The sequence below is a fragment of the Oceanotoga teriensis genome, assembly GCF_003148465.1.
GTDB classification, from domain to species: Bacteria; Thermotogota; Thermotogae; order Petrotogales; family Petrotogaceae; genus Oceanotoga; species Oceanotoga teriensis.
Window position 1 is genome coordinate 112,532 of the sequence record NZ_QGGI01000001.1, and the last position, 115,343, is coordinate 227,874.

Here is a 115,343-nt window from a genome sequence, read left to right on the forward strand (position 1 = left end):
TGGCCAACAGCTGAAATTGCTGTTATGGGACCAGAAGGTGCTGCAAATATTATATTTGCAAAAGATATAAAAAATTCAGAAACTCCTGAAATAACAAGAAAAGAAAAAATAGATGAATATAAAAATAGATTTGCAAACCCTTATGAAGCAGCTGCCAGAGGATACATCGAAGATGTAATAGATCCAAAAGAAACAAGATACAAATTATCCTACGCACTTAATTTCGCTTCAACTAAAGCTGAATCTAAGCCTAACAAAAAACATGGAAATATTCCATTATAATGGAGGCGAATATAAATGAGTGATGTTGCTTTAATAACTCTAACAGGAATTTTTACGGTTTTTATTGTATTATTGATATTAATGATAGTTTTCATAATATTTGGAAAAGTATCTACAAAAAATACAAAAAAAGATCTTAAAAAATTAAATAAAATATCTCCTAAAGAAACTATTTCTAAAGAAACAAAAGATTTTGCAGAAAACAAAGAAGATGATTTAGAAGAAATTGCTGCAATAAGTGCTGCAATTTCGTATTTTATGGGTAACAAAAAATATAAAATCAGAAGTATAGAAAAAGAAAATGAAATAAAAATCAAACAATCAAAACCTGCAAGATGGGGTTCTGTTCAACCAGTACAAATATGGAGAACAAATAGATAATTTGGAGGGGTAGGAAAATGATTAAAAATTTTAAAGTTAAAGTAAATGGTAAATCATATGATGTAGAAGTAGAAGAATTAAATAATGAAATAATAGAAAATAAAACCCAACAAAATATTGATATAAAACCTCAAGAAAAAAATCTAGAAAAAACAATCGCAAAAAAAGAAGTAACAGAACCAAAAAAAGAAGAAAAAATCGTTGAAAAATCTTCTGGAGAAGAAATTTTAGCTCCACTTCCAGGAGTAATATTAGATATATTAGTAAATGAAGGTCAACAAATAAATAAAGGTGATAAATTATTAGTAATAGAAGCTATGAAAATGGAAAATGATATACAATCTGAATATTCAGGAATAATTGATAAAATACTTGTTAAAAAAGGTGATTCAGTCGATGGAGATCAACCAGTAATAATATTAAAATAATCAAAAAGGGCATCAAAATGATGCCCTTTTTTATATATTAATAACAAACTCAAAAATTATCTTTTTATTTTTTTATTAATATTATATGAAATTAAAAATATATTGATTAACATAAAAATTCCTACAATTCTTACAATCCAATCTGGAAATCGATATATAAAAAAATTAACAAACATAAAAACTATTAATAATATCATTATTGTATACAAAAAAGATCCTATAAAAATTTTTTTCATATTTTAACCTAAAATTTTCTTAAACAATAAAATTTTATGAACAATCCAATCAACATTTGAATACCGGCAGTGATTATTAGAGTTAAAAATATAATTGTATTAAAATACCCCAATATTATACCCGATATTATCATAATAACCGAATTAATAAGCAATAATGGCATTCCTGCTTTACTACGTATTAACTTTAATCTTTCATCATTTTCTTTATTATACAATAATTTTAATTTTTTATCACTTTTAACAACTTTATTCAATTTGATTAAATTTATAATAGCTAACATTTCTAAACCAAACATCAATCCAAATTGAAAAGAATTTATAAAATTCTCTGAATCAATATTATTCCTAATAAAAAAAACATCCAAAACAATATAAACACAAAAAATCAAAATAAATACAGTTAAAATTCTAATTCTTTTTATAACTTTTTTTCTAAAATTCTCCATGGTTCATCTCCTCTATTCTATTTCAGAAAAATCAAAAACTTCTTCAATTGATAATCCAAAATATTTTGATATCTTATATGCAAGAATCAAAGAAGCGGTATATTTTTCAGTTTCAATAGAAGTTATCGTTTGTCTTGTAGTGCCTACTTCCAATGCCAAGTCTTCCTGAGATAATTTGTTCTTTTTCCTTAATTCTCTAATTTTATTTTTCAAAAAAATCACCTACTAATTTTGCAAAGTTAACTTTACATTTTTAGTTTAGCATACTTTGCATTTTTTGTCAAGCTAACTTTGCAAAAAATAAAATATAAAATATTTAAATCAAATTTGACAAATAAAAATAATTATGTTATTATTTTATCAAATTAAATAGTACTTATCCAGAGAAGAGTAGGGAATCGGCCCGTTGATACTTCAGCAACCTGCAATTGCGTTGGTGCTAAATCCGACATTTCTATTTGAAATGAAAGATAAGATAAAATATTTATTCCTCTTTCAAACAATAGAAAGAGGAATTCTTTTTTTAAGAGGTGATTAAAATAAATTGTGATATGAGTGATATGTATAATATGAAAATTAATAATTCAATAAAATCAAATAAACATAAAAAAGTTTTGATTATTGGCATAACATAAAAATGCCTAAAAAGTTTGCTATAGATTTTTTAGTCAGTTATGCCAATGCATAACTGACTTTTTTATTTGGAGGTGTAATCTTTGAATATAATAGTTCAAAAATTTGGTGGAACATCTATGGCAAACAAAGAATCTATAAAATTAGTTGTAAAAAAAATAACACAAGAGTTAACAAAAAACAAAAAAGTAATAACAATTGTATCAGCACCATCTGGTATTACTAATTATCTTCAAAAATTAATAGAAGAAATGAGTCCTAATCCAAGTAACAAAGAGTTAGACTTGATTTTATCTTTAGGAGAAAATATTTCTATTTCTGTTTTATCTTCTATATTGAAAAATAATGATATTAAATCTTCATTTGTAAACCCTAGAGATATAGATCTTATCACAGATAATAATTTTAATAATGCAAAGATTAAAAGAATCGATATAAACAAAATATATGATCTTTTAAGACTTTATGATGTACTAATAATACCTGGATTTCAAGGAATATCAGAAAAATTTGAAGTGATCACACTTGGTAGAGGTGGTTCTGATATTACAGCAATAGCTATAGCTGCTGCTTTATCTTTAGAATACGTAGATATCTATACTGATGTGGATTATGTATATTCTTGTGATCCAAAATTAGTTAAAAATCCTATAAAAAACAAATCATTATCTTATGAAGAAATGATTGAATTATCTTCATCTGGAGCAAAAGTGTTACATAATAGATGTGTAGAAATAGCCCATAAATATGATTTAAAAATTAATTTAAAAAATACATTCTCAAATAAAACTGGAACTATCATTCATGATAATATAGAAAAATCTTTTATCAGTGGTATTTCTTTATTAGAAGATAATTTTATTATTAATTTTGAAATAACCAATTTAAAAGATCTTTCAGATTTTTTTAAAATACTATCTGAAAATAAAATAAACATAAATATAGTATCTCAATCACTAAAAAACATATCTATTTCAATTAATAATAAGTATTACGAAAAGACAATTTCATTATTAAATACTATAAAATCCAATATTAATATATTAAATATTAATATTTATAAAAATTTATCAAAAATTTCTATTGTCGGAGATGGAATAAAAGACAATTATGGAATAATAAGTAAAATAATTAATACATTAAATCAAAATAAAATAAATATAAATATGATTTCTTGTTCTGAAATAAATATTTCTTTATTAATTGATAAAAAAAACATTTGTAAAGCTATAAATTTGCTACATTATGAATTAATAGAATCTGATCTCAAAAAACAGGAGGAAATAATATGAGAACATTTGATGAAATAAATAATAAAATAAAAAATGGTGAAGCTGTAGTATTAACAGCTATCGAAGTAAAAAATTTAATTGAAAAAGAAAGTATAGATAAAGTTTTTGAAAAAGTTGATGTTGTAACAACAGCTACATTTGGACCTATGTGTTCATCGGGAGCATTTTTAAATTTTGGTCATGCAAATCCTCCCATTAGAATGGAAAAAACCTTTATAAACAATGTAGAATCTTATTCTGGTATTGCAGCTGTAGATACTTATATAGGAGTTACACAAGAATCTAAAGTTAATAATAATTATGGAGGAGCTCATGTAATTTATGATTTAATATGTGGAAAAGAAGTAGAAATAATAGCAAGTGGAAAAGGTACCGATTGTTATCCCAGAAAATATATTAAAAGAAAACTAAAACTATCCGATTTAAATGAAGCTTATTTATTCAATCCAAGAAATGTATATCAAAATTATAATGCCGCAATAAATACATCTAATAAAAAACTTCATACATATATGGGAATACTTTTTGAAAATTCAGAAAATATAAATTTTTGTACTTCAGGAGAAATAAGTCCTCTATTGAATGATCCAACTTATCAAACAATAGGTATTGGAACTTCAATATTTCTTGCAGGAGCTACAGGAATGATAGTTCATGAAGGAACTCAATTTAATTCTGATATAAAAAGAGATGAAAATAAATTACCTGTAGCACCCGCTGCAACACTTGCTGTTATCGGAGATTTAAAAGACATGGATAAAGAATATATAAAACCTGCAATTCTTAAAGGTTATGGCATTTCTATGTTTATTGGTATTGGTATACCTATTCCAGTATTAAATAAAGATATATTAAAAAGCTTAGCTATTAGAAATAAAGATATTTACACTAATATTTTAGATTATTCAAAAGAAAACAAACCAACAATTAAAAGAGTTAATTATGATCAATTAAGATCTGGAAAAGTGGAAATAAATGGGAAAATAATTAAAACATCATCAATTTCAAGTTTATATAAATCAGAAAAAATTTGCATAAAATTAAAAGAAAAAATTTTAAATAAAGAATTTTATTTAACTAAACCTATAAGAAAATTTAATAATACGAAAGTTAAAGAAATGAAAAAATGAGGTGGATTTATGTATGAAAAAAGAAATTATAGGAATATAATGAAACCTAAAAATTTAATAAATTATAATATATGCGTAGAAGAATCAGATTTGAATATATCCTCAAAAATTAATTTGAGTAAATTATTGCTAATTCAATTAAAATACATAAGAAATATAATAAAAATGCATTGTATTTATAATTCTTCATTTTTAAAATCCCATACCCCCATAAATAATGATTATTCATATAATATAATAATTCAAAAAATGATCATAGCTTCTTCAAAAGTAAATGTTGGGCCTATGGCAAGTATAGCTGGTTGTATTTCAGAATATATTGGAAAAATAGCTTTATTATTTACAGATGAAATAATTATAGAAAATGGTGGAGATATTTTCTTAAAAACTTTAATAGATAGAAAGATTAAAATTTATGCTGGAAAATCTCCTTTATCCAATAAATTATCAATATTAATATCAAAAAATTCTGAACTTGGAATTTGTACTTCTGCAGGAACTTTTGGTCATTCTTATAGCTATGGAAAAGCTGATGCAGTAGTAATAATATCTAAAGATACATTACTTGCTGACAGTTTAGCAACATCAGCAGCCAATAAAATAAAATCAAAGAATGATATAAAAAATGTATTAAATTATATAAATAGTATAGATAATATAAATGGGGGAATAATAATAAAAGATGATAAAGTTGGTGCAATAGGTAATATAAACATCTGTTAAATAAAATTAAAAGTAATTTTCAGGAGTTGATAATATGTTTATTAAAGATAAATTTATAAATAAAAAACCTATAATTTCATTTGAAATATTTCCACCTAAAAAAACTGGGTCTATTAAAAAGATTTATAAAACTATAGAAGAATTAGCCGTATTAACTCCAGATTATATAAGCGTAACTTATGGAGCTGGAGGATCTGAACATGATAAAACTACAGAAATTGCTTCAATAATAAAAAATAAATACAATATTGAATCACTTGCTCATTTAACTTGCATAAATTCTAACAAAAAAGATATTTATAATACTTTAAACAATTTAGAAAATGAAAACATAGAAAATATTTTAGCTTTAAAAGGTGATATTCATCCAGATTATAAATTGAAAAAAGATTTTAATCATGCTTCTGATTTAATAGAATATATAAAAGAAAATTTTAATTTTTGTATAGGTTCTGCAGTTTATCCAGAAGGACATTTAGAAGCATTAAATAAAAGCATGGATTTATTTTATACACAAGAAAAAATCAATAAAGGTACTGATTTTCTAATAAGTCAGTTATTTTTTAAAAATAAAATTTTTTATGAATATCAAGAAAAACTAAAAAACAGAAATATAAAAGTCCCACTTCAGGCTGGTATTATGCCAGTTGTAAATAAAAAACAAGTAGAAAAAATAGTATCATTATGTGGAACTTATATGCCAGAAAAATTTATAAAAGTTATGAATAAATATGAAAATAATAAAGAAGCTTTATTAGATGCAGGAGTAACTTATGCTTGTGATCAAATAATTGATTTATTATCTTCTGATGTGGATGGAATACATTTGTATGTAATGAATAACCCTATTACTGCAAGAAAAATAGTAGAAAGAATTAAAAATATTTTAAAATATTTAGGTGAAAATAATGGATAAAAAAGAGATATTAAGATATTTAAACTATAAAAATCAAATTTTAGATGAAAAAACAAAAATATATTTAAATGAATCTATTGAAGAAGTTGAAAAATATTCTAATATTAGATATACATATAAAATTTATAAACTAAAATCAATTTCTGAAGAAATTATTCAATTAGAAAACTCTAAAATTCAGCTTAAAGGAAAAAGCATAAACAAATTATTAATTAATTGCAACAAAGTGATAATATTTGCAGCAACTTTAGGAATTAATATAGATAAAAAAATAAAATACTTAGAAAAAATTAATTTAGCAAAAGGTATTATATTCAATACAACTTCATCAGTATACATTGATGAAATATGTGATGAAATTGAAAAAGAATTAAAATTAAAATACAAATCTCATATCTTTACAAAAAGATATTCACCTGGATATGGAGATTTAAAATTAAATATTCAATATGATATATTAGAAGAATTAAATGCAAGTAAAAGTTGTGGAATATACACAGATGAATATAATAATTTAATTCCAATAAAAACGATAACAGCCTTAATAGGTATTAAAAAAATTTAAAAATATTGAATTATTGTTTGGAGGTATAATATGAATTTAAGTAATTTACTTAATAAAAAATTTATTCTTTTTGATGGGGCTATGGGAAGCATGATTCAAAAAGAAAACATCAATACATTGCCTGAACTATTAAATTTAGAAAATCCTCATTTAATAAGATCTATACACAAAAAATATATTGAAGCTGGTGCAGATATTATAACAACAAATACATTTGGTGCAAATAATCATAAATTAAAAAAATATAATGTAGATTCAGATTTAATAATCAAAAATGCAATTGAAATAGCAAAGTCAGTTCAAAAAAATAATTTAATAGCTCTCGATATAGGTCCCATAGGTAGAATGATAGAACCTATGGGAAAAATGACTTTTGATGAAAGTTATGAATTTTTTAAAAAACAGGTTATAGCGGGCGAAAAATATGGAGCTGATTTAATATTATTTGAAACATTTTCAGATATATACGAATTAAAATCTGGAATACTCTCAGCTAAAGAGAACACAAAATTACCGATATTTGCTACAATGACTTTTTCTGATGATAAAAGAACATTTACTGGAACAGATATTAAAACAATGATATCTGTTCTTGAAGGACTTAATGTTAACGCACTTGGTATAAACTGTTCTCTTGGTCCAGATAAAATGGAGTCATTAGTAGATAAATTAGTAAAATATTCATCTACGCCAATAATAGTTCAAGCAAATGCAGGACTCCCAGATTACCAAAATGGAAATACAATATATAATATTAACTCAAATGAATATAATGAACATACAAAAAAATTAATGAATAAAGGTATTCAAATTATAGGAGGATGTTGTGGAACAACCGATGAATATATAAGAAAATTAAATAATTCTAGAAAACAAATTCCATTTAAACCTGTATTCGATAAAAACTATTCATTCATATCTTCTTATTCAAAAACATATGATGTTAGCAAAAATATTCATATAATAGGAGAAAGAATCAATCCAACTGGAAAGAAAAAATTAAGACAAGCCATAATAGAAGAAAATATGGAATATATAACTAATCTTGCATTAAAGCAAAAAGAAGAAGGAGCAGAAATACTAGATGTAAATATGGGTGTTCCAAAAATAGATGAAAATAAATTAATGATAAAATCTATAAAAGAAATCCAAAAATTAATTGATATTCCACTTCAAATAGATTCAACAAATATAGAGGTTATAGATAATGGTTTAAGATATTATAATGGTAAAGCTATAATAAATTCTGTAAATGGTAAAAAAAATTCTATGGAAGAAATATTCCCTGTAATAAAAAAATATGGAGCTATGGTTATTTGCCTTACTTTAAATGAAGATGGAATACCTGAAACAATGGAAAAAAGGTTACAAATTGCTAAAAACATAGAAAACACAGCATTGAAATATGGAATATCAAAAAAAGATTTAATATTTGATTTTTTAGTATTGGCAGTATCAGCTCAACAAAACGAACTATACAATACATTGTCCACTTTATCTTATGTCAAAAACACATATAATTATAATACAACTTTAGGTGTAAGTAATGTATCTTTTGGTCTTCCAAATAGAAAAATATTAAATAGAACATTTTTAGCCATGGCTTTGCAAGCTGGATTAAACTTACCAATAATAAACACATCATCACAAGATATGATAGATACAATAAATTCTTACAAAGTACTTGCAAATATAGATAAAGATTGCAAAAAATATATAAGTATTTACTCCGAACAAAAAGAAGAAGAAATAAAAAATGAAACATTGGAATACTGTATAGAAAATGGATTAAAAGAAAAAACAAAAATTATAACTATCGAAAAATTAAAAAATACAGATCCTCTTGAAATAATAAATAATATATTAATCCCAACGTTGAATAAAGTTGGTGATAAATATGAAAAAGAAATAATATTCTTACCTCAATTAATACAATCGGCAGAAACTGCAAAAATAGTATTTAAAGAAATAAAAAATAAATTACCTGATTTAGATTCATCAAATAAAAAAGATAAAATAATACTTGCTACTGTTGAAGGAGATATACATGATATAGGAAAAAATATAGTAAAAGTAATACTTGAAAATTATGGTTATGAAATAATAGATTTAGGTAAAGATGTCGTTTGTAATAAAATAATAGATAAAATTCAAGATTCTAAGGCTAAAATAGTGGGACTTTCAGCCTTAATGACTACAACTCTTATAAATATGGAAAATACTGTAAAAGAAATAAGAAAAAAATTTGATGATATAAAAATAATAATTGGTGGAGCAGTAGTTACAAAAACATTTGCAAATTCAATAGGTGCTGATTTTTATGCAAAAGATGCAAGAGAGGCTTTAAAATATTTAGAAAAATTACCTTTAAATTAATAGTTGATTGAATTAAAAAGTTATACTATAAAAATGCAAAGTGATTAATTATAATTAATCACTTTCTTTCTTCATAGTGTTGAAAAAACTCAAAAGAAGACCTAAAACAAAACTCCAAACCGCTGCAAGAGTTATTTGCCAATTATTTGGTAACATAAAAGTTATTGTATGCGCCGGTAACCAAAACCATAATAAAGCCCAAAATGCTTTTTTCAAACCTTCTTTAGAAATTTTTAACTTTAAATTATATAAATTTTCTAAAAATCTGTGTATTACAACCATAACAGGTCCAAACATAGAATTCATAAACAATGATTTAAAAAAGGCTTTCCAAAAATCTCCCGATGGAAGATATCCATAAGATACAAGTTCATTTACAAATCCATTAAACCCTACAAAAACAAATTTTATAATTATACCAAGAACCCCCCATACAATAGCAGAATATACAGTTTTTAAAACTATAATTTTCTTTTTAGATAGTTTTAAAGCTACTATCTCTCCAAGAGTTCCTAAAATTGCAAATTGTATAAATGCCATAAAAAAAATACTTTTAAAAAAAGTCATTTATAATCCCCCTTAACTATTTTTCTAAGATTTTGAACTTTTTCTTCTTCACCAAGAACTATTATTCTATCATTAGCTTCTATTAATGAATCCGCTTTAGGATTGAATATATCTTCATCATAATATTTTTTTATTGAAATAACTATTAAATCAACTAAATTAGGTAAAGATATTTCTTTTAAAGTTTTATTTACCATCCAAGATTCTTGAGGTATTTTAACTTCTTCTAGTCTTAACTCTTTATCTTCTGTTCTAGTAATGGTCTCTAAAAAAGTTACTATATTAGGTCTTATTGACAAATAACCAAGCCTATTACCAGTTATTTCAGATTCAAGAACTACTTTATCTACTCCAGCATATTTTAATTTTTTTAATGATTCAGGTTCGTTAGCCTTGGAAATGATTTTTATATTTTCATTTATAGTTTTAACAGTAAGTATAACAAATAAATTATCTATATCAGATGGAAGAGTTAATATAATAGTTCCAGCTTTTTTTATTCCTGCATTAATAAAAACATCTTCATCTTTTATATCCCCTATTATAAAAGGAAAATCCGAATTAAAATTATTTATAATTTTATTTACATTCTCTTCATTTTTATCGATAAGAACAAAATCTTTATTACTTTTTTTTAAAGTTTCACAGACATAAAATCCAGTTTTTCCCGCTCCAACAACTATAAAATGATTATTCATATTAGAAATTTGTTTCATCCTTTTTCTAACCTCCAAAAGATTCTTTATTTCTCCTTCTATGATAAATGAAGTTATCTGAGAAAGAGAATAAATCACAAAAGTCATTCCAGATAAAATCAAGAATATTGTGAAATATTGACTTACAAAACTTAGATCATCTGGAATACTATAACCAACAGTACTTAAAGTAACCAATGTAAAAAATAAAGAATCAATAAATGTCCATTTTTCTAATGCCATATATCCTGCTGTACCTATTATTATTATAAAGATAATAACTATAAAAGAAACAATAATCCTTCTAAGTCTCAAATAATAATTTTTCATTTAAAACCTCCTATTTTCAACTATATTATACAATAAATAAAAAAAATTAAAACATCAAAATAAAATTAGTTAATAATAAATTCAACTAAAATTTAAATTCTATATATTAAAAAAAGAAAAAATTCTGATATAATCTTTAAGGTTAAACCCCGCTTCTATAAAAAATAGAGGCCAAGACCACGGGAGGAGGTGTAGTAATGGCAAAAGTTAGATTCTACGAAACTATGATTGTAGTAAAACCTGACTTAACAGAAGATCAAAGAAATGCCATGGTAGAAAAAGTAAAGAATTTTATTGAAGTAAAAGTTGAAGGTAAAATTCAAGAAGAAAAAAGATGGGGTATGAGAAAATTAGCATATAAAACTCCACATGGTAAATATACAGAAGGTGACTACGCATATTTTATATATGAAGCAGATCCTGAAAAAGTAAATTTACTCGAAAATTTCTTCAAAATAACTCAAGATGTAATGAGATTTATGACTTTAAGAAGAGAAGATTTAGAAAAAAAAGCTATAAAGAAAGAATCAAATATAACAGTTGAAGAACCAGTTACAACTGAAGAAGCTGCGGAGTGATATAAATGGCTATTGCATACAACAAGGTCATACTTGTTGGCAGATTAACCAGAGATCCTGATATTCGTTCTACTGTTAGTGGATCTTCGGTTGCAAATTTTTCCCTTGCCGTTGATAGAATGACTAAAGATAATGATGCAGTAGATTTTATAAACATTGTAGCTTTTGGTAAGCAAGCTGAATTTGCTTCAAATTATCTGTCAAAAGGAAAATTAATATTAGTTGAAGGTTCATTGCATATTAATAGATGGACCGATAGAAACGATATAAAAAGAGAAACAGCTGAAATTTGGGCCTCCAGAATGAATTTTATGGAAACAAAAAAATCACAGGAAGAATATTCACAATTCAATAATTTAGATATAAAAGTTGAAGATGGTTATAAAAATAATCCTTCGATAGATAGTATTGATGATGATATACTTTCTGATGAAATGCCTGAATTCGAAGACCCATTCAGCGATCTCGAAGATGATTTATCTTCAGATGAAAAACCTATCTAATTGGAGGTGAAAATTCATGGCATTTAAAAGAAGAAAAAGAACAAAAAAATGTAAATTATGCTCAATGAAAACAAAATATATAGATTATAAAGATTTAACATTATTATCTGATTATGTAAATGAAAAAGGTAAAATTATGCCTAAAAGAATAAATGGAAACTGTTCAAAACATCAGAGAGTTTTGAGACAAGCAATACATAGAGCAAGACATGTAATGCTATTACCTTATACAAATGATTAATAATTAGGGAGGCTATTGAAGCCTCCCATTTGTTTTATATAAGGCATTATGGTAAAATATTATTGGAGGTGAAGAAATGAAAGTTTTATTACTAGAAGACGTCAAAAAAATAGGTAAAAAAAATGAAATAAAAGAAGTATCAGACGGTTATGCAAGAAACTTTCTCATAAGAAAAGGTTTAGCAATAGAAGCAAATCAAGGAACTTTAAAACATGTAAAAGATATGAAAAAACTTGAGGAAAAAAAGAAAGAAAACATCAGAAATAAAAGTGAAGAAATATTAGAAAATATATCATCTTATACATATGAAATAAAAGCCAATTCTGGTGAAAATGGCAAATTATTTGGTGCTGTCACATCATCTGATATAGCTAAAAGAATAAAAGAAATATCAAAAATAGATTTCAATAAAATGTGGATAGATGAAAAAGTCAATATAAAAGAACTTGGTGTTTTTAGACTCAAAATAAAACTACCTCAAGGTGTTAAAGGTTCTATAGTAATAAAGGTCTTACCAATAAAATAAATATATCGGTGGTTTAATACCACCTTTTTTTTTAGAGGTGATATTTTTTGGAATTCATTATAAAATCAAAAGCATTATATACTACTTGGGTACTCTATAAACCAGATAGAATATTATTTGATGTTGGAGAAGGAATAAGCTCTTCACTTGGAAATAAAATATATGCAATAGAGAATATATTTTTAACACATTCTCATATAGATCATATATCTGGATTATGGGGATTCATAAATACAAGAAACAATGCTATGGGTTCGAGAGAAAAGCCTTTAAATATATATTATCCTGAAAACTCCGAACAAATAGTCAAGTATATAAGCTTTATAAAAAATATGAATAATAGATTAAGATATTCTTTAAATTTTATTCCAATAAATCTAAAATCTGTTATAGAAATATCAGAAACAAGATATATTAAACCATTTAAAACCCGTCATACTCCATCTGAATTAACTTTTGGATATCAAATCTTTGAAAAAAGAAAAAGATTAAAAGACGAATATAAATATTTAGATCAAAATAGTATAATAGAATTGAGTAAAAAAATAGGGAAAGACAATATATCACAAAGATATGATGCAAATATTTTGACAATAAGCGGTGATTCTTTGCCAATACCTTTAGAATATGCTGAAAACTGTGAAATTTTATTACATGAATGTACCTTTTTTAAAGAAGAAGACCGTAAAATACGAAACCATACTTCATTAGAGGAATTAAAAATACTAATCAAAAATATAAATGCAAAAAAAATAATAATATACCATGTTTCAAGTAGATATAATTCAATAATAAAATCTACTGAAGAAAAATTAAAAAAAGAGTTTTCAGATAAAGAAATTTACATTGTTCATCCTGAAAGGAAATTAAAACTCTAAAGGGGGAAATAACATGCAGTTATGGGCATTTTGGGTAATAATGGCAATAATATTCGCTGTTGCTGAAATGCTAACTCCAACATTCTTTTTTTTCTGGTTTGCAATTGGAGCAGTAGCAACTGCAATACTATCACTTTTCATAAGTTCAATGACATTAAACATTATAATATTCATAGTTATATCATTTATACTTTGGATATCTACAAGAAAAATTGTAAAAAGACTTTATAAAAATTCAGATCCTAAAAAAACCTATACAGATGATTTAATAGGTAAAGAAGCTAAAATCATTGATATAAGAGAAAATAATAAGATAATAGTATCAATAAAGGGAGACAAATGGGTGGCTTTCATAGAAGATACTGAAAAAGTAAAAATAAATGACACAGTATTAATTGACAAAAGAGAAAGCAATTTTCTATACGTACATTTAAAAAGGGAGGAATAATTATGATAATTGCATTGATAGTAGCCATATTTCTTATTATCATAGTATCAACAAGTTTAAAGATTGTAAGACCTTATGAAAAAGCTTTAGTAGAGAGACTTGGTAAATTTCATAGACAAGTTGAGTCTGGGTTAAATTTTATAGTTCCGTTCATAGAAAGAATAACTAAAGTTGATATAAGAGAAATGGTCATAGATGTTCCACCTCAAGAAGTTATAACAAATGATAATGTTATAGTTACTGTAGATGCTGTAATATACTATGAAATAACCGATGCTTATAGAGTTATATATAATGTCGGTGATTTTACATCTGCTGCTGTAAAACTTGCTCAAACTAATCTAAGAAATGTTATAGGTGAACTTGAATTAGACCAAACATTAACTTCAAGAGAAAGAATAAATACCAAATTAAGGGAAGTTCTTGATGAAGCAACAGATAGATGGGGTGTTAAAGTAACAAGAGTAGAAATCAAAAAAATAGATCCACCTGATGATATAATGGATGCTATGAGCAGACAGATGAAAGCTGAAAGAATGAAAAGGGCTTCTATACTTGAAGCTGAAGGATATAAACAATCAGAAATAACAAAAGCTGAAGGTGATAAAACATCTGCTATTTTAAAAGCTGAAGGTCAATCTGAATCAATAAAAAGAGTTGCTGAAGCTGAAAAATTTAAATTAGTTGCTGAAGCTGAAGGTCAATCTCAAGCTATAATAAATGTTTTTAATGCTATTCATAAGGGAAATCCTTCAAAAGATTTGATAACTATAAAATACTTAGATGCTTTGAAAGATATATCAAATGGAAAAGCTTCAAAAATATTTATGCCTTATGAAGTTTCTGGAATATTGGGTAGTATATCAACTATGGTTGAAGCTGCTAAAACAAATCCAGAAAAAGAGGAGAATAATCAATAAAAATGATCCTTAATGCTTTTTTTATAAATTTAATAGCTTCAATAATTTCTTATTTTATAATAAAATATTTAATTATAAAAAACTATAATTTGCCAAATGTCTTCGAATATTTCACAATGTACACTTTAACGGGCATGTTATTAATATTATTTTATATAAAAAATATTTCAAATAATATAATGGCTGATATTTTTATATTTATAATATTTATATTTTATTATATAAGATCTTATGACGCTTCAAGAAAAAAGTTTCATGAAAGATTCCGATCAATGATTTTATCTTTTGGATATACAAGAAATAGCTACTTTGAAACTTTTCTATCAAAAAAATTAATTTTAAAAGGTACTGAATCTTTTTTTTACGGTACAGGGGTATTTTATATTTTAAATAAATTAATTAATATTTCTAATGATAATGTTAATATCATAAATATTTTAATACCATCAATACTATTATTTATAGCCTCTATAGTAAAAACTACAAAAACAGGAAAAATATACAAATTTGTAAAATAGACTAAATATATCCATGTTAAAATACCCTCAGAGGGTATATAAAACTAATTGGAGGTATCAATATATGGCACAATTATTAGATGAAAAAACAAGAGAACAAGTTGCAGAAATTTTAAAAGATATGACAAATAAAGTTAAGTTTATTCTTTTCAAAAATGACAGCGAATATTCAGAAGTTACAGAAAATTTGATAACAGAATTAACGGAAGTAAATGAAAAAATTCAAATTGAATCTCATTCTAAAGATGAAGACTTTGAAAAATATGGATTAGATAAAAATTTATTTCCATCAATGGTTTTACTCGATTCAGAAGATAAAGATTTAGGAATTAAATTTTATGGAATTCCTTCAGGTCATGAATTTTCAACCTTATTGCAAAATATAATAATGGTTTCAAATTCTAAAGTAAATTTTTCTGAAGAAACACAAAATAAAATTAAAACTATTGATAAAAAAATAAGAATAAGAGCATTTGTAACTCCAACATGTCCTTATTGTCCAAATGCAGTACTTGCAGCTCATCAATCTGCTATTTTAAACTCAAACATATCTGGAGAAATGGTTGAGGCAAACGAATTCCCAGAATTGTCTTCAAAACATGGAGTAAGTTCAGTTCCACATACAGTAATAGAAATATTTGAAAATGATGAATGGAAAACAAAAAACGAATTTATTGGAGCTTATCCAGAACAAAACTTCTTAGATGAAATTTTAAAATCAGTAGAATAATAAAAAATAATTAGGTGACCCATTTGGGTCACCTTTTTAGAATCATTTAAAGGAGGATAAAAAATGTTTTTTGATCTTGGAAATGCCGGTAAAAAAGATCTTATTAAAGATTATTATGATATGATAATAATAGGTGGAGGCCCTGGAGGTATATCTGCTGCAATATATGCTGTACAGGGAGGTATTAAACCTTTAATTATAGAAAAAACTCTTGAAGGTGGCCAGATGAATCTGACAGAACTTGTAGAAAATTATCCTGGTTTTACTTCAATAAAAGGTTCTGAAATTTCGAAAAAAATGGGCGAACATGCAAAACATTTTGGTGTTGAGTTTCACTTTGCACAAGTTATGGATATAAAATTGAATGAAAATGAAAAAATTATAATAACAGATGATGGAAAAACAATAAAGACTAAAGTACTTGTAATTGCTTCTGGAGCAACTCCAAAACATTTAAATATTAAAGGTGAAGAAGAATTTAATTCTAAGGGAATTTCATACTGTGCGACTTGTGATGGACATTTTTTTAAAAATCAAAAAGTTGCTGTTATTGGTGGAGGAAATACTGCAATTGAAGAAGCTTTATATTTATCAAAAATAGCTAAGGAAGTTCATGTAATTCATAGAAGAGATAAACTAAGAGCCGATAAAATGTTACAAGATAGAGCTTTTAATTCTTCTAATATAAAATTTAGATGGAATAAAGTGGTAAATGAATTTAAAGGTGATTTTAAACTCAAAGAATTAGAATTAAAAGATACTATAAATTCAGAATTGACTACAGAAAAATTCGATGGAGCTTTTATATTTATAGGTCACAAACCAGAAACTTCATATTTAAAAGATATGCTAGAACTCGATGATGCTGGATATATAAAAACTGATAAAAACTTAGAAACATCTGTAAAAGGAATTTACGCTGTTGGAGATATAAGAGATACACCTTTAAAACAAATAGTTACTGCAGTTGCCGATGGAGCTATTGTTTCATCTCATGCTGTGAGGAAATACTTTAATTAAAACGATTAAACGGGAATATATACATAAAATTCCCGTTTTTTTGTTAATTCTTTGAAAATCAGTCTATTGTAATAAAATGTTTCTATTTATGTAAAAACATTCTCCAAAATAAATAATACAATAGATATAATATAAAAATTTTCAGGAGGTGTTTTTACTGATGAGAGAAGCTTTAACTTTTGATGATGTTTTACTCGTACCAAAATATTCAGAAGTTATACCTACACAAACTAATACTAAGAGTAGATTAGTAAAAAATATTTTTTTAAATGTTCCTTTTATATCTGCAGCTATGGATACCGTAACAGAAACAAGAATGGCAAAAGCAATGGCAAGAGAAGGCGGAGCTGGAGTAATTCATAAAAATATGAGTATTGAAGAACAAGCTTACAAAGTTTCAAAAGTAAAAAGAGCTGAAAATGGAGTTATCACTGATCCAATAACAATTACTCCAGAAACTAAAATTTATGAAGCTGAAAAAATAATGGAAGAATATAAAATTGGTGGTCTTCCTGTAATCGATAAAAACGAAAAATTATTAGGAATAATAACAAATCGTGATATTAGATTTGAAAGAAATTCAGATAAACTCGCCAAAGAACTTATGACACCTTATAAAGATTTAGTTGTTGCTGGACCACATACAGAAATAGAAAAAGCTAAAGAAATTTTACATGAAAATAAAATTGAAAAATTACCTATAGTTGATAAACACAATAGAATAATAGGATTAATAACAATAAAAGATGTTATGTCAGTAGTTGAAAAACCAAATGCCTCAAGAGATACCAAAGGAAGACTCATAGTGGGTGCTGCTATTGGTACTGGTGATGGTATAGAAAGAGCAAAAAAATTGATAGAAGCTAATGTTGATTTTTTAGTTTTAGATTCTGCTCATGGTCACTCAAAAAATATAATAAATATATTAAAAACTATAAAATCAGATTATCCTGAAATGCCTATAATTGCAGGTAATATTGCTACAGCACAGGCTGCAGAAGATCTAATAAAAGCTGGTGCTGATGGTGTAAAAGTTGGAATTGGACCAGGTTCTATATGTACAACAAGAATTGTTGCTGGTATAGGAGTACCACAATTAACTGCTATAATGGATGTATATTCAGTTACAAAAAAATATGATATTCCTTTAATCGCAGATGGCGGATTAAGATTTTCAGGAGATATTGTAAAAGCATTTGCGGCTGGTGCCTCAACTGTAATGATGGGTAGCATTCTTGCTGGAACAGATGAAGCACCTGGTGAAACTATAATATATTCCGGAAGAAAATTTAAGACTTACAGAGGAATGGGTTCTATTGGTGCAATGGAAAAAGGTTCTAAAGATAGATATTTTCAAGATTCTGTAACTGATTCTGAAAAACTTGTTCCTGAAGGTGTTGAAGGTATGGTAGCTTATAAAGGTGGAGTTTCTGATGTAATTCATCAATTACTCGGTGGATTAAAAGCTGGTATGGGATATTGTGGTGCTAAAAACTTTGAAATGCTTAGAAATAATTCTGAATTTATAAAAATTTCAAATGCTGCAATGTCTGAAAGTCATGCACATGACATAAAAATAACTAAAGAATCTCCAAATTATTATTTTTCTTCAAAATAAATTAAAAGTAGCTGAAAAATTTCAGCTACTTTTAATTTTTATATGTTAAATTTAATCATAAACCTCGATTTTATGTTACAAGAAATTTTGTTTTTTTAATTTTTGTTGAGTTTTGATTAAATTTAGTGTATAATTATTTCAGAGAGGGGGCGATGCAATGGATAACTTTACTAAAGAACTCAATGAATTAATAGAATTAAAGTATATAATTGACGCTTATGCTATGTATAAAAAAGGCAAAGGTAAAGTTCCAGTAGAAGAAATATATATAAATAATAAAATTAAAGAATCTTTAGATGATTTACTCATAAAAGATAAAGGTTTTATTGTAAAAAATACCGATGAAATTGAAGTAGATGCAATTCCTCCCGAAATAGACGCTGCAGATATATTAACAATAATAGAATCTTTAGAAGAGATGGGTTTTTTTACAGAATATGTATTTTCGAAAGATATGTCTGAAATGTTTATAAAAGTTAAAAAAGTAAAAGATATAAATTATTAAAGGGTGATAAAATGATTAGCACTAAACTTATAGTATATGGCAGAGTCCAAGGCGTAGGTTTTAGATTTTATATAAAAACTCAAGCTAATAAATATAATATAAACGGATATATTAAAAATTTAATAGATGGATCTGTTGAAATAGTAGCTCAAGGTCAAGAGAGTGATTTAAATAGTTTTAAAGCTTCTATAATTAGAGGCAATGGTTTTTCAAGAGTTGAAAATATTGAAGAAGAACGGTTTAGTGAAAAAAATTTTTCACTATTTTCTGTAAAATATTGAAGAGAGGTAAATAAAATGTCTTATTTAAAATATAGTTTAGGAGATATTGTAAAAGAAATAAAACTTCCAGATTCAAATGGTGTATTAACAGATGCATTGAATTCAAAAAATATAAAAATTATTTATTTTTATCCAAAAGATAATACTAAAGGTTGTACTACAGAAGCTTTAGATTTTACATCTAAAGTAAAGGATTTTAAAAAGTATAATACTGTAATATATGGTATAAGTCCAGATGAAGGAAAAAAACATTTTAATTTTATAGCAAAAAATAATTTAAAAATAACTTTATTAAGCGATACTGAAAAAAAAATACTCAATGAATTTGGAGTATGGCAAAAAAAGAAATTATATGGCAAAGAATATATGGGAGTTATAAGAACTACCATCCTAATAGACGAAAATAACAAAATAATAAAGATTTGGGAAAAAGTAAATGTTAAAAATCATGTGGAAGAAGTATTAAACTTTATAAAAGAAATGAAGCAATAGAAAAAATCTATTGCTTCATTTTTATTTATTCTTCTGATGTTGCAGTTAAAGTTATTACTCCAAGTGATTCATCCATTCTCAATAATGCCATGACATTCTCATCAATTAATTCTAATCTATCAACTATTTCAGTTGCAGTTGCTTCTTCTTCAACTTGTTCAGCAACAAACCATTGTAAAAAATTATTAGTTGCATGATCGCTTAATTCAATTGCAAGATCTACCAATTTATTTATAGAATCTGTTATAAATTGTTCATGTGCCAAAGCATCTTTAAAAGCAGCTTGAACATTATCCCAGTCATGTTTTGGTTCTTCTATCGCTTTTAATAAAACTCTACCGCCTCTTTCATTTATAAAATCATAAATTTTTCTCGCATGTATTTTTTCTTCAGATGCTTGTACATCCAACCAATTAGCAAAACCCTTTAAACTCTTGCTTTCAAAATAAGCTGCCATTGATTGATATAAGTAAGCAGAAAACAATTCTTTGTTAATCTGTTCATTCAATGCTTTTTCCATTTTTTCATTAATAGCCATATATAAATACCTCCTAAGATTAAAATTGTCTATAATAAATTATAACATATTTAAATTAAAGTTCCAGGACTCTCTTTAATTTATTTGGAGATAATCTAAAATCAGATCCTTTTCCCTGTAAAAAATGATGTTTTTCTAAAAGATGTACAGATAGATCTGTATAAATTATAGTCTCATTTAAATTATTATTAGTTAAAATAACATTAATTTTTCTAAAAATGCCATCCTCAAATGGACAAGCTAAAAAACCTCTTGCTTCATCAACTTTTATTTCCCAATTTAAATATTTAATAGGTTCTCCAAAACCTTTTCTTCCTTTTTCTAATAATTCTTTCATCATCTCTGAAACTTTTTCAAATTCAAGATTTAATTTAAGCATTTTTTCTTCATCTTCTTCTATAATATCAACTAAAGATCTATCATCATCTCCTAAAAAACCATTAGCAGTTATTTCACCTGGTTGCATGTTATGTTGTGCCTTCTTTAATTCAGGAGTCATTTTCATTTTTATACCTCCTCAAGCAAATTTATCATAATAAATTTTTTCTTCTGATATGTCATTAGATGTCATGACTTTAACACATGCATCTATCATACCAGGACTTCCACAAAGATAACCTTCTCTTTCATGTTCTGGATTTAATTTAGTTTTTAAATATTTATCTAATACATCAGTTATAAGTCCTGTTTCTCCTTCCCAATTATCTTCGTCCATTGGATCTGAAAGTGCAGGAATAAAATGAAGATTAGGCATCTTTTTAGACAATTCTTTAAATTCTTCAATATAATATAGATCTTTTAAACTTCTCGCCCCAAAAAAATACCAAATTTCTCTATCTAAAATTTCTTTTTCATACATATCATAAATAATTGATTTTATTGGAGCCATTCCCGAACCACCTGCAACACATACCATATCTGCTTTTGTTTCTCTCATAAAAAAATCTCCAAAAGGCCCTACAACTTCTACATCTTGATTTTCTTTCAAAAAATCATGTACATATGTAGTTGCTATTCCACCTGGAACAAGTCTAATCAAAAATTCAACATGTGAATTATCTTTTGGAGCTGAAGAAATAGAATATGCCCTTTGTGTGCTTTCTTTTATTTTTCCATATGGAGGAACAACAATTTGTGCATATTGTCCTGCTTTAAATTCTATATTATCTGGATTTTTTAATTTAATATAGACTTCTTTAATATCATGAGTTACATTATTTATTTTTTCAACTTTAGCTTTATATTGTTTTACATAAAATAATTCTTCAGGTATTTCTATTGAAATATTAGATTTAACTTTAACTTGACAAGAAAGTCTAATTTTAGATTTTTTTTCCTCATCTGTTAATAATGGAGCTTCTGTTGGTAAAATAGGACCAACATCCGATAATATTTTAACTTTACATGCACCACAACTTCCTTTTCCACCACAAGCTGAAGGTATAAATATACCTTGTTCTGCAAGTGTAAACAAAAGAGGAGATCCACCATCAACCTTAAGTTCTTTTGTTCCATTATTTATATTTATGTTTACTTCTCCATAATTATTGACTATAGAATCAACTATAGTAATAATCAAAGCAAGAACAGAAGTAAGAATTGCCACAATAATAGATGCTGATAATATTCCAGTCATATAATCACCTCACTGTACTGCAAGCATTCCGGAAAAACCCAGAAATGCCATAGCCATAAATCCTATAGTTATTAAAGTTATTCCAGGACCTTTTAATCCATATGGAACAGGAGCTTTGTCTACTTTTTTTCTTATTGCTGCCAATGCCATAATAGCAAGCCACCATCCAAGACCGGATCCCAATCCAAAAATAATTGATTGTATAAAAGAATAATCTCTTAACTGCATAAATAATGCAACACCTAAAATTGCACAATTAACCGTTATCAATGGCAAGAAGATTCCTAAAGCCATATATAAATTTTCGGATACTCTTTCTATTATCATTTCAAGAATTTGTACTACAGCTGCAATAACTATTATAAAAACTATATATCTTAAATATTCTAAACCAAAAGGTTCAAGTATATAATTATAAACTAACCAATTAACTGCAGTTGTTATTGTTAAAACAAAAGTCACTGCCATACCAAGACCATTTGAAGATTTATAATCTTTAGAAACTGAAATAAATGAACACATTCCTAAAAAGTTTGAAAGTAAAATATTTGATGTAAATATAGATGCAAAAAATAATACAAAAGGACTTATTTCAGGCATAGTTATTCAGCCTCCTTCTTAGACATAATCCCTTTAACAATCCATATAAAAATAGCCAACATAAAAAATGCACTTGGTGGCATAACCATAATCGTCCATTTTATAAAATTTTCTGGCATAATTTGAAACCCAAATATAGTACCAAAGCCTAGTAATTCTCTAAAAAAGGCTATAGTAAGTAAAACATACATATATCCAGTACCTGAAGTTATACCATCCCAAAAAGAAATAAAAGGTTTATTTGATTGTGCAAAAGCTTCAGCTCTTCCCATTATTATACAATTAGTAATTATTAATCCTACATAAGGTCCAAGCGCTCTACTTATATCTGGTAAAAAGGCTTTTAAAATTATATCAACAATTATTACATAAAAAGAAATTATTAATGTTTGAACTATCATCCTCACTTTTCGAGGTATTAATGACTTAATTGAAGAAATTGTAAAATTTGTAAATCCCATAACTAAAATAACTCCTATTGACATTATCAAAGTATTTTCAAGTCTATTTGTAACTGCTAAAGTAGAACAAATTCCAAGGATTTGAACAAATATGGCATTATTATTCCATAGATTATCCTTTAAGATTGTTTTATATTGAGCCATTATTCATTCACCCCCAATATAGTTTTAATTTTATATATAGTATCATTAGTAATTTTTTGAACAGATTCAGAGGTCCTTGTAGCCCCAGTAATAGAATCTATTTCACTATTTTCCTTATCTAAATCTCCTTCTCCACCACCAACTATAACTTTTATATTATTATTAATTATTTTTTCATTTTTAAATTGATCTTTAAACCATTCTTCTTCAATTCTTCCCCCAAGACCAGGTGTTTCATTATGTGAAATAAAATCTATTCCCAATATTTGACTAACATCAGAATTAACAGCTAATATTCCAGTTATTGTTCCCCAAAGTCCATTTCCAGTGAATTTAAATCCATAAAATTTCTCATCGTTTTTTTCATATTCATACAAAATTTCATCATTATATTTTTCTATTTTTATAGTATCTTCATATTTTTCAAAGGCTTCATCATCATTTTCATAAATTATTCCAAAAGCATTAAGAACAGCTTTTCTTTCAAATAATTGTTGATTTTTTACTATTTGTTCTTTAGTTAATTCATTTGCAAGTGCTAGAACAAAAACAAAAATAAAAGAAACAATAAATGTAAATATTATTGTATATGATTTACTTTGTTTTTTCATGATTTCACCTTCTTATTAAATTTAATCTGATCTAATAAAGAAGCAAATGTATTTCCCATTAAAACTGCAAAACTTGTTCCTTCTGAAAATAATGAAAAAGTTCTAATTAAAACAGCTGAAACACCTATTATAATTCCATAAATCCAATGAGACGAATTCTTTTTTGGCCCTGATACAGGATCAGTTGCCATAAAAACAGTTACAAACAATAAACTTCCAGACATAACAGCTTCAATTGGAGGCATTGCTCCAGATACATTAAAAAAATAAAGTATGGAACTTAATATTAAAGCACTCGAAAAAGTTGATATTATTATTCTCCAACTCGCTGTTTTTGTAACCATTAAATAAATTGCGGCAATTACAATAAGCCATATGGCACTTTCACCCATTGATCCAGGTCTTATGCCAAAAAACAAATCGCGAATAGAAAGATTATCTCCCATTCTGAGCATCTCTAAAGGTGTAGCGGTTGAAAGAATATCTGTTCCAAAATTTCCCGGTTTCATCCAACCAGTTGTCATAACATTCGCAAATGTTATATAAACAAAAAGACGTCCTGTAATTGCAGGATTGAAAATATTTCTTCCAAATCCTCCATAAACTTCTTTTCCAAATAAAACAGCAAAAATAGAAGCTATTAAGGCTATCCACCAAGGTGTTAAAGGTGGCATTGATAATACTAATAACATAGCAGTAACTAAGACAGCTTCGCTAACTTTTTTCTTTCTATTTTTTTCAAAGATGTATTCTACTCCTATACTCGAACCAAAAACTATGGCAGATAACATCAATAGTCTCCATCCATATAAATAAAAAGAAAAAATATAGATGGGAATTAAAGAGTATAGCACTCTTCTCATCATTATCTGTTTCTGAAACATGAGATGCACCCCCGAATGTTAATATTTTTTTATTAAATCCCATTATATTTTAACACAAAAAGCATAATTTATCAACATTACATTAAATAATGACCCATAAAAACGAATAATTTATCAATTTTATTATTATATTAAAAAATAAATTCTGTTATAATTGTAATACATAATATTAAGAGGTGATAGCTTTGCAAAATTTAGTGGATAGATTTTTAAAATATATCAAAATATATACAACATCTGATGAGAATTCAGATACAATTCCTTCAACAAAAAGACAATTAGTTCTTGCCGAAGAATTAAAAAAAGAATTGATTGAAATAGGTTTAGATGAAGTATCGCTTGATGAAAATGGTTATTTGATGGCGACTATACCTTCAAATATAGAGAAAAATTGTCCTGTAATAGGATTTATAGCCCATATGGATACATCTCCAGATATGTCTGGAGAAAATGTGAAATCTAAAATTATAAATTATAATGGTGAAAAAATTATTTTAAATGCTGAAAAAAATATTTATTTAGATCCAAAAGATTTTCCATCATTAAATGATTATAATGGAAAAACAATCATAACAACAGATGGAACAACTTTACTAGGTGCCGATGATAAAGCAGGAATTGCTGAAATAATTACAGCTTCGGAAATATTATTAAAATCTGATATAAAACATGGAAAAATAAGAATATGTTTTACCCCAGATGAAGAAATAGGTAGAGGAGCAGATTTTTTTGATGTGAAAAAATTTGGAGCAGATTTTGCTTATACTATTGATGGAGGACCTCTTGGAGAACTTGAATCTGAAAATTTTAATGCAGCAAGTGCTAAATTTTATATTCAAGGTAAAAATGTACATCCTGGAACAGCTAAAGATCAGATGATTAATTCTATACTAATAGCAAATGAATTGATATCTTTATTTCCAAAAAATGAAAGACCTGAAAATACCGAAAAATATGAAGGTTTTTTTCATATAAATGATATTAATGGTTCTGTAGAGAAAACTACTTTAAATATGATAATAAGAGATCATGATAAAGAATTATTTGAACAAAAAAAAGATTTTGTTCAAAAAGTTGTTGAAAAAATAAATAAAAAATATTCTAATGCTATCAAATTAGAATTAAAAGATAGTTATTACAATATGAAAGAAATAATTGAAAAAAATCCTCATATAATGGATTTGGCAAAAAAAGCTTTTTTAAATTGTGATGTAACTCCTAATATAAAACCTATAAGAGGCGGAACTGATGGTGCAAGACTATCATTTATAGGTCTCCCATGTCCTAATATATTCACTGGAGGACATAATTTCCATGGAAAATATGAATACGTTGTAATCGAATCTATGGAAAAAGCTGTTCAAATAATAGTAGAAATTGCTAAATTAAATACTGAATTTTAAGTAAAAAGAATAGTTGGAATCAACCAACTATTCTTTTTATTTTATTCAAATATTCTAAGATTTTTTTCTAATGCATATTCTGGTAAAAGATCTTTTAAAGCTTTTAAATAATCTTCTCTTTTTATATATTTTATAATTTCATTATTTTTTATTTCATTTAAAACAACAACATTTTGCATTCTTGCATCTTCAAGATTTTCATCAAATACTCTGTAAACTTTTATATTTCTTTCTTTACAAATTTTATTTATATCTTCATTAGTAATTTCTTTATCTTTTCCTAAACGAACAGAAAGTGTTTGCCAAGATGTATCATAATATATTAAACTTCCACCATCTTTTAAAAACTCATTTACTCCCCTTAAGGCTTCGGTTCTTTCAAGAGAAATAACTATGTCTGCATATCCTTTTTTTATTAGAGCCGAATGTATTCCTTCTCCTATTCTAACATGTGATTGTACAGTTCCTCCTCTTTGTGCAAGTCCATGTGTATCAACTCCCATAACTGGAAGTCCAGCATAATCTGCTGCTCTAATGATAACTTCACTTAATAATCCTATTCCTTGTCCTCCTACACCTATTATATATATATTTTGTCTCATATTTATCCCTCCTTAATTATTTTTGGGTTTTATTGCTGAAGTTGGACAAGTTTGAATACAAGAACCATCCCCAATACAAAGATCTTCATGAACCCATATATTTCCTTTATCATCTTTTTGAAAAGAAGGACAAGCAAAATCTTCTATACAATAATTAGAATTATTACATATATTTTGATCAATAAATACATGTCTATTTTTATAAGTTCCTTTTTTTCTCTGTTCTCTTGTAAATTTCAACATACAAGGATGTTTAGCTATAACTACTTTTAATCCTTTTATTTTTGAGGTCTTTTTTATTATTTCAAAAAGTTTGTTTTGAGAATATGCATCAACTTCAAATATATTTTCAACACCTATTCCTTCTAAAACTTTTTTCAATGGTATTTCTTTAGTCTTTTCATTAAAATTACTTCCAACCGCTGGATGATCTTGATGACCAGTCATAGCTGTTGTACCATTTTCCATTATTATTAATGTAAGATTATGTTGATTAAAAACAGCATTTATTATTCCTGGTATTGCTGCATGGAAAAAAGTTGAATCTCCTAAAAAAGATACTATATTTCTTTTTTCATTAAACAATGAAAGTCCTGATCCTGTAGATATTGAATGTCCCATCGATAATAACACTTCACCCATTTCATATGGTGGAAGATATCCAAGTGTATGGCATCCTATATCAGCAACTGTTATATCTTCAGAATTTAAAGCTTTTTTTATAGCATAAAACGCTGATCTGTGTCCACATCCAGGACACATTTGAGCTGGTCTTTTTGGTACATTTATTTTTTTATTTATATTTATACTTTGAAAAATTTCTGGCCATGTATTATTCATTATTTCTTGAACTTTATCTGGAGTATATTCACCTATAAATTCATTGATATCAAATTTACCCATTATTTTAGTATATATTTTGTTATCATAAGCTATTCTTTTTATATTTGTTTCAAGAATATCATCGAGTTCCTCTAAAATTTTTATTTCATCATGACTATTTAAAAACGATTTTATTATTCCTTCTTCTAATGGGTAAACAACTCCAAGCTTTAATATATCAGGTTTATCTTCAACTTCTTCAAGTACATCAAGTAAAGATAAATATGGAACTCCCATTGTTATAATTCCTTTTTTGGAATTATTATTAAACAATTTATTTATATTTTTTTCAGAAGTTAGTTTTTTAAATTCATTCAATTTTAATAAAGCATTTTTTTTCATATTAAATACTTCAGAAGTTATAGGTATATAAGGTCCATTTTTTTTATCAAATTTTGATTGTTTAGAAATATTTTTTATTTCATATTTTTTAAAATGAACTTTTTGTTTAGCATGACAAACATGCGTAGTAAGTCTCAAAATGACTGGCATTTTCATTTTTTTAGAAATTTTTGTTGCTTCAATATACATTTCATATGCTTCTTGAGGAGTTGAAGGTTCTAATACTGGTATATATGTCATTTCAGCATAATGTCTATTATCTTGTTCATTTTGAGAAGAATTAGCTCCCGGATCATCACCTAAAATAATTACCATTCCACCTATCAACTCTAATAATGCCAATTGAACAAATGAATCAGCAGCTACGTTGAGACCTACAGATTTAAAAAATACTGTTGATAAATGCCCATTAACACTAGCGCCAAATGAAACTTCAGTTGCTACTTTTTCATTTGTAGAAAATTCAAAATAAAAAGGCCTTTTTTCAGATTTAATACTTGAAATTGCAGTCGCAATTTCAGGTGTTGGCGAACCTGGATAAGAAGTTACTATTTCTGTCCCAGCTTCTATCATTGCTCTAACAATGGCTGTATTTCCTATAACAATCTCGGAAAAATTTTCATTTCTTAAGAGCATATCCCCCATTTTTTTCATTTTTATTCCCCCTTTGTCAATATTTATATTCTTCAAGAAGATATTCATAATCATCAAACCAAAATGCTCTTGGATTTCTTTTATATATCATAAATTTATTTTTATTTTCTTCTTTATTAGCTCTATGGTATTTAAACATTATTTTATCTTTTGTAATTCCACTTATTTCTATTTTTCCTGTTTCATGAGACATGACAAATTTTGGCCTTTTTGCAAGACCTGATATTTCTTCAAGAGCTTTTAAAAAATTTATATATCCTTTTTCAACTTCTAATGCAAAAGGTTTATTACCCATTACAGGTCTATTTTGAAAAACATAGTATGGTGGGACTCCAATATAAGATAGTTTTTGGAATAATTTTTTTAATGTTTTTACATCATCATTTATTCCTTTAAGTATAGGTGTTTGATTTACAACTTGTGCACCATTCTTTAATAAAATATCTATGGATTTAATAGTATAATGTGTAATTTCATTGGGATGGTTTATATGAAGCATAAAATATAATCTTTTTTCTGGAGTAGAATAATTTTGAATTAAACTATGTAAAGTTTCATCTTCAATAATTCTAAAAGGATAAAATGCAGGTAATTTTGTTCCTATTCTTATTATTTTAATATGATCTATATCTCTCAACTTTTTTATTATATCATTCAATTTTTTTGTAGATAATAAAAGCGGATCTCCGCCTGTCAATAAAACATTAGTAATTTCTTTATTTTCTTCTATATATCTTAAATCTGTAGTTATATCTCTCGTTACTTCATCACCTATATTTATGAATAATCTTTTTCTAAAACAAAATCTACAAAATCCACCACATAAATCGTTTATAAGCAATAAAACAGTATCTTTATATTTATGCTGCAATCCTTTGGATATAGTATAAGAATATTCTTTTGAAGCATCTTCAATACCCCATTCATCTAATTCTGAATACTGTGGAATAATAATCTTTCTTATTGGATCATTTTCATCTTTCCAGTCTATAAGTGATAAATAATATTCATTAGATCTAAATTTGTATTTTTTTGATACCTCTTTTAATTTTTCTAATTTCTCTTTAGATATATACTTCATATTATCAAGTTTATGTATATAATTTACTTTCAAAAAAATCCCCCCTTAATTAGTAAAAGAAAATAATCAATCTAAATATTTAGATATTAGATCGATTACTTCTTCACTTAATTTTTTTAATAATATAGGATATACTGTTGAAAAAATAGAATATAATATTGAAGTTATATACATGAAGAATTCTGAATTAATTTTATTAGGAAGTTTTAGTCCAAAAAAATTAATCATCAATAGAAAACTAATAAAAGTTGTTAATATTATGATTATATTTTTCAGGATTTTTTTATTTACAGTTTTATAAATAAAAACTGGTAAAAATATTAATAATAAAATACCTATACTTTCAATGACAAAACCAGAAATAAATATTAAAAACAAAAAAACAAATGTATATATTAATGAATATCTTAAGCTTAAAAAGAATATCGGCATAGGCATGATAAAACTTATAATATTAGGAGCTATTTTTAAATATTTTAAAGATATAAATAATATATAAAAAAGCCCCGCTAATATAGATGTTTTTATAATTTCATTTTTTATTTTCATATCATATCAAAAGAAACTACAAATATCTCCACCCATACATTCACATAATGTATCGGCACATACCAAACCACCTAAACATTGTAAACATTCACCACAATCATTTCTTCTATAAGTATAGTATCCAGCCTTAAATTCATTAACTTTGCTTTTAAGCTCTTCATCTTTTTTATATTCATCATATAGGTCTTTAAATTGACCATTTAATATCTTGTTTTTCACATCTTTCATTATTTTCCCCTCCATTTAATATAGAAGTTATTTTATATCTATGATAATTGATAGAAAAACTTAAGAGTTTTTTAACTAAATGTTTATTATGTAAAGTGTATTTTTCATATTCTTCCATAATATCCATTGAACATAGATCATAAGTAAATAAAAGTCTTTCTTTATCATTAATTTCTAATTCTTGTAAATCTTTAATATCAAAAGAATTTGAAATAGCATTAAATTTTTTTCTTTTAATATCTTTAGAAAAATCATAAATTGAATCAACTATATAAATCAAAGTACCTATACTTACTGGCAATGTTGCATTTTGAGCATTAAAAAATTTCTTAAATAATAAGTTCATCAAAAGTTGTGTCGGTTTTGCATAACAGTCTATATCTAGTCTTGATTTTTCTATTTCATCTTGATATTCCATTAATTTTTCATATTCACATAAAAAATTATTATCATATTCATTTGAAAGTTTTTCTTTTATTTTTTTTAAAAATTTTAAAGAAATTGGATATCCTTCAAGTTTATAATCTATAAGTTTACCATATATAATTAACAGATTCAAATATGAATATTTGTCTAAAAATTCCATTTGATTTGGTCTATATCTCGTTCCAAATTTCATCCATGGACATTTGAATTCTTTTATATCTTTTGTTTCATTTTGCATAATAGAAAAAAGAACAACTTCTTTTATTATAGTTGGTCTATATAAATTACCAAAATTTGCCTTTAAATTATGACACATTCCACAATAATGATATAAATAATTTCTTCTTTCTTCTTCACTTGGCTTAAAATAAATAGAAATATATCCGTACATATTTACTCCCTAACTTGTATAACTTTTTGACTTTTAAAAGTTATGTTATTTATTGTAAAACTGAAATTAATATTATATCTTCCAATTTTATCTAAAGTTATTTTTTTTAATTTTTCAAGATCAAATATCTCTTTATTTCCATATCCAGCTATTCCAACTCTTATTATTTTATCATTTGAATAATTATATATTTCTTCTTCAGTATCAGAAAAAGATACATTAAATGCTATATTTTGAATTATAAATCCTTTATCTTCTGGAGATTTATTTTCAACATAACCTTTAAAATATAAATCTTGATTTTTTTCAAATGTACTCATTGTAAAATTATTAATTCCTAATAAATCAGTTTTTTCCTCAATTTTATCCATTATATACATATTAAAGTATATGGATTTTTTCAAGCTATTCAAATCTATTAAGACATTATAAATTCCTTTTTTAAATTTTTGAGAAAGTTCCATTTCAAATTTTTTATTCTGCATAATAGGAATATTTATGCTTCCTAAATTAAAATTATCTTCATAAATTTTATTGTCTTTTTCAAAAATACTAATCTTACCATCTAAAGTAGAATTTATTGTATCTTTAGTTATATTTTCTAACTCAAAGTTAATGATAGGTCTTTCAGATATCAAATAAAAATCTTCTTTAGTATAAGCATTCAAAGAAAAATCATGTCTATAATCAAAAAATCTTTTTAAAATTATTGAATTTTCATTATACTTAAAAGACGCCCTTATTTCATAAAGACCTTTATCAAGTTTTGAGATTTCTTTCTCTTTTGATAAATCAAATATGAGTCTCGTTTGAAAAGAATTTAAATCTGTTTCTATTTCTTGAGGATATAAGAATGAATATACAACTTTTGAAGTATCTTTTTTTATAATAAAAAAAGAAAAATCTTGTATTTTTACTTTTTTTGTATTATTTCCAGTATTTTGCATTTCTACTGTGACATTAATGTTGTCTGGATAATTAAAAATTTCATCATTTCTTAAATAAAATGATATTCCATCTATTACAACATTATATTCTAAATTAAATTTATTGAGTTTTGGCCCTATAAATATAAAAAATAACGTAGCTAAAGATAAAAATATCAATAATAAAAATGTTATTTTTTTTGTATTTTTATATTTGTTTTTTCTTTTTTTATTCTTTTCTTCATCAACTTTTTTCCATTCTTCTGGACTTTTTGAATAATAATTCATAAACCACCTCTAAAAATATAATAAACCCTTTTCTTTAAGATCTTTAAATTGTTCTTCTTTAGATATAAAATTAAAATTTTTTATTCTTTCGAAGTTTAAAGTATTATTTAATAAATATTTTTTTACATCATCATTTAATATTAAGCAATCAAAAATACTAAAAAATCCTTTTTTACCAGTATTCATACATTCTTTGCAACCTTTACCTTTACAATTTTTACAAATACCTGGTAATAATCTTTGATTGAGTATCATGTCTGTAAACTTTATTATTTCATTTTTAATACCCATAGAATAAAATCTATTTAAAACATTTTCAATACTATCAGAGTGTACAGTACTAAAAACATAATGACCCGTAGTTATTGTTTCAAATAAAAATTTTGCATATGATCTTTCTCTTATCTCACCAACAGAAATTAATTCTGGATCTTGTCTTAAAATATACTTTAAAATGTCAATACTTTCATTATTAAGTAAAGATATTTGAACTATCCCAGATATGATATATTCAATCGGATTATCAATAGTGTGTATTTTCATTTTATCTTTTAATTTATTCAAATAATAATTTAAAGTTGTTGTTTTTCCCGATCCTGTAGGACCAGAAAATATTATAAGTCCACTTTTATTATTTACATATTCTAATATCTTTTTTTCTATTTTTGTAGGAATATTTATATTTATTTTTTCAATATTTTTTAATTTTCTCATAACACAACTTATACCAAAAAAAGATTTCATAAATGAGACTCTATAGAAATTATCATTTAATTCGAAAGAACCATCTAAATTTTTAAAGTCTTTTATTATGTCTAATCCACAATTTATAAGTATTCTATTTAAAAGTCTATTATATTGATTTTTAAATATTTTTTCTATTTTTATGAGATCTCCATTATATCTAACACTTATATCAACAAAATCTTTATGAGGAGTAAAATGATAGTCTGTTATTCCATCATTATTCAACTCATAAAAAATTTTATTATATATATTATCATTATCTTCATTCTTTAAATTTTTAATGTTTATATTTTTATTCGCCCATAACATTTTCATTTAAAAACTTTTCAAGTTTTGACATTTCATCAGTAACTATCGTTTTTCCAAACTGTCTGTATAAAGCTGGTTGTTCATAAAGATCAAGATAATTATCTTCTCCAGGTAATTTATCATATCCAGAGGCAACAACTGTAACTTTTATAACTTCTGGTGGCATTTCAACTATAGAAATTCCCATTTTGAGTTTAGCATCATCAATTGCATAAGATCTAAGAATTTCATTTATTATTCTAACATCTTCGGTTGTAGGATTCTTACCAGCTATGTTTACCAATGCAGCATTAGCATTTCTAACTTGATCTTCAAGTAATTTTGAATTCAATGCATTTTTTATAGCATCTTCAGCTCTTCTTTCACCTTTTGCCAAACCTATTCCAAGCATAGCTGAACCTTTTATTTTTAAAACAGATGCGACATCAGCAAAATCAAGATTTATCATTCCTGGTTTAGTTATCAAATCTGATATACCTGTTATAGCTTGGTATAAAATATCATCAGCTTTTTCAAAAGCTTTATCTATAGGTATATTTTCTCCATTATCTATTAATTTATCATTTGAAATTTTTATTAAACTATCAACAGAATGTTTTAAATTTTGTAAACCATTTAATGCCAATCTCTCTTTTGTAGATCCTTCAAAATGAAAAGGCATTGTAACTATGGCAACAGTTAAAATTCCCATATTAGTAGCAATATCAGAAATAACTGGTGCTGCACCAGTTCCAGTTCCACCGCCAAGTCCAGCCGTTATAAACAGTAGATCTGTTCCTTTAAGAATTTCTTTAATTTCATCAGTACTTTCAATCGCAGAATCTCTCCCCACTGAAGGATCTCCACCAGCACCTAATCCTCTTGTCAATTCTTTTCCAAGTTGGATTTTAGACTCTGTTGGATTGGATTCTAAAACTTGGACATCTGTATTAGCTGCTATAAGTTCGACATCTTCAACACCTTTTGTCACCATTCTTTGTATTGCGTTATTTCCAGCTCCACCGACTCCAATAACTTTTATAGTATAATGAGATTTCTTAGAAAATATATTTTTAGTTTTATCATTATCATCAATTTCAAAAGGCATCATCTTCACCCCCGGTGAGTTTTTGCATGATCGATTTAAAAAAACCTTTTTTATTTTTTTCTTTTTTTTCTTTCTTATCTTGAGTTGGTTCAACATTTTGATTAGTATTGTCAACCGATTCAATCATATCAAGTCTAAATCTTTCAACGATACCAAAAACTGGCAAAAATTCAGGATCATTTTTTAATTCATCGGGAACTTCATAAAACATGTTCAAAGTAAGATTTCCTTTTCTAAAATTACTTCCCATCAAATCTTTAATAGTCATATCAACATTTTTAAGATTAGAGCCTCCTCCAGTTATAACAATTCCTCCTTGAAGTGCTCCAACTTCTGATGTTTTTTCATATCCGATTTTTGAAAGTTCTCCATTAAGTCTACTTATTATTTCTCTTATTCTTGCAAATACTATTTTATTTAAAAGATTTTGTGAAACATATGAGTAACCACTACCAGATATCAATTCAAAGTCTATTTTTTTTATAGTTTTAGTATCTCTAAGACATACAGCTTCTTCAACTAAAAGTCTATGAGCTTCATCTTCCGAGGTTTTAAGGACATTACAAATATCTTTTAAAACATATTTCATACCATAAGAAAAAGCATAATACAATTTTGGTATACCATTTTTAAATATTACAATTCTACACATATGATAACCAAAATCTATAACAGTTACTCCTATATCTCTATCATTAGCATTTGTAACCGCATATGCCGCAGACAAAGCCGAATCATAAATTGGTATTTGTGAATCAACTATTATATTTTTAAACACATTTATTAATAGAGCAAATGAATTTTCAGGTACCCAAACAATATTTAATGAAGTACTTAATGATTCTTGAACAAAAAAAGATATAGGATTTCTAACGCTTTTATTATCCAGTATGAATTTCATAAATTTTGAATCAAGAATAATCTTAGATTCATCTGTATATTTTGATACTATATGATTTTTTATTTTTTTCAAGTCTGAATCTTTAATTTCTTTTTTCTGAGAATATTCTGCAGTATAATTTTCTTGATCTATATACAAATTGTTTGTAGAATATCCTATCGCAACTTCAACATTTTTAGTCTTTTTAGGCAATTCATTTTGAAAAGAGTTTATTATTGAAGTTATAGTTTGTCTTATCGCTTCAACATCTTGAATTTCTCCATTTATAATTCCATCAGATTTTATTTTTTTATAATTTAAAGGTTTAAATTTATCATTTTCATATTCAAAAAGAATACCTTTTGTATAATAACTACCTATATCTAAACCTATTAAATACTCTTTAGCCATGGTAACCCCCCTAATATTATCTATTCTTTAAACAACTCAGAGTTTATTAGAGTATAATTTCCTTTACTTAAATTCTCTAAAGTATTCTTTTCGAAATACTTTTTCAAATCTGCTTTTTCATAAAATTTTATACTAATCTTATTATAACAAATTATTTCTTTTTTTTGAAAATCTACTCTTATTATATCCTGTAGTATTAATATACTTTTAACAATTTCTAATTCTGAATCCTTATCATCGCTAAAGATTATTTCTAAAGCATCAGGATAATGAACATCGCTTATAGCAACTACATCGTCCATAAAATTATAATAATAAAACCTTTGATTATTCTTAACAGTATATATATAATCCTTTTTTAAAAAAATTCCTTCATTTTTATAAAAAGGTGCCCCCTTGGGAACAAGGGGGAATATTATTTTTATTATCGAAAGAATGTATATTACAGTTATAAGAACTATCAAGAAAAAAGGTTTCATTTAAATATCTAATTCCTTAATTTTATATGCATTTTCTTCTATAAAAGTTCTTCTTAAACTTGGATCATCTCCCATTAATATTTCAATAGCTTCATTAGCCATCATAAGATCTTCTATTTTAATTTTTAACATTTTTCTTTGCTCTCTATCCATAGTTGTATCCCATAATTGGTCTGGATTCATTTCACCAAGCCCTTTATATCTTTGTAATTTATATTTTTTATCCAAATATTCTTTTTTCTTTTGTTCAAGCTCTTCATCTGTATATAAATAAAAAGACTCTTTACCAACTTCATATTTATAAAGAGGTGGTTGAGCTATATATACATGACCTTCTTCAATTAATTCTCTCATATATCTGTAAAAAAATGTCAATATTAAAGTTCTTATATGTGCACCATCTACATCGGCATCTGTCATTATTATTATCTTACCATATCTTAATTTTGATATATCAAATTCTTCCCCTATGCCTGTACCTAGAGCAGTTGTAATATTCAATATTTGTTCATTTTTTAAAAGTTTTATCATATCTTTTTTTTCTGCATTTAATATTTTACCTCTTAAAGGCAAAATAGCCTGATAATTTCTATGTCTAGCTTGTTTAGCATTACCACCTGCTGAATCTCCTTCTACTATAAATATTTCCGATTCATTCAAATCTCTTGAAATACAATCAGCAAGTTTTCCAGGTAATGTTGAATTTTCAAATATTGATTTTCTCTTAACAGAATCTCTAGCTTTTTTTGCTGCAATTCTTCTTCTTTGAGCAACTTTAACTCTTTCAATTATAGCCTTAGTTTCTTTAATATGACTATCAAAATATATAGTCAAAAACTCATTCATTATATTATTAACAGATTCTCTGGCAAGTTTAGAACCCAATTTTCCTTTTGTCTGACCTTCAAAAATAGGATTAGCCATTTTAACATGTAAAATAGCAATCATACCCTCTCTTACATCTTCACCAGTAAAATTTTCATCTTTTTCTTTTAGTATATTATGTTTTTTAGCATATTCATTTATAAGTCTTGTAAGAGCTGTTTTAAAACCAACTTCATGTTCTCCACCATCTATAGTTCTTATATTATTAACAAAAGATATTATAGTGTTTTCATCTGAATTAGTATAACCAAGCTCAAGATCTAACTGAAGCTCTGGTTCACCTTTTTTATATAAATAAGATCCTGTTATAGATATAGAGTCTGTCAAAAGTTGTTTTTTTCTTTTTTTCATATAATAATCTAAGAATTGTTTAAGTCCACCACTAAAATGAAATTTTTCTTTTTTACCTTTTTTATTGTCCACAAAATTAATAACTAAATTAGGATTTAAAAAAGCTATTTCTTTAAGTCTATTTTCTATTGAAATTGATTCAACTGAAATATCTTCATCTTCAAATATTTCAGTATCTGGTTTAAATCTTATATATGTTCCAGACTTATCAGATTTATCAATTATCTTAACAGGTTCATCAGGTACCCCTCTCTGATATCTTTGATAATAAACATCTCCATCTTTAAAAACTTTCACTTCAAAAAATTCACTTAAAGCATTTACAACTGAAGCTCCAACTCCATGAAGACCTCCAGAAACTTTATATGCATTTTTATCAAACTTACCCCCTGCATGTAATACAGTCATAACTACTTCTAAAGTACTCTTTTTCTCAGTTGGATGCATATCAACTGGAATTCCCCTACCATTATCAAGTACTTCAACTGTATCATCAGCATTTAAAATAACACTGAGTTCGGTACAATAACCATTTATATGTTCATCGACTCCATTATCAACTATTTCATAAACCATATGATTTAATCCGGCTTTTGAAGTTGATCCAATATACATACCTGGTCTCATTCTTACAGGTTCAAGCCCTTTTAAAACTTTAATTTGATTACCTGTATAAGATTTCTCAATCATTGGTACACCTCCGTATTACTTTTATTTCTTTGACTACTACTTCATTGAAATAAGAGTTTATCTTATCTATAACCTGTTTTCTCAAAAAAAGCATTTCCTGCATTACAATATTATCTTGGCAGGAAATAATCAGTATTTTATCTCTTGGGTAATACTCAACAGGCTCTGTATAAATATTGAGCTTATCAGTAAAAAGTTCATTCCAATTTTTCTTTATTATAGAAATATTATAAACTTTTTTTATTACATTATCTTTTTTTGACATTTTTTTTAAAATGTCTCCGATAAAATCCAATATTAAATACCCTCCCAATTGGTTGAATCATTTAAAATAAATTCTTTCCAATTATCCATAAGAGTTTCCGTAACTAAACCAGGAGCTGCGAATGTAAAATCAGGAAAAATTCTTCTAACCGGTACAACTCCCATTGAAGTATGGCTTAAAAAGACTTCTTCTGCTGAAAGTAATTCCCATATTTCAACATTTTGTTTTTCTTCAACTTCCATTGAAAGATTATTAGCAAGACTTAAAACATTATCTCTTGTTATACCTGGTAAAACTCCTGAAGATATATGTGGAGTAATCAATACATTACCACTTACATAAAAAATATTTGAAAAAGTACACTCTGTAACATAACCATATTCATTTAATATAATTGATTCATAATAATAATCATATTTTTTATGTACATATTTTATAAAACCATTCAAAGGAGATTTCACATAATATGGGATAACTGGATTAAATGGTTTACGTTCTCTGGCAATATTTATAACTATTCCATCTTCAAATACTTGATTATCTTCTATCAATTCTTCAACAAAAAAATAAAATGTTTTATTCTTAGTTGTTTCAGGAGTAATATACATTCTAAATCTAAACTCTTCAAAATTGTGTATAGTTAAAGCTTGATTAGTAACTTCAAGTAATTTATCAAATGAAGGCATATCAAGACCCATAAAGTCTGCTGATTTTTTCATTCGTTTATAATGTTTTTTTAATGCAAATGGAATCTTTTTATAAGTTCTAAAAACTTCATATACAGTATAACCACTCATAAACCCCATATCATCTGCGTTTATCAACGGATACTCTACCCATTCTTTACCATTATAAAACATAAGAACTCACTCCTTCATCTGAAATATCTTGTATTTTAACCCTGTAAAATTTATTTTTTACAGGATTTATATTTTTAAAATCACATTTATGATGAATATAATATTCATCATACCCATAAATATAGTTATCATCAATTTTTTCAGAAAGAATAGTAACTTCTTTTCCAATAAGTTCTTTTCTATAATCTTCTGATATATTTTTACTATTCAAATTAAGAGTTTCAATTCTATCTTTTTTTATATTACCAAGTACCTGATTTTCCATTTTAGATGCTTTAGTACCTGGTCTCGCCGAAAATCTAAAACCATGAACTTTTAAAATTTTCATGTCTTTTATGGAATTTAAAAGTTCTTGAAAATCTTCATCTTCCTCATATGGAAATCCAACAATTATATCGCTTGTAATAGAAAAAAACTTATCTCTTTCTCTAAATAATTCAATAGCCTCAATTATTTTATTTTTGTCATACTTTCTTCCCATAAGATTTAATATTTTATTGGAGAAGTGTTGTATTGAGAGATGTACATGTTTTTCAAATATTTTAGAATTAAAAATAATTTCAACCATTTTTTTATCTACATATTCTGGATACATAGAAGTCAATCTTATTCTAATATCATCTTCACCAAAATTTTCTTCTATCTTTTCTAAAAGTTCTGTTAAAGTTTCTGCATTGTCAAATCCAAATTGGTTTAAATTTATTCCGGTAAGAACTAATTCTTTATATCCAAGATCTATATAATTTGATATGGCTTTTAAAACTTTATTTATAGGAAGTGATCTTATCGAAGTTCCACGAGAAAATATTATTCTGCAATAAGAACATGCATTCAAACAACCTTCTTCAATGGGTATAAATATCCTTGTTCTATCATCAAAAGACTTTTCAGGAGTTATTATCTTATCTTGATTTTTTAACCAATAAGATTTATTTAGAATAACTCCTGAATCATTTATATATTTATCTATAAATTTTTTTTCAAGATTTCCTAAAACAAGATCTGCTCCTATATCTTTAAGTTTTTCTGCATCGGTATGAACATAACAACCCACTGCAATAACTTTAACATAATTATTTTTTCTTTTAATTCTTCTTATTAGTTGTCTTATTTTCCTTTCTGCCTCAGAAGTAACTGTACATGTATTAATAACATAAATATCATTTTTTCCGTTTTTTTCATCAAAAGTTATATTGTAACCTATACAGTTCAACTTATCCGCCATAGCTTGCGTTTCAGCTTGATTAAGTTTACAACCAAAAGTAATCATAGAAACATTTTTACTCATCTTCTTCGCCAATCTCTCCTCTTGCTGCTTTACTCAAAAGACCTATTCTTCTTATAATACCTACAAGTTTATCATCATGATCAACAACAGGAATTATTTTTAATTTATTTTTTATTATTACATCGGCAACATGTAAAACAGTATCATCAATATATACTTTAAATGGTTTATCGCTCATAAAATCAGATACTGGTTTATCAAGTATTTTGGATAATCCTTTAAAAAATTGATGACTATCAGGTATAAATGCTGAGCTTTCCATTAAACTCAAATATCCCGGTAAAGAAGCACTTATAACTCCACTTTCACTTAAATATCCTACTAATTTAAAATCTCCATTTATAACAGGCAATGCAGATAATCCATGTCTCTGACAAATTTTTATAAATCTTTCTATATTTTCATCTTCCATAATCGAAGTTAAATCTCTTTGCATTATATCTTTAGCTTTCATTCAGAACACCTCTATCCAATTCTCTCAATTGAAAATTTTGTCTTAGATCTCTCAATTTCTTCTTCAGTTCCAAGAATTTTTGCTATATAATTAGTTGAAGACATTGCAGCAGCCATACCATATTTTGCCGCTTCAAGATAATCAAACCCATTATTAATTATATAATAGACTATTCCAGACATAAAAGCATCACCTGTTCCAAAAAGATGTGATCTATCTATATCTTCTGTTGCAGTAAAAAGCCAAGCTCCATCTTCAGTCACAACTATATCACCAACAACATGATAACTCATAACTACCAACCTTGCTCCCGCTTTTATTATTTCTTTTCCAGTTTTTATATAATCTTCAGGAGTTTCAAGATTATTACCCAAAATTCTGCTACTCTTTCTCAAATCTGGTCTAACTATCATAGGACAATTTTCTCTTATAGCTTCATCAAAATGAGGTCCAACTGCTTCCATATAAGTTGTTTTACCTTGTTTTTTAGCATAAGAAAAAAGTTCTGAATAAAAAGATATAGGTATATCAGGCGGAATACTTCCAGAAATTAAAACATGATCAACAAGATTCAAAGCACTTTTATATCTTTTCAAAAAATGTTTTAAATCTTCATCATGAATAAATGGACCCATAGAATTTATTTCTGAAATTTTATTTTGAACAGGATCTATAATTTCTATATTCTCTCTTGTTTCTTCAGTACAATAAATAAAATTAGTCGTAATATTTTTTATATTGGACATTTTTGTTTGAATAACATTTCCTATAAAACCTCCAAGAAACCCCATATTTATAGAGGTTACACCCAAATCTGAAGTCATGAGAGAAACATTAATTCCTTTTCCTCCAGGCTCCATATTAGAATTAGATGGATTATTTATTCTAAAAAGATTTCCACTTTCAAAATTTTCAATCACAAATTCTCTATCCAGAGATGGGTTAAGTGTTACACTAAGCAAATTATATTCCATTATCTTGCCCCCTAAATTAGTATCTGTTTAAATTATACCATATATTGATTATTTTAATGTATAAAATTTGTGTACCTAATTTAATAAAAAAAGACATCCTCAATTTATATCAAAGGATGTCTTCATATCATAAATATTATCAAGCTTTTTTATCAAGAGCTAGTTTTTCTTCATTATTTTCATATCTTCTCATTCTTGTTTCATAATTATATATACCTCTCTTAGAAGGCCATTTTTCAGCATATCCTTCTTCATACCATAATTTATCTGCATAGACTTTCCAATCTGCAGCTAATTGATCTAATTCAGGAGCTAACTCATTTATAATTCTTTCACTTCCTGGATGCTGTGGTATCGCATTAAATTTCTTAACCATAGCTCTATAAACCTTTGGATTATCTATAATTGGACAAGGTCTAAATAAGTTTTCAGAATAAGGTATTGTTCTCTTATAAGCTTCAAAGAATGGTGAACTTAAAATCTCTACTATCGATTTTTCTCTTATATTATCAACTGCAAATTGCTGGAATATACATGGTTCTGCATATCCTTTTGCATTTATATGCAAATATTTTGATCCCGCAGCAAGACAACCGTGAGATAAGAATCCATGATTCCAAAAATCAGCAACAAATGAGAATTTTCCACCTAATCTAAGTTCTTCAGTTTTTCTAAACCTTTCTAATCTTTGTTCTGCAGTTGGAACTAATTCCATGGTTGCATCGGCACCAACTGGCATGAATTGAAATACCCAAGCATAAGAAACTCCACTTTCTTTAAGGTAATCCCAGAAGGTATCATCCATAATCATTTCATGGTTCTTTCTTGTAGCTGTTATTGAAGAACCAAAAATAACGCCATTTTCTCTCATTAATTTCCAAGCATTTTGAACTTGCTTATAAATACCTTTACCTCTTCTCCAATCTGTCATAGCTTCATCGCCTTCTACAGAAATAGCAAAAGTAGCATTACCAAGCTCTGCAAGTCTCTTAGCAGAATCTTCATTTATCATTGTAGCATTTGTATAAACCATAAAATATGAATCTTGGAATTCCTCCAAAATATCATAAAAATAAGGATAAACAAAAGGTTCTCCACCAGTTATTATGAAGAAATATATTCCTAAATCATTAAATTGTCTTATTACACTGAATACTTCTTCTTTAGATAATTGATATTTATGACCATAAAGAGCTGCATAACATCCAACACATCTCAAATTACATGCATAAGTAGGAGAAATTATAGCAAGTTTAGGTAAAACTATTTTTAATTCATGCATTTTTTCTTGTCTAACTTTTTCACCAACTGCAAATTCATTAATTATCAAATTATTAATAACTTTTTCAACCACTTTAGGATTTGATCTATTAAATAATTCTACCCAATTAACAAGCATTGGATCATGTCTATCTGCACCTTCAGCTAAATGTCTTAATCCAGATTTAGCTGGTTCTTTAGCTAACTTCGTTAAAGTCCATAAAAGCTTTGCAAACTGATCAATATCTGCTTTTCTTACAACATTTGAAACCAGTTTGGCAGCTTGTTTCATCATCATAGATTTCATTGAATCCATAATTCCCATAAAAACACCTCCACCCAATATTTATACACTTAATTTCATTAAAATATCTTTAAATTCTTCTTTAAATTTTTCTTGTGGTACATTAACTCCAACAGCTTTATACATAGTAAGACCATCGAACATGGCATGAATCATCAAAGCTTTTGTTTTTGAATTAACTATCCCTTCAAGTTTTGAAAGCATTTTATTATAATAATTAGAAAAAATTTCAGTTAATTGTTTTATCATTTCATTATCATGATACGAATTAATTAGTATTTCAAAGAGTCTCATTAGTTCATCAGAAGCAAATTCAGAATGTAATGAAAAATACATCTCAGAAATAAGTTCTGCTTTATCTTCAAGTGTGTTTTTTTCTTCATATAGCTTTGATTCAACAGTATTTTCAAATTTTTTTACTAAATCTCCAAAAGCAAAAATTATAAGAGAATTTTTGTTCTTGAAATAATTATAAAGAGAACCTTTAGATAAAGCAGCTTTTTTAGCAACATCATCCATTGTGAAATTATTAAGACCTTTTTCTACAATAACTTCCAATGCAGTTTCTGCTATAAACTGTTTTTTTTCAAATTTAGTAATTTTTTTTGATGTTGTACTCAAAGCTTTTTTCACCTCTTTTATTTTCTGACTGAACAGTCAGTCATAATAATTATGACACCAGACAAAAAAATAGTCAAATACGACAATTTAACTCTAATTTTAAAGAGTTTATTTCTATTTTTCCAAAAGCCTTAATTATAGCTAAAGAAAACTATAAAAAACAGAAAACGTACAAAAGTTTAGTTGTAATATAAAAGTATTTAATTAGTTTCATTAAAGAAACTATTGTTATCATTTTTTTACTTTATAAAAAAATTAAAATTAAAATTCCATAAACACCTTCACAAATATAACTATGATATAATTATTATGAATTATATTATTGGAGGTTAAAACATTGTATTCTATTATGGTAAGAATAAATGAAATAGCTTTAAAAAATCGTAATAAAGGTATTTTTATGAATATTTTAAAAAACAATATTGAAAAAAAAGTTGGAAAAGATTTTATTTTTGAAAGGAATAATAATCGTATATATTTACATCCAAAAAACGATGGAATTATATTTGAAAATTATTTAGAATCTTTAAATGAAGTTTTTGGAATATATTCTGTATCTAAAGTTCATAGATGCAATAATAATTATGATGAAATATTAGAAAATGTTTCAAAAGAATTAAATTTTATTTTAAAAAATTCAGATATAAAAACTTTTAAAATAGAAACTAAGAGGATAGATAAAAATTTTAAAATAGAAAGTATAGATATGTCTAAAAAAATAGGTGAAGATATTTTAAAATCTTATTCTTTAGACGTGGATGTACACAATCCAGATGTAAAAGTTTTTGTCGAAATAAGGTGTGAAGGAACATATATTTATGCTAATAATTACAAATTGAATAGCGGATTACCAGTAGGTTCATCTTCAAAAGGATCTTTATTATTATCAGGTGGTATAGATAGTCCTGTTGCTGGCACTATGATGTTAAAACGAGGAATGTCTTTAAATTGTATAAATTTTATGAGTCCACCTTATACAGGACCAAAATCAACAGAAAAAATTATAAAACTTGCTCAAAGATTGAGTTTATACAATATCAATCCTTTAGATCTATATATGATTCCTTTAACAAAAATACAACTGTTATTCAAAGATAAAAAATATTCAAAATTTTCCATAATCTTACAAAGAAGATCTATGATGAGAATTGCAAATAAAATATCGGATCTATCTGAAACTAAGGTTATTATAACAGGTGAAAGTCTTGGACAAGTTGCATCTCAAACAGTAGAAAACTTGAATAGCATAGACAAAGAATCAAAAAAACTTATATTAAGACCATTAATAGGTTTTGATAAAGAAGAAACAATAAAATTATCTAAAGCTTTTAATTATTATGATATTTCCACATTACCTTATGAAGATAGTTGTACAGTTTTTTTACCCGATAGGCCTGCAACAAAATCTAAATTTGAAGTTTTAAAAAACATTGAATCAGAAATTTATGAATTAAATGAATTAGAAGATGAAGTTATAAATTTATCAAAAAAATTGAGAATAATCAATACAAAAGTAATTGAATTAGAAAAAATCGAAAAAATAAAAGGAGGACTCTTATGAAAAGATTCTTCAACAATATAGCTGATTTTATTTTTGGTATATGGTATTATATAGGATTATTTGGAATAATATATATTTATGGTAGCTGTGTGCTAATAAAAGCATATTTTATGAGAAAATCAAAGGGAGATGAAATAACAGATAAATATATAAGAAAAGTGGTTGGTAAATTTGGTAGAGGTACTTATAATGTAATAAGGACTCCTGTAGAGATTATTAATAAAGAAAAAATACCACAAAATGATAATTATGTAATTGTATCAAATCATCAAAGTTATTTTGATATTCCTTTAATACTTGGATTTGTATATGCCTCTGGGTTTCTTGCTAAAAAAGAACTTGGAAATTTTCCAGTTGTTGGAAAATTTATGAAAGATCTTGGATCTATTTTAATAGATAGAAATGATCCAAAAAGTGGTGCAGCTTCATTAAGAAAATTTGCTAAAAGTGTGAAATCAGGAAAAATAATAACCATTTTTCCTGAAGGAACGAGATCTTTAGATGGTAAAGTAGATGAATTTAAAAAAGGAACTTTAATGGTTCCTTATAGATATAAAGCTAATATTTTGCCAGTAACCATAAATGGAACACTCGATATAAGTAAAAGAGGTACTTATATCTTTAAAAGATCTAAAAATGTTAGCATAAAAATACATGATATTGTTAATCCAGAAAATTTTGCTTCTGAAGGAGAATTAAGAGAACATCTTAGATCCATAATATCAAATGATATAAAAATTTAAATTATAATATTTAGGGGGCTTTACAATGAATTTATTTGATTACAAAAATTATTTTGAAAATGAATTATTAAATTTTGTAAAACTCGAAATTTCTAATGAAGACATAAAAAAATCATTATTATATTCATTATCTTCTGGTGGAAAAAGATTGAGACCATGGTTTATAAATTCAATATCCAATGAAATAAATGTTAAAGATACATTATTATGTGAAATAGCTATAGAAATACTTCATACAACATCTTTAATACATGATGATCTTCCAGCAATAGACAATTCTAAACTTAGGCGTGGTAGAGAAACTAACCATATAAAATTCGGAGAATATAATTCTATTTTAACTGGAGACTATGGTTTTGTATTTCCTTCAAAAATATTAAAAAAACTACCTTATGGAAATAATATAAAATTAAACACAATAAACGCCTATTTAAATAGTACTTTAAGATTAATTGAAGGTGAAACAGAAGATGTAATTTTTGAAAAAAAAGGAATTAACCCAGCCTACAAAGAAATAATTAACATGTATAAGAAAAAAACAGGAGAATTATTTGGATTATCTTTTAGTATACCTTTTATATTAAAAGGCGATGAAGATAAATCAAAAATATTTTATGAAAATGGTATTAAATTTGGTATTTCTTTTCAAATATATGATGATTTAAAAGATATTTTATATGATTCTAAAGAATTAGGAAAAGATGTTGGAAAAGATGAAAATAAAAAAACATTGATTTCTAAAATTGGAGTGGAAGAAGCTAAAAAATTTGCTGATGAAAATCTTCAAAATACTTTAATTTCTTTTAAATCAGAAAATTTACACCATACTCTAAAAAATATAATAGAATTAAAAAACATTATAGAAAAAAGATAGGTGATATTATATGGCTGGGGAAAAAAAAGAAAAAGAAATAAAAGAAAACAAAAGAAAATTAAAGTTGAACTTTGATATAAAAAAATTAATAAATTTTCAAAAGCTAAAATTGAATCTAAAAAGATTAAGATATAACAAAAAAGTTTTTATGATAATTATAATAAGTCTAATAATTATCATAGGTGTTGTAAGTTTTTTTATATTTATAAACTCAAATCAAAATTCTAAAGTTACTAAAATGATAAAATCTAAAGAATTAAGTGTTATAGTTCCTCAGGATGCTTTTAATTCTGAAAAAAAATTTATAATTGAAGAAATACCTGAAAATTCTATAGAATATCAAAATTTAGTATCTTTAGGTAATTTTTATGGGAAAATTTATAATGTAAAACCAGAAGACGGAAAAGAAGAATCTTCTCTTATACCTCTGAAAGTAAGATATAAAATACCTCCAAATTTATATTTTGGAGATAATTTTATTAATTTTACTTTAGGATATTCATCGGATGGAGAACCTCCTATAGTATCAGAATTTTCTGGTGCAAGAGTGATAAAAGAAAACAATACCTATTATTTAGAAGCCGAAACTTTTCATCTATCTAAAATTGGTCTTATAGTAAAATCACCTCAAGAATCAGATTATGGAATGAAAACATTGATCGAAAAACCAGTGAGTATAGAACCTGATGTTTTATTAATACCAGGTACAGATCTTAATTTCACGGGATATCTTTCTAATACTTCAACTTCTGAAAATCCTTATGGAAACAATTTCTGGAGTGTTTTATTTCCAAAAAGGAGTATTTGGGAATACAAGTACCCTATGATAGATACCAAAAGTAAAGTATATTATGATTCTTATCTCGGATATTTAATAAGAACTGGTTCAAAAAGTTTTATAGAATTTGAAGCTAAGAGACTTGCACAACAATTAAAAAGATTTCCAAATAAAGAATTTGATATAGTAGCTCATGGAATAGGTGGGCTAATAGCTAGATATGCTATCGAATCAGATAAAGAAATTAATAATGTTAAAAATATAGTTTTAATATCAACACCTAATAAAGGAACTAATTTAGCCAATCCAATTTTTTATAATTTATTTTACGGTAAAAATAGCAAATTATTATCAAATGCATTTAATATTTCTGAACAAACTGCAATAAACATATCTTATAATACAAATTTCTTTTTAGAACAAATAAATTCATATTATGAAGATATTATGCCAAATTCTAAATTTTTAAATCAATTAAATTCATATGGAAAAAATGAAAACACGAGATACCTCGCAATAGCTGGAAATAACCCAAAAATGTCTAAAGAACTTTCAAATTCTTCTATTTCAAAAATTTATCCTGAATTTTTGAATTCTAAAGGCGACGGTGTTGTTTCAGTAGAAAGTGCTTTACTTGAAAATGCTGATAAAAATCTTTTATATTCAAAAAATTTTTATGAAATGTATTCAAATCCAGATGTATTAGATAGTATTAAAAGATTTTTGAATGAATCGGTAGAAAAAATTGAAATAAAAGATTTTCAAGATGATGATTTTATAGAAACTTATACCGAAAAAGAGGCTAAAGAAAAGATCATAGAAGAAAATTATAGATATTTCAAACTTCCAGAACAGTATAATGAAGAAAACATATTAACTAATTTAAATACTTTAAGTAAAATTAATACTTCAAATTCTATCTTAAGAAAAATTGGGAATAAAATCCTTATAGAAACTGAACAGGGCATTTATTCAATTTATGGAGAAAAGATTTTTGATTCTATTATCAAAGGTGGAGTCGTATACAACAATAGATATTATGTATCTACAGATACAGGGATATATGTTAGTGATGATCAAAATGATTTATTTCTAAAAATATCAGATGAAACGAAAAATGCAGATGAAATTTATTATATACCAGATAAAGGACTTTTATATATCGTTAATTCTTCCGATAAATCGTCTGTATACTTTAAAAATCAATTAATAGATAACTCATCTAAATTAACAAAATTTAAAATATTAAATGATGATATATATTTAATATTTAATGATAAAATTTCTAAAATTGAAAATGATAGAATTGTTGATATAATAAACGAAAAATATTTAAAAGAAAATTTGAAAATTGATTTTGATAGTATAATTGATTTTGAAAAGAATAATGATTTATACTTTATTTTGACTTCTGATTATAAACTTTTAATGTTTGACCTAATAAATCTAAAAGGAGAAGTAATCGGCGATCAAGATATTGGAAAAGTAAAATTATTAAAAAAAGATAATAGACTATTTATAATAGGTTCTGATACTCTAACTTATATAGATTTAACTAATAGAATATTTAAAGGTAATTATCAAAGATTAAATTCAGATATACATGATATAATGTTTATTGATAATGATGTTTATCTATTAAATAATGATATAAGGGGTTATGAAATATGGCTTGGAAAAATAAAATAATAATTATACTCATATTAATAATAAGCATAACCTCCATAGCCTCAAATTATGAAAGTGCTTATACATTTTATTTATCTGGATTAAAAGCTTTTAGATCTGGAGATTATGAAGTTGCTGAAACATTTTTAATGAAATCACTGGAAAGTTCAGCCAAGATAGAAGCTGATATACCTGAAATAAAACTTTATCTTGGATTGTCAGCATTTCATAATCAAAAATATGATTTAGCTGAACAATTGTTAAAATTATTTCCAGAAAATTCTCTTGCAAAAGAAGCTTTAAATTCAATAAAAAATAATAATTTAACTCAAGAATTAAATTTTGATGAATATAAAATAACCCAAGACTCAAGCCCAATTGAAGAAGAAACTAAATCTAATAACACAGGAACTTTCATAATCATAACTGTAATAATATTTATTGTATCGGCCTTGATAAGTATAATGATGATATTTATATTAAGAAAAACAATGACTATAAAACCTAAAAAATCTGATATTACGGTTGAAGAAATTGCTGAAAAACAAATAGAAGAAACCCCAAAAATAAACTTAGAAGAAGTTATGAATCTAAAACTGGATAATTTAGATACCATATGGCAAAAATCTTCTGCATTAAAAAAACTTTTAGGTGAAATTGATGATGATATTGAAAACAATGAAATAAACGAAGAGAGCGCTACACTTGAAGACAAAACAGATCAATTAAAAGATTTAATTGATGAATCTTTAAAAGAGGCAAATATAGATGAAATTGAAAGTCTTCTCAATAATTTAGAAGATAAATCATTTAATGAAAAAGATTCCGAAACAGATAATCAAGATACTGATGAAAAATTAATCGAATCAGAAAATAAAAATATTGATGAAAAATTGATTGAAACAGAAAATCAAAAAAATGATTTAAATATTGATTTTAAAGTAGAAGCAGAAGAAAATCAAAAATTATTAGATGAAATTGGTTCAAATATAAAAGCAGATACTGATTTAAATAATAAATTCAAGTCAATAATGAAAGAAGATGAAATTGAATTAGTGCAAGAAGCTGAAACTGCTCTTGACTTAGAAAAATTGATACAAGATATAGAAGAATATAATAAAGAAAAAGGATCTAAAAAATATTCTCAAACCCAATTAGATAAAATTTTTAAAAACAATTTTTTTAAAGTAAATATAAAATAAAAAAGTCCCTTCTAAGTGAAGGGACTTTTTGGAGCGGATAATGGGACTCGAACCCACAACATCCAGCTTGGGAAGCTGGCGCTCTGCCATTGAACTATATCCGCTTACAAGATATAATTATAATACTAAAAAAAATAAAAATCAAGTGTTAAGGAGGGATATTTTGTGCACAAAGATAAATATTTTAAAATAATGTCTATAAGCACCCTAACTATTTTTATTGTTGCTTGTATTACATTATTACCACCGCGATTCAAGGGTAATATTTCTTATAATGATACTATTTTTACATTGGGTAGCATAAGCATAAAATGGTATGGTTTATTAATTTCTTCCTCTATTTTAATAGCTACTTTAATTGCTTTAAAACAATCCAGAAGAGAAAAAATACTTGAAGATGATTTGATAAATGCAATAATAATAGGAATAGTAGTATCTGTGATAAGTGCAAGATTATATTATGTATTATTTAATCTCGATTATTTTTCAAAAAACCCCTCAGAAATATTAAAAACATATCATGGTGGAATGGCCATACATGGAGCTATATTAGGTGCTATTTTATCAACTTATTTATATACCAAATTCAAAAAAAACTCTTCTATAAAATTTTTACAAGGAACAGATCTATTTACACATGTATTGCCTTTATCTCAAGCTATTGGAAGATGGGGAAACTTTTTTAATAATGAAGCATATGGTACTCCAACAAATCTTCCATGGAAAATGTTTGTAGAACCTCAAAATAGAATGCCAGGTTATGAAAAATTTGAATTTTTTCATCCAACATTTTTATATGAATCTTTTTTTGATCTTATAATTTTCTTAATTCTTTTATATTATATTAGAAATAAAAGAGAGAAATTTGGTGAAGTAACAGCTCTTTATATGATGTTATATTCAATAATTAGAGGTAATATTGAACTTTTAAGAACGGATAGTCTATATATAGGAAATATAAAACAGAATGTATTAATAAGTATTGTACTTTTTATAATAGGTTTAATTTTATTTATAAATTTAAAGAAGAAAAGAAGTGTAAATATTGAAAAAAAATAAAATACTTAAATTAATAATAGTATTTTTAATTGTTTATCTATTATTAATTCCAGTAACTATAACTATTCAAAAAAATGATACAATAAAAATATATAGCACTGGCTTCACTAAAATATTTACTTTTGATTATGAAACAGAAAATTTCAAAGAAAAAAATTTTATTTTTTATACACAAGAAAAAATAAAACCAATTAATATAATAAACATTAAAAACTCTTTTTTAAGATTACAATATGGGGAAAAAATAATACAGAAACAAAAAAACATAAATTCAGCTTTATTCATATATAATTCAAAATATGATATGAAATCAAATAAAAATTTTTATACCAATAAAAAATGGATATATGATGAAATACCTCTGATTGAAAATTTTTATTCATATCTTCCTAAATTCAAAGATAATATTTATATATTATATCAACCATTCAAAAGATCTTTTAATATAATGCCAAATATATACATAGTAAATTCAAAGAAAGATATATATCATGAATTGACTCATTATTATTTTCCCGGAATTGTAAAAAAAAGTTCATTAAACGATGAATGGCCAGAAATTATTGCTGAATCTGTTTCGCTATTAAAATTAAAACAATTCGATGAAATGGCTTATAACAACGAAATAAATTTAAAAACATTAAATTTTTATGTTGAACCATATGGTAAAAAAACATTAAATTTTTTAGAACTTATGAATTATTCAAAAAATAAAACTTTTAATTTTTTAAATTACATATTAAATAATTATAATAAATTAAATGATGAAGAATTCTATCAAATAATTATTCGGGGTGATTTTTAATGCTTAATTTATTTCTTATATTATTCGGATTAATATTATTGGCAAAGGGTGCTGATGTATTAATCGAAGGAGCTTTAGGATTTTCAAAAAAACTGGGAGTTTCTGAACTTTTTACTGGTCTTACACTTGTAGCTTTTGGAACAAGTGCCCCTGAATTAGTGGTCGGTATAAGTGCATCTTTAAATAATTCTGGAATAGCTCTTGGTAATGTCTTAGGATCTAATGTATCCAATATAGCTTTAATACTTGGAATGGCAGTTTTAATAAAACCAGCTCCAATGGGAAAATCAACCATGAAATTTGAAATGCCTTTTTTAATAATAATTTCAACCGTAATTTTTTCTATGATAATTGAAGATTCAAGTGTTATAAGTAGATTTGATGGACTAATATTAATATCTTTTTTATTAATTTTTATTATTTATTTATATATGATGGCAAAAAATGATAAAGAAGTTCAAAATCAATTATTAGAAGATATAAAAGATGATGAAAATGATGAAATGGGATGGACAAAAATAATTTTATTAAGTTCAATAGGTATTATTATGTTGGCAATTGGTGGAGACTTAACTGTAAACAATTCCATAAAACTTGCAAGAATAATAGGAATATCAGAATCTTTAATTGGAGTAACAATAGTTGCAGTAGGAACATCTCTTCCAGAACTCGTAACGGCAATCGCAGCTTCAAAAAAAGGTTCTAATGACATCCTTTTAGGTAATATTATAGGATCAAATATATTTAACATATTAACAATAGTTGGAATTTCTTCTTTAATAAATGATATAAAACCTGATAGAGGATTGACTTTTGATGCTTTTTATTCATTAATACTTGCAATAATTTTATTGTTTGGTACTTTATTATCTAAAAAGAAAAAAGTAGGAAGACCTCTTGGATTTATTTTTATTTTAATGTATATTTTTTATATATATCAAAGTATAGTACTTGGATAAGGGGATGTAAAAATGAAAATTGAAAATATAGGTCATTCAGCATTTTATATTCAATCAATCAAAAATATAATAATAGATCCATTTATAACAGGAAATACTCAGGCTAAAAAAAATAAAGATGATTTTGAAAAAATAGATTATATTTTAATTACACATGGACATGATGATCATATTGGAGATAGTATATATCTTGCAAAAAAAACAAATGCTAAAATAATATGTAATTTTGAGATTGCATTATATTTACAAAAAGTTGGATTGCAAAATATACATCCAATGCATATAGGTGGTAGTTATAAATTTGAATTTGGAAAGGTAAAAATGACTTCGGCTCTTCATGGTTCATCAATAATAGACGGAAATGAAATAATATATGCAGGAAACCCGTGTGGATATTTGATTGAAATAGAAAACAAAAAAATATATCATGCTGGTGATACAGGTTTAAGTATGGAAATGCACTTATTAAAAACAGAAAATATAGATATAGCTTTATTACCAATAGGCGGAAATTATGTTATGGATATAGATGATGCTATCAAAGCCGTAGAAATTATTAACCCAAAATTTGTAATTCCAATGCATTTTAACACTTGGGATATTATTAGAGCTGATAAAAATCTATTCAAAAGTAAAGTAGAGTCTCTTGGAAAAAAATTTTTGAATTTAAATCCAGGAGAAATATTAGACTTTTAAATAACTAATGAGGTGATTATTATTAAAAAAAACATAATATTATTATTTATTATTTTAATAAATATATTTACTTTTTCATATAAATACATATTCTTTTTTATTGGTGATGGAATGGGATTTAATCATATTTCTATATCTCAAACATATTTAGAAAAAAATAATGAAACAAATTTAAATTTATACAAATTAGAAAATTTATCAACTTTAAAAACTAATTCTTTAAATACTGTAACAGATTCAGCAGCTGCAATAACTGCTATGATGTCATTTGAAAAAACCTATAATGAACAGATAAATATAGATAAAGAAGGAAAAAAAATTTCTCCAATAACCTATCATTTAAAAGATTCCGGATATAAAATAGGTATAATAACCAAATCTTCTATTACTGATGCAACACCTGCTGGATTATATGCAAGAACCTCTAATAGAAAAAATCATAAAGAAATAGCTGATCAACTTTTAAAAAGTAATATAGATCTCGCAATTGGTGGAGGAACTGCATTTTTTGATAATGACAAAATAAAAAATTCGAATTTCAGATATAATAACAGTTTAAAACAAATTCCTTCAGAAGAACAAGAATTAATACTAACTAATTATTCAAATGTTCCTTTTGCAATAGATTCAAAAACAAATTATTTGAAACCTGGATTAGAATACGCATTAAAAAAATTTTCAAATGATAATTTCTTTATACTCATCGAAGGTGCAAGAATAGATCATGCTTCACATGCACATGATATAAAAACAATGATATATGAAATGTTAGAACTAGACTCAACTTTAGAAACAGCTTTAAATTTTTATAATAAACATAAAAATGAAACTTTAATAATTTTTACTTCTGATCATGAAACTGGCGGATTATCTCTTGGTGATGGTTTTTTAAGTATTTCTAAAATTGAAGACCAAAAATTTTCTTATGAAAAAATTGCCAATACAATTAAAAATACAAATAATTATGATGATTTTATAAAAGAAGTAAACATTAAAGGTTTAGAAAAAGAATATAATGAAACTAAAAATTCAAAAGATTATACTTACAATTCTCCATTGATAAGAAAATATCTTGATACTATGCAAAAAAAAGCTGGGTTCTCATGGTCAACATATGGTCATACTATGAGTAATGTTCCATTATTTTCAGAAGGTTTAAAATATCCTAATTTAGTAGATAATACAAAAATTTTCACTTTCATATTAAATAAATAAAAATATGAAATTTTTTTCATTAAATATAAATAAACTCTCTATATAAGGTTATATAACTTTAAAATCAATTATTTAAAGCTTTGAAAAATTTTTCTTTTCTTGTATAATGAAAATACAGAACACTCAAGATGGTTACCCTCCCTCCTGAAGTGTTCTGTCCCCGGAAAATTTTAGTGAATTCTATAATTCACTCATAAAGGCCTTTATAAGGCCTTTTTTTTATTGTTTTTTTAATAAAAATATGGTAATATTATTATGATAAAAAAATAAATTAGGAGGGTTTGTTTTGCAAAATTTAAAAAAAGATAAAGAAATATCAATATTTATTTTAATGATATTATTAATACCATTTTTAATGATTCCAAATTTTGTTTACGAATTTTCAACTCAAAAAAACTTAGTCTTCAGTGTATTTTCATTTATATTATTTTCATATTTTATATTTAAAAAAAATGATGAAAAATTAAACTTTTCATATACTCATTTATTCTTCTTACTATTTGGATTCTCTTCTTTATTATCTTTAATATCAGTACAAATTCAAAACCCTTCATACATAAATTATTCTTTAAATGTATCTTTATATATATTTGTAATAATAGGAATTTCATTATCTATAACAAATTCATTTGGAAAAAACTTTAAATATATTGAATACGCTTTGATGGCTTTTATAATAACTGGTACAATACTTGCAATAGATGGATTATTAAATAAATTTTTAGGATTTGACTTATTTTTTGGTAAAATAGGAGATCCTTCACAAAGAATAACCTTAAGAACAACTATAGGTAATCCTAATTTTGTATCAGATTATTTAGCTCAAACAATACCACTATCAATATATTTTATATTAAAACCAAATTCAAAATTATATCAAAAAATATATTTATACATAAATATATTTTTATCTTTTTGGGTAGTTTTATTTGCCCAAACGAGATCTGTATATTTGGGATTCACTGTAGGTTTAATATTTTTCATTTTATCACTATTAATATCTAAAAAAGATCTTGATTATAAAAAATATTTAATTAGTAAAGATTTCTGGATCAAAATATTTTTACTGATATTCATTTTAGTATTTCTATTTATAATGTTTAATACAAATACTATGTTTAATAAATCTGGTGAAGTAAATGCCATCTCAAGATTTTCAGCAATGTCTTCAAAATCATCTTGGGATGAAAGAAATCTTTCTTGGATGGTTTCTATTGAACAATTTAAAGATAAAGATTATCCTCTCAATAAAATTATAGGTGGAGGAATAGGCACATATCCAGTATATTCAATAAAATATATGGAAGAAATACAAGCTAAAAATCCTGAAAAATACTATTATGCTTGGAACAATTTTAAAAGGGCCCACAATGATTATTTACAAGTCCTTGGAGAAACCGGATTATTGGGGATAATGTCCATTTCTTTATTGATAATTACTCTTTTAATGAGATACTTTAAAATTTTAAGATCTGATATTGAATTTGAAAAAAAGATCATGATTTCACTTTTTGGTTGGATAGCAAGTATAATAATAATACATGCTGCAACTGAATTTGCTTTACATATGCAACCAAATATATTAATAGCTCTTTTTATATTCTCAATAGCAATGTCAAAACAATTTAGTAATTCAAATAAAATACTAAAATTTAATCCAAAAATTATATATACCATATTAGTAATAATAACCGCATTTTCAGTGTTTTTCAAATATAAAGATACCATGTCTGAAGCATATTTTAAACTTGGAGATGCCGAAAACACAAAAATGAATTACTATATAGAAATTTATCAATCTCAAATTCCACAGCAAATAACTCAATATGAAAATGAAATAAAAAAAGGGCAAGACTATATAAAAAATATGAATCCTTTTTCTTCAGAATTTAATTCTTTAAAAAAACAAATTGATGAATTAAATGAAGGTTTAAAAAAATATAAAAACTTACAAATCGAGTACAAAGAAAAAGCTCATCAATCTTATAAAAAAGCTTTTGAGTACTTTTTAAAATCATTAGATTTTAATAATAATTTTGGAAAATCTCAATTTTATCTTGCTCAACTATTTTCTGTTTCAGAATTTAGATTAGAAGAAATATTAAACACAAAAGATTTAAATGATATATTTGAAGGAAATACTTCTGAATATAAATATATTGTAAAAGACTTTAAAGGTCAAGAAGATCTTTTTCCAATATCAAATCCTATAAGAAAAGATGTTTCTAATCTATATAATATTTCTACAACAACTAATGAAAAAAATATATTATTAAATATCCAGATGTTTTATGATCAAATAAATTATTTAGAAAGTGCTTTTTTATCATTTAATGAAAAAAATTCTTATAGATTAATATCAAAATTATATTATAATATAATAAAATTATATGATAACATAGAAAAAAACACAAATAATGAAAAATTGAAAATTGAACTACAAAATAAGATAAAGGAAGATTATAAAAATTTTATTTATTGGAATGAAAAATCAATTTCTATAATTCCAGGTGGCTGGAATAGATTTCCAGAGTGGGAGAATGTATATTTTGAATACTCATATCTTTCAATAAATTTAATGGGTATAATACCAAGTGATGAAATACTTAATAATCTATACAATATATCTAAAAAAGAAGGAAAAGCGAATTATTATATGGCAAAAAAAGATAGAGGAATTCCAGACAAATCTTTAAAACTTTTTATAGAACTTTATTTACAAATACCAGATACTCAAATAAGAGAAGATATCACAAAAAATATAATAAATTCATATAATGATGTATATAATTTTTATAAAAATAAAGAAGAAAAAAATGAAATAAAAAATTCTTATCTAGAAAGATATGAAAGCAGAATAAAAGAATTCTTAGATAATTATGAATATTTCAAAAGAAAAATCGGGTGATAAAAATATATAAAATTAGCATTTTTTTAATGTTATTTTCATTATTGTGGTTTTTAATAGTTTTTGGTGTATATAATAAAATTTCATATTTAAATGATATTTCACAAGACAATTTCCTAAAATATTATATAGACTCTCAAAGCATATTAATTGCTAGAAAATATGTTTTAACTGATGAAATAGAATCTATAACATTAAACGGTTATAAAGTATATAGAAAAAACGGTAAACTTACCATTGAGGAGGAAAAATAATGTCTAAAGCAATAATGGTTGATTCCGGATGTGCCATGACAGATAAACAAATAGAAGATAATAATTTAGAATTTATGGGAATGAAAATAGTTATTGATGATAAAACTTTTACTGAAAATGAAGACATAAAAAAGGATGAATTTTATAAAATAATACAATCATCTGAAGAATTTCATACAACCCATCCTTCAATAGGAGAAATAGTTGAAAATTATAAAAAACTGAAAGAAAAAGGTTATACTGAAGTAATAGATATACATTTTTCTTCAAAAATGTCTGGATTGATAAACACTTGTCATATGGCAAAAGAAATGATTGAAGGACTAAATATTAAAATAATTGATACTGAAAATGTTTCTATTGGAGCAAACTTAGTAGCTATTAAATGTATAGAACTCATAAATTCAGGAAAAACTTATGAGGAAGTTTTAAATTTGTTACCTGAAATAAAAAAATCTTCATATATGCAATTTTCGGTTCCTACTTTAAAATATTTAATAAAAAATGGTAGAATAGGTAAAGCCCAAGGACTTGCTGGAACTCTATTAAACATAAAACCAATATTAGGTGTTGAAGATGGATTTATAGCCCCAATTGCGAAGGTAAGAGGTCTTAAAAAAATGTATAATACAATGGTAAATAACGCCATTGAGTTCATAAAGAAAAGACCTCATAATGTAAAAGTATACATAACTTATGGTGATGAAAAAAATATTGAACATATGAACACTGCATTTGAAATGTTTAATGAAGAACTCAAAAAAATAAATATTGAGCCAAAAGAAATCATAAGAGGAAGACTATGGCCAACAATAGTTTGCCATAGTGGACCAGAAGTTGTAGGATTAGCTGTTTATGGAGAGGAAAAAGAAATAATATGAAACATGTAGAAGAAATTATAGAATCAATGGAATACATAATAACTTTAAAAGAAAAAAATATGAAAAACTGGGAAGAAATATTTCCCAGTTTTAATTCACTTGCAAGAGAATCCTACAAAGAATTAAAAAAATTTAATATGATTGAAGATATGAAAAAAATTCTATCCTATGTAAAACCTTTAAATATGCTTCCTCCAGAAAGACAAACAAAAAGATTAAACAATTTAAAAACTTCTTTAATAGACTTAAAAAATAAGTATTTGATATCTCAAACAACCAATATTAAAGAAAATAAATTAAATTTATTCACAGATATAAAATATATAAAACATGTCGGTACTAAAAGAGGTAATTTATTAAAAAATTTAAACATAGAAAACATATATGATGCTCTTTATACTGCGCCAAGAGATTGGGAAGATAGAAGAAAAGTGAAAACTATTTATAATATATCAGATGGTGAAACAGCTTTAATTGTTGGGAAAGTAGCAAATATGGATGAAGTAAATATAAATAAAGGTTTAAAAATAATAAATTTTTCCATAAACGATGGAACTGGAATAATGACAATATCTTTTTTTAATCAAGATTATATAAAAAACTACTTAAAAAAAGATACAATATGTGCTTTTTATGGAAAAGCTGAATATAACTTTGGACAAAAACAAATGAAGAGTCCCGATTTTCAAATACTTGAAAATAAAAATAATTTACAAAATAAGATAATACCTATATATCCTTTAACTTCAGGTATATCTCAAAATATAATGAGAAAAATAATGAAACAAATAAATCCTCAAATATATTATCTTGAAGAATTTTTACCTGATAAATTTATAAAAACATTTAATCTTTTAAATATAAATCAAAGATTAACGGGAATACATGAACCAAAAAGTTCTTATCATATAAAAAAATCTCTAATAACTTTTAAATATGAAGAAATATTTTTGTTTGAATATGCTATATTAAATTCTAAGAAAAAAATTAAAAAACATTTAAAAGGATACTCGAAGAATATTAATGGTGAATTATCAAAAATATATATTAACAATTTAAATTTTAAACTTACAAATGCTCAAAAACGTGCTCATATAGAAATTAGAGAAGATATGAAAAAAGAATCTCCAATGAATCGATTATTACAAGGAGATGTTGGATCAGGTAAAACTGCGGTTGCTGAAATAAGCATAATAGATAATTTTGAAGCAGGCTTTCAATCTGCTTTAATGGTTCCAACTTCAGTGTTAGCAAAGCAACAATATCAAAAAATAAAATTAAACCTTGAAAAAATAAATATAAAAACTGAATTATTAATTGGTGAAACTAAAGAAAAAGAAAAAAAAGAAATAAAAGATAAATTAAAAAATGGTGAAATTGATTTAATAATCGGAACTCATGCAATAATACAAAATGATGTGGAATTTAAAAAATTAGGACTAATAATAATAGATGAACAACATAGATTTGGAGTAAATCAAAGATTATCTTTAATTCAAAAAGGATCATCTCCAGATATTCTTGTAATGACTGCAACTCCAATTCCAAGAACTTTAGCTTTAACTCTTTATGGTGATTTAGATGTAAGTATAATCGATGAAATGCCCTCAGGGAGGAAAAAAGTAAAAACTATTTTAAACAGCGACAATAATTTAAAAAACATATATGATTTTATAAAAGATGAATTAAAAAAAGAAAACCAAGCTTTTTTTATATATCCTTTAATAGAAGAATCTGAAGCTATAGATTTAAAAAATGCAAAAGATATGCATGAACAAATATCAAAGATTTTTTCAGATTATAATGTAGGACTTCTCCATGGAAAGATGAAATCGGTTGAAAAAAATGAAATCATGGAAAAATTTTCAAAAAAAGAAATAAATATACTCGTATCAACCACAGTAATAGAAGTTGGAGTTGATATCCCTGATGCAACAGTTATGGTTATAGAACATGCTGATAGATTTGGTTTATCTCAATTACATCAATTAAGAGGAAGAGTTGGAAGAAGTAGTAAACAATCTTATTGTTTTTTAACAACATCTTCAAACATTTCAAAAGAAACAAAAACAAAATTAACTCAATTTTCAGCTAACAATGATGGTTTTAAAGTATCTGAAATAGACTTAAAATGGAGAGGTCCTGGAAAATTTTTTGGAACTCAGCAACATGGTATACCTGATTTTAAATTCATAGATATAACAGAAGATTTAAAAATAATAGAAGAAGTAAAAAAATATATTGAACAAGACAATATTCTTGATGATAAAAAAATAATTCAAGAAATAAAGATGAGATTTAAAAACTCAACAGAATTAATAAAGGCAATTTGAGGTGTAAAAAATGCTAAAAATAGAAACTGGATATTTAAAAGGTAGTTCATTTGATACGGTTCCTTCGAAAAAAACTCGATACACGCCTTCACAATTGAGAAGAACTCTAATAAATATATTTGAAATATCTGATTATAATTTATTGGAAGTATTTGGTGGAAGTGGTTCTTTTTCATTTGAAGCTATAAGTAATTATGCTAAAAGTTCCACCATAATAGAACAATCATCTAAATCTGTAAATATCATAAAAAATAATTCAAAAAAACTTGGTATAGAAAATGAGATAAATGTCATCAAAGGTGATTTTAGAACCATAATTCCCGAACTAAAAAAAAACAATCAAAAATATGATATGATATTTGCAGATCCACCATTTAATCTTGGTTTTGTAGAAGAATTTTTAAAAGTAATAGACAATAATTCTGAAATTTTAATAGATGGTGCTTATATCATAATAGAAAAATCTAAAAGAGAAAATTATAATTATACACCTTTAAATTTAGAATTAGACGAAATTAGAAACTATGGAGATATTGATTTATTAATATATTTTAGAAAATAAGAGGCCATTTTAATTGGCCTCTTTTATATTGAAATAATCTAATATCGACTTTTTTATAATTTCAGCAAAATCATCTACATAATCTCCATTTAAAAATTTCTTTTCTACATCTGGATTACTCAAAAATTCAAGTTCAAATAAAACTGCAGGTGATCTTGTATAAGACAAGACAGCATAAGTTTCTGGTTTAGTTCCTCTACTCTTAAAATCTTTATCCAATAAATTATTTTCTAATTCAATTGCAAATTTTTTACTTTCTTTTATAGAATCTTTTTTTACCGATACCCAATCATCTATGGTTGCTTTATCTTTCTTTGAATCATATTTCATTTTCCAAGTTATAAGACTTCTATACTTAGCACTGGAAAAATCATAATAATAAACTTCACTTCCCCTAACCGAAGGAATGTCTGGAAAAGAATTTAAATGAATGCTTAAAAATAAGTCAGCATTTTTATCATTAGAATAAGCTGCCCTTTCATAGAGACCAATATATTCATCTTTTTCTCTTGTTAAATATACATCTATATCATATTCTGCAAGCAAATTTAAAACTTCTTTTGCAACTTTTAAAGTAAAATCTTTTTCTTTTGTTGAATTTGGCCCTATCATTCCAGGATCCCATCCTCCATGTCCTGGATCTATTACAAGAACCGGCATATCAACTTCATCAAATTTAAATTCCATAACAATTTTTTTATCTTTGATAGTTTTTTTCATTTTAGCTTTACTTCTAAAAAGTATTTTTACCCAAACTTCAGTCTGAGAGTAATGATAAGCTTTAATATATCTTATTTTAGAATTAAATTCTTTATAATAATAAGAATTTGGAAGTTCTGCTCCCTTAATTTTAATAAGATATCCCATAGAATTAACCAATGAATATACTTCAACAATGGCTTCCTCAGAAAGATCAATTTCTGTTTTTGCGGTATCTTCAGTAAAATAAGTATTTATAGAATTTATATTTGATAAAGGAATATTTAAATAATAAGCAACAGAAGACTCTAATAATTCTAAGTTTAAAAGTTTTGAAATTATATTCGCTGTGGTATAAATATTATTTTCATTTACTATAAATTCTTCATCATTAATCTTTATAACCTCATCTTGATCTACAACTGCAACTTTTTCATTTAAAAATATAAAAGTTTTAGATTTTTCAGATTTGAGATAAATTAAAGAATCGTTTTCAATTTTAAATTCTTTGTTTAATTTATGAGCTATATATTTAAAATCAATATAAGTAATTCCATTTTGTTCAAAATAATACTCATTTTCCATAGGTCTCCATTGTAAAAAAACATTTTTTGAAAACATAAATGTTCCAATAATAATTAATAAAATAGTTAAAAATAATCTTTTCATTAAATCACCTATATATTAAGGTTTATTTTACTTCGAAATCAACTATATCATAAGGTATTCTAATAATCTGACCTATATAAATTTTAGAAGAATCTTCTATTTTATTATAAATCATAATATCTTGTATTTTTGTAAAAAAATTATTAGATATAGAAAGTAATGTATCACCAGATTTAATTTCATATTCAAAATAATCCTTAGTTTTTTCTAAAAGATTTAGAGAAATAAAATCTTCACTTTCAAAATTTTCACTAATGTAAAAAATTTGATTGAAATCATTTGAAAAGCCACTCAAAAAAACAGCTATAAAAATAATAATAAAACATTTTTTCATCAATTACCCTCCAAAATATCTACAACTTTCTGAGCAATTTTATCATTTGCTAAAACATAATCAGCATAACCATCTTCAACAACCGCCTTAGGCATTCCATATACTACACAGGTTTCTTTAGCTTCAGCAATTACTTTACCGCCTAAATGGTTTATCTTAAAAGCTCCTTTTGCACCATCTCTTCCCATACCTGTAAGTACAACACATATAGAATTAGATTTAAAAATTTCTGCAGCAAGATCAAATGTAAAATCTGCAGCCGGTCTAACATTATTTATCTTATCCGATGAATCCAAAAATAATTTAACACTATTAAACTCTTTTTTTAACCCAAGATGAAAATTACCAGGAGCAATATATACATGATTTTTTTCTAAAATATCTCCTTCTTCAGCTTCTTTGACTGTTAATTCTGAAATTCTATTCAATCTATCGGCAAGAGATTTTGTAAATCCTGCCGGCATATGTTGAACAACAACAACGGGAATATTTAAATTACCTGGCAAAACAGGAATAACTTTATCAAGAGATCTTGGACCACCAGTTGAACTTGCGATAAGAAGTATTTTATCTTTAGATAAATTTTTAGTTGTTGTTATTTTTTTAGTTGGCCTACTCTGAATTTTTAAATTATCCACAGAAATTTTAAACACATCATTAATCTTTTTTAATAAATCATCTTGCACCTGTCTAAATGTCCATGACGTACTTCCAGCAGGTTTCTGAATAAAATCAACAGCACCATTTTCCAGACATTCTATTGTAATAGAAGCCCCTTCTGAAGTAAGACTACTAACCATAATAACTCTTGTTGGATACTTTTTCATTATTATTTTTAATGCTTCGAGACCATTTAACTTAGGCATTTCAACATCTAATGTAATTATATCTGGTTTTAAATTCACTGCTTTTTCTACAGCCTCAAGTCCATCTCTGGCCATACCAATTACCTTCATGTTTGGTTGTTTATCAATTATATCTTTTAAAACCATTCTCATAAAAGCAGAATCATCAACTATAAGAACCTTAATTTTATCCATATTGCTACCTCCTCTTAGAAAAAAGAACAATAATGACCAGGAAAATTATCGCTATAATTATACCATATTTTGGACTCAAGTTGAAAATAGCCCTTCCAAAAATAATTACACCAATCACAACAGAAAATACGGCTGCAATTAAAACTATTGCAGCCGATATATCTTTTATTTTTCCGACTATATGATTATATTCAGGATTTATAAAATCCATTATCTTTTCAATTACCGTATTTAAACTTTCCATTAATAAAACGATCATAACAGCAAAAGCTATCCATAAAAATTCTATACCAGTTAAATTCAAAAAAAGAGAAATAAATAAAACTAAAAGTCCTATAAATATTTGAATTCTAAAATTATTTTGAGTGTTAAAAATTTCTGATAAACCTTTAGCTGCATATTTCACGCTATTAATAAATCTTTTCAATTATTCATATCCTCTTCCCAGTCTCGTCACTAAATGTTTATTTTTCAACTTATAAGTCTTATCTATAGAATTATATCCTAATTTCAAAGCACTTTCATCGAGTTCATGATAACTTTCTTTTACATTTTCTTTCATAGTTTCGATTAAAGCATCTATAGAAACTATATTTGTAACTTTTGCAAGCATACCTAATCCTACCATATTAGCAACATTTAAATGTTTTAATTCAGTATAAGCGAGTTTAGAAGGTGAAACTTTTAATATTTTTTTTGTTATTCTATTAGCAGTTTGTGGAATTTGATTTACAAATTCATCATCATAAAAAACAACTCCATTTTTCTTCAAAAATTGAAGATGAGGAAGTCCAAGTTCATGCATTATATAAATGACATCAAAAGTATCTGATTTCGGATAATCTATCTGTTCTTCATCAAATAAAACATCACAATAAGCCAATCCACCTCTAACCTGTGCTCCAAAATGTTGAGTTTGAACAACCCAATACCCTTCTTTCATCAAAGCTTGCGCTAAGACCATTCCCATCAAAATATTACCTTGACCTGCTTCACCTGAAAATCTTATTGCTTTTGGAGTTGAAATAGAAAGATTCATCATTTAACACCTCCATTAACAACAGATTCTCTCATCTTCTCATAATATTCAAGATACCCTGCTTTATCTTCGTTTATAAATTCACCCATCACAATTTTTCCTTTTAATTCTTCTTTTGACATATCTTTAGATTTTGAAATAGAAATAGTATTATCTTTAAAATACTGATGAAGTTGAGCAGGTTTAGGCATACTATTATATCTTCCAAAATAAGTATGACAATTACTTATTACTTCAATAATAGAAATACCTTTATGTTTGATTCCTTTTTCAATAAATTTAGCAGTTTGTAAAAAATGATAGACGGTAGATCTTGCAACATATGTTGCACCAGAAGCAATTGCGAGTTGTACAGGATCAAATTGATTTTCAATATTTCCATAAGGTGCGGTTGATGCCAATGAATCACTCGGGGTTGTAGGAGAATATTGACCACCTGTCATTCCGTAGATAGAATTATTAAATATAACCACAGTTATATCAAGATTTCTTCTACAAGCATGAATAAAATGATTACCACCAATAGCAAGCATATCTCCATCTCCACCCATAACAATAACATCAAGATCCGGTCTTGCTAATTTAACACCAGTAGCAAAAGCAATTGATCTACCATGTAAAGTATGCATAGTATTAAAATCGAGATAACCTGTTACCCTTGAAGAACAACCTATTCCCGATACAACGGCAACTTTATTCTTGTCCAATCCAAGATTATTTGCCGCTTCTAAAAAAGATTTCATAACTATACCATTACCACAGCCAGGACACCATACATGTGTCATTCTGTCTTTTCTCAAATAGTTAAAGTATTTTTCTGATGGCATTGATGCACCTCCAATTATTTTATTTGAAAAAAGAAATTAATTCATTATCTTAGTTTCAATATTACATTTCTTAAAAAATAATTTCGTTAAATTATCTGGATAAGGATTTTTAAAAATAACTTTTCCTATTCCAGCATTTATTATAAGCCTTGCACAAACAGAACAAGGTTGATGAGTTACATATATTATAGAATTATCCGTTTTAATACCAAATTTAGCAGCTTGCATCAAAGCATTTTGTTCAGCATGCAAACCGAAACATACTTCTTGATGTTCTCCACTCTTTATTTCAAGTGCATCTCTTATACACCCTATATCTTTACAATGAGGAAATCCTGAAGGAGGCTGATTATAACCTGTTGCTAAAATTCTTTTATCTTTAACAATAATAGCCCCAACTTGTCTGTGTAAACAACTCGATCTTTCACTTACCAAAAAAGAAACTCTCATAAAATAATCATCCCAAGATTCTCTTGGACTTTTTATTACATTTTCAAAATCAATACTCTCAAGATATTTTGATACTCTATCTTTTAATTCCATTCTATTCCTCCATTTCTACTATCTTCAAAAATACATATCTGGAATGATTAAAACCATTTTCATTTAATTTTAATTTCTCATTTTTATCAAAAAAAGCAGAAAAATTTCCAATCAAATAATCTATGTATTTGTCAACATCTATACATTCATAACGCTTTTTTAATTCTCGTAAATCAATTCCTTCAAATAAGCGTAATCCCATAAATAAAGTCTCTTTAAAATCATCAAAAAAACTATTTTTGACTGAATATTCTTCAGGAAGTTCTTCAGAATTTAATTTATTCATATACCGTGAAATATTTTTCTCATTTACATATCTGTTTCTATTATAATACCCACCAGCAGAAATGCCAAATCCGATATAATTCAAATTTCGCCAATAAAACTTATTATGATACGACTCTTTGTCAAAAATTGCCCAGCTTGAAATCTCATAACGTTTATAATCAAATTCATTTAATTTTGAATATATGAAATCAAGCCCCTCATCAAAAAAATCATCCTCTGGCATTAAAAATTTTTGTTTCATTTTTTCTAATAAAGAATCATGATCGCTATCATAAACATAATAAGAAATATGTTCTGGTCTATGTAACTTTATAAAATTCAAATTACTTTTAACTACATTCAAATTATCTTCTGGTAAACCCATTATAAAATCAAAACTTATATTATCAAAAAAATTTCTCAATAAATAAATATTATCAGATATGGTTTCTGGATAATAAGGTCTATTAACTAATTTCAAAATATTTTTATCAACACTCTGAACTCCTAAAGAAATTCTATTTATACCAGCTGATTTATATACTTCTAAATCTTTCTCATTCAAAATACCAGGATTCATTTCCATAGTAATTTCTTCAAAAGTTCCCAAAAAATTATCTTTTAAAAAATCCATTACTTCTTTAATATAAAACGATTTTACATAATTTGGTGTACCACCACCAAAATAAACCGTTTTAATAGAATTTTTCAATAGAAAATTTTTTCTTAACAAAATTTCTTTTTTTAAACAATTAAAATACTCTTTTTGCATTGATATATTTGTAGTAGATGGATAATCACAATATAAACATTTTGATTTACAAAATGGAATATGAAAATAAAGCGCCAGATCATTAGAGTTCAAAAAATATTCCTCCTCCATTTGAAGAAAAATAAATTATTAATGGTAAATCAAAATCTTTATCTATTAAATAAATTTCATAGTCCAGAGGCTCTTTAAAAACGGCATTTAAAGAAATTTCAAAATCATGGTTTAAAAATTCAAACCCATAATAACTAAATATATATGGATATATATTTAAATTATTTATTCCAAAACCTATTCCTAAAAAATTTGTGTAATATTTATCCAAAGTATCTATTTTAATACCACTTACAAAAGTATCGTTTCTAAAGCCTAAAGTAATTGGTAATTTAAAATATTTATCTGAATACCCATCAAATCTATACGAATTTATTTCATCAAAAGATATTAAACTTAATCCACCTTTAAAATATCCAGGGACTAAAATTTTATTAAAACTGTATGAATATTCATGAAAACCACCAGTAAATACCTCTGTTCTTGAAAAACTATTACTCTTAATAATACCTAATAAATCATTAGAAGATCTCATTTCATATCCAAAAACAAAATTTGAATTATAAATTGGAATATTTAAAAAAGCAGAAAATAATCTTTCACCTGTCTTAATTTTAACCTCTCTAAAAAAAATTTTTTGTGTAATAAAAGATCTATGTAAATCATTGAAAGAAACTTTAGCATTAATATCTTTTAAATCTTCACTTCCAATACCAATATTAAAATAAAAATCATCTGAAGTACTTGGAATATTATATAAATTTATATTATACGAAGAAAAAGATAAAGATACAATGATTAAAAAAATACTAAAAAAAACTTTTTTCATATATATACCTCCTCAAAAGGCAAAACCGGGCTATAATACCCGGTCTTTATTTTAATAAGTCTAAAAATATTTCATTAACTTTTGAAGGATTGGCCTTTCCTTTTGTTTGTTTCATAACTTGCCCAACGAAAAAACCGAGTAAGTTGTTCTTACCATTTTTATATTTTTCAACATTTTTAGGATTAGCTTTTAAAATTTCTAAAGCCATTTTTTTCAATTCTTCATCATCATCAATCTGTTCAAGTCCTTTTTCTTTTACTATAATTGATGGCATTATTCCTTCAGAATAAACTTGTGGAAAAATATCTTTAGCTATTTTTGTAGATATTTTATTAGAATCCAAAAGATCCTTTAAATCTTTTAAATGTTCTGGTTTAAAGTTCAAATCATTTACTTCATCTTCATTTTCTTTCATAAGTCTTAAGATATCTCCTATAAACCAATTAGATACAAATTTTCCATCTTTTACAATTTCTACACATTCTTCATAAAAATCTGCAAATTCTTTATTAGAAGAAATAACATCTGCATCATATTCTGGAATATCATAATTTTCAACAAATCTTTTCGATTTTTGTTCGGGTAATTCAGGTAGTCTATTTTTTACTTTTTCTATTCTATCTTTTTCAATCACTAAATAAGGTATATCTGGTTCTGGAAAATATCTATAATCGGCTTCTTCTTCTTTTGTTCTCATAGAAAATGTTGATTTAGTAGTTGCATCCCAACCTCTTGTTTCTTGAACCATATTCTCATTATTTTTTAAAACTTCTATTAATCTTTCTCTTTCGTATTCAAGAGCCTTTTCGACAAATTTAAAAGAATTTATATTTTTTATTTCAACTCTTTTTGATGATTTTCCAGTTTCTTCATCAATAATAGAAATATTAGCATCACATCTCAAAGCACCTTTTTCCATATCTCCAGAAGAAATATTAGCATATCTCAAAATATCTCTAAGTTTTTCCATAAATTCTCTTGCTTGAGAAGGGCTTTTTATATCTGGTTCTGTAACTATTTCTATTAAAGGTATACCAGCTCTATTATAATCAATCAATGATTCTTTAGCAGTTGAAATTTGATCTCCTTGATGAAGCATTTTTGCTGTATCTTCTTCCATATGTATTCTATTAATTCTAATTTTATCACCATCAATTTTTATATACGCATCACTTACAATGGGATAAAAATACTGTGTTATTTGATATCCTTTTGGGAGGTCTGGATAAAAATAATTTTTTCTATCAAATTTAGAAATTTCATTAATTTTTCCATTTAAAGCTAATCCAGCCATAATTGCTAAATCTACTGCTTCTTCATTTAATACCGGTAAAGAACCTGGTTGTCCAGAACAAATTGGACATACATTTTTATTAATTTCATTTTCAAAATGATCCGCTGAACATTTACAAAAAGCCTTTGTTTTAGTAAGTAATTGAGTATGAATTTCTAATCCTATAATAGTTTTATACATTATTCATCAGCTCCCAGCTTAAAAATTTGATTAGCAAACCCAAGAAGTTTTGCATCTTCAAGCCTTCTTCCCATAAACTGTATCCCAAATGAAAGATGATCTATATTTCCAAAAGGCACTGAAATAGCAGGAGTTCCAGCAAAATTAGCAGGTATAGTAAATATATCCATCAAATATCTATCAAGTGGAGAAAGCTTTTCATCAAATTTAGGTGGTAACACAGGAGCTGTTGGTGTTAAAATAAAATCATATTCTTTAAATATCTCTTCTATTTTTGTTTTTATTAAATTTCTAACTTTCATTGCTTTAGAAAAATATGCATCATAATAAGCAGAAGATAATGTAAAAGTTCCCATTAAAATTCTTCTCTTAACTTCTATACCGAAACCATTATTTCTAGTATTTTTATACATATCCGTTAAACCCTCTCCATCTATTCTATTTCCATATCTTGCCCCATCAAATCTTGAAAGATTTGATGATGCTTCAGACGGAGCTATAATATAATAAGCAGCAACAGAATATTCCATTTCTGGAATATCTACTATATCTATAGTTACTTTATTTGCTTTAATTTTATTAACAGCATTATCAAAAGCTTTTTTTACATTTTCATTTTGAATTTTATCATATACAATTGAGGGAATAGCTATTTTTATATCAGAAAAATCTTTATTCAAATATTCCATAAGATTTTCTTCAAAAGATATAGTTGTTGAATCTTTTTCATCTTTACCTTTCATAATATCAGTAATCAAAGCTACATCAAAAACATCTTTAGCCAAAACACCGATTTGATCTAAAGATGAACCAAAAGCAGTTAATCCATATCTTGACAAAACTCCATAAGAAGGTTTAAATCCAACAACACCACAAAAAGAAGCCGGTTGTCTAACAGATCCTCCAGTATCAGAACCGAGTGCAAAAGGAACCATGCCACAAGAAACTGCTGCTGCAGACCCTCCAGAACTTCCACCAGAAACCCTGTTCAAATCAAGAGGATTCTTCACTGGTCCATAAACAGAATATTCATTTGTTCCGCCCATTGCAAACTCATCCATATTTGTTTTTCCTATAACAGAAAACCCTCTATTTATTAATCTTTCTACGACGGTTGCAGTATATACAGATCTATAATCTTTTAAAATTTTTGAAGAACAAGTCATAGATGTATTTAAAATATTTATATTATCTTTAACTAAAAAAGGTATACCATAATAATCTCCATTTGAATTTCCATAAACAATATCTTGAGAAATTACAGCATTAATATCTTCATTTTTATCTTCAATAATCTTTTTATAATCATCTATAACTTTTTTACCTTTTAAATCATTAAGCATTATCGGACCTCCTTTTAATGTTTATTACTTCATCTAAATCTTTAGAATTTATTTCATATTTCTTAGAACACCATGAACAATGAACTGCAAGTTCATTATCTTTTTTCATCTCTTCAAGTTCATCAAAATTAAAAGTTATTAAAGAATTTAAAACTTTTTCTTTTGAGCAATTACAAACAAAAGAGGAGTTTTTATATTCAATATAATCTGGATTTCCAAAAACTTTAATTATATCTTCAAGAGATTTTTTTCTTAATAATGAAGATATAGAATCCATATTTATAAAAGTTTTTTCAAAAAAAGCTATATCTTCATCTTTCATAGTTCTATCTAAAATCTGCAACATCAATCCTCCAGCTGAAACTATACCTTCTTTATCAGCAAAAACTCCCAAACTTACAGCTGAAGGAACTTGTTCAGATTGATTCATATAATAAGCTATATCTTCAGCAATTTCTCCATTTATTAAAGGCATATTAGAAACAACTGGTTTTTTTAATCCAAGATCTCTTATAACATTTAAAGAGCCATTTTTTAAAACTTTAGAAACATCAAATTTGCCATTTTCTTTAAATACTGCTTCCAATTTTTTATTTGAAATATAACCTTTAACTTCAAGATTTGAGTTCGATTGTGCAACTATATCTCCAACATCATCATTTGTTGAAATCATAAGAGTTACCCTCTCTTTTTCACTCATCCAACTTCCAAGTAAAATTGAAGCTGACAAAAGTCTTCCTAAAATTACAGAAGACATTGGAGAAAGATCATGCCTAATGACTGATTCTTTTACTATATCTGTAGAGTTTGTGCAAACTACTCTAACTCTATTATCAAAAAAACCTGCTTGTACGACATTATTTAACATGTTACCACCTCGTTGTAATCTTAACTTCAGATGCACTTGGAATAATTGAATATTTTTTTAATATTTCTCTATCATCTAATTTCATATATATTCTAACTATTTGAATCAAATTACTTTCCATAAGCTTATAAGCAGGATATTTTTCATAAACTTGTTCAAATGAAATAATATCTTCATTAATATCTTTTATATAAACATCACTCGCTAAAAATTCTTTAGGATGAACCAAAGATAATTTATAAGGAGAATCTATTTTAAATATCAAATCAAAATCTTCAAGAATTTTCCTAAGTATTTCTTTATCCTCTTTATCTATATCAAGATCTAAAGTTTTTTCAATATTTTCTTTGATGATATTCAATGAATTTTCAGCAACAGACATACTAACAACAGAAGGATCTACTCCAGTCATTGAAAAAGGAATTTCCATAACAAGTTTCCATAAATCTCTTTGTTTTAATCTCATAATTATTTCATGTGCATAAAAAATTTTATTCGATTTTTCCATAAGATTTGAATTCAAAGTTAAATCATATCTATCTTTTTCATATATAATATCATATAGAAATTCAAGTTCATTTATAATACTTGAATCTGTTAATTTTACAAATTTTTCAGGTGTTTCAACTCTCTCTTTAAGATCTAAAACATCATATGCAACTTTTAAAACTTCTTGAAGCATTTGATCTGCAGCTCTTGAAGTTTTATGAAAATAAACATTTTTATACATCATAAATCTTGAAAATAAAGAAGTATATATATCATCTATTACTTTTATAGAATAAACTATTTTTCCATTATTATGCATTCCTGAATTTCTTATAAGCCTATCAACAGCACCAGTACCAAAATGTCTTGTTCCTGCATAATATGAATCTCTTAAAACAAAATCAAGTCTATCAGCACCTAAAGGACCTTGAACTATGTTAAAATCAACACTTCCAGTATTTTCACCTTCAAAAACTTCTATTACAAGATTCATCAATTCATTTAATGCTTCATCAATATTATCATCGCAAACTTCTTTTTTTATAGTTAGGCTTAAATCTTTATAAAAATCATTTTTAGTTCTATGATCATTTATATTATAAAAACCTTTTTTTATATCTTCTATTAATTTCCCTTTTATTATTCTTTCTCTAAATTCATCATGGCCATCCTTATAACCCATCTTTTTATAAACAATATCATCAAATTGATGTGAATAAGGGCCATGACCAATATCATGAACCAATCCAGCAATTCTTAAAACTCTATATTTAGAATGATTTTCTGGGTAAAGATGTTTAGCATAAAGGCCTGAAAGGTGCATTACTCCCAACGAATGTCCAAAACGGGTATGTGTTGCAGATGGATAAACATATTCCGCACCTGCAAGTTGGCTTAAATACCTAAGTCTTTGCATAGAAGGAGTATCAGTTATAACTATTTCTAATGGATATAAAAATATTTCAGAATGAATAGGATCTCTGGATACTTTATAATAAAGTTCATTATTCATAATAAACACTCCTTATATAAAATTGAATACTATCAACATGATATAAGCCAACACAACTATCGCACACATAAAATAATAAATATATTTCCATATATTCCATGATGTTTTAGAAAATGTAACAGGCATAAGCCATCCAAAAGTAAACCCAGCTGCAAGACCGCCTAAATGAGCAAAATTATTTATAGTATTCATAGTAAATCCAAAAAGAATATTTATAATAATAAAAGGTAATAAAGCTGTACCTGTTAGAGGTTTCAACATCCTTGGTGTATCTTGTCTAAAACCAGATCCAAATAAAAGTCCAACAAGACCAAAAATTGCTCCAGAAGCTCCAACAGAAAATGTTCCTGGTATTATAAGTTGTGTCATCAAATTACCAAAAAAACCAGAAATAACATAAACAGAAAAATATTTATAAGGACCATATATTCTCTCAACCATATTTCCAAAATAAAAAAGGGCATACATATTAAATAATATATGTAAAATACCTCCATGTACAAACATGGAAGTTATCAATCTATTAAACTGTCCCGCACTTACAAAAGGTCCATATTGTGCACCAAATCTCAATAAAATCAAAGGATTATTAAAAGCACCAAATCCTCCAAACAAAAACATCAAAGCAAAAATGATTAAATTTGCTATGATTAAATAATTAGTAACAGTTTTCTGCATTATTCCACTCCTTTTGAAAATATGGCAGCAGAAGCAGCTCCTAATATACCTGCATTTTCTACAAGATCTGACTGCTCTATTCTATAAGTGCCTCTAAAACTAACCATAACATATTTTTTTGTTCTTTCTCTTAATGGTTTAAATAAGGTTTCACCAGCTTTACTCATGCCTCCACCTATAATTATCATTTCTGGATTAAACATATGAACATATCCTCCGATGGCCCTTGCAAGAACCTCAACAGTTTCATTAACAACAATTTTTGCAAGTTCATCATTTTCTTCACATGCTTTAAATACATGTTTAGACTCTATTTTGTTTATGTCTCCAGCAAATTTAATCATTAAAGATTCAGGATACCTCGGAGCCAATTCTCTTGCATGTAATCCAACAAATTTAGCTGATGCTACAGATTCCAAACAACCCCTTGAACCACAACCACACATTGGTCCCTCTGGAACTATAACTATATGTCCAAGTTCAGCTCCAATACCATTATTTCCAGTTATAAAAGTACCATTTGCAACTACTCCAGAACCTATACCAGTACCAAGAGTTAAAGCAATAAAATTTTGAGAACCTTTTGCTTTACCAAAATACCATTCTCCAAGAGTAAAAGCATTTGCATCGTTTTCCACTATTATTTCTTTATCAATTAATTCTGAAACTTTTTCTGTAAGATGAAAATCACGCCAATCTGGAAAATTTGGTGAAAATCTAACTATTCCTTTTTTTCTATCAATTGAACCAGGAGATCCAATTCCTACATATTCAAAATCATCATCTCCAGCAACTTCTTTTATAGCTAAAGCAATATTCTCAACGATTTTATCTGGGCCTTTGTCAACCTCTGTAGCTCTTGAAACTTTTCTAACTATTCCTTTTTCTCTATCAACTAATCCAACTTTTATTTCTGTACCACCAAGGTCAACTCCAACTATGTACACTAAAATCACTCTCCTGTATATATTTAAAATTTATTTATTTAATCATCCTTTTATATTATACCTTAAGGAATTTTAATTTACAAAAAATATATTTAAATATTATATTTCATATCCTTTCAATTATCTGTTATAATCATAAAAGTAAAATAATGGAGGTGTAAAAAATGAATTACGCAATAATAGTTTCTGGTGGAATTGGAAAACGTTCTGGTCTTAATATTCCAAAACAATTTTATAAAATACGAAATAAAACAATATTAGAAACAACTATAGAAAAATTTGAAAACTCAAATATAGATAAAATACTTATAGTATCCAATATAGACTACATAAACAAAACAAAAGAAATAACCAAAAAATTCAAAAAAGTTAACACTGTAATAGCTGGTGGAAATTCAAGAGCCGAAAGTGTTTTTGAAGGTTTAAAGTACTTACAAAATAAAAATATAGATATAATTTGCATACATGATGTAGTAAGACCTTTTATTCAATCTGAGGATATCAACAAATACTTAATAGAATCTAAAAATCATGATGCTATAATACCAGCAATACAAGAAATTGATACAATTTCTCTTACAGACTCTAATGGAAATATAATAAAATTTCTTGAACGTTCGAAAGTATTTAGACATTTAACTCCACAATTTTTCAATTATGAAAAATTATTCATTAGTTATAAAAAAAATATAAAAAATATAAAAAAATTTACAGATGATGCTTCAATATACTTTGAAGAATATAAAAATATAAAAATAATACCTGGAAACAAAGAAAATATAAAATTAACAAATCCAGAAGATTTTAAATGAAAAAGAGAGAAATCTTTAGATTTCTCTCTTTTTCATATTTTAAATAAAATTGAATATCCTCAATATCATTACCAAAAAAATCTGCCCCTATTTTTTTATAAAGATTTGAATCTTCATAAAAAGGATATCCACCAACAATTACCATCATTTTTTTTAAATTATCTTCTTTTTTTATACTTTTTACAAGTTTTTTCAAATTATCTAAATTTTTTTTAAGAGTTACAGATATAAGTATTGCATCAAAATTATTTTTATTTAAAAATCGCATATATGATTTTATAGGAACGTTTGTACCTAAATAATTTATATTAAATCCTTCAGCATAAAGCAAATCTGAAATCATCTTTATTCCTATTTCATGATATTCACCCTCAATAGTTCCACAAATTATATTTTTTTGATTTTCTTCATGATTAAATTCATTAACAAAAATATGTGACATTATAATTTTTGTTGATTCAGAAAAATAATGTTCATCACCAACATCGATCTCATTATTTTCCCACATATCTCCAATTTTATACAAAGATTCTCTAAATACATTTAAATAAATATCTTTTATACTAAAATTCATTTTTTTTAGATTTAATATAAATTTTAAAGCTCTATCTAATTCATTATTAAATATCAATTTTATATATTCATCTCTGAATTGTTCAAATTTTTCTAATTTTTTATTTTCAGTATTAAAATTAATCATATTTAACACCCCATATGAATTAATAAAATTTTTATCTATATAAATTTAACTCTTTTTATTACTAAAAAATTAATAATAGATTGCTTTTTAAAAAGAAAGTTTATTAAATATCATAGGATAAATTCCGATACCAAAAAATACTATAAAAAAATATCTAATCATATCAAAAATAACATGATCAACAAAAAAAATTTTTAATGAAATCTTTAAAATAAAAATTAATCCTATTCCTAAAAAAATTCTTAAAAATTTTTTAATAAATTTTATATCAGTATTAAAATTAATATATTTTTTTTCTAATATAATACCCAAAACAAATCCAAAGTAACTTCCATAAACTTTATAAAAATCTGCCGATTCTACAAATAATAATAAGGGCGCAAAAATCATTAATAAAATAATATACATTTTATTTCTACTCAAAACTCTATAATAAAAAAAGTAAGTAATATAAGAAATAAATACCCCTAAAATAATTCCAACTAAAACATCTTTTGGATAATGAACGCCCAAATAAAGTCTTGAAAAGCCTATTAATATTATCATTATAAAAGAAAAAAAATAAATAATTTTTTTCCTAATATAAAAAGACAAAGAACTATAAAATGTTCCTGCACCCTGACTATGGCCACTTGGGAAAGAATAACCTGTAGCAGTTTCAACTCTCAAACTTCTTATATTTTCTTCTCCAATTGGTCTATTAAATTTAAATATATCTTTTAAAAAATTATTAACTAATAAGCTCGAAAAAATAGAAAATCCCATATATTCTCCAAATCTCTTATCAATTCCCCAATAAATAACTGCCAAAACCGGTATTATAAAAAGTTCTTCTCCAAAAATAGTTATTATTTCAAAAAAAACATCAAAAAAATTATTATTAATGCTTTGAATACTTTTTAAAATTTCTAGTTCCATAAAAACACCTCAAATTATTATATTTTAATATTATATTATATCATTTTATCTAGTCCATATCTTAACAAGAAATTTATTTATATTTTTAATGATATAATAAAATATAAATATTAAGGGGGACTTTTTATGATGTATATAATTAATATTAAATTTTTAGGTAATATAAATGTATTTGCTGATAGTGGATGAATAAAATAATTATGAGGTGATAGCAAATGCATTTTGAAATTGATAAAATAGAAAGAAATATAAAAAAGAATTATATATTTACATTTTTTTCAAATTTAAATTTAACTGGTACAATTTGGATAATATTTTTATCTTATAAAGGAATGAATTTGACCCAAATAGGCTTATTAGAAGGAATATTTCATTTGACTTCATTTTTTATGGAAGTACCAACAGGAATAATTGCAGACTTTTTCGGTAGAAAAACTAGTAGAAGTTTTGGAAGATTTATTTCTATAATTTCTAACATTATATTTATAAATTCTAATAATTTTTATTTTTTTACAATAAGCATGATATTTAATGCACTATCTTATAATCTTGAGTCTGGAGCAGGTCAAGCTTTATTATACGACTCTCTAATTAATATATCAAAAGAAGAAGAATTTTTAAAAATATCTGGAAAAATAGAATTTATAACTCAAATAGGTATGTTATTTGGATACTTATTAGGTGGTTATTTTGCCGATAAAAGTTTTGAATTAGCTTATAATATAGCAATTATAATAGGAATTATAAATTTTCTTTATAGCTTTTCTTTTGAAGAACCTAAAATAAAATATAATTATAATTCAAAAAATTTCGCAAATTTTATCAATCAGAACAAAGATAGTTTTAAAGAATTGATCAAAGATAAAAAATTGTTTTTTATTGTTTTATTTTCAGAATTATTAACCATGTTTTGTACAACAGTATTTTTTTACTTACAAAATGATCTATATTATAAAGGTTTCAATACTACAAAAATAGGATTAATATTTTCAATTTCTGGTGTAATAAGTGCTTTTTTTTCAATATATACACAAAAAATAAAAAACGTTCTGACAGAAAAAGGTATTTTTTTGATATTTCCAATAATAATTTCTATTTCTTTAATATCTATGGGAATTTCAAAAATACCTTATATATTTTTTATTTTAATTTCTATATCAGAAAGCATAATTTTTGTAACTTATTCTGATTATATAAATAAAAAAATCTCTTCTGATAAAAGAGCTACTATCCTTTCTATGTGTTCTATGATATTTAGTATATATATGATAATAATATTTCCTCTATTCGGAAAAATTGGTGATATATATGGTTTACAAAAATCTTTTTTAAGTTTAGGTTTAATCTTATTAATACCAATTTTTATAAATATTATAATAAATATAAAAAAGTAATTTATATTAAGAGTATTATGATTTTCATATCATAATACTCTTTTTATATCACGACAATTATTTTAATATTATATGAATATATGTTATAATATATTATAAAAACATTAATATTATAATGATGAGGTGATTAAAATATTGATATACGAAGTTCTTGGTTGGATAAATGTTTTTCTTTTAATATTAAATGGAAGTTTATTTATATTAAAAAAAATTTATAAAAATTATAAATTTAAAAATTCCAAAAATAAAACAAAATATTTATCTTTATTAAAAAAAATCTCTTTTTTTCACAAAATAAATGGACTTTTGATTATATTAATAGCCATAATACATGCATACCTAATACTTGGAACTGTATTTTATATACATACAGGTTCAATTTTATTAATTCTGATAATTATAAACTTTTTATTATATATATTCAAAAATTTAAAGATCTTTAAAAAATGGCTTTTAATACATAAATTAAATACAATTATTATATTCACTGCATTAATAATCCATTTAACAAATCCATGGATATTCGGATAATAAAGGAGGAAAAACAAATGAAAAAATTTTTTTTGATATTTATCTTTATTATAAGTATAATATTCATATTTTCTGAAAAGAGTTTATTAATCGAAGATTTTGAATATAAAAACGAAATTATAACTAAAACTGGAATGAAAATTTATTGGACTTTTAATGAAGAAAAAAGTATATATATGCTTTTAAAAGCCCCTTCTAACGGATGGATATCTATAGGTTTCAATCCAACATTTAAAATGAAAGATGCAAAAATAATTTTAATAGGATTTGAAAAAAATAACATTATTCTCGAAGAACATTTAGGAGTTTCATCTACAAAACATAAAAAAATTGATGAAAAATACATAAAAAAATATACTGGTAAAAGATCAAAAGAATTTTCAATAGCTGAGTTTGAAATTCCATTAAATAAAGAATCAAGATATACAATAACAAAAAATGAAATCATAAAAGTAATAACAGCTTTTCATAATAATTCTGATAATTTTTTAATCAGACATTCCAAAAGAGAAACTTTAAACATTAAATTTTAAGAGGCTATATATAATCTCTTTTTATTTTCTGTAACTTTTGTTACGGATTAATTTTTCATATATTGATACAATTTATCCGAATTAAAACATGAGGTGAAAAAATATGAAAATAGATGAGAATAATTCAATATATGAAATAATTACAAAATATCCTGAAACTTTAGAAATATTAATTGAAATGGGTTTTAAAGAATTCAAAAATATGAATAAATTAAAAACTCTTGGAAAAAATATAAATCTAAAAATGGCTTTAGATATGAAACAAATACCATTAAATATTTTTTTAAAAAACTTAGAGTTAAAGATCAATAATAAAAAAGAAAAAGAAGAAGTAATAAATATAAAAGGAATACTACCTTGTCCAGTAAAAATACCCATACTTGAAGAATTAAACAAATATATAAAAGAAAAAAAAGAAAATTTCAACATTGACTTAAAAACTGCTTCAATGGGCATAAATTGGTTAAAAGAAGATTATAAGATTTCTATAAAAAATAAAGTACCAGATATATTTATTTCTGCTGGATTTGATTTATTTTTTAATAAAAAAACATATCAAAATTTTCAAGATCTATCAAACATAAAAAATTATAATAAAGATTTTCAAAATGATGAAATTAATTTAAAAGACCCAAAAAACACTTATTCTATTTTAGCAGTTGTTCCAGCAATTTTTTTGATTAATAAAAATGAATTAAAAAATGAAATACCTGATAGTTGGGAAGATTTATTATCTGGAAAATATGATAATAAAGTAAGTTTACCCATAACTGATTTCGACTTATTTAACGCTATTCTTCTTAATATACATAAAAAATTTGGTGAAGAAGGAATTGAGAGTTTAAAAAAAACATTAATAAGTAATCTTCATCCTTCTCAAATGGTTCAATCGTATAAAACAAAGCTAAACAAACCTGCTATAACTATAATGCCATATTTTTTTACAAAAACTATAAATAAAAACTCACCAATGATTCCAATATGGCCTAAAGATGGAGCTATAATAAGCCCCATATTTATGATAAATAAAAATAATAATAAATTAAAAAATATTTCAGAATTTTTCGCTTCAAAAAAAATAGGAAAAATTTTTTCATATAATGGCAAATTTCCAAGTACACATCCTGATATTGATAACATGATCACGAAAGATAATAAATACTTATGGTTAGGTTGGGATTATATATACAACAATGATCTTTCTGAATTAATAAAAAAACTAAAAAATATATTTTAATAAATAGAAAGGATAATCTAAATATGAACTTAATAACAATATCTGGTCCGCCATCATCAGGAAAAACATCGATAATATTAAAAACTATTCAAGCTTTAAAAGAAAGAAATTTAACAGTAGGCGTAGTAAAATTCGATTGTTTATACACAGATGATGATAAATTATATAAAAAAATGAAAATCCCTGTAAAAAAAGGTTTATCAGGTTCATTATGTCCAGATCATTATTTCATAAGTAATATAGAAGAAGTTGTAGAATGGGGATTAAAAAACGAATTAGATATTTTAATAACAGAAAGTGCTGGACTTTGTAACAGATGTTCACCTTATATAAAAGATATAAAATCAGTATGTGTTATAGATAACTTAAGTGGTATAAACACTCCCAAAAAAATAGGTCCTATGTTAAAAACAGCTGATATAGTAATAATTACAAAGGGAGATATAGTGTCACAAGCTGAAAGAGAAGTTTTTTCATCAAGAGTACAAACAGTAAATTCAAAAGCAATAATAATACATATAAATGGGTTGACTGGACAAGGTTCTTATGAATTCAGTACATTAATATACGACAAAAAAAATTCAATAAAAAGTGTTTCGGGAAAAGAATTAAGATACCCTATGCCATCAGCTTTATGTTCATATTGCCTTGGAGAAACACGAATAGGAAAAGAGTTTCAAATCGGTAATATAAGAAAAATAAATTTAGGTGATTTTGATGATTAAAAAAAATAGTTTTAAAAATTTAAAAATTTTTGAAATAGAAGAAAAATATCCTTTTTCAAAATCTTTTTTTAAACAAAATCAAATTCCCATAGAAAACCATAGAGAAAAAACAATAACTGAAATTCTAAAAAATCTTGATGAATTTGAAATGGAAAAAATTGGTATGACAGAAGAAGAAATAATAGATAATCTTATATACTATATAGATGAAATGCTAAAATTTATTGGGGTAGACAATACAAATGAAGTGGAATCATTAACAATAATAAGTGGTACAGATAAATCTGGAAAAAAAGAAAAATTTGATTCTATAAATATAAAAAAAAGTGAAATTATTTCAATAGTTGGACCAACTGGTTCTGGAAAAAGTAGATTATTAGCTGATATTGAATGGACTGCAAATAAAGATACTCCAACTAAAAGACAAATTTTAATAAATAACAAAATTCCAGATCCTAAATGGAGATTTTCAACTTCAAATAAGCTTGTGGCTGAATTATCTCAAAATATGAACTTTATAATGGACTTAAGTGTGAAAGAATTTCTTAAATTGCATGCACAAAGTAGATTAATAAATAATCCAATAAAAATAATAAAAGAAATAATAGAATCTGCTAATTATTTGTCTGGAGAAAGTTTCAATGATAAAACACCAATAACAAGTCTTAGTGGTGGACAATCAAGAGCTTTAATGATAGCTGACACAGCTATTCTTAGTAAATCGCCAATAGTATTAATAGATGAAATAGAAAATGCTGGAATAGATAGAAAAAAAGCTATTAATTTACTTATAAACAAAGAAAAAATAGTATTAATTGCCACTCATGATCCATTACTTGCATTGATGGCTAATAAAAGAATAGTTATAAAAAATGGTGGTATTGAAAAAGTAATGATAACAAATAATAAAGAAATCCAAAATTTAAAAAAATTAGAAACACTTGAAAAAGAGATTCAAAATATAAGAACAGAACTCAGAAACGGTAAAATAATAGAAAATATAAACATATAATATCTTCAACAAGGAGGGGTATCAAATGAGTATGTTTTGTTATCAATGTCAAGAAACTGCAAAAGGAACAGGTTGTACAGTAATGGGAGTATGTGGTAAAACTTCTGAAGTTGCAAACTTACAAGATCTTTTATTGTATACAATAAAAGGTATAGCTTTACTAAATGAAAAAGGAAAAAAAGGAAATTTAAAATTTCCAAAAGCAGACTATTTTATAATGAATGGGCTTTTTATGACTATAACAAATGCAAATTTTGATGAAAAAGCTTTCATAGAAGAAATAAAAGAAGGTTTAGTATTAAGAGAAAATATAAAAAAAGAATTACTAAAAAATAATTTATTAGTTGATGAATTACATGACTGTGCCGTTTGGACTGCAAATACTGAAGAAGAAATAAAAGCTAAATCTGATTCTGTACAAGTTGGAATTTTAGCAACAAAAAATGAAGATATCAGATCTTTGAGAGAATTAATAACTTATGGATTAAAAGGTATAGCTGCATATGCTGAACATGCATATAACTTAAGCAATATAAATCAAGAAATATTCGATTTTGTATCAAAAGCACTTACAAAAACATTGAATGATGATCTCAGTATTGATGATCTCGTATCCTTAACTTTAGAAACTGGAAAATATGGCGTAGATGTAATGGCTTTATTAGATCAAGCTAATACTTCTACATATGGGAATCCAGAAATTACTGAAGTAAATATAGGTGTAAAAAATAATCCTGCAATCTTAATATCTGGACATGACTTAAAAGATTTAGAACAATTATTAGAACAAACTCAAAACACAGGAGTAGATGTATATACTCATGGTGAGATGCTTCCAGCACATTATTATCCTAAATTTAAGAAATACAATAACTTTATAGGAAATTATGGAAACTCTTGGTGGAAACAAAAAGAAGAATTCGAATCTTTTAATGGCCCAATTCTTTTTACAACAAATTGCATAGTACCACCAAAACCAGCGCATATAAATAGAATATATACAACAGGTTCAGCTGGTTATCCAGGATGTAAACATATTGAAAAAGATTCTAATGGAAAAAAAGACTTTACTGAAATAATAAATCATGCAAAAAAACTAAATTCTCCAAAGGAAATAGAAAATGGTAAAATAACTGGAGGTTTTGCACATGCTCAAGTATTTGCACTTGCTGATAAAATTGTAAATGCAATTAAAACTAAAAAAATTAAAAAGTTTTTTGTAATGGCTGGTTGCGATGGTAGAATGAAATCCAGAGAATATTACACAGATTTTGCCAAAAAGTTGCCAGAAGATACTATAATACTTACAGCTGGATGTGCCAAATACAGATATAATAAATTAAATCTTGGAGATATAGATGGAATTCCAAGAGTTCTTGATGCTGGTCAATGTAATGATTCATATTCTTTAGCAGTTATAGCTTTGAAATTAAAAGAAATTTTTGAATTAAATGATATAAATGAACTACCTATTGCATATAATATAGCTTGGTATGAGCAAAAAGCAGTAATAGTTTTATTAGCATTATTATATTTAGGTGTAAAAAATATAAAACTTGGTCCTACATTACCTGGATTTTTATCACCAAATGTAGCTAATGTGCTTGTAAAAAATTTTGGGATAAATACTATTAACAATATAGATGATGATATGAAACAATTATTATAATTGTAAAAAGGAATCCTATAAAAAAGGATTCCTTTTTGTATAAATTATTAACTTCTATGATACAATCTTCTATAATCAGCTGGACGAATTCCAGTATTTTTTTTAAACAATTCTGAAAATCTACTTGCACTTTTATAACCGACTATATTTGCTATCTGACCAACATTGAGATCTGTTTTCATTAAAAGATGTTGTGCTTCAGTAACACGTTTTCTTTGTATATACTCCGTTATAGTACATTTATTAACCATTTTAAATGTTTTCTTCAATTTTGTAAGACCCATACAAGCTATTTTAGATAACTTATCTAAGGTTAAATCAAAAGAATAATGATCATTTATATATAAATTAACATTTTTAATATATTCTCTATCTTCTTTAGATAAATTTTTTTCTTCATTAATTTTATATGCATACCTATCATAAATTAAAGATAATGCTTCAAAAACTTTCCCTTCATAAAAAAGTTTTGCCGAAATACCTTTACCTCTATAATTTAAAAGTTGATAAAGCAGCATAACTATCTCTGGAAAATCTTCTTTTTCATCCACACTTAATAAGGCTTTTCTTGGATTAATATATTCTTTTCCAAATTTTTTAATTAAATAATTATCACAATATTCAGGTAAAAATTCTATACCTATTGTTTTTATTGGTATATTTTTATGAAATATAGCTTGATATTTGTTTTTTGCCCAAAAACTTTTAATAATACTCGAACTCAGTCTATTATAAGGGTTAAGTTCTTCGCCAGAAACAGATTCAAAATAAGAAATACTAAAATATTCATCTAAATCATGCTCCATATAAAAATCATCATTAAAATAAAAATCATGAATTACAATAGAAAATAAATTTTCATTATTATAAATCCAATAATATCCTTTTCCAATATAAGGATCTAATGCATAACATTTTCCAATATTATTAAATTTTGTACAAGAAAAAATTTCTTTAAATCCAAAACGTTTTAATTCTTTTTCATGTATATTTGCTTGAATTTTTACCCCTCCTTATCATGATTAGACATTACTTTATCCCAAAAAGACTTATAACAAAAAAAACTATTAAAATTTTAATATTAATATATTATAATGTAGGAGAAACTACAAATGTTCTATTCAATTATATATATTCAATTAAAATTTGTCAAATAAAACAATAATTTATAAAGAAGGTGTATTAAACAGTGTCATTAAAAAACAAATCAACATTAAAAAAGTTATTAGAATTTGCAGATAATAGAAAATATTTTATTATATTTTCTATATTTTTTTCAGCACTAAGTTCTATCTTGTCTTTTTTACCTTTTATATTTATATGGTTTATAATAAAAGACATACTTTCTGTTTTTCCTGATATAACTAAAGCAACAGAAACAATTAAATATGGATGGTTAGCTATGGGAAGTTCAGTAATAAGTGTTCTTTTATATTTTACAAGTTTAATACTTTCTCATCTCGCTGCATTTAGGGTTGAAAAAAATATCAGAAAATTTTCAATGCATAAAATTATAACTTTACCTATAGGGTATTTTAAACAAAATCCAAGCGGAAAATTAAGAAAAATAATAGATGATAATGCAAGTTTAACCCATACATTTTTGGCTCATCAACTTCCTGATATATCTGGATTAGCTGTAATGCCTTTTGCAATAATAACAATATTATTTATATTTGATTGGAAACTTGGTATTGTATGTTTATTTCCATTAATGATAAGTTTTTTATTTTTAAAAGAAATGATAGGCGGAAACAGACAAATGTTTATGGAAAATTATATGAATTCGCTTGAAACCATGAACTCTTCTGCTGTTGAATATATAAGAGGAATTCCAGTTGTAAAAGTTTTTCAACAAACTGTTTTTTCATTTAAAAATTTTTATAATTCTATTAAAAATTATAAAAAATATGCTTCAAATTTTGCATTAAGTTGTAGAATTCCTTTAATAAAATATACATTATCAATAAATTTGCCTTCGATGCTTTTAATGCCATTTGGTTTGATCATATTATTAAATACAAATAATTATAAGTCTGCCCTATTAGATCTCATATTTTATATGTTATTTGTACCTGTATGTACAGTTATGATGAATAAAATAATGCATTTAAGTGAAAGTGTAATGTCCGCAAGGGAAGCTTTAAATAGAGTAGAAAATATTTTAGAAGAAAAAAACATAAATTTTTCAGAAAAAAATATTACTATAGAAAATTTTTCTATAAAATTCAATAATATTACTTTTAAATATCCAAATGCAAAAGAACCTGTATTAAAAAATATAAATTTAGAAATACCAGAAGGAAAAGTTATAGCATTAGTAGGACCCTCTGGTGGTGGAAAAAGTACTTTAGCAAATTTAATACCAAGATTTTGGGATATAGATCAAGGAAGTATAACTATTGATAATATAAATATAAAAGATATACCTGAAAAACAATTAATGGATAACATAGCTTTTGTTTTTCAAAATAGTAAATTATTTAAAACAAGTTTATTCGAAAATATAAAAATGGGAAATCCAAAAGCTACGAAAAAAGATGTATTAAAAGCTGCCAATTTAGCTCAATGTGATGATATATTACAGAAAATGCCTCATGGATTAGAAACTGTAATAGGAACTAAAGGTGTTTATTTATCAGGAGGAGAACAACAAAGAATAGCTCTTGCAAGAGCTATTTTAAAAGACTCTCCTATAATAATTTTAGACGAAGCAACTGCATTTGCCGATCCAGAAAATGAGTATCAAATTCAAAAAGCTTTTGAATCTTTAATTGAAAATAAAACTGTTTTAATAATAGCCCATAGATTATCTTCAATAAAAAATGTTGATAAAATATTTGTTATAAAAAATGGAAGAATAGAAGAATCTGGTAATCATAATGAATTATTACTAAATGACAAATTATATTCAAAAATGTGGGATGAATATAAATCTTCTATATCCTGGAAAGTTGGAAAGGAGAATATAAATGTATAATTATCTTAAAAATAAATTTGCATTGAGTAATATAGGTACTAAAAGTCTCATAAAAGGCATCTTTTTAAGTTCTTTAATAAATCTTTGTATGATGCTACCTGTAGGAATTTTTATAATGATGATAAATGAATTACTAAATCCATTAATTCAATCAAATTCTCAATTTCCAAGTATATTAAAATATTTAACTTTGATAATAATAACATTAATAATAATGTTTATAGTTAATTATTTTCAATATTCATCAGTATATATATCAACTTATAATGAAAGTGAAAACAGACGTATAAAACTCGCTGAAAAATTAAGAGAACTTCCACTTTCTTTTTTTGGGAAAAGAAATGTATCAGATTTAACAAGTATATTACTCGCTGATTGTGCATCTTTAGAACATGCTTTTTCACATGCAATACCTCAATTATTTGGTTCTATAATATCAACAATAATAATAATAATAGCATTAATAACTATGAATTGGAAGATGGGATTAGCTGTATTGTGGGTATTACCTGTATCATTTGGAATAATAATTATCTCAAAAAAAATACAAACAAGAACAAAAGCTTTACACAAAAAAGCCAAACTCGATGCTACTGAACAAATTCAAGAATGTTTTGAAAATATACAAGATATTAAAGCATATAATATAACTAAAAATTATATGAATGATCTCGATAGAAAATTAGATATTTCTGAAAAAGCTCAAATAAAATCAGAATTCATAATGGCAACCTTTGTAACCTCTTCACAAGCTATTTTAAGATTGGGATTAGTAACAGTTGTTCTAATAGGAAGTAATCTATTAATAAATGGACAAACAGATTTTATAACTTATTTAATTTTCTTAATAACAGCATCGAGATTATATGATCCTTTATCTGGAAATCTTGAAAATATAGCTGAAATATTCAGTATAGAATTACCAATAAATAGAATGAAAGAAATAGAAAATTATAAAATTCAAAATGGTAAAAAAGAATATGAATTAAAAAATTTTGATATAAAGTTTGAAAACATTTCATTTTCTTATAAAAAAGATGAACCCGTTTTAAAAAATATAAATTTCACAGCAAAGCAAGGTGAAGTAACTGCTTTAATAGGTCCTTCTGGTTGTGGAAAAAGTACAATTGCAAAACTTGCTGCAAGATTTTGGGATCCTGATGATGGAAAAATCTTTTTAGGAGAAAATGATATAAACAAAATAGATCCAGAATCTTTATTAAAAAACTATACCATAGTATTTCAAGACGTCACCCTTTTTAATGATTCTATATTAGAAAACATAAGAATAGGTAATAGAAATGCAAGTGATCAAGAAGTTAAAAAAGCGGCTAAACTTGCTATGTGTGATGATTTTATAAATAAATTGCCTGATAAATATAACACCATAATTGGAGAGAATGGTTCTTCTCTTTCTGGTGGTGAAAGGCAAAGAATCTCAATTGCAAGAGCTTTTTTAAAAAATTCTCCTATAGTTCTTTTAGATGAAGCAACTGCTTCTTTAGATGTAGAAAATGAAACCCAAATACAAAAAGCAATTTCAAAACTAATCCAAAATAAAACTGTTATAGTAGTAGCTCATCGTATGAGAACAATAGAAAATGCTGATAAAATAATAGTATTGGATGATGGTCATATAATTCAAGAAGGTAATTCAAAAGAATTATTAAATAAAAATGGACTATTCAAACATATGTTAGAACTTCAAAATCAAAGTATGGAATGGTCTTTATAGTAGGAGGATAAAATGACGGATGAAAGATCAGAATTATTAACTCAAAAACCTATTAAGTTGATGTTTAAATTATGTACTCCAGCAATAATAGGAATGGTTGTCATAGGATTATATTCATTTATGGATGGAGTATATGCAGGTCAAATGCTTGGTTCTAAAGAAATGGGTGCAATTTCAATAGCTTATCCAATTACTTTCATAAATAATGGAATAGCTACATTAATAGGAATAGGATCAGCCTCTTTACTTTCAAGGGCTATAGGTAAAAAAGATTATAAAACTATTGATAAAATAATGGGAAATTTAATAGCAACTGTTTTATTATTATCGAGTATAGTAATGGTTTTTGGTATAATATTCGCAAAACAACTTTTGCAATTAAGTGGTGCTGAAGGTGATATATTAGAATTTGGTATAAGATATTTAAGAATAATCTTTTTAGGTTCAATATTTGTCAATTTTGCTCAAAGTGCTAATATGGTTATGAGAGGCGAAGGAATAATGAAAAAAGCCATGTTAATAATGGGTTTTGGTGCAATATTAAATATTATTCTTGATCCAATATTTATTTTATTATTTAAAGAAAAAGGATTAGAAGGTCTTGCAATGGCAACATTAACTTCTCAAATAATACAAGCAATTATAACTTTAAAATATTTTCTAACAAAAAGCAAATTTATAAAAATAAAAAAAATAAAAATAGAAAAATCTCTTCTAAAAGATATTTTTTCAGTTGGTATTTCAGCTATGATGATGCAAATATTAAGTATGGTTCAACAAATGCTATTATATAGAATGGCATTTAAATATGGAGATCAAACTCAAGGTATTTTAATGGCTGCCTCTTTAAGAATTCAAGCTTTTTCTTTTATACCGTTATGGGGAATGTCTCAAGGTTTACAACCTGCAATTGGAACTAATTATGGAGCAAAAATGTATGATAGAGTCAAAAAAATAAATAATACTTTTGTCTTAGGTGCAACTGTTCTTGCAATGATTTTTTGGCTTCCTATAGAATTATTTTCAAAACAAGTTTTATCCCTATTCATAACAAATGAAAGCATAGTAAACACAGGAATATCAAACTTCAGAATTTTTTATAGCATATTTATTCTGTATGGTTTAATGATAATGATGATAACTTTTTTTCAATCAATTGGAAATGCAAAAAGTGCTGGAATTTTAGTATTTTCAAGACAATTAATATTTTTTGTACCCGCAATAATAATTATGCCAAAGATATTTGGAATATCTGCTGTTTGGTTTACTCAACCATTATTTGATGGAATAGTGATATTATTAGGAACTTTATTATTATTAAAAGAATATAAAAAAATGTCTAAATTAACATTAGTTAATGCATAATAAAATCGCTAATAGTAATTACTATTAGCGATTTTATTTTTATCTATAATTTTTTTATCATCTCTAACTGCCCTATTTCAACTATACTATTTCTGTCTTTTATCTTTCTAAATCCTATGTCGAACAAATATTCTATAATATCATTTTCAGAATCAACATTCAATAATTTTCCCTCAATATTTTTTAATTTACATTTTTCATGAAAATTTTTAAACAATTGATTTAAAATATCAACTTTATAATTTTTAATAGATCCAAAAGAATATATTTCATTTTCTCTAAAAGTTAAATAACCTACTAATTCATCTTTAAAATAAGCCTCTAAAACTTTTACTTCATTTTTTATCTCTTCTAAAGTTTCAAAGGAATTTTGCCAAGAAGGCAAATAAAAAGTCATTTTCTTATAATCATCTTTATAAAAATATTCATATTCTTTTATTATTATATCTTCTTTAAAATCTCTTATATTAAAATCTTTAAAAGAAAAAATTGATAAATTTCTATTTTTAATAAATCCTTTTTTTCTATACAAATTAATAGCTTTAAAATTATTATCTATTACTTCCAGTAAATATTGTTTAAATAAAGATTCTTTCAATAATAATTCTAATTTTTCAAATAATGTTTTTGTTATTCCTCTTCCCCTGTTCTTTTTTGAAACTCCTGTAAAAATATCATAAATAGTATACTCATCTTTAAAAAAACCAGAGCCATTAATAATAAATCCTACAACTTTATCATTTTCTAATGCAATCAAAGAATAATCTTTATCAACTCTTCTACATTTCAAAGTTCTCATAAAAAGTTCTTTAGTCATAGAAATATCAGCAACATAATCTGAAAAAGCATCTTTAAATCCTTCAAGTAAATCTTCTAAATCTACTTCATTTAAAGTTTTTATAATCATAATATCCCCCTTTATATTATGAAAAAGGATAATATACGATGTATATTATCCTTTCATATTATTCTTTTATACCATTTTTAAAATAATCAGATACTTCTTTTATTATTACTTTCTCATCAGTTACGTTTTCAAGAAAGAGTTTTTCAATTCCAAGATAATGAGAAAAACCCATTAAAAAATTTGCTATTAATGATTTATCTTCAATCTTTATACTATCTAAATTATTTTGATATCCTCTTTCAAAATTATCATAATATCTTTTGGCAGATTCATTAACAACAAATTCTGCTTCTCTAACAATCTCATAATAGCTTTTATTATGTGAAAAAAAGAATAAAAATAAATAAATACCTCTCAATTCTTTCTCAAGTCTATTAAGAGTTTCTTTAGAATTTAAAGATAAAAATCTTCTCGTATTTTTACTTATTATATCTACTATAGAAGAAAGAAATTCTTCTTTTGAATTAAAGTATATATAAAAAGTACCTACAGCATATCCTGCTTCTTTAGTTATATCATATATATTCACATTATAATAACCTTTTTCACCGAATAATTTTATACCTGCATTTATCAATTTACATCTTGAAGTTTTACATTCTATCATATCGGGTTCTTCAAGTTTTTCAGAAAAAACTTTAGAAAAATCTACTTCGAGTTCTTCAAAAATACCATTAATAATTATATTTTTTAAAATTTCATTCTTATATTCTTTAGAATTAAATATATATCTTATATTTATAAACCTAACAGCTCCAGCTACAAAGAGATACTCTGTTTCACTTATTTCTCTGTTAAAAACTCTTGACAAACCGATAATATACATTTTTCTTAATCTTTTTTCAAATTCTGGAAATCTATATTGGGCTTCTCTAAAAATGGTAATATGTTGTCTATGCCTATCTCCTGATTGAATAACTATATCCAAAAATTTTTCAAGTCTATCTTCAGCTGTTATACCTCTTATATTATTAAATTCTCTTTCAAAATAAGTCAAAAGTTCATCAACCTGATATTCAAATATAGACTTTTTATTTTTAAAATATCTATAAAAGACACCATTAGAAACTCCTGCCTCTCTACAAATTTCAGCGACAGAAACAGTTTCATACCATTTTTTTGAAAATAGATCTCTTGATGCTTCCAATAGTTTATCTAATGTATCGGTTTTTTTCTTCATAACATACTAACCCCTATTCATAAAATTTATAAACATTTTTTTGAATAATTCAGGTTCTTCAACCATCAATGAATGTCCTACATTATCATATTCTTTTAATTCAGCATTATAAAATTCTGCTGTTCTAACAGCCATTTCTTTAGTAATTAAAATATCTTTTTTACCAAATAAAACCATTGTAGAAAAATTTATTTTATCTTTTAAATCAGTAAAATCATATTTTTCTAAAGCTCTTGCATTCTCTACAAAACATTTTGGATTCATAAGCAATGAATCATTAACAAGTTCATTTAAAAACTTTTTATCTTTATTAAGAGGCATTATACCTTTAATACTTTCTTTTAAAATACTTCTATTATTTTTCAACAAAGCCAATGAAGAATAATTTTCTTCAGGTGTTTTAAATCCATAATAAGGAGCTGAAGAAATCAAAATCAATTTATTCACCTTATTATTATACCTTAAGGCTAAGCTTTGAGCAACTGCACCACCAAGAGAATGTCCAACAATAACAGCTTTATCTATATTCAGTGAATTCATAAATTCATTTATATAATCAGCATATTCATCAATATTAGCGTTTTCAATATGATCTGAATGTCCAAAATTTGGCATATCAACAGTATATATTTTATATCCTGATATATTATTAACTTTATTAAACCATTTATGAGAACCAAAATTACCATGTATCATTATAACAGATTTTCCTTCACCATTTACATCATAATATATATCTTTTCCTTTAACTTTGATTTTTTGTTTTGGTTTATCATTTTTTCTCAAATTATTTTTTATAAAATATATAAAAGGCCTTTCCAAATATTTAACATATCCCATCATAAGACCATATATTATTCCTTTTGGGAAGAAAAGAACAAAAACTATTAATAATATTCCAAATATTATAGACATAGGTATACTACCTCTTGAAAATAGGAAAGGTAAACCCGTAATTATAATAGAACCAATTAATCCTCCATGTATAGAGGCCATTCCTCCAATAACAATCATTGCAAGTAAATTTAAAGAGTTCCCTAATGCAAAATCTGTAGGTGCAATATAACCAATAGTATGAGCATATAAACTTCCAGCAATACCACCATATATAGCACTCAAAACAAATGATTCTAATTTAGCAAATGATAAATTAACGCCATAAGATCTTGCTGCTATTTCACTATCTCTTGTCATTTTATATTTCAACCCATTAGGTGAATTTATTATTCTTCCAGCAATATAACTTAAAATTGCATAAAATGCAAGATTTATTAAATACATATAAAAATCAGAATCAACAAGAGGCTTTATATCTCTCAAACCTATATGCCCACCAAATAATTCAAAAGAAGATATTATCTGTTCAACAGCAATTCCAAAAGCCATAGTAGCTATTGCAAGATAAAAACCTTTAAGTCTTAAAGCAGGAAGTGCTATTATAGCACCAAGTATAGCTGAAAAAACAATTGCTAATAGCAAGTTCAAAATAAATGGAGTATTAAAATTTAATGACATCGTAGCTGTGGTATAAGCTCCTATAGCCATAAAAGCTCCATGTCCGATTGAAACTTGTCCTGTATAACCAGATAATATATTTAACCCTAAAGCAGCTATTGCAAATATTAAAATAGTCGAAAATATCATTAATAAAAAAGATTGAGACATAAAAATTAATCCCAAAAGCAAACCTATTATAAAAGTTATCATTATTTTTTTCATAATTAAACTCTCCCTTCAAACTTTTTACCAAATATACCTGAAGGTTTTACAACTAAAACTACTATGATTAATATCAATATTATAGATAACTGATAATCTGGTGATATATAAACACCAACTACTTTCTCTAATATTCCAAGAATCATTCCTCCTACTATAGCACCAAACAAACTTGAAAATCCTCCCAAAACTCCTGCAGTAAATCCATACAATTGCATATTTGTCATCATATTAGGATGTACATAAGTTTTAGGTGCTGCAAGTATACCTACTAATGCTGCAAGAGAAATTCCTATTCCCCAAACTATAGAATCTACTTTATTTATATCTATTCCTACAACACTCGAACCAACTTCATCTTGAGCTCTTGCTCTTATTGCAGTACCTATTTTTGTATATTTTAAAAATATAGCCAATAAAATAGAAACACTTAATGCTATAACAGTAACAATTAAATCATTTATTGGTAAAACTAATATATTTTCTCCAAATTCCATTATAATAGGCATACCATCATTGAGTTCTGGTAATTGTAAATATTCAGTTCCCCAAATAACTATAGATAATCCTTCAAAAACCATCAAAAGGCCTAAAGTTATTATCAACATAGCACCATGTGATAAATGTTTTACAGGTCTCATTAAAAATTTTTCTATCAATACTCCAAGAATAAATCCAAAAACAACTGCAGATATCAAAGCAATAAATATATTATTGGTTAATGTATAAACGCTAAAACCTATAAAAGTTGCAAACATTCCGGCATTTCCATGGGAAAAATTCATAACACTGACAGTTCTAAATATCAATGCTATACCAAAGGCCATAAGTCCATAAAGAGCCCCTTGTGGTATTCCCAATATAATACTTTGTATTATAAGCATAAAATCACCCCTATATTCCTAAATAAGCTTTTTTAACTTTTTCATCATTTAAAAGATCTTTAGCAATACCTTGTGCAACTATATTTCCAGTTTCAAGAATATATGCTCTATCAGAAATTCTCAAGGATTTCAAGGCATTTTGTTCTACAAGCAATATTGAAACTCCAGAATTTTTTAGTTCTTTTAAAACATTAAATATATCATCAGTAATAACTGGTGCCAATCCCAAAGATGGTTCATCTAGCATGAGAACTTCTGGCTCTCCCATCATAGCTCTACCAACAGCGAGCATTTGCTGTTCTCCACCAGATAATGAACCTGCAGCCTGTCTTTTTCTATCTTTTAAAATTGGAAATAAGTCATAAACATCTTTTATAACTTTAGAATAATTACCTCTAATAAAACTCCCCATTTTCAAATTTTCTTCTACAGATAATTCTGGAAAAACTCTTCTATTTTCTGGACATAAAACCAAACCTTCTTTTACTTTTTGAACAGAGGAATATTTGCTTATATCTTTTCCTTTAAATTCAATATTTGAAGATGATTTTACAATACTCATCATTCCAAAAAGAGTTGAAGTTTTTCCAGCTCCATTAGAACCAAGTATTGAAACTATTTCACCTTTATTCAATTCAAAGCTTATATTTTTTACGGCCTTTACATGACCATAATTAACTATTAAATTATTGACTTTAAGCATTTTCACTCTCCCCCAGATATACTTTTATTACTTCTTCATTATTTGCTATCTCTTCTGGAACTCCTTCAGCAATTTTTTCTCCAAAACTCATAACAGTTATCTCGTCTGAAACCTTCATAACAAGGTTCATATCATGTTCAACAAGTAAAATAGTTTTACCATTAGATTTAAGCATTTTTATTATATCTCTTATCTCAGATGTTTCATTATGATTCAAACCAGCAGCAGGTTCATCAAATAACAAAAGTTCAGGATCAGAAACCATAGCTCTTGCAATCTCTACCCTTTTCAAAACACCATAAGGTAATTGAGACGGATAAGAATTAAGTCTATTTTTTATTTGAAGAAGCTCTGTAACTTCCAATATCTTATTTTTTGTTTGTATATCAAAATCTCTTTTTTTCTTAGAAAATATTTCAAATAAATTTCCTTTATAATTATGAACAAATCCAGAATAAATATTATCATATACATTCATACCTTGAAAAAGTTGTAAATTTTGAAAAGTTCTTGAGATACCTTTATATATTATTTTTTCTGGCGTAAGATTTATTAAAGATTCACTCTTAAAAATAACATCACCTTTGTCTGGCTGTATAACTCTTGTTATTGCGTTAAATAAAGTAGTTTTTCCAGCTCCGTTAGGACCTATCAAAGAATGTATTGTTCCTTTTTTAACATTCATATTCATATCTTTAACTGCTATTAATCCACCAAAAGAAACTCTTACATCTTTTATCTGAAGCATTATTTCACCCCTTTAAAAAAGCGGGGAATTAAAACCCCGCTGTATTAAAAACTTTTTTATTTAAAATATAACCAATCTGTAGAATTTACAAATATATTATCTTTAACTTCTAATAAATACATAGAGTTTTTACCCAATCTTGAATTTTCTCTTTCTGTATTAAAATCAGCATAAGTAACTCCATTTGTTATTTCACCAGACCAATTATTGAAAGTTTCTAAAGCTTCAACCAAACTTTCTCTTGTAAGATCTTTTCCAGCTCTTTTAACTGCTTCTGTAAATGTTTCTGCAGCTATTAAACCTGCAACTGCATATGCATTTGGTATTTCTCCATTATTATATTTTCCATATATTTTTAATGCAGGAGTTTCTGGATTTTCAAAGTCTACATCAACCCAAGCAGCTGTTTTTACACCTTCTGCAGCATTACCAGCTAATTGAATAAATGTAACAGAAGCATTTGCATAAGATAAAACATATTCTTGATTTCTTAATCCATACTGTTTAGCTTGTTTAATAAAATTAGGTGCTTGTGCTCCATAAAGCATTACTGCAACAGCATCTGGTCTTTTACCTATCAATTTAGTTATTTCAGTTGCAAAATTATCTGCTGCAGGATTTATAGCCAAAGAAATAGCTGCTTTTTTACCATTTTTACTTAGAACTTCTTCAAAAGAATCAGCAAATTCTTTACCATCCTCTGCATTTCTATAAACAAGAGCTATATTTTTATAACCTTTATCAACAAAATAATTAGCTATTATATTACCTTCAACTTTATAATTTGGTTGTACAGGAAAAACATATTCTTTAGCTGGGAAACTTAATAATGAAGAACCACTACCTTGATATACAAATGGAACTTCACTTTCATTTAAATAATTCATAACAGCTAATACTCCTGGTGTACCAAGTCCTCCAACTATTGAAAAAACATTATCAGATTCAACGAGTCTTTTAACTTCTACGGTAGTTTTTGCAGGATTAAATTGATCATCAGCAACTATTAAGTTTATCTTTCTACCATTAATACCGCCATTATCATTAACCCAATTAAAATATGCCTGCATTCCTTTAGTCATAGGTTGTCCAATTGAAGCTATTGGTCCTGATAATGCTTGAAAAGAACCTATTTTAATTTCTGTATCAGTCACGCCAACTTCAGCAAAAGCAAAAACGATCAATAAAACTGCCATTAAAGTTCCGAGGATTTTCTTCATAAAATCACCCCTTATATTAAATTACGAATAACTATTGCAGTCCCCATTCCTCCACCTATACAAAGTGAAGCAAGTCCATACTCTTTTTTTTGTTTCAACATTTCATGAATCAAAGTTACTATAATTCTATTACCTGATGCACCTACAGGATGTCCCAAAGCTATAGCTCCACCATTCAAATTAGTTCTTTCCATAAACCAATTTTTATCTTTCTTATAATAATCACTTAGTTCTTTAATTACACCAAGAGATTGAGATGCAAATGCTTCATTTAGTTCAAACAATGATATATCATCTAAACTTAAACCAGTTTTCTCCATAACTTTTTTTATTGCTGGAACTGGTCCCAATCCCATAAATGCAGGATCTACTCCAGCTTGAGAAAATGCAATTATTTCAGCAATTGGTTTTAAATTATATTTTTCAACTGCTTCTTCTGAAGCAAGAATCATAATACTCGCCCCATCATTAATTCCTGAAGAATTTCCAGCAGTAACAGTTCCATCTTTTTTGAAAGCTGGCCTCAACATTCCAAGTTTTTCAACACTTGTAAGTCTAGGATGTTCGTCAGTATCAAATACAACTTCACCTTTTCTTGTTTTTATTTTATAAGGAATTATTTCATCTTTAAATCTTCCATTCTCTATTGCTTGATTAGCCCTTAATTGAGACGTATATGCAAATTCATCTTGTTCCTCTCTGCTTATATTATATTTTTGTGCTATATTTTCAGCAGTTACACCCATATGATATTGATTAAAAACATCTGTTAAAGAATCATTTATCATATGATCTATAACTGTTTGATTACCCATTTTACTTCCGAATCTATTATTTGAATTTATTAAATATGGTGCCATAGACATATTTTCAATACCACCAGCAACAACTAAATCTGCTTGTTCAGACATTATATCTGTTGCACCTATCATAACTGCTTTCATTCCTGAACCACATATCATATTTATAGTATAAGCAGGAGATTCAACAGGTATTCCAGCATAAATAGCAACCTGCCTACCTGGACCCATTCCTTGGCCTGCACCTAAAATATTACCAATTATTGTCTCATCTATATTATTAGGACTCAAATTATTTATACTTATCATTTCTTTTAAAACATGTGCTCCGAGCTTGGATGCAGGTTCATTTTTAAGAGTTCCGCCAAATGTTCCTAAAGCTGTTCTTTTTGCATCAATAATAAATACTTTGCTCATATATTGTTCCTCCTTAATAATAAATAATAAAATTAAATATATCCAAGTTCTTTAGCTTCTGTTAAAAGTTTTTCTCTAAAATCAGGGTGTGAAATTTCTATTAATGCTTTTACCCTCTGTGAAAGACTTTTACCTCTTAAGTGAGCTACACCAAATTCAGTTACTACATAATCCACATCATGTCTTGGAACAGAAATAGTAGATCCTTGTGGATGTGCTGAAACTATGGTAGAAATTGCTCCTTTTTTTGCAGTTGATCTCAAAGCTATAATACCTTTACCATTTTTACTTTTAATAGCTCCTCTATGTGTATCAAGTTGTCCTCCAGTTCCTGAAAATTGTTTAGTACCAATTGCTTCTGAAACAACTTGACCTTGTAAATCAACAGAAATAGCAGTATTAATAGAAATCATATTATCATTTTGAGCTATTACAAAAGGATCATTAACATAACTTCCTCTCATAACCCATACGCCTGGATTATTATTCAACCATTCATACATCCTTTTAGATCCAAGTGCAAAAGTACAAATAGATCTGCCTTTCCATAAATTCTTTTTATTATTTGTTATTACACCAGCTTCAAACAAATCAATCATAGATTCTGTAAACATCTCCGTATGAACTCCGAGATCTCTCTTATCAACTAATAACTTTGCCACAGCATTAGGAATTCCACCTATTCCTATTTGAATAGTAGATCCATCATCTACTAAATCAGCTATATATTTAGCTATCTTTTCTTCAAGTTCGGATGGTTCAACTATTGGTAAAGCCGGAATTTCCCAATCAGATTCAACTATATAATCAGCTTGATTTATATGTACTTGGGTTTCTCCGTGAATCCAAGGCATATTATTATTAACTTCTAAAACAACCATATCAGCATTTTCAATTACTTCCATTTCATAGACATTTGAAAGACCTAAACTAAAATATCCTGAATTTTCAAGCATTGGAGTAACAGTTCCCCAAAACACTAATTTTGAATCATCCTCTTTTTCACTCATTATTTTATCTGTACCAGCCATATGAAGATTATTAGGAATATAATCAACAGTGCATAAACCTTCAGATTTTGCTTTTCTTGTAGGTGGCGCATAAAACCATGAATGATTTGCAAATTTATTCTCATACTCTTTTTCCATAAAAAATGGATACTCTTTCATATTAAGACAAGTTAATACCTTTATATATTCAAAATTATCTTTATATTTATGAAGATTACTCAAAAACCCTTGAGCTTCTGTAGCCGCAAGACCTACGACTACAGTTGCTCTTTTAGGGAGTGAAAGAATAGCATCTTCAATTGATTTTAATTTATTATTATATTGCTTTCTCCACATATTGACATCCCTCTTTTTCAATTATTTAAAGAATAGTACCTCCGTTAACACTTAAAACATGACCTGTTATATAAGAAGCTTCTTCTGATGCTAAGAAAAATACAGCATCTGCAACTTCAGTCGCTTTTCCCATTCTTTTAAGAGTTACTTTTTCAACTATTGAATTTAAAACTTTTTCAGGCATTTTTTCAGTCATTGGAGTTAAAATAAAGCCAGGAGCAACAGCATTAACTCTTATATTTGCACCTTTTCTTGCAAATTCTTTAGCCCATGAATAAGTCATAGAAATAACTCCACCTTTTGTTGCAGCATAATTTGTTTGGCCTATATTACCTTTTTCTCCAACAATAGAAGAAATACTTACTATACTACCTTTTTCATTTTCAAGCATAAGCGGAACAACTGCTTGAGTCATGTTAAATACGCCTTTTAAATTTACATTTATTACTCTATCCCATGCATCTTCTTCCATTTTTTGAATCAAAGCATCAGCTGTAATACCAGCATTATTAACTAAAACATCGATTCTACCGTATTCATTTTTTGCCAATTCTACAAATTCTTTTATATTTTCTCTATTAGTTACATTAAGAACATATCCTTTTACATTTGAATACGCATTTTCAAGTTCATTTAATGCATCTTCATTCATATCAAGAGCATATACAACAGTAGCTTCTTCTTTAGCCATTTTCTCTACAATAGCTTTACCTATACCTCTTGCACCACCAGTTACAACACATACTTTTCCTTTCATTCTATCCATCTTAATTCCTCCTATCAAAAAATGATTTAACCTACGTAATCTCCCCACTGAACAGTTGCAGCTGCCCAAACAAAGCCTATTCCAGCTCCAACCATAACAACGATATCTCCATCTTTTATCTTTTCTGATTCAAGACCTAATTTAATAGATAAAACTTGATCATTTTGACCTATATGACCATATTCATTTAAATAAGTTGTTTGTTCAGAATCAAGACCTAATTCATCTAAAACCGCATCATGAGCAGATTTTTTAAAATGTAATATCGCAAGATAATCTATATCTTTATCAGTTCTACCACTTTTTGAAAGTGATTCTCTTATTACATGATAAAAATTCGGCATAGTCCTTTCACCAAGTTTTTTCTTAAAAGATTCAGCATCTCTAACAACAAAATGCATATCTTTAACATCTTCTTCAGTCATAGGCCAATTTTTAGATCCACCAACCTCAACTACACAATCTTCAGAAAAGGATCCATCGCCTTTAAATGCCGTTCCTAAAATAACATTTTTGTTATATCCCTTTCTTAAAACCATTGCTGCACCACCAACACCAATATCAAACATAAACGATGTCTCCGCAACTGAATAATCAATTAAATCAGAGTTTCTATATCCAGAAACAAGTAAAGCTGTTTTATAATTTTCATTTCCTTTCAATAAAGAACTTGCTGTTTCCATACCAACCATCATAGAACCACACATAGCTTCCATATCAAAACCCCATGCATTAACAGCCCCTATTTCTTCAGCAACTTTTAAACTGGCTAACCAACAAGGATAATCTTTATGTTGTGCACCATTCCAAATAACAATGTCTATTTCTTTTGGATCTATACCAGCTTCTTTTATAGCTTCTTTTGCTGCCTGTATTCCCATATAACTTGTAGTATCTTTTGGACCAGGAATAGTTTTTTTATCAACGCCAAATTTCTGGCTTATGACCCATTCAGGTATTCCTGTTTTTTCTGCAATTTCAGCTGAACTAATATAATTTTCAGGACAATATGTACCTAATCCCATTATTCCGATATTCATTAATATCACCTCTTGATATAAAATAGCTTTTTTAATCTCTTCTGAATCACTTCTCATTTTTATATGAATCACTTCTCATTTTAATATAAAAAAATAAAATATCAAAAGCTATTTTATTAGCATAAGAGATATTCTACAACAAATAAATAGAAATATACCTTAAAAAATTTAATTTTGGTATTTTTACTAAGTTTTACATTTCTTTGATAAAATGATATCAAATTTTACAAAATTTATGAAATCAAAATATACACCAATAAAAATGGTTTAAAGCTATTTTAAAAGATATATTCAAACAAATTAAATACAAACTTTAATTTTATGATAAAATAAAAATAAGTAAAAAATAAATGGAGGTCTTTATATGTATGAAAATTTTGCAGAAATCTATTCAAAAGGAGAGTACACTTCTTATAGTCAAAGTATATCTGAAGTATTTCCTATTTTATTAAATTATTTAAAAATAAAATCGAATAACATATTAGATATTGCATGTGGAGAAGGTACATTTTGCAGAAATATTAAAATTCAAAACCCTTTAATAGAAGTAGAAGGATTAGATATATCAAATAAAATGATAGAAATCGCCAATGGCAAAACAAAAGATTTAAATTTAAATATAAAATATTATGTTCAAAATATGATCGATTTTAAAACGAATAAACAATACGATTTAATAACTTCTTGGTTTGATAGTATAAACTATATAAATTCTGAAGAAGAACTAAATAAATTGTTCAAATCAGTATATAATCATTTAAAAAAGAATGGTTATTTCATATTTGATATAAATAGTATATATGCATTATCAAATATATGGCCTGGTGAAAGAATACAAAATGAAAACGAAGATTTTATAGAAATTCATTCTGGAGATTTTAATTTTGAAAATAATATTGCAACATTAAAAATAATTATATTCAAAAAATTAAAAAATGGAACTTATAAAAAAATAGAGGAATATCATAAAGAAAAAGGATATACCTTAAAAACTATAAAAAATATTTTAAGAAAAAACAATTTTCAAATAATTAATATTTATAGTTGTTTAGATCCATTAATAAAAGCTCAAGAAAATGATAATAGATATTATATATTTGCTAAAAAAGATTAAGGAGAAGTAATAAAAATTACTTCTCCTTATTTGTTTTAAAAATGCTCAATATCTTAGTATATATTCCCAAATTAACATCTCTTCTTCTAAAAGAAATAGAATTACTTATAACAATACCTTTATATTTCAAAGGCTTCTCAAAAGCTTTAACATTACTCAAAAGCAATATAGAATAAATTCTTAATATAAAGCCTATTATAAAAATCAATTGAATACCATAATAACTTTCATCAAAAATATAAAATACTTTTCCTTTTAAAAAATTCCCTAAAAATCCTCCCGCTAAAGAAGCACAAATAGCTGCAAACCCCGAAGCAATAGAATAAGCTGCGACATAATTTTCAACTGGATCTTTAGCGATTTCAAGTAATAAATTTAATATGGCTAAATTTATTGCAGACCAAGCAAAAGCAGAAAAAATTGAATCCATTAAAATTATAGACTTATAATTATAAACTCTCATCAAAAAAAACAATAAAGTTGATATAGTTGATATAGTCATTCCTAAACTTAAAATATTTTTATTTCCAAATTCATCGATCATATTTCCATATAACATATATAAAAAAATAGACAATATACTCGTTAACATACTCATATGACCTAAAAATTCATAATTAACATTCAAAATTGTAATTTCATAATATGAAAAATAAGGTCTTGTAAATTCAACTGCAAAAGTCCAAACCATTATAAACTTTAAAAACCTTTTAAATTGACTATCCTTAAACGTTTTACCCAATTTAACATCAAGAGCTTTTATATCTGATTCAGGTATATTATGTTTATATAAAAGATAAACAGAAAATATTGAAAAAAAACTCATTATTAAAGTTATAAATAACATACTCTTACCAGTATCTTTTAAATTTAATAATTGTGAATAGACAAATAACATAACTATACCGGAAATAGATGAAAATATATTTCTAAATCCAAAATATTTTCCCCTATCTTCAAATTTAATTATATCTCTCATGGATGAAGTCCATATATTCCCTACAAAAGTTCCAAAAAAAGAAAATATTGAAAAAACAGCAACTAAAATATACTTATTTTTAAAATCTAAAAAAATTAATACAGGTAATATTAAAAAAACAGTTCTAGACAAAAAAGCAAAAAACATTAAAGATTTTTTTCGACTTCTAAATTTTTTTAATATTTTTTTTGTGAAAATCTGAAACAATTGTGCAATAACTGGAAATGAAGATATTAAAGAAATTTCAAGTGGATTAGAACCAAAAAACAAAGCAATAGATGTAATTATAAAACCTTGTGTTGCAATGAAAAAAGAATTATAAACACTACCTTCAGCTATAGAATATTTCATAGTTGATGTTAATTTTGTCAATATTTTTCACCCCGAAAAAATCATATGTTAATTAATATTATAACCTTTTATATAAACATAAGTTTAACTATTCTTATGTTTAATTAAACTAATTATAAAGAATGAATACAAGAAAAAAAGCTCCTTATTTTAATTTATTTTTTACAATATTTTTATATCTTATACATCAAAATAACTTATTATTAACTAAATTTATGTAATTTTAAATTGACTTCCATGATTTGGTGTATTATAATATTAGTACACTATTATTTTATTTATCTTTGGGGTGAAAAAGTTGAAAAAAACGTTTTTATATTTCATAACAATATTTTTATCTATAATACTATCAAATTGGATAATAAATAAAAATTTATTCAATGAAAGCTCATATAGAATTGGATTATTAATAATATTGATATCTATAGGATTCTTAATTTTATACTCTACATTCAAAAACTTAAGTTATCATATATCAAAATTCAAAAAAACTACTTTAAAAGAGAGTTTAAAAGTTTTTATAACTTATTTTTTACTTGCTTTTTTAATAACTGGTTCAAATTTATTCAAAGAATATACAATAATAATATCAATTCCTCTATTAATAGCTAATATAACTTTTTTATCTTTATTAATGATAAAATTATTTAAAATAATATTTAAAAAAAATTTTAAAAAAAACCTAATAACGATTAGTTTAATATTCAACCTTTCAATAACAGTTTTTTCAAACACAATAAATATTCAAAATAATAATAATCTTTTCTTTAATCTTTATAAAAACTATGAAAATATGACAATGGAATCATTTTATGCACTTCAGAAATATTTAGCAATATCAATAACTGGAGTTCAATATATACCAAGAAATCATAAATTTATAAAAAAAAGTCAAGTAAAATTAATAACAAAAAAATTAAATCCAGGAGATATAATAGTAAGAAGACTTAACTGGCAATTAACAAATATAGGAATTGGAAGTTTTTGGACTCATTCTGGAATATATCTTGGCAATTTAGATCAAATGAATGATTATTTTAAAAATATAAAACAATTAAATGGGAAAAAATTTTCAGATTATATAAAACAAAAATTTCCTTTAATATACAAAAACTTAAAAAACAATGATTATTCAATAATAGAAGCAATTGCAAAAGGAGTATCAATAAACAAAGTAGAAAACATGGGAGAATCTGATTATTTTGCTGCTGTCAGATCAGATCTGAACCAAGAAGAGATATTTGAAGTAGTTTTAGAATCATTTTCTCATTATGGAAAAGAATATGATTACAAATTTGATTTTGAAAATTCAGATGAATTAGTATGTTCAGAACTTGTATACTTATCTTATAAAAAATTTATAAATATTCCTTTTAAATATAGTAAATTCAGATGGATGTTAAGTCCAAACGATTTAATAGAATATGCCCTTAAAAACAAATTCAGTGTTCCAATATTTTTAGATGGATCCGAAAAAACAAAAATTGCTACTTTAAAAGATGCTAAAGAATTGGAATTGAGCTTACAAAGAAATATTTTAGACATTTTACAAAAATAAATCCTCTTTTATAGAGGATTTATTTTTTATCATCTGTTAAATAAATAATTCAAAATTTAACATCATATTCATATATCATGTGATATAATAAATTAAAGAAACGATTATTATTATTTTAATAAAAGGTTTCTCAGAAAAAATGGGAGGTGCATTTTATGAAAAGCATCAAATTGAAAGTTATTTTATTAATTATTGTTATTTCATTCATACCTTTAGCAATTGTATCTTTTTTTAGCACTTACAATTATTATAATACTGTAAAAACTAATGTTGATGAAACATTATTATTACAAAATGAAAAGACAAAACTTTTTTTTGAAAACACAAATTCCAATCTCGAAGAATTCATGATATTTTTATCTAATGAAGAAAATGTAATAAACTCTAAAGAAAATAAAAATTCAGAACAAACATTTTTAATGACATCTTTTGCAAACATTCAACAAAAATATACTTATATTAGAAATGTATTTATTGGATTAGAAGATGGAGTCTTTTTTATGAAACCAGATCAAAAATTACCGGATGATTATGATCCAAGAATTAGAGATTGGTATAAAAATTCTTTAATCACCGATGATGTATTATTTACAGATCCTTATGTAGATGCAGCGAGTGGCGATCTAGTAATATCTATTACTAAAAGAGTCAAAAATTCAAATATTACTACAGGTGTTGTAGGAATAGATATTTCAATGGTTTCATATATAAATTCTCTTAAAGACAGTGAAATATTCAACTCTTCTCACTCGTTTATAATGAACAATGATGGAACTGTATTAATAGACACTATTCCTGAAAATATTGGAAAATCAATATCGGACAGTAATCTATTCAAAAGTATAAATAATGATAATGGAAAATCTGAATATATTGATTCAAATACAAAAGAAAAAAGATTTATATACTTTAACACCCTTGAAAATGGTTGGATATTGGTAACTTCAGTTCAAACAAAAGAAGTTCTATCTCAAGCAACACAAGTACTCATAACGATGCTAATATTCTCAACAACAATAATAATAATATCATTAATCATAGGAATTATTTTTGTAAAAAAAGTAATAAGTGATCCTTTAACAAAATTAAAAGAAAAAATAAAAATATTTGGAACAGGAGATTTAAATGTAAATTTCGAAACTAAATTGAAAGACGAAATTGGAATTATAGCCAACAGTTTAAATGAAATGGCAATAAATATAAAAGAACTAATGAATTCAATAAATGAAGCATCTGAAAATATCAATTCTTCTTCAAATGATTTGGCAAGTGTAGCCGAAGAGAGCTCAGCAGGAACTGAAGAATTAAGTTCTCAAATGAATTTTATAGAAAATAAATTAGAAGATAGTTCATCTGCCGTTGAAGAAATAACAAGTGGAATAGAAGAAATGGCTTCAAGTTCTTCTACACTATCAAATGCAGCACAGTCATTATTAACATCGACTAAAGACACCAAAATTTCTACAACAAATGGTTTAAAAACAATAAAAGCTATAACATTAGAAATTAATGAAGCTTCAAAAAAATCAAAAGATTCTCAAAGAAATGTTGACAATTTATCTAAAAAATCAGAAAATGTTGGTAAAATAGTAGATTCTATAGATTCCATAACTCAACAAACAAATCTTTTAGCTTTAAATGCAGCTATTGAAGCAGCTCGTGCTGGAGAAGCTGGAAAAGGTTTTGCTGTAGTTGCAGATGAAATAAGGAAACTTGCTGAAGAAAGTGCTAAAGCAACCAATGAAATATCACAAATACTTTTAGAAATAAAAGATGATACCAATACAGTAAACAAATCAACTCTTGAAACTACTGATGTAATAGAAAAAGCCAATGAAAGTATGACATTAGTAGCTAAAGAATTTGAAGTTATTTCAGATAAGATAATTCAAATAAATGAACAAATAGAAAGTATAACTGCTACATCTGAAGAACAAAGTGCAAGTACTCAAGAAATGAGTGCAGCTATGGACAGAGTAGCAAAAGGAATAGTAGAAATAAATTCGCAAGTAAAAGATGCAACCAAAGCTGTTTTTGATCAATCAGAAGCTGCTCAACATGTAAGTGCTAACTCTGAAGAATTGGCTGCATTATCAGATGGCTTAATTTCACAAGTAAATAAATTTAAATTTTAACTTAAACCTTTTAAATATTATGATATAATAACTTAGAGATGAAAATGTGTATTTCATACCTCAAAAATGACATAATGTCAAAAATATATAGTTTAATTTATTTTTATAGTATATAATTTATTTAAATACCAAGGAGGTTAACTATTATGAAAAAAACTTTGTTATTTCTAAGTTTGCTAACTCTAACATTTCTATTGATAAGTTGTACACCACCAATTCCAGGCGGTATTGATGGCGGAAATACTGGTGGAAATATTACTTCAAATACTTTAGTAGGAGAATATAATTTAAAATTTGAAACATCATCTCAAAAATCTTCTCCTGATATGGCTTTAACATATTCTGATTTTACACTTGAAATAAGTTATGATGGATCTTATAAAGTAAAAATAGAATCAGATAACTTTTATAATGATACTAGAGTTAAATTTGAAAATCCCGAAATACAAGTTTCAGAAAATTATAATGAAATAGATTTAGACTTTGATATTAAATTTACAAATACTGATAATTCTGAAAATAATGGAACTATCAAATTTAAATCCAATATTAGAAATAATCACTTAACTTTTGAAAATAATAAAGTATCAAAAATAACTTATTCAGCTGATACAGGTTTTACAATACCTAATACACATTATTATGTTAATGGTATAACTTTAACAAGAAAAGACTCTTAGGAGGGATAAAATGAAAAAAATTTTATTTACAAGTTTAATTTTAATTATTGGAATCATATCTTTTTCTTCAAAGTTTATATATGTTTATGATGGAAATAAAATGACAGCAGATATGTATAACGTGGAAAAATTTGGAAAAATTTCTATAACTTCAGATTATATAATTCTTGGAAATTCAGATAGTTCATATGATTCTAATACAGTTAAAATACCTATAACTTTTCCATTAGAAGAACAAAAATATGATAAAATAAATGATATGATAAATAAAGGATATATAGTTAAACCAAAAGAAGATAATAAATATTTTAAAACTTCTATGAGTAGAAATCTAACTGTTTATCAAATAAAAGAAATAAAAGTCAATGCATTGATAAAAGATTTTCTAAAATTTATGGAGTCAAATAATTCTATTTTCAATATTAATGACTGGGCAGTTGAATGGATAATGGCTATACCAGTAGATTGATATAGATAAAAATTATAAAATCCCAAGATTTGAAATAAAATCTTGGGATTTTATTTTTATCATTATTATTGTATAATTTAATGGGTGATTAAAAATGAAGAAAAAAAAATCTATAAAAAATTTTTATATTAAATCGAAAAAATTGATAAGAAGATTCTATTTTTCTCTTCTAGTCGTTTTATCTATTTTTTCAAGCTGGATTGTATTATTTTATGGTTTTTTCGTATGGATTGGTATATATATCATAAATATTTTAACAAGTAAATTACCTTTAGAATCTAATCATTATGAAGGTCCGAGTACTTATACTTATAAAATAGCAGAAAAGAATAATTTAAAATTAGATATTTGGTATCCAAAAAATTTTAAACCCAACTATCCAGTAATTTTCTTTTCTCATGGCGGAGGATGGATATCTGGTTTTAGAAATCAGCCCAATAATGTTTCTTGGTGTAAATATCTTGCTTCTCAAGGATTTGCAATAGTATCAGTTGATTATAGATTTGGATTTTCTAATAAAATGATGGATATTTTATCCGATTATTCAGATGCTTTAGATTTTATAAGATCTAATAGTAAAGAATTGAGATTAAACACTAAAAAAATAACTTTAATGGGTCTTTCAGCTGGTGGACATTTAGCTTTATTATATTCATCATTTTATAGTTTTTTAAAAAATAAAGAAAAAATGGAAGGTATAAAATCTGTTGTAGCTTATTATACTCCCACTGATCTCACAGATCTTCTTGATAAAGAAAATAAAAGTTTATTTGCTAAATTTTCTGTAATAACAACCATGAAAGGAACTAATAAAGATAAAGAAGATGAATATATTTATTTTTCTCCAATGCATTGGTTCTCTAAAAATATGGTTCCTGTATTATTTGTTCATGGTAAAGAAGATGAAGTCGTTCCATTCAATTCTTCTGTAAAATCTATAAGAAAATTGAAAGAGTATAATGTACCTTTTGAATTTCTTGTTCATAAAAATGGTGGACATACTTTTGAATTTCAATTAAAAGATTTTCAAACAATAAAAATAATAAATAAAACTACTTCTTTTATAAAGAGGATGAATGAAAATGAAAAGAAATATTGATTTTAATTATGAGAGAAAAAAAATTGATTTTATGAGTGGATATATATTTAAGGGTAGACATTATAGATGTAATTATATTAGATATAAATCGATGTATAAAAATATAAGCAAAGGAACTGAAACTGTAGAAGTTTATAATTTTGAACCAAAAGATAAAGTATATGCTTCTGTATTAATAGTTCATGGACTGGGAAGTTCTAATATAAAATTTTTATTATGGATGGGTAGACATCTGGCATCCGTTGGAATAAATTCATCTGTTTTGATACTTCCCGGAAATTACACAAGGGTAGATGATAAATCTGTAAGTGGTAGAAATTATTTATGGCCTGATATAAACATAATGTATAATTTTTGGGAAAATGGAATATTAGATATAAGAACAACTTTAGATCTGCTCGAAGATCATGGATTATGGAATAAAAATAATGCTCTCATAGGATATTGTCTTGGCGGAATGCTTTCTACAATTGTATCTTCTATTGATAGTAGAATAAGCGAATTGATATTATTAACAACAGGTGGACATTTGCCAGAAATAATGTATAGATCTCCTGCTACAAAATTTATAAGAAAATTGATTGAAAAAGGATTCAAAATGGAAAATCATCTAAATGAACCACAAAAAATGTTTTCAATATACAATGAAAATTTAGATTCGATAAAAAAAATGACTTTAGATGAAATAATAAATAGTGATATACATCCTATATTTAAAATAGATCCATTATCCTATGCACATTTGATAGATTATAAAAAAGTGACTTTTTTTGAAGCTTTATTCGATAAGACTTTATCAATAAAAAGTCGAAAAAGTCTTTTAAAAGAGTTTAAAGGATGTAAATATTATCCAATTCCAATAGGTCATGTGAGCTGGCTTCCTTTTGAATATTTTGTTGCAATATATATAATGAATAAACTCAATATAAAAGATGCAAAAATACGTTCAAGAATTCTTACTAAAGATGAGATGGATGAAAATTTTGATAACATTTATAAATGAGAAGATTTTATTAAATAAAATCTTCTTTTTTTATTAAATTAAAAGTTAATTTTTTATTTTAATTTAATGTATTCATATTTTTTATTTTACTTATATTTAATAAATAAATATTAGAATGTAATGGGGAGTTTTTGAGGGTGGTGATTATGAGTAAATTTTCTTTGCAGAATATTTTCATGAAAAAGTTCATATTTACATTTATAATAATATATATAATCATAATATCTATTATGACTTTGATAATAAATTATTTCTTTGATTATAAAATATTACCTTCTATGGAAAATGAAATAATGTATAGTTTAAATGTATATATAAATCAACTTGAAAACACTTTATATTCTAATGATGAAAAATATTATATAATTTCAAAAGCTATTTTAAATCATTTAACAGAATTAAACTCTACGAATATAGAAAATAACATAAAAAAATTTGAAAGTATAAAAAATGATTATATTACACCCGATATTACAAACATAAATTATTATATTATAAACAATGACGGAATCATAATACAAACTGATTATACAAACGATTTAAATATGGATTTAAAGAGTAAATATCCTGAAATGATGAATAGTATCTTAAAATTAGAAACGAACAAATATAATATTCAAAAAACAAATTTTTTTATAGATTTTAATAAAACAAGATTTTATAGTTTTTTAAGGATATCAGAAGATTTCATCTTCGAAATAGGTATTGAAATAAGTGATTCATTTATAGAAAATTTTTTGAATCAATTTTCTATAGATAATAAAGAAAAATCATATGTAAAAAAAATAAACATATTTAATAAATATTATAAATCTTATATAGATGATAATTATGCAACAATAGAAGATAAAAATTCTTTTTTTAATATTAAAGATTCAGATAATTTTTTTATTTTAAGAAAAAATAATAACATAAATTCTATATATAGAGCTTTTAAACTGAACAAAGAAAATTCTTTTGACTATGATTATAATTTTTTGATAAAACTTGATATGGATTTTAATGAAATTTCAAAATATAAATCTTATTTATGTCTTTTATTTATAATAATCTCAATAATCGTATTGTTTATAATGTATACAATACAGACAAAAAATTTAAAAATGCTAATTAAACCTCTAAAATTACTTCATGAAAATATAATACATAAAGAAAAGATAATTAAAGCCCCTAAAGTAAAAATAAAAGAAATAGATGATATCATATATTCATATAATGATTTAATAGATAAATTAAAAAAAGATATGAATTTAGTTATGGAACTAAATAAAAAATTATCTTATAATATAAGACAAAAAGAAATTGCGGAAATTAAACTTTTAAAATTAGCCTCCAAAGATGATTTAACTAATACTTATAATAGAAGAAAATGTTTTGAATTTATAAAAGATCATATAAAGCTTTCAAATCAAAAAGATACAATGTTTTCATTGATATTTATTGATCTTGATAAATTAAAGAGT

At 25.5% G+C, this 115,343-nt stretch carries 117 protein-coding genes, 1 tRNA gene and 1 riboswitch (2 of these 119 running past the window's edge); of the genes, 57 read left to right on the forward strand and 61 right to left on the reverse strand.

What is annotated here, in order from left to right; genetic code table 11:
* The 3 genes in view from C7380_RS00545 to C7380_RS00555 are tightly spaced (at most 17 nt apart) and all read left to right on the forward strand, a layout consistent with a single transcriptional unit that may run on beyond the window.
* Positions 1 to 282, forward strand: partial view of an acyl-CoA carboxylase subunit beta gene (locus C7380_RS00545; protein WP_109603527.1) — the 3' portion only. Its footprint begins 1,272 nt before the window's first position; only the last 282 of its 1,554 coding nucleotides appear in the window; its start codon lies beyond the left edge, outside the window; it ends in the stop codon at positions 280 to 282.
* 15 nt (positions 283 to 297) lie between these two features.
* Positions 298 to 663: an OadG family protein gene (locus C7380_RS00550; RefSeq protein ID WP_109603528.1), complete on the forward strand. Its 366-nt coding sequence runs from the start codon at positions 298 to 300 to the stop codon at positions 661 to 663.
* Positions 664 to 680: 17 nt separating this feature from the next.
* Positions 681 to 1,091: a biotin/lipoyl-containing protein gene (locus tag C7380_RS00555; protein ID WP_109603529.1), complete on the forward strand. Its 411-nt coding sequence runs from the start codon at positions 681 to 683 to the stop codon at positions 1,089 to 1,091.
* A gap of 244 nt (positions 1,092 to 1,335) precedes the next feature.
* Here the strand turns inward: C7380_RS00555 and C7380_RS00565 are convergent, their stop codons facing one another.
* A complete protein-coding gene (locus C7380_RS00565; RefSeq protein ID WP_109603531.1) occupies positions 1,336 to 1,776 on the reverse strand; it encodes a hypothetical protein in 441 nt (146 codons plus the stop codon).
* A gap of 12 nt (positions 1,777 to 1,788) precedes the next feature.
* Positions 1,789 to 1,989 carry a helix-turn-helix transcriptional regulator gene (locus C7380_RS00570; protein ID WP_109603532.1) on the reverse strand — a complete coding sequence of 67 codons (201 nt, stop codon included), beginning with the start codon at positions 1,987 to 1,989 and terminating at the stop codon, positions 1,789 to 1,791.
* A 160-nt stretch (positions 1,990 to 2,149) separates the two neighbouring features.
* A riboswitch (SAM riboswitch) is annotated at positions 2,150 to 2,253 on the forward strand.
* Between the two features lie 239 nt (positions 2,254 to 2,492).
* On the opposite strand from C7380_RS00570, the gene C7380_RS00575 reads away from it, so the two are divergent.
* Genes C7380_RS00575 through C7380_RS00600 form a run of 6 tightly spaced genes read left to right on the forward strand, consistent with a single transcriptional unit; the run spans position 2,493 to position 9,411 of the window.
* Entirely contained in the window at positions 2,493 to 3,701 is a 1,209-nt protein-coding gene (locus C7380_RS00575; protein WP_109603533.1) for an aspartate kinase, read from the forward strand.
* Positions 3,698 to 4,831, forward strand: a complete 1,134-nt coding sequence (locus tag C7380_RS00580) for a homocysteine biosynthesis protein (RefSeq protein ID WP_109603534.1) — start codon at positions 3,698 to 3,700, stop codon at positions 4,829 to 4,831. Before C7380_RS00575 ends, C7380_RS00580 begins: the two co-directional genes overlap by 4 nt.
* A gap of 9 nt (positions 4,832 to 4,840) precedes the next feature.
* Positions 4,841 to 5,554: a UPF0280 family protein gene (locus tag C7380_RS00585; protein WP_109603535.1), complete on the forward strand. Its 714-nt coding sequence runs from the start codon at positions 4,841 to 4,843 to the stop codon at positions 5,552 to 5,554.
* 34 nt (positions 5,555 to 5,588) lie between these two features.
* Positions 5,589 to 6,470, forward strand: a complete 882-nt coding sequence (gene metF / locus C7380_RS00590; protein WP_109603536.1) for a methylenetetrahydrofolate reductase [NAD(P)H] — start codon at positions 5,589 to 5,591, stop codon at positions 6,468 to 6,470.
* On the forward strand, positions 6,463 to 7,035 hold the full coding sequence (locus C7380_RS00595) for a hypothetical protein (protein WP_109603537.1): 573 nt from the start codon (positions 6,463 to 6,465) through the stop codon (positions 7,033 to 7,035). Before metF ends, C7380_RS00595 begins: the two co-directional genes overlap by 8 nt.
* A 30-nt stretch (positions 7,036 to 7,065) precedes the next feature.
* Positions 7,066 to 9,411, forward strand: coding sequence for a homocysteine S-methyltransferase family protein (locus C7380_RS00600; protein WP_109603538.1), 2,346 nt, complete (start codon positions 7,066 to 7,068; stop codon positions 9,409 to 9,411).
* Positions 9,412 to 9,465: 54 nt separating this feature from the next.
* Here C7380_RS00600 and C7380_RS00605 read toward each other — a convergent pair whose 3' ends face one another.
* Positions 9,466 to 9,978 (reverse strand): hypothetical protein, encoded by a 513-nt coding sequence (locus C7380_RS00605; RefSeq protein ID WP_109603539.1) that lies wholly within the window; start codon positions 9,976 to 9,978, stop codon positions 9,466 to 9,468.
* The gene (locus tag C7380_RS00610) at positions 9,975 to 11,003 is read right to left on the reverse strand and encodes a potassium channel family protein (RefSeq protein ID WP_109603540.1); all 1,029 of its coding nucleotides are present in this window, start codon (positions 11,001 to 11,003) and stop codon (positions 9,975 to 9,977) included. Before C7380_RS00610 ends, C7380_RS00605 begins: the two co-directional genes overlap by 4 nt.
* A gap of 197 nt (positions 11,004 to 11,200) precedes the next feature.
* Here C7380_RS00610 and rpsF point away from each other — a divergent pair, with 197 nt between their 5' ends.
* The 14 genes from rpsF to C7380_RS00680 all read left to right on the forward strand — a co-directional run bounded on the left by rpsF (position 11,201) and on the right by C7380_RS00680 (position 20,261).
* Positions 11,201 to 11,581, forward strand: a complete 381-nt coding sequence (rpsF, locus tag C7380_RS00615) for a 30S ribosomal protein S6 (RefSeq protein ID WP_109603541.1) — start codon at positions 11,201 to 11,203, stop codon at positions 11,579 to 11,581.
* Between the two features lie 5 nt (positions 11,582 to 11,586).
* Positions 11,587 to 12,084 (forward strand): single-stranded DNA-binding protein, encoded by a 498-nt coding sequence (locus C7380_RS00620; protein WP_206050479.1) that lies wholly within the window; start codon positions 11,587 to 11,589, stop codon positions 12,082 to 12,084.
* Between the two features lie 16 nt (positions 12,085 to 12,100).
* Positions 12,101 to 12,325 (forward strand): 30S ribosomal protein S18, encoded by a 225-nt coding sequence (gene rpsR, locus C7380_RS00625; protein WP_109603542.1) that lies wholly within the window; start codon positions 12,101 to 12,103, stop codon positions 12,323 to 12,325.
* A gap of 76 nt (positions 12,326 to 12,401) precedes the next feature.
* Positions 12,402 to 12,851, forward strand: coding sequence for a 50S ribosomal protein L9 (rplI, locus tag C7380_RS00630; RefSeq protein ID WP_109603543.1), 450 nt, complete (start codon positions 12,402 to 12,404; stop codon positions 12,849 to 12,851).
* Between the two features lie 47 nt (positions 12,852 to 12,898).
* Positions 12,899 to 13,729, forward strand: coding sequence for an MBL fold metallo-hydrolase (locus tag C7380_RS00635; protein WP_109603544.1), 831 nt, complete (start codon positions 12,899 to 12,901; stop codon positions 13,727 to 13,729).
* A gap of 13 nt (positions 13,730 to 13,742) precedes the next feature.
* On the forward strand, positions 13,743 to 14,177 hold the full coding sequence (locus C7380_RS00640) for an NfeD family protein (protein WP_109603545.1): 435 nt from the start codon (positions 13,743 to 13,745) through the stop codon (positions 14,175 to 14,177).
* A gap of 2 nt (positions 14,178 to 14,179) precedes the next feature.
* Positions 14,180 to 15,097 (forward strand): SPFH domain-containing protein, encoded by a 918-nt coding sequence (locus C7380_RS00645; protein WP_109603546.1) that lies wholly within the window; start codon positions 14,180 to 14,182, stop codon positions 15,095 to 15,097.
* A 2-nt stretch (positions 15,098 to 15,099) separates the two neighbouring features.
* Positions 15,100 to 15,615, forward strand: coding sequence for a hypothetical protein (locus tag C7380_RS00650; RefSeq protein WP_109603547.1), 516 nt, complete (start codon positions 15,100 to 15,102; stop codon positions 15,613 to 15,615).
* Between the two features lie 64 nt (positions 15,616 to 15,679).
* Positions 15,680 to 16,345 (forward strand): protein disulfide oxidoreductase, encoded by a 666-nt coding sequence (pdo, locus tag C7380_RS00655; protein WP_109603548.1) that lies wholly within the window; start codon positions 15,680 to 15,682, stop codon positions 16,343 to 16,345.
* 63 nt (positions 16,346 to 16,408) lie between these two features.
* A complete protein-coding gene (gene trxB, locus C7380_RS00660) occupies positions 16,409 to 17,365 on the forward strand; it encodes a thioredoxin-disulfide reductase (RefSeq protein ID WP_109603549.1) in 957 nt (318 codons plus the stop codon).
* 160 nt (positions 17,366 to 17,525) lie between these two features.
* Entirely contained in the window at positions 17,526 to 18,983 is a 1,458-nt protein-coding gene (gene guaB, locus C7380_RS00665) for an IMP dehydrogenase (RefSeq protein WP_109603550.1), read from the forward strand.
* A 157-nt stretch (positions 18,984 to 19,140) separates the two neighbouring features.
* On the forward strand, positions 19,141 to 19,488 hold the full coding sequence (locus C7380_RS00670) for a hypothetical protein (protein ID WP_109603551.1): 348 nt from the start codon (positions 19,141 to 19,143) through the stop codon (positions 19,486 to 19,488).
* A gap of 11 nt (positions 19,489 to 19,499) precedes the next feature.
* Complete coding sequence (locus C7380_RS00675; RefSeq protein ID WP_109603552.1) at positions 19,500 to 19,769, forward strand: acylphosphatase; 270 nt, start codon at positions 19,500 to 19,502, stop codon at positions 19,767 to 19,769.
* 15 nt (positions 19,770 to 19,784) lie between these two features.
* Positions 19,785 to 20,261, forward strand: coding sequence for a peroxiredoxin (locus C7380_RS00680; protein ID WP_109603553.1), 477 nt, complete (start codon positions 19,785 to 19,787; stop codon positions 20,259 to 20,261).
* Between the two features lie 25 nt (positions 20,262 to 20,286).
* Here the strand turns inward: C7380_RS00680 and C7380_RS00685 are convergent, their stop codons facing one another.
* The 7 genes from C7380_RS00685 to C7380_RS00715 are packed head-to-tail and all read right to left on the reverse strand — an operon-like array spanning position 20,287 to position 25,135.
* Positions 20,287 to 20,799 (reverse strand): ferritin, encoded by a 513-nt coding sequence (locus C7380_RS00685; RefSeq protein ID WP_109603554.1) that lies wholly within the window; start codon positions 20,797 to 20,799, stop codon positions 20,287 to 20,289.
* A 55-nt stretch (positions 20,800 to 20,854) separates the two neighbouring features.
* Complete coding sequence (locus C7380_RS00690) at positions 20,855 to 21,304, reverse strand: hypothetical protein (protein WP_109603555.1); 450 nt, start codon at positions 21,302 to 21,304, stop codon at positions 20,855 to 20,857.
* A 12-nt stretch (positions 21,305 to 21,316) separates the two neighbouring features.
* On the reverse strand, positions 21,317 to 22,435 hold the full coding sequence (locus C7380_RS00695; RefSeq protein WP_109603556.1) for an NADH:ubiquinone reductase (Na(+)-transporting) subunit F: 1,119 nt from the start codon (positions 22,433 to 22,435) through the stop codon (positions 21,317 to 21,319).
* A gap of 9 nt (positions 22,436 to 22,444) precedes the next feature.
* Positions 22,445 to 23,035 (reverse strand): NADH:ubiquinone reductase (Na(+)-transporting) subunit E, encoded by a 591-nt coding sequence (locus C7380_RS00700; RefSeq protein WP_109603557.1) that lies wholly within the window; start codon positions 23,033 to 23,035, stop codon positions 22,445 to 22,447.
* A 2-nt stretch (positions 23,036 to 23,037) separates the two neighbouring features.
* Positions 23,038 to 23,640, reverse strand: coding sequence for an NADH:ubiquinone reductase (Na(+)-transporting) subunit D (locus C7380_RS00705; RefSeq protein WP_206050481.1), 603 nt, complete (start codon positions 23,638 to 23,640; stop codon positions 23,038 to 23,040).
* The gene (locus C7380_RS00710) at positions 23,640 to 24,251 is read right to left on the reverse strand and encodes an FMN-binding protein (RefSeq protein WP_109603559.1); all 612 of its coding nucleotides are present in this window, start codon (positions 24,249 to 24,251) and stop codon (positions 23,640 to 23,642) included. The genes C7380_RS00705 and C7380_RS00710 overlap by 1 nt, the downstream gene beginning before the upstream one ends.
* Positions 24,248 to 25,135, reverse strand: a complete 888-nt coding sequence (locus tag C7380_RS00715; protein ID WP_109603560.1) for an RnfABCDGE type electron transport complex subunit D — start codon at positions 25,133 to 25,135, stop codon at positions 24,248 to 24,250. Before C7380_RS00715 ends, C7380_RS00710 begins: the two co-directional genes overlap by 4 nt.
* A gap of 185 nt (positions 25,136 to 25,320) precedes the next feature.
* Between C7380_RS00715 and pepT the strand changes: the two genes are divergently transcribed.
* Complete coding sequence (gene pepT / locus C7380_RS00720; RefSeq protein ID WP_109603561.1) at positions 25,321 to 26,538, forward strand: peptidase T; 1,218 nt, start codon at positions 25,321 to 25,323, stop codon at positions 26,536 to 26,538.
* A 41-nt stretch (positions 26,539 to 26,579) separates the two neighbouring features.
* Here the strand turns inward: pepT and C7380_RS00725 are convergent, their stop codons facing one another.
* From C7380_RS00725 to C7380_RS00815, 19 genes are all read right to left on the reverse strand, one after another.
* Positions 26,580 to 27,140 carry a 2-oxoacid:acceptor oxidoreductase family protein gene (locus tag C7380_RS00725; protein WP_109603562.1) on the reverse strand — a complete coding sequence of 187 codons (561 nt, stop codon included), beginning with the start codon at positions 27,138 to 27,140 and terminating at the stop codon, positions 26,580 to 26,582.
* A 12-nt stretch (positions 27,141 to 27,152) separates the two neighbouring features.
* On the reverse strand, positions 27,153 to 29,018 hold the full coding sequence (locus tag C7380_RS00730; protein WP_109603563.1) for a thiamine pyrophosphate-dependent enzyme: 1,866 nt from the start codon (positions 29,016 to 29,018) through the stop codon (positions 27,153 to 27,155).
* 16 nt (positions 29,019 to 29,034) lie between these two features.
* Positions 29,035 to 30,132 carry a KamA family radical SAM protein gene (locus tag C7380_RS00735; protein ID WP_240597457.1) on the reverse strand — a complete coding sequence of 366 codons (1,098 nt, stop codon included), beginning with the start codon at positions 30,130 to 30,132 and terminating at the stop codon, positions 29,035 to 29,037.
* Between the two features lie 33 nt (positions 30,133 to 30,165).
* Positions 30,166 to 30,648 carry a hypothetical protein gene (locus tag C7380_RS00740; protein WP_109603564.1) on the reverse strand — a complete coding sequence of 161 codons (483 nt, stop codon included), beginning with the start codon at positions 30,646 to 30,648 and terminating at the stop codon, positions 30,166 to 30,168.
* 6 nt (positions 30,649 to 30,654) lie between these two features.
* Positions 30,655 to 30,876: a hypothetical protein gene (locus tag C7380_RS00745; protein ID WP_109603565.1), complete on the reverse strand. Its 222-nt coding sequence runs from the start codon at positions 30,874 to 30,876 to the stop codon at positions 30,655 to 30,657.
* Positions 30,836 to 31,693 (reverse strand): DUF5685 family protein, encoded by an 858-nt coding sequence (locus tag C7380_RS00750; RefSeq protein WP_109603566.1) that lies wholly within the window; start codon positions 31,691 to 31,693, stop codon positions 30,836 to 30,838. Before C7380_RS00750 ends, C7380_RS00745 begins: the two co-directional genes overlap by 41 nt.
* Before the next feature lie 2 nt (positions 31,694 to 31,695).
* Positions 31,696 to 32,907, reverse strand: a complete 1,212-nt coding sequence (locus C7380_RS00755) for a hypothetical protein (RefSeq protein ID WP_109603567.1) — start codon at positions 32,905 to 32,907, stop codon at positions 31,696 to 31,698.
* A 9-nt stretch (positions 32,908 to 32,916) separates the two neighbouring features.
* Complete coding sequence (locus C7380_RS00760) at positions 32,917 to 33,969, reverse strand: GspE/PulE family protein (RefSeq protein WP_109603568.1); 1,053 nt, start codon at positions 33,967 to 33,969, stop codon at positions 32,917 to 32,919.
* Positions 33,947 to 35,050 (reverse strand): cell division protein FtsZ, encoded by a 1,104-nt coding sequence (gene ftsZ, locus C7380_RS00765; protein ID WP_109603569.1) that lies wholly within the window; start codon positions 35,048 to 35,050, stop codon positions 33,947 to 33,949. The genes C7380_RS00760 and ftsZ overlap by 23 nt, the downstream gene beginning before the upstream one ends.
* The gene (locus C7380_RS00770; RefSeq protein ID WP_109603570.1) at positions 35,040 to 36,341 is read right to left on the reverse strand and encodes a cell division FtsA domain-containing protein; all 1,302 of its coding nucleotides are present in this window, start codon (positions 36,339 to 36,341) and stop codon (positions 35,040 to 35,042) included. Before C7380_RS00770 ends, ftsZ begins: the two co-directional genes overlap by 11 nt.
* A gap of 20 nt (positions 36,342 to 36,361) precedes the next feature.
* A complete protein-coding gene (locus C7380_RS13650; protein WP_109603571.1) occupies positions 36,362 to 36,820 on the reverse strand; it encodes a hypothetical protein in 459 nt (152 codons plus the stop codon).
* Positions 36,821 to 38,746, reverse strand: a complete 1,926-nt coding sequence (locus tag C7380_RS00780; protein WP_109603572.1) for a DNA gyrase/topoisomerase IV subunit B — start codon at positions 38,744 to 38,746, stop codon at positions 36,821 to 36,823.
* A complete protein-coding gene (locus C7380_RS00785; protein ID WP_109603573.1) occupies positions 38,739 to 39,041 on the reverse strand; it encodes a DciA family protein in 303 nt (100 codons plus the stop codon). The genes C7380_RS00780 and C7380_RS00785 overlap by 8 nt, the downstream gene beginning before the upstream one ends.
* 2 nt (positions 39,042 to 39,043) lie before the next feature.
* Positions 39,044 to 39,871 (reverse strand): aminotransferase class IV, encoded by an 828-nt coding sequence (locus tag C7380_RS00790; RefSeq protein ID WP_109603574.1) that lies wholly within the window; start codon positions 39,869 to 39,871, stop codon positions 39,044 to 39,046.
* A complete protein-coding gene (gene mtaB, locus C7380_RS00795) occupies positions 39,861 to 41,159 on the reverse strand; it encodes a tRNA (N(6)-L-threonylcarbamoyladenosine(37)-C(2))-methylthiotransferase MtaB (RefSeq protein ID WP_109603575.1) in 1,299 nt (432 codons plus the stop codon). The genes C7380_RS00790 and mtaB overlap by 11 nt, the downstream gene beginning before the upstream one ends.
* Entirely contained in the window at positions 41,152 to 41,613 is a 462-nt protein-coding gene (locus C7380_RS00800; protein ID WP_109603576.1) for a CBS domain-containing protein, read from the reverse strand. The genes mtaB and C7380_RS00800 overlap by 8 nt, the downstream gene beginning before the upstream one ends.
* A gap of 11 nt (positions 41,614 to 41,624) precedes the next feature.
* The gene (locus tag C7380_RS00805) at positions 41,625 to 42,587 is read right to left on the reverse strand and encodes a 1-phosphofructokinase family hexose kinase (protein WP_109603577.1); all 963 of its coding nucleotides are present in this window, start codon (positions 42,585 to 42,587) and stop codon (positions 41,625 to 41,627) included.
* A 139-nt stretch (positions 42,588 to 42,726) separates the two neighbouring features.
* Complete coding sequence (locus tag C7380_RS00810) at positions 42,727 to 44,172, reverse strand: radical SAM/SPASM domain-containing protein (RefSeq protein ID WP_109603578.1); 1,446 nt, start codon at positions 44,170 to 44,172, stop codon at positions 42,727 to 42,729.
* A 21-nt stretch (positions 44,173 to 44,193) separates the two neighbouring features.
* The gene (locus tag C7380_RS00815) at positions 44,194 to 44,772 is read right to left on the reverse strand and encodes a TetR/AcrR family transcriptional regulator (RefSeq protein WP_206050482.1); all 579 of its coding nucleotides are present in this window, start codon (positions 44,770 to 44,772) and stop codon (positions 44,194 to 44,196) included.
* 337 nt (positions 44,773 to 45,109) lie between these two features.
* Between C7380_RS00815 and thiI the strand changes: the two genes are divergently transcribed.
* The 5 genes from thiI to C7380_RS00840 are packed head-to-tail and all read left to right on the forward strand — an operon-like array spanning position 45,110 to position 51,598.
* The gene (thiI, locus tag C7380_RS00820; RefSeq protein ID WP_109603580.1) at positions 45,110 to 46,333 is read left to right on the forward strand and encodes a tRNA uracil 4-sulfurtransferase ThiI; all 1,224 of its coding nucleotides are present in this window, start codon (positions 45,110 to 45,112) and stop codon (positions 46,331 to 46,333) included.
* Positions 46,330 to 47,076 (forward strand): lysophospholipid acyltransferase family protein, encoded by a 747-nt coding sequence (locus C7380_RS00825; protein WP_109603581.1) that lies wholly within the window; start codon positions 46,330 to 46,332, stop codon positions 47,074 to 47,076. The genes thiI and C7380_RS00825 overlap by 4 nt, the downstream gene beginning before the upstream one ends.
* 25 nt (positions 47,077 to 47,101) lie before the next feature.
* Positions 47,102 to 47,950: a polyprenyl synthetase family protein gene (locus C7380_RS00830; RefSeq protein ID WP_109603582.1), complete on the forward strand. Its 849-nt coding sequence runs from the start codon at positions 47,102 to 47,104 to the stop codon at positions 47,948 to 47,950.
* 10 nt (positions 47,951 to 47,960) lie between these two features.
* Positions 47,961 to 50,417 carry an esterase/lipase family protein gene (locus C7380_RS00835; RefSeq protein WP_109603583.1) on the forward strand — a complete coding sequence of 819 codons (2,457 nt, stop codon included), beginning with the start codon at positions 47,961 to 47,963 and terminating at the stop codon, positions 50,415 to 50,417.
* Positions 50,396 to 51,598 (forward strand): hypothetical protein, encoded by a 1,203-nt coding sequence (locus C7380_RS00840; protein WP_109603584.1) that lies wholly within the window; start codon positions 50,396 to 50,398, stop codon positions 51,596 to 51,598. The genes C7380_RS00835 and C7380_RS00840 overlap by 22 nt, the downstream gene beginning before the upstream one ends.
* A 29-nt stretch (positions 51,599 to 51,627) precedes the next feature.
* Here the strand turns inward: C7380_RS00840 and C7380_RS00845 are convergent.
* Positions 51,628 to 51,702 (reverse strand) — tRNA-Gly (locus C7380_RS00845).
* Between the two features lie 61 nt (positions 51,703 to 51,763).
* On the opposite strand from C7380_RS00845, the gene lgt reads away from it, so the two are divergent.
* From lgt to rsmD, 9 genes are all read left to right on the forward strand, one after another.
* Positions 51,764 to 52,657: a prolipoprotein diacylglyceryl transferase gene (gene lgt, locus C7380_RS00850; protein ID WP_240597459.1), complete on the forward strand. Its 894-nt coding sequence runs from the start codon at positions 51,764 to 51,766 to the stop codon at positions 52,655 to 52,657.
* The gene (locus tag C7380_RS00855) at positions 52,644 to 53,462 is read left to right on the forward strand and encodes a hypothetical protein (RefSeq protein WP_109603585.1); all 819 of its coding nucleotides are present in this window, start codon (positions 52,644 to 52,646) and stop codon (positions 53,460 to 53,462) included. The genes lgt and C7380_RS00855 overlap by 14 nt, the downstream gene beginning before the upstream one ends.
* Positions 53,462 to 54,421, forward strand: coding sequence for a calcium/sodium antiporter (locus tag C7380_RS00860; protein WP_109603586.1), 960 nt, complete (start codon positions 53,462 to 53,464; stop codon positions 54,419 to 54,421). Before C7380_RS00855 ends, C7380_RS00860 begins: the two co-directional genes overlap by 1 nt.
* Positions 54,422 to 54,433: 12 nt before the next feature.
* Entirely contained in the window at positions 54,434 to 55,117 is a 684-nt protein-coding gene (locus tag C7380_RS00865) for a metal-dependent hydrolase (RefSeq protein ID WP_109603587.1), read from the forward strand.
* A 12-nt stretch (positions 55,118 to 55,129) separates the two neighbouring features.
* Positions 55,130 to 56,332, forward strand: a complete 1,203-nt coding sequence (locus C7380_RS00870) for an alkaline phosphatase (protein ID WP_109603588.1) — start codon at positions 55,130 to 55,132, stop codon at positions 56,330 to 56,332.
* Between the two features lie 286 nt (positions 56,333 to 56,618).
* Positions 56,619 to 59,240 carry an O-antigen ligase family protein gene (locus tag C7380_RS00875; protein ID WP_109603589.1) on the forward strand — a complete coding sequence of 874 codons (2,622 nt, stop codon included), beginning with the start codon at positions 56,619 to 56,621 and terminating at the stop codon, positions 59,238 to 59,240.
* Between the two features lie 253 nt (positions 59,241 to 59,493).
* Entirely contained in the window at positions 59,494 to 60,375 is an 882-nt protein-coding gene (locus tag C7380_RS00885; RefSeq protein ID WP_109603591.1) for a DegV family protein, read from the forward strand.
* Positions 60,372 to 62,708 carry an ATP-dependent DNA helicase RecG gene (recG, locus tag C7380_RS00890; RefSeq protein ID WP_109603592.1) on the forward strand — a complete coding sequence of 779 codons (2,337 nt, stop codon included), beginning with the start codon at positions 60,372 to 60,374 and terminating at the stop codon, positions 62,706 to 62,708. The genes C7380_RS00885 and recG overlap by 4 nt, the downstream gene beginning before the upstream one ends.
* A 10-nt stretch (positions 62,709 to 62,718) precedes the next feature.
* Complete coding sequence (gene rsmD, locus C7380_RS00895; RefSeq protein ID WP_109603593.1) at positions 62,719 to 63,270, forward strand: 16S rRNA (guanine(966)-N(2))-methyltransferase RsmD; 552 nt, start codon at positions 62,719 to 62,721, stop codon at positions 63,268 to 63,270.
* 9 nt (positions 63,271 to 63,279) lie between these two features.
* Here rsmD and C7380_RS00900 read toward each other — a convergent pair whose 3' ends face one another.
* From C7380_RS00900 to C7380_RS00970, 15 genes are read right to left on the reverse strand one after another with little or no spacing between them, the layout of a single operon-like run.
* Complete coding sequence (locus tag C7380_RS00900) at positions 63,280 to 64,638, reverse strand: N-acetylmuramoyl-L-alanine amidase family protein (protein WP_109603594.1); 1,359 nt, start codon at positions 64,636 to 64,638, stop codon at positions 63,280 to 63,282.
* Positions 64,639 to 64,660: 22 nt separating this feature from the next.
* Positions 64,661 to 64,972 (reverse strand): LysM peptidoglycan-binding domain-containing protein, encoded by a 312-nt coding sequence (locus C7380_RS00905; protein ID WP_109603595.1) that lies wholly within the window; start codon positions 64,970 to 64,972, stop codon positions 64,661 to 64,663.
* Positions 64,972 to 66,012, reverse strand: a complete 1,041-nt coding sequence (locus C7380_RS00910) for a protein-glutamate methylesterase/protein-glutamine glutaminase (protein ID WP_109603596.1) — start codon at positions 66,010 to 66,012, stop codon at positions 64,972 to 64,974. The genes C7380_RS00905 and C7380_RS00910 overlap by 1 nt, the downstream gene beginning before the upstream one ends.
* A 4-nt stretch (positions 66,013 to 66,016) precedes the next feature.
* Positions 66,017 to 66,439, reverse strand: coding sequence for a diacylglycerol kinase family protein (locus C7380_RS00915; RefSeq protein ID WP_109603597.1), 423 nt, complete (start codon positions 66,437 to 66,439; stop codon positions 66,017 to 66,019).
* Positions 66,440 to 67,054, reverse strand: a complete 615-nt coding sequence (locus C7380_RS00920; RefSeq protein ID WP_240597461.1) for a 2-oxoacid:ferredoxin oxidoreductase subunit gamma family protein — start codon at positions 67,052 to 67,054, stop codon at positions 66,440 to 66,442. It abuts the gene before it with no gap.
* Positions 67,051 to 67,878: a 2-oxoacid:ferredoxin oxidoreductase subunit beta gene (locus C7380_RS00925; RefSeq protein ID WP_109603598.1), complete on the reverse strand. Its 828-nt coding sequence runs from the start codon at positions 67,876 to 67,878 to the stop codon at positions 67,051 to 67,053. Before C7380_RS00925 ends, C7380_RS00920 begins: the two co-directional genes overlap by 4 nt.
* 36 nt (positions 67,879 to 67,914) lie before the next feature.
* Positions 67,915 to 68,421 carry a deoxycytidylate deaminase gene (locus C7380_RS00930; protein WP_109603599.1) on the reverse strand — a complete coding sequence of 169 codons (507 nt, stop codon included), beginning with the start codon at positions 68,419 to 68,421 and terminating at the stop codon, positions 67,915 to 67,917.
* 1 nt (position 68,422) lies between these two features.
* Positions 68,423 to 69,553, reverse strand: a complete 1,131-nt coding sequence (gene hemW, locus C7380_RS00935) for a radical SAM family heme chaperone HemW (protein WP_158274734.1) — start codon at positions 69,551 to 69,553, stop codon at positions 68,423 to 68,425.
* On the reverse strand, positions 69,543 to 70,340 hold the full coding sequence (locus tag C7380_RS00940; RefSeq protein WP_109603601.1) for a hypothetical protein: 798 nt from the start codon (positions 70,338 to 70,340) through the stop codon (positions 69,543 to 69,545). The genes hemW and C7380_RS00940 overlap by 11 nt, the downstream gene beginning before the upstream one ends.
* 46 nt (positions 70,341 to 70,386) lie before the next feature.
* Positions 70,387 to 71,817, reverse strand: coding sequence for an Asp-tRNA(Asn)/Glu-tRNA(Gln) amidotransferase subunit GatB (gatB, locus tag C7380_RS00945; protein WP_170110808.1), 1,431 nt, complete (start codon positions 71,815 to 71,817; stop codon positions 70,387 to 70,389).
* A complete protein-coding gene (gene gatA / locus C7380_RS00950; protein ID WP_240597463.1) occupies positions 71,814 to 73,157 on the reverse strand; it encodes an Asp-tRNA(Asn)/Glu-tRNA(Gln) amidotransferase subunit GatA in 1,344 nt (447 codons plus the stop codon). Before gatA ends, gatB begins: the two co-directional genes overlap by 4 nt.
* Positions 73,150 to 74,025, reverse strand: coding sequence for an Hsp33 family molecular chaperone HslO (locus C7380_RS00955; RefSeq protein ID WP_109603604.1), 876 nt, complete (start codon positions 74,023 to 74,025; stop codon positions 73,150 to 73,152). Before C7380_RS00955 ends, gatA begins: the two co-directional genes overlap by 8 nt.
* Before the next feature lies 1 nt (position 74,026).
* Positions 74,027 to 75,526 carry an HD domain-containing protein gene (locus C7380_RS00960; RefSeq protein ID WP_109603605.1) on the reverse strand — a complete coding sequence of 500 codons (1,500 nt, stop codon included), beginning with the start codon at positions 75,524 to 75,526 and terminating at the stop codon, positions 74,027 to 74,029.
* Positions 75,527 to 75,538: 12 nt separating this feature from the next.
* The gene (locus C7380_RS00965) at positions 75,539 to 76,204 is read right to left on the reverse strand and encodes a rhomboid family intramembrane serine protease (protein WP_109603606.1); all 666 of its coding nucleotides are present in this window, start codon (positions 76,202 to 76,204) and stop codon (positions 75,539 to 75,541) included.
* Positions 76,204 to 77,151: an ROK family protein gene (locus C7380_RS00970; protein ID WP_109603607.1), complete on the reverse strand. Its 948-nt coding sequence runs from the start codon at positions 77,149 to 77,151 to the stop codon at positions 76,204 to 76,206. Before C7380_RS00970 ends, C7380_RS00965 begins: the two co-directional genes overlap by 1 nt.
* A gap of 164 nt (positions 77,152 to 77,315) precedes the next feature.
* Here C7380_RS00970 and C7380_RS00975 point away from each other — a divergent pair, with 164 nt between their 5' ends.
* Positions 77,316 to 77,963 (forward strand): IspD/TarI family cytidylyltransferase, encoded by a 648-nt coding sequence (locus C7380_RS00975; RefSeq protein WP_109603608.1) that lies wholly within the window; start codon positions 77,316 to 77,318, stop codon positions 77,961 to 77,963.
* Here C7380_RS00975 and C7380_RS00980 read toward each other — a convergent pair.
* Complete coding sequence (locus C7380_RS00980) at positions 77,956 to 78,663, reverse strand: cobalamin B12-binding domain-containing protein (protein ID WP_109603609.1); 708 nt, start codon at positions 78,661 to 78,663, stop codon at positions 77,956 to 77,958. The genes C7380_RS00975 and C7380_RS00980 overlap by 8 nt on opposite strands.
* A gap of 87 nt (positions 78,664 to 78,750) precedes the next feature.
* The gene (locus C7380_RS00985; protein WP_109603610.1) at positions 78,751 to 79,581 is read right to left on the reverse strand and encodes a phosphatase PAP2 family protein; all 831 of its coding nucleotides are present in this window, start codon (positions 79,579 to 79,581) and stop codon (positions 78,751 to 78,753) included.
* Between the two features lie 215 nt (positions 79,582 to 79,796).
* Here C7380_RS00985 and C7380_RS00990 point away from each other — a divergent pair, with 215 nt between their 5' ends.
* From C7380_RS00990 to hcp, 7 genes are all read left to right on the forward strand, one after another.
* Entirely contained in the window at positions 79,797 to 80,975 is a 1,179-nt protein-coding gene (locus tag C7380_RS00990) for an MFS transporter (protein WP_109603611.1), read from the forward strand.
* Between the two features lie 135 nt (positions 80,976 to 81,110).
* The gene (locus tag C7380_RS00995; RefSeq protein WP_109603612.1) at positions 81,111 to 81,506 is read left to right on the forward strand and encodes a hypothetical protein; all 396 of its coding nucleotides are present in this window, start codon (positions 81,111 to 81,113) and stop codon (positions 81,504 to 81,506) included.
* Between the two features lie 17 nt (positions 81,507 to 81,523).
* On the forward strand, positions 81,524 to 82,039 hold the full coding sequence (locus C7380_RS01000; protein WP_158274735.1) for a DOMON domain-containing protein: 516 nt from the start codon (positions 81,524 to 81,526) through the stop codon (positions 82,037 to 82,039).
* Between the two features lie 103 nt (positions 82,040 to 82,142).
* Positions 82,143 to 83,276: an ABC transporter substrate-binding protein gene (locus tag C7380_RS01005; RefSeq protein ID WP_109603614.1), complete on the forward strand. Its 1,134-nt coding sequence runs from the start codon at positions 82,143 to 82,145 to the stop codon at positions 83,274 to 83,276.
* Positions 83,277 to 83,299: 23 nt separating this feature from the next.
* A complete protein-coding gene (locus C7380_RS01010) occupies positions 83,300 to 84,001 on the forward strand; it encodes a GTP-binding protein (RefSeq protein WP_109603615.1) in 702 nt (233 codons plus the stop codon).
* Positions 83,994 to 85,013, forward strand: a complete 1,020-nt coding sequence (locus C7380_RS01015; RefSeq protein ID WP_109603616.1) for an ATP-binding cassette domain-containing protein — start codon at positions 83,994 to 83,996, stop codon at positions 85,011 to 85,013. The genes C7380_RS01010 and C7380_RS01015 overlap by 8 nt, the downstream gene beginning before the upstream one ends.
* A gap of 25 nt (positions 85,014 to 85,038) precedes the next feature.
* Positions 85,039 to 86,682 (forward strand): hydroxylamine reductase, encoded by a 1,644-nt coding sequence (hcp, locus tag C7380_RS01020; protein ID WP_109603617.1) that lies wholly within the window; start codon positions 85,039 to 85,041, stop codon positions 86,680 to 86,682.
* Between the two features lie 47 nt (positions 86,683 to 86,729).
* Here the strand turns inward: hcp and C7380_RS01025 are convergent, their stop codons facing one another.
* On the reverse strand, positions 86,730 to 87,488 hold the full coding sequence (locus tag C7380_RS01025; RefSeq protein ID WP_206050483.1) for a helix-turn-helix domain-containing protein: 759 nt from the start codon (positions 87,486 to 87,488) through the stop codon (positions 86,730 to 86,732).
* A gap of 383 nt (positions 87,489 to 87,871) precedes the next feature.
* On the opposite strand from C7380_RS01025, the gene C7380_RS01030 reads away from it, so the two are divergent.
* The 3 genes from C7380_RS01030 to C7380_RS01040 are packed head-to-tail and all read left to right on the forward strand — an operon-like array spanning position 87,872 to position 92,762.
* Positions 87,872 to 89,662, forward strand: a complete 1,791-nt coding sequence (locus C7380_RS01030; protein WP_109603619.1) for an ABC transporter ATP-binding protein — start codon at positions 87,872 to 87,874, stop codon at positions 89,660 to 89,662.
* A complete protein-coding gene (locus C7380_RS01035; RefSeq protein WP_109603620.1) occupies positions 89,655 to 91,397 on the forward strand; it encodes an ABC transporter ATP-binding protein in 1,743 nt (580 codons plus the stop codon). The genes C7380_RS01030 and C7380_RS01035 overlap by 8 nt, the downstream gene beginning before the upstream one ends.
* 12 nt (positions 91,398 to 91,409) lie before the next feature.
* Positions 91,410 to 92,762 carry an MATE family efflux transporter gene (locus tag C7380_RS01040; RefSeq protein WP_109603621.1) on the forward strand — a complete coding sequence of 451 codons (1,353 nt, stop codon included), beginning with the start codon at positions 91,410 to 91,412 and terminating at the stop codon, positions 92,760 to 92,762.
* Positions 92,763 to 92,805: 43 nt separating this feature from the next.
* Here C7380_RS01040 and C7380_RS01045 read toward each other — a convergent pair whose 3' ends face one another.
* The 11 genes from C7380_RS01045 to C7380_RS01095 are packed head-to-tail and all read right to left on the reverse strand — an operon-like array spanning position 92,806 to position 104,492.
* On the reverse strand, positions 92,806 to 93,669 hold the full coding sequence (locus tag C7380_RS01045; RefSeq protein WP_109603622.1) for a GNAT family N-acetyltransferase: 864 nt from the start codon (positions 93,667 to 93,669) through the stop codon (positions 92,806 to 92,808).
* Positions 93,670 to 93,727: 58 nt separating this feature from the next.
* Positions 93,728 to 94,849 (reverse strand): TetR/AcrR family transcriptional regulator, encoded by a 1,122-nt coding sequence (locus C7380_RS01050; RefSeq protein WP_109603623.1) that lies wholly within the window; start codon positions 94,847 to 94,849, stop codon positions 93,728 to 93,730.
* Between the two features lie 6 nt (positions 94,850 to 94,855).
* Entirely contained in the window at positions 94,856 to 96,568 is a 1,713-nt protein-coding gene (locus C7380_RS01055; protein WP_109603624.1) for an alpha/beta fold hydrolase, read from the reverse strand.
* Between the two features lie 2 nt (positions 96,569 to 96,570).
* Complete coding sequence (locus tag C7380_RS01060; RefSeq protein WP_109603625.1) at positions 96,571 to 97,452, reverse strand: branched-chain amino acid ABC transporter permease; 882 nt, start codon at positions 97,450 to 97,452, stop codon at positions 96,571 to 96,573.
* A gap of 10 nt (positions 97,453 to 97,462) precedes the next feature.
* Positions 97,463 to 98,155, reverse strand: a complete 693-nt coding sequence (locus C7380_RS01065) for an ABC transporter ATP-binding protein (RefSeq protein ID WP_109603626.1) — start codon at positions 98,153 to 98,155, stop codon at positions 97,463 to 97,465.
* A complete protein-coding gene (locus C7380_RS01070; protein WP_109603627.1) occupies positions 98,148 to 98,903 on the reverse strand; it encodes an ABC transporter ATP-binding protein in 756 nt (251 codons plus the stop codon). Before C7380_RS01070 ends, C7380_RS01065 begins: the two co-directional genes overlap by 8 nt.
* Positions 98,904 to 98,959: 56 nt before the next feature.
* The gene (locus C7380_RS01075; protein WP_109603628.1) at positions 98,960 to 100,123 is read right to left on the reverse strand and encodes an ABC transporter substrate-binding protein; all 1,164 of its coding nucleotides are present in this window, start codon (positions 100,121 to 100,123) and stop codon (positions 98,960 to 98,962) included.
* 11 nt (positions 100,124 to 100,134) lie between these two features.
* Positions 100,135 to 101,340 (reverse strand): acetyl-CoA C-acetyltransferase, encoded by a 1,206-nt coding sequence (locus C7380_RS01080; protein ID WP_109603629.1) that lies wholly within the window; start codon positions 101,338 to 101,340, stop codon positions 100,135 to 100,137.
* A 32-nt stretch (positions 101,341 to 101,372) separates the two neighbouring features.
* A complete protein-coding gene (locus C7380_RS01085) occupies positions 101,373 to 102,686 on the reverse strand; it encodes an acetyl-CoA hydrolase/transferase family protein (RefSeq protein WP_109603630.1) in 1,314 nt (437 codons plus the stop codon).
* A gap of 25 nt (positions 102,687 to 102,711) precedes the next feature.
* Positions 102,712 to 103,452: a beta-ketoacyl-ACP reductase gene (locus C7380_RS01090; RefSeq protein ID WP_109603631.1), complete on the reverse strand. Its 741-nt coding sequence runs from the start codon at positions 103,450 to 103,452 to the stop codon at positions 102,712 to 102,714.
* A 26-nt stretch (positions 103,453 to 103,478) separates the two neighbouring features.
* Positions 103,479 to 104,492 (reverse strand): 3-oxoacyl-ACP synthase, encoded by a 1,014-nt coding sequence (locus tag C7380_RS01095; protein ID WP_109603632.1) that lies wholly within the window; start codon positions 104,490 to 104,492, stop codon positions 103,479 to 103,481.
* Positions 104,493 to 104,856: 364 nt separating this feature from the next.
* Here C7380_RS01095 and C7380_RS01100 point away from each other — a divergent pair, with 364 nt between their 5' ends.
* Positions 104,857 to 105,606, forward strand: coding sequence for a class I SAM-dependent DNA methyltransferase (locus C7380_RS01100; RefSeq protein ID WP_109603633.1), 750 nt, complete (start codon positions 104,857 to 104,859; stop codon positions 105,604 to 105,606).
* A gap of 16 nt (positions 105,607 to 105,622) precedes the next feature.
* On the opposite strand, the gene C7380_RS01105 is transcribed toward C7380_RS01100, so the two are convergent.
* Complete coding sequence (locus C7380_RS01105) at positions 105,623 to 106,957, reverse strand: MFS transporter (RefSeq protein ID WP_109603634.1); 1,335 nt, start codon at positions 106,955 to 106,957, stop codon at positions 105,623 to 105,625.
* 277 nt (positions 106,958 to 107,234) lie between these two features.
* Between C7380_RS01105 and C7380_RS01110 the strand changes: the two genes are divergently transcribed.
* From C7380_RS01110 to C7380_RS01140, 7 genes are all read left to right on the forward strand, one after another.
* Positions 107,235 to 108,494, forward strand: coding sequence for a YiiX/YebB-like N1pC/P60 family cysteine hydrolase (locus C7380_RS01110; RefSeq protein WP_109603635.1), 1,260 nt, complete (start codon positions 107,235 to 107,237; stop codon positions 108,492 to 108,494).
* Positions 108,495 to 108,649: 155 nt separating this feature from the next.
* Positions 108,650 to 110,629 carry a methyl-accepting chemotaxis protein gene (locus C7380_RS01115; RefSeq protein ID WP_109603636.1) on the forward strand — a complete coding sequence of 660 codons (1,980 nt, stop codon included), beginning with the start codon at positions 108,650 to 108,652 and terminating at the stop codon, positions 110,627 to 110,629.
* Between the two features lie 146 nt (positions 110,630 to 110,775).
* Positions 110,776 to 111,309 (forward strand): hypothetical protein, encoded by a 534-nt coding sequence (locus C7380_RS01120; RefSeq protein ID WP_109603637.1) that lies wholly within the window; start codon positions 110,776 to 110,778, stop codon positions 111,307 to 111,309.
* Positions 111,310 to 111,319: 10 nt separating this feature from the next.
* Entirely contained in the window at positions 111,320 to 111,778 is a 459-nt protein-coding gene (locus tag C7380_RS01125; protein ID WP_109603638.1) for a hypothetical protein, read from the forward strand.
* 94 nt (positions 111,779 to 111,872) lie between these two features.
* Complete coding sequence (locus tag C7380_RS01130; RefSeq protein WP_109603639.1) at positions 111,873 to 112,877, forward strand: alpha/beta hydrolase; 1,005 nt, start codon at positions 111,873 to 111,875, stop codon at positions 112,875 to 112,877.
* Positions 112,861 to 113,880, forward strand: coding sequence for an alpha/beta hydrolase (locus C7380_RS01135; RefSeq protein WP_109603719.1), 1,020 nt, complete (start codon positions 112,861 to 112,863; stop codon positions 113,878 to 113,880). Before C7380_RS01130 ends, C7380_RS01135 begins: the two co-directional genes overlap by 17 nt.
* A 146-nt stretch (positions 113,881 to 114,026) precedes the next feature.
* Positions 114,027 to 115,343, forward strand: partial view of a GGDEF domain-containing protein gene (locus tag C7380_RS01140; protein WP_109603640.1) — the 5' portion only. 345 nt of this gene lie beyond the right edge of the window; only the first 1,317 of its 1,662 coding nucleotides appear in the window; the start codon lies at positions 114,027 to 114,029; the stop codon falls past the right edge of the window.

Excerpts from the sequence above, each read along its gene's own strand:
- C7380_RS00550 (WP_109603528.1), top strand. The coding sequence starts at position 298 with ATGAGTGATGTTGCTTTAATAACTCTAACAGGAATTTTTACGGTTTTT.
- C7380_RS00555 (WP_109603529.1), top strand. The coding sequence starts at position 681 with ATGATTAAAAATTTTAAAGTTAAAGTAAATGGTAAATCATATGATGTA.
- C7380_RS00565 (WP_109603531.1), bottom strand. The coding sequence starts at position 1,776 with ATGGAGAATTTTAGAAAAAAAGTTATAAAAAGAATTAGAATTTTAACT.
- C7380_RS00580 (WP_109603534.1), top strand. The coding sequence starts at position 3,698 with ATGAGAACATTTGATGAAATAAATAATAAAATAAAAAATGGTGAAGCT.
- C7380_RS00585 (WP_109603535.1), top strand. The coding sequence starts at position 4,841 with ATGTATGAAAAAAGAAATTATAGGAATATAATGAAACCTAAAAATTTA.
- metF (WP_109603536.1), top strand. The coding sequence starts at position 5,589 with ATGTTTATTAAAGATAAATTTATAAATAAAAAACCTATAATTTCATTT.
- C7380_RS00595 (WP_109603537.1), top strand. The coding sequence starts at position 6,463 with ATGGATAAAAAAGAGATATTAAGATATTTAAACTATAAAAATCAAATT.
- C7380_RS00600 (WP_109603538.1), top strand. The coding sequence starts at position 7,066 with ATGAATTTAAGTAATTTACTTAATAAAAAATTTATTCTTTTTGATGGG.
- C7380_RS00605 (WP_109603539.1), bottom strand. The coding sequence starts at position 9,978 with ATGACTTTTTTTAAAAGTATTTTTTTTATGGCATTTATACAATTTGCA.
- C7380_RS00610 (WP_109603540.1), bottom strand. The coding sequence starts at position 11,003 with ATGAAAAATTATTATTTGAGACTTAGAAGGATTATTGTTTCTTTTATA.
- rpsF (WP_109603541.1), top strand. The coding sequence starts at position 11,201 with ATGGCAAAAGTTAGATTCTACGAAACTATGATTGTAGTAAAACCTGAC.
- C7380_RS00620 (WP_206050479.1), top strand. The coding sequence starts at position 11,587 with ATGGCTATTGCATACAACAAGGTCATACTTGTTGGCAGATTAACCAGA.
- rpsR (WP_109603542.1), top strand. The coding sequence starts at position 12,101 with ATGGCATTTAAAAGAAGAAAAAGAACAAAAAAATGTAAATTATGCTCA.
- rplI (WP_109603543.1), top strand. The coding sequence starts at position 12,402 with ATGAAAGTTTTATTACTAGAAGACGTCAAAAAAATAGGTAAAAAAAAT.
- C7380_RS00640 (WP_109603545.1), top strand. The coding sequence starts at position 13,743 with ATGCAGTTATGGGCATTTTGGGTAATAATGGCAATAATATTCGCTGTT.
- C7380_RS00645 (WP_109603546.1), top strand. The coding sequence starts at position 14,180 with ATGATAATTGCATTGATAGTAGCCATATTTCTTATTATCATAGTATCA.
- C7380_RS00650 (WP_109603547.1), top strand. The coding sequence starts at position 15,100 with ATGATCCTTAATGCTTTTTTTATAAATTTAATAGCTTCAATAATTTCT.
- pdo (WP_109603548.1), top strand. The coding sequence starts at position 15,680 with ATGGCACAATTATTAGATGAAAAAACAAGAGAACAAGTTGCAGAAATT.
- trxB (WP_109603549.1), top strand. The coding sequence starts at position 16,409 with ATGTTTTTTGATCTTGGAAATGCCGGTAAAAAAGATCTTATTAAAGAT.
- guaB (WP_109603550.1), top strand. The coding sequence starts at position 17,526 with ATGAGAGAAGCTTTAACTTTTGATGATGTTTTACTCGTACCAAAATAT.
- C7380_RS00670 (WP_109603551.1), top strand. The coding sequence starts at position 19,141 with ATGGATAACTTTACTAAAGAACTCAATGAATTAATAGAATTAAAGTAT.
- C7380_RS00675 (WP_109603552.1), top strand. The coding sequence starts at position 19,500 with ATGATTAGCACTAAACTTATAGTATATGGCAGAGTCCAAGGCGTAGGT.
- C7380_RS00680 (WP_109603553.1), top strand. The coding sequence starts at position 19,785 with ATGTCTTATTTAAAATATAGTTTAGGAGATATTGTAAAAGAAATAAAA.
- C7380_RS00685 (WP_109603554.1), bottom strand. The coding sequence starts at position 20,799 with ATGGCTATTAATGAAAAAATGGAAAAAGCATTGAATGAACAGATTAAC.
- C7380_RS00690 (WP_109603555.1), bottom strand. The coding sequence starts at position 21,304 with ATGAAAATGACTCCTGAATTAAAGAAGGCACAACATAACATGCAACCA.
- C7380_RS00695 (WP_109603556.1), bottom strand. The coding sequence starts at position 22,435 with ATGACTGGAATATTATCAGCATCTATTATTGTGGCAATTCTTACTTCT.
- C7380_RS00700 (WP_109603557.1), bottom strand. The coding sequence starts at position 23,035 with ATGCCTGAAATAAGTCCTTTTGTATTATTTTTTGCATCTATATTTACA.
- C7380_RS00705 (WP_206050481.1), bottom strand. The coding sequence starts at position 23,640 with ATGGCTCAATATAAAACAATCTTAAAGGATAATCTATGGAATAATAAT.
- C7380_RS00710 (WP_109603559.1), bottom strand. The coding sequence starts at position 24,251 with ATGAAAAAACAAAGTAAATCATATACAATAATATTTACATTTATTGTT.
- C7380_RS00715 (WP_109603560.1), bottom strand. The coding sequence starts at position 25,135 with ATGTTTCAGAAACAGATAATGATGAGAAGAGTGCTATACTCTTTAATT.
- C7380_RS00725 (WP_109603562.1), bottom strand. The coding sequence starts at position 27,140 with ATGAGACAAAATATATATATAATAGGTGTAGGAGGACAAGGAATAGGA.
- C7380_RS00730 (WP_109603563.1), bottom strand. The coding sequence starts at position 29,018 with ATGAAAAAAATGGGGGATATGCTCTTAAGAAATGAAAATTTTTCCGAG.
- C7380_RS00740 (WP_109603564.1), bottom strand. The coding sequence starts at position 30,648 with ATGAAAATAAAAAATGAAATTATAAAAACATCTATATTAGCGGGGCTT.
- C7380_RS00745 (WP_109603565.1), bottom strand. The coding sequence starts at position 30,876 with ATGAAAGATGTGAAAAACAAGATATTAAATGGTCAATTTAAAGACCTA.
- C7380_RS00750 (WP_109603566.1), bottom strand. The coding sequence starts at position 31,693 with ATGTACGGATATATTTCTATTTATTTTAAGCCAAGTGAAGAAGAAAGA.
- C7380_RS00755 (WP_109603567.1), bottom strand. The coding sequence starts at position 32,907 with ATGAATTATTATTCAAAAAGTCCAGAAGAATGGAAAAAAGTTGATGAA.
- C7380_RS00760 (WP_109603568.1), bottom strand. The coding sequence starts at position 33,969 with ATGAAAATGTTATGGGCGAATAAAAATATAAACATTAAAAATTTAAAG.
- ftsZ (WP_109603569.1), bottom strand. The coding sequence starts at position 35,050 with ATGCCTTTTGAAATTGATGATAATGATAAAACTAAAAATATATTTTCT.
- C7380_RS00770 (WP_109603570.1), bottom strand. The coding sequence starts at position 36,341 with ATGGCTAAAGAGTATTTAATAGGTTTAGATATAGGTAGTTATTATACA.
- C7380_RS13650 (WP_109603571.1), bottom strand. The coding sequence starts at position 36,820 with ATGAAACCTTTTTTCTTGATAGTTCTTATAACTGTAATATACATTCTT.
- C7380_RS00780 (WP_109603572.1), bottom strand. The coding sequence starts at position 38,746 with ATGATTGAGAAATCTTATACAGGTAATCAAATTAAAGTTTTAAAAGGG.
- C7380_RS00790 (WP_109603574.1), bottom strand. The coding sequence starts at position 39,871 with ATGTTTTATAATGGTAAAGAATGGGTAGAGTATCCGTTGATAAACGCA.
- mtaB (WP_109603575.1), bottom strand. The coding sequence starts at position 41,159 with ATGAGTAAAAATGTTTCTATGATTACTTTTGGTTGTAAACTTAATCAA.
- C7380_RS00800 (WP_109603576.1), bottom strand. The coding sequence starts at position 41,613 with ATGAAAGCTAAAGATATAATGCAAAGAGATTTAACTTCGATTATGGAA.
- C7380_RS00805 (WP_109603577.1), bottom strand. The coding sequence starts at position 42,587 with ATGGAATATAATTTGCTTAGTGTAACACTTAACCCATCTCTGGATAGA.
- C7380_RS00810 (WP_109603578.1), bottom strand. The coding sequence starts at position 44,172 with ATGGGAATTATGGATTCAATGAAATCTATGATGATGAAACAAGCTGCC.
- C7380_RS00825 (WP_109603581.1), top strand. The coding sequence starts at position 46,330 with ATGAAAAGATTCTTCAACAATATAGCTGATTTTATTTTTGGTATATGG.
- C7380_RS00830 (WP_109603582.1), top strand. The coding sequence starts at position 47,102 with ATGAATTTATTTGATTACAAAAATTATTTTGAAAATGAATTATTAAAT.
- C7380_RS00835 (WP_109603583.1), top strand. The coding sequence starts at position 47,961 with ATGGCTGGGGAAAAAAAAGAAAAAGAAATAAAAGAAAACAAAAGAAAA.
- C7380_RS00840 (WP_109603584.1), top strand. The coding sequence starts at position 50,396 with ATGGCTTGGAAAAATAAAATAATAATTATACTCATATTAATAATAAGC.
- C7380_RS00860 (WP_109603586.1), top strand. The coding sequence starts at position 53,462 with ATGCTTAATTTATTTCTTATATTATTCGGATTAATATTATTGGCAAAG.
- C7380_RS00865 (WP_109603587.1), top strand. The coding sequence starts at position 54,434 with ATGAAAATTGAAAATATAGGTCATTCAGCATTTTATATTCAATCAATC.
- C7380_RS00885 (WP_109603591.1), top strand. The coding sequence starts at position 59,494 with ATGTCTAAAGCAATAATGGTTGATTCCGGATGTGCCATGACAGATAAA.
- recG (WP_109603592.1), top strand. The coding sequence starts at position 60,372 with ATGAAACATGTAGAAGAAATTATAGAATCAATGGAATACATAATAACT.
- rsmD (WP_109603593.1), top strand. The coding sequence starts at position 62,719 with ATGCTAAAAATAGAAACTGGATATTTAAAAGGTAGTTCATTTGATACG.
- C7380_RS00900 (WP_109603594.1), bottom strand. The coding sequence starts at position 64,638 with ATGAAAAGATTATTTTTAACTATTTTATTAATTATTATTGGAACATTT.
- C7380_RS00905 (WP_109603595.1), bottom strand. The coding sequence starts at position 64,972 with ATGAAAAAATGTTTTATTATTATTTTTATAGCTGTTTTTTTGAGTGGC.
- C7380_RS00910 (WP_109603596.1), bottom strand. The coding sequence starts at position 66,012 with ATGGATAAAATTAAGGTTCTTATAGTTGATGATTCTGCTTTTATGAGA.
- C7380_RS00920 (WP_240597461.1), bottom strand. The coding sequence starts at position 67,054 with ATGATGAATCTTTCTATTTCAACTCCAAAAGCAATAAGATTTTCAGGT.
- C7380_RS00925 (WP_109603598.1), bottom strand. The coding sequence starts at position 67,878 with ATGCCATCAGAAAAATACTTTAACTATTTGAGAAAAGACAGAATGACA.
- C7380_RS00930 (WP_109603599.1), bottom strand. The coding sequence starts at position 68,421 with ATGGAATTAAAAGATAGAGTATCAAAATATCTTGAGAGTATTGATTTT.
- C7380_RS00940 (WP_109603601.1), bottom strand. The coding sequence starts at position 70,340 with ATGAAAAAAGTTTTTTTTAGTATTTTTTTAATCATTGTATCTTTATCT.
- gatA (WP_240597463.1), bottom strand. The coding sequence starts at position 73,157 with ATGCTTAATGATTTAAAAGGTAAAAAAGTTATAGATGATTATAAAAAG.
- C7380_RS00955 (WP_109603604.1), bottom strand. The coding sequence starts at position 74,025 with ATGTTAAATAATGTCGTACAAGCAGGTTTTTTTGATAATAGAGTTAGA.
- C7380_RS00960 (WP_109603605.1), bottom strand. The coding sequence starts at position 75,526 with ATGAATAATGAACTTTATTATAAAGTATCCAGAGATCCTATTCATTCT.
- C7380_RS00965 (WP_109603606.1), bottom strand. The coding sequence starts at position 76,204 with ATGCAGAAAACTGTTACTAATTATTTAATCATAGCAAATTTAATCATT.
- C7380_RS00975 (WP_109603608.1), top strand. The coding sequence starts at position 77,316 with ATGAATTACGCAATAATAGTTTCTGGTGGAATTGGAAAACGTTCTGGT.
- C7380_RS00980 (WP_109603609.1), bottom strand. The coding sequence starts at position 78,663 with ATGATTAATTTTAATACTGAAAATAAAAAATTAGAAAAATTTGAACAA.
- C7380_RS00985 (WP_109603610.1), bottom strand. The coding sequence starts at position 79,581 with ATGGAACTAGAAATTTTAAAAAGTATTCAAAGCATTAATAATAATTTT.
- C7380_RS00990 (WP_109603611.1), top strand. The coding sequence starts at position 79,797 with ATGCATTTTGAAATTGATAAAATAGAAAGAAATATAAAAAAGAATTAT.
- C7380_RS01000 (WP_158274735.1), top strand. The coding sequence starts at position 81,524 with ATGAAAAAATTTTTTTTGATATTTATCTTTATTATAAGTATAATATTC.
- C7380_RS01005 (WP_109603614.1), top strand. The coding sequence starts at position 82,143 with ATGAAAATAGATGAGAATAATTCAATATATGAAATAATTACAAAATAT.
- C7380_RS01010 (WP_109603615.1), top strand. The coding sequence starts at position 83,300 with ATGAACTTAATAACAATATCTGGTCCGCCATCATCAGGAAAAACATCG.
- C7380_RS01015 (WP_109603616.1), top strand. The coding sequence starts at position 83,994 with ATGATTAAAAAAAATAGTTTTAAAAATTTAAAAATTTTTGAAATAGAA.
- hcp (WP_109603617.1), top strand. The coding sequence starts at position 85,039 with ATGAGTATGTTTTGTTATCAATGTCAAGAAACTGCAAAAGGAACAGGT.
- C7380_RS01025 (WP_206050483.1), bottom strand. The coding sequence starts at position 87,488 with ATGGAGCATGATTTAGATGAATATTTTAGTATTTCTTATTTTGAATCT.
- C7380_RS01035 (WP_109603620.1), top strand. The coding sequence starts at position 89,655 with ATGTATAATTATCTTAAAAATAAATTTGCATTGAGTAATATAGGTACT.
- C7380_RS01040 (WP_109603621.1), top strand. The coding sequence starts at position 91,410 with ATGACGGATGAAAGATCAGAATTATTAACTCAAAAACCTATTAAGTTG.
- C7380_RS01045 (WP_109603622.1), bottom strand. The coding sequence starts at position 93,669 with ATGATTATAAAAACTTTAAATGAAGTAGATTTAGAAGATTTACTTGAA.
- C7380_RS01050 (WP_109603623.1), bottom strand. The coding sequence starts at position 94,849 with ATGAAGAAAAAAACCGATACATTAGATAAACTATTGGAAGCATCAAGA.
- C7380_RS01055 (WP_109603624.1), bottom strand. The coding sequence starts at position 96,568 with ATGAAAAAAATAATGATAACTTTTATAATAGGTTTGCTTTTGGGATTA.
- C7380_RS01060 (WP_109603625.1), bottom strand. The coding sequence starts at position 97,452 with ATGCTTATAATACAAAGTATTATATTGGGAATACCACAAGGGGCTCTT.
- C7380_RS01065 (WP_109603626.1), bottom strand. The coding sequence starts at position 98,155 with ATGCTTAAAGTCAATAATTTAATAGTTAATTATGGTCATGTAAAGGCC.
- C7380_RS01070 (WP_109603627.1), bottom strand. The coding sequence starts at position 98,903 with ATGCTTCAGATAAAAGATGTAAGAGTTTCTTTTGGTGGATTAATAGCA.
- C7380_RS01075 (WP_109603628.1), bottom strand. The coding sequence starts at position 100,123 with ATGAAGAAAATCCTCGGAACTTTAATGGCAGTTTTATTGATCGTTTTT.
- C7380_RS01080 (WP_109603629.1), bottom strand. The coding sequence starts at position 101,340 with ATGAGCAAAGTATTTATTATTGATGCAAAAAGAACAGCTTTAGGAACA.
- C7380_RS01085 (WP_109603630.1), bottom strand. The coding sequence starts at position 102,686 with ATGTGGAGAAAGCAATATAATAATAAATTAAAATCAATTGAAGATGCT.
- C7380_RS01090 (WP_109603631.1), bottom strand. The coding sequence starts at position 103,452 with ATGGATAGAATGAAAGGAAAAGTATGTGTTGTAACTGGTGGTGCAAGA.
- C7380_RS01095 (WP_109603632.1), bottom strand. The coding sequence starts at position 104,492 with ATGAATATCGGAATAATGGGATTAGGTACATATTGTCCTGAAAATTAT.
- C7380_RS01100 (WP_109603633.1), top strand. The coding sequence starts at position 104,857 with ATGTATGAAAATTTTGCAGAAATCTATTCAAAAGGAGAGTACACTTCT.
- C7380_RS01115 (WP_109603636.1), top strand. The coding sequence starts at position 108,650 with ATGAAAAGCATCAAATTGAAAGTTATTTTATTAATTATTGTTATTTCA.
- C7380_RS01120 (WP_109603637.1), top strand. The coding sequence starts at position 110,776 with ATGAAAAAAACTTTGTTATTTCTAAGTTTGCTAACTCTAACATTTCTA.
- C7380_RS01125 (WP_109603638.1), top strand. The coding sequence starts at position 111,320 with ATGAAAAAAATTTTATTTACAAGTTTAATTTTAATTATTGGAATCATA.
- C7380_RS01130 (WP_109603639.1), top strand. The coding sequence starts at position 111,873 with ATGAAGAAAAAAAAATCTATAAAAAATTTTTATATTAAATCGAAAAAA.
- C7380_RS01135 (WP_109603719.1), top strand. The coding sequence starts at position 112,861 with ATGAAAAGAAATATTGATTTTAATTATGAGAGAAAAAAAATTGATTTT.